At 33.0% G+C, this 88606-nt stretch carries 87 protein-coding genes and 1 tRNA gene (1 of these 88 only partly in view); 62 read left to right on the forward strand and 26 right to left on the reverse strand.

Annotated features, from left to right (window positions below; all coding sequences use genetic code 11):
• The 8 genes from Z053_RS0102160 to Z053_RS0102195 form a co-directional block, all read left to right on the forward strand.
• Positions 1–331: the end of a purine-nucleoside phosphorylase gene (locus Z053_RS0102160; RefSeq protein ID WP_025663388.1), read on the forward strand. The gene continues 482 nt to the left of window position 1, outside the view; 331 of the gene's 813 nt are visible here — the last part of the coding sequence; its start codon lies beyond the left edge, outside the window; its stop codon occupies positions 329–331.
• A 98-nt stretch (positions 332–429) separates the two neighbouring features.
• A complete protein-coding gene (arsM, locus tag Z053_RS0102165; protein ID WP_025663389.1) occupies positions 430–1398 on the forward strand; it encodes an arsenosugar biosynthesis arsenite methyltransferase ArsM in 969 nt (322 codons plus the stop codon).
• A 149-nt stretch (positions 1399–1547) separates the two neighbouring features.
• Complete coding sequence (locus Z053_RS0102170; protein WP_025663390.1) at positions 1548–2666, forward strand: inorganic phosphate transporter; 1119 nt, start codon at positions 1548–1550, stop codon at positions 2664–2666.
• A 100-nt stretch (positions 2667–2766) separates the two neighbouring features.
• Complete coding sequence (locus tag Z053_RS0102175; RefSeq protein WP_025663391.1) at positions 2767–3885, forward strand: pyridoxal phosphate-dependent aminotransferase; 1119 nt, start codon at positions 2767–2769, stop codon at positions 3883–3885.
• A gap of 181 nt (positions 3886–4066) precedes the next feature.
• Positions 4067–5572, forward strand: coding sequence for a hypothetical protein (locus tag Z053_RS0102180; RefSeq protein ID WP_025663392.1), 1506 nt, complete (start codon positions 4067–4069; stop codon positions 5570–5572).
• A gap of 306 nt (positions 5573–5878) precedes the next feature.
• The gene (locus Z053_RS27735; protein WP_025663393.1) at positions 5879–6787 is read left to right on the forward strand and encodes a DUF547 domain-containing protein; all 909 of its coding nucleotides are present in this window, start codon (positions 5879–5881) and stop codon (positions 6785–6787) included.
• A gap of 381 nt (positions 6788–7168) precedes the next feature.
• On the forward strand, positions 7169–7918 hold the full coding sequence (locus tag Z053_RS0102190) for a DUF547 domain-containing protein (RefSeq protein WP_025663394.1): 750 nt from the start codon (positions 7169–7171) through the stop codon (positions 7916–7918).
• 75 nt (positions 7919–7993) lie between these two features.
• On the forward strand, positions 7994–8707 hold the full coding sequence (locus tag Z053_RS0102195) for a TIGR04283 family arsenosugar biosynthesis glycosyltransferase (protein ID WP_035094623.1): 714 nt from the start codon (positions 7994–7996) through the stop codon (positions 8705–8707).
• Here Z053_RS0102195 and Z053_RS0102200 read toward each other — a convergent pair.
• From Z053_RS0102200 to Z053_RS0102210, 3 genes are all read right to left on the reverse strand, one after another.
• Positions 8697–9182 carry a hypothetical protein gene (locus tag Z053_RS0102200; protein WP_035094624.1) on the reverse strand — a complete coding sequence of 162 codons (486 nt, stop codon included), beginning with the start codon at positions 9180–9182 and terminating at the stop codon, positions 8697–8699. The genes Z053_RS0102195 and Z053_RS0102200 overlap by 11 nt on opposite strands.
• Before the next feature lie 162 nt (positions 9183–9344).
• Positions 9345–10322: an alpha/beta fold hydrolase gene (locus tag Z053_RS0102205; RefSeq protein ID WP_025663397.1), complete on the reverse strand. Its 978-nt coding sequence runs from the start codon at positions 10320–10322 to the stop codon at positions 9345–9347.
• A 173-nt stretch (positions 10323–10495) separates the two neighbouring features.
• Entirely contained in the window at positions 10496–10909 is a 414-nt protein-coding gene (locus Z053_RS0102210) for a nuclear transport factor 2 family protein (protein WP_025663398.1), read from the reverse strand.
• Positions 10910–11209: 300 nt separating this feature from the next.
• On the opposite strand from Z053_RS0102210, the gene Z053_RS0102215 reads away from it, so the two are divergent.
• Complete coding sequence (locus Z053_RS0102215; protein ID WP_152538245.1) at positions 11210–11410, forward strand: hypothetical protein; 201 nt, start codon at positions 11210–11212, stop codon at positions 11408–11410.
• Between the two features lie 77 nt (positions 11411–11487).
• On the opposite strand, the gene Z053_RS0102220 is transcribed toward Z053_RS0102215, so the two are convergent.
• The 4 genes from Z053_RS0102220 to Z053_RS0102235 all read right to left on the reverse strand — a co-directional run bounded on the left by Z053_RS0102220 (position 11488) and on the right by Z053_RS0102235 (position 15520).
• Entirely contained in the window at positions 11488–12747 is a 1260-nt protein-coding gene (locus tag Z053_RS0102220; RefSeq protein ID WP_025663400.1) for a POTRA domain-containing protein, read from the reverse strand.
• Positions 12744–13745 carry a glycoside hydrolase family 113 gene (locus Z053_RS0102225; RefSeq protein WP_025663401.1) on the reverse strand — a complete coding sequence of 334 codons (1002 nt, stop codon included), beginning with the start codon at positions 13743–13745 and terminating at the stop codon, positions 12744–12746. The genes Z053_RS0102220 and Z053_RS0102225 overlap by 4 nt, the downstream gene beginning before the upstream one ends.
• Positions 13746–13788: 43 nt before the next feature.
• Entirely contained in the window at positions 13789–14703 is a 915-nt protein-coding gene (locus Z053_RS0102230; protein WP_025663402.1) for a hypothetical protein, read from the reverse strand.
• Between the two features lie 106 nt (positions 14704–14809).
• Positions 14810–15520 (reverse strand): DUF547 domain-containing protein, encoded by a 711-nt coding sequence (locus Z053_RS0102235; RefSeq protein WP_025663403.1) that lies wholly within the window; start codon positions 15518–15520, stop codon positions 14810–14812.
• A 249-nt stretch (positions 15521–15769) separates the two neighbouring features.
• On the opposite strand from Z053_RS0102235, the gene Z053_RS0102240 reads away from it, so the two are divergent.
• The 8 genes from Z053_RS0102240 (at position 15770) to Z053_RS0102275 (ending at position 25499) form a co-directional block, all read left to right on the forward strand.
• Entirely contained in the window at positions 15770–17035 is a 1266-nt protein-coding gene (locus Z053_RS0102240; RefSeq protein ID WP_035094626.1) for a T9SS type A sorting domain-containing protein, read from the forward strand.
• Positions 17036–17477: 442 nt separating this feature from the next.
• Positions 17478–18779: an NAD(P)/FAD-dependent oxidoreductase gene (locus tag Z053_RS0102245; protein ID WP_025663405.1), complete on the forward strand. Its 1302-nt coding sequence runs from the start codon at positions 17478–17480 to the stop codon at positions 18777–18779.
• Between the two features lie 78 nt (positions 18780–18857).
• Positions 18858–20459, forward strand: coding sequence for a 4Fe-4S binding protein (locus tag Z053_RS0102250; RefSeq protein ID WP_025663406.1), 1602 nt, complete (start codon positions 18858–18860; stop codon positions 20457–20459).
• Between the two features lie 154 nt (positions 20460–20613).
• Positions 20614–21096: a toxin-antitoxin system YwqK family antitoxin gene (locus Z053_RS0102255; protein WP_025663407.1), complete on the forward strand. Its 483-nt coding sequence runs from the start codon at positions 20614–20616 to the stop codon at positions 21094–21096.
• Positions 21097–21789, forward strand: coding sequence for a glycosyltransferase family 2 protein (locus Z053_RS0102260; protein WP_025663408.1), 693 nt, complete (start codon positions 21097–21099; stop codon positions 21787–21789). It abuts the gene before it with no gap.
• Positions 21789–23261: a cellulose synthase family protein gene (locus tag Z053_RS0102265; RefSeq protein WP_025663409.1), complete on the forward strand. Its 1473-nt coding sequence runs from the start codon at positions 21789–21791 to the stop codon at positions 23259–23261. The genes Z053_RS0102260 and Z053_RS0102265 overlap by 1 nt, the downstream gene beginning before the upstream one ends.
• The gene (locus Z053_RS0102270; RefSeq protein ID WP_152538246.1) at positions 23261–24658 is read left to right on the forward strand and encodes a mannosyltransferase; all 1398 of its coding nucleotides are present in this window, start codon (positions 23261–23263) and stop codon (positions 24656–24658) included. The genes Z053_RS0102265 and Z053_RS0102270 overlap by 1 nt, the downstream gene beginning before the upstream one ends.
• Before the next feature lie 13 nt (positions 24659–24671).
• Positions 24672–25499 carry an alpha/beta hydrolase gene (locus Z053_RS0102275; RefSeq protein WP_051475965.1) on the forward strand — a complete coding sequence of 276 codons (828 nt, stop codon included), beginning with the start codon at positions 24672–24674 and terminating at the stop codon, positions 25497–25499.
• Positions 25500–25595: 96 nt separating this feature from the next.
• Here the strand turns inward: Z053_RS0102275 and Z053_RS0102280 are convergent, their stop codons facing one another.
• Both Z053_RS0102280 and Z053_RS0102285 read right to left on the reverse strand, forming a co-directional pair.
• Positions 25596–26480 (reverse strand): pseudouridine synthase, encoded by an 885-nt coding sequence (locus tag Z053_RS0102280; protein WP_025663412.1) that lies wholly within the window; start codon positions 26478–26480, stop codon positions 25596–25598.
• Positions 26481–26531: 51 nt separating this feature from the next.
• A complete protein-coding gene (locus Z053_RS0102285; protein WP_025663413.1) occupies positions 26532–27485 on the reverse strand; it encodes a carbon-nitrogen hydrolase family protein in 954 nt (317 codons plus the stop codon).
• A 451-nt stretch (positions 27486–27936) separates the two neighbouring features.
• On the opposite strand from Z053_RS0102285, the gene Z053_RS27740 reads away from it, so the two are divergent.
• Positions 27937–28281 (forward strand): hypothetical protein, encoded by a 345-nt coding sequence (locus Z053_RS27740; protein WP_025663414.1) that lies wholly within the window; start codon positions 27937–27939, stop codon positions 28279–28281.
• A gap of 58 nt (positions 28282–28339) precedes the next feature.
• Here the strand turns inward: Z053_RS27740 and Z053_RS0102295 are convergent, their stop codons facing one another.
• The 3 genes from Z053_RS0102295 to Z053_RS0102305 form a co-directional block, all read right to left on the reverse strand.
• Positions 28340–29248 (reverse strand): geranylgeranylglycerol-phosphate geranylgeranyltransferase, encoded by a 909-nt coding sequence (locus Z053_RS0102295; RefSeq protein WP_025663415.1) that lies wholly within the window; start codon positions 29246–29248, stop codon positions 28340–28342.
• Between the two features lie 11 nt (positions 29249–29259).
• A complete protein-coding gene (locus Z053_RS0102300; protein WP_025663416.1) occupies positions 29260–30195 on the reverse strand; it encodes a mevalonate kinase family protein in 936 nt (311 codons plus the stop codon).
• 148 nt (positions 30196–30343) lie between these two features.
• Positions 30344–31429 (reverse strand): diphosphomevalonate/mevalonate 3,5-bisphosphate decarboxylase family protein, encoded by a 1086-nt coding sequence (locus tag Z053_RS0102305; RefSeq protein WP_025663417.1) that lies wholly within the window; start codon positions 31427–31429, stop codon positions 30344–30346.
• Between the two features lie 271 nt (positions 31430–31700).
• Between Z053_RS0102305 and Z053_RS0102310 the strand changes: the two genes are divergently transcribed.
• Complete coding sequence (locus Z053_RS0102310; RefSeq protein ID WP_025663418.1) at positions 31701–32174, forward strand: TspO/MBR family protein; 474 nt, start codon at positions 31701–31703, stop codon at positions 32172–32174.
• A 26-nt stretch (positions 32175–32200) separates the two neighbouring features.
• Positions 32201–32770, forward strand: a complete 570-nt coding sequence (locus Z053_RS0102315; protein WP_025663419.1) for a TetR/AcrR family transcriptional regulator — start codon at positions 32201–32203, stop codon at positions 32768–32770.
• 91 nt (positions 32771–32861) lie between these two features.
• On the opposite strand, the gene Z053_RS0102320 is transcribed toward Z053_RS0102315, so the two are convergent.
• From Z053_RS0102320 to Z053_RS0102330, 3 genes are all read right to left on the reverse strand, one after another.
• Entirely contained in the window at positions 32862–33650 is a 789-nt protein-coding gene (locus Z053_RS0102320; RefSeq protein WP_025663420.1) for a hypothetical protein, read from the reverse strand.
• A 161-nt stretch (positions 33651–33811) separates the two neighbouring features.
• A complete protein-coding gene (locus Z053_RS0102325; protein WP_025663421.1) occupies positions 33812–35026 on the reverse strand; it encodes a BaiN/RdsA family NAD(P)/FAD-dependent oxidoreductase in 1215 nt (404 codons plus the stop codon).
• Entirely contained in the window at positions 35023–35700 is a 678-nt protein-coding gene (locus Z053_RS0102330; protein ID WP_025663422.1) for a glycerophosphodiester phosphodiesterase, read from the reverse strand. The genes Z053_RS0102325 and Z053_RS0102330 overlap by 4 nt, the downstream gene beginning before the upstream one ends.
• Positions 35701–35926: 226 nt before the next feature.
• Here Z053_RS0102330 and Z053_RS0102335 point away from each other — a divergent pair, with 226 nt between their 5' ends.
• The 3 genes from Z053_RS0102335 to Z053_RS27745 all read left to right on the forward strand — a co-directional run bounded on the left by Z053_RS0102335 (position 35927) and on the right by Z053_RS27745 (position 37858).
• On the forward strand, positions 35927–36511 hold the full coding sequence (locus Z053_RS0102335; RefSeq protein WP_025663423.1) for an RNA polymerase sigma factor: 585 nt from the start codon (positions 35927–35929) through the stop codon (positions 36509–36511).
• Between the two features lies 1 nt (position 36512).
• Positions 36513–37259, forward strand: a complete 747-nt coding sequence (locus Z053_RS0102340; RefSeq protein ID WP_025663424.1) for a hypothetical protein — start codon at positions 36513–36515, stop codon at positions 37257–37259.
• Between the two features lie 356 nt (positions 37260–37615).
• Entirely contained in the window at positions 37616–37858 is a 243-nt protein-coding gene (locus tag Z053_RS27745) for a hypothetical protein (RefSeq protein WP_051475966.1), read from the forward strand.
• 186 nt (positions 37859–38044) lie between these two features.
• Here Z053_RS27745 and Z053_RS0102350 read toward each other — a convergent pair whose 3' ends face one another.
• The gene (locus tag Z053_RS0102350; protein WP_025663426.1) at positions 38045–39223 is read right to left on the reverse strand and encodes an acyl-CoA dehydrogenase family protein; all 1179 of its coding nucleotides are present in this window, start codon (positions 39221–39223) and stop codon (positions 38045–38047) included.
• Between the two features lie 444 nt (positions 39224–39667).
• Between Z053_RS0102350 and Z053_RS0102355 the strand changes: the two genes are divergently transcribed.
• Complete coding sequence (locus Z053_RS0102355; protein ID WP_025663427.1) at positions 39668–39985, forward strand: hypothetical protein; 318 nt, start codon at positions 39668–39670, stop codon at positions 39983–39985.
• A gap of 109 nt (positions 39986–40094) precedes the next feature.
• Here Z053_RS0102355 and Z053_RS0102360 read toward each other — a convergent pair whose 3' ends face one another.
• The 3 genes from Z053_RS0102360 to Z053_RS0102370 are packed head-to-tail and all read right to left on the reverse strand — an operon-like array spanning position 40095 to position 41913.
• The gene (locus Z053_RS0102360) at positions 40095–40808 is read right to left on the reverse strand and encodes a tRNA1(Val) (adenine(37)-N6)-methyltransferase (RefSeq protein WP_025663428.1); all 714 of its coding nucleotides are present in this window, start codon (positions 40806–40808) and stop codon (positions 40095–40097) included.
• A gap of 20 nt (positions 40809–40828) precedes the next feature.
• Entirely contained in the window at positions 40829–41353 is a 525-nt protein-coding gene (rimM, locus tag Z053_RS0102365; RefSeq protein WP_025663429.1) for a ribosome maturation factor RimM, read from the reverse strand.
• 14 nt (positions 41354–41367) lie between these two features.
• Entirely contained in the window at positions 41368–41913 is a 546-nt protein-coding gene (locus tag Z053_RS0102370; protein WP_025663430.1) for a 30S ribosomal protein S16, read from the reverse strand.
• A gap of 342 nt (positions 41914–42255) precedes the next feature.
• On the opposite strand from Z053_RS0102370, the gene Z053_RS0102375 reads away from it, so the two are divergent.
• The 8 genes from Z053_RS0102375 to Z053_RS0102410 all read left to right on the forward strand — a co-directional run bounded on the left by Z053_RS0102375 (position 42256) and on the right by Z053_RS0102410 (position 51903).
• Complete coding sequence (locus Z053_RS0102375) at positions 42256–43095, forward strand: DUF6252 family protein (protein ID WP_025663431.1); 840 nt, start codon at positions 42256–42258, stop codon at positions 43093–43095.
• A 216-nt stretch (positions 43096–43311) separates the two neighbouring features.
• Entirely contained in the window at positions 43312–47697 is a 4386-nt protein-coding gene (gene dnaE / locus Z053_RS0102380; protein WP_025663432.1) for a DNA polymerase III subunit alpha, read from the forward strand.
• A 376-nt stretch (positions 47698–48073) separates the two neighbouring features.
• Entirely contained in the window at positions 48074–48658 is a 585-nt protein-coding gene (locus tag Z053_RS0102385) for a hypothetical protein (RefSeq protein WP_241459803.1), read from the forward strand.
• Positions 48659–48845: 187 nt separating this feature from the next.
• On the forward strand, positions 48846–49163 hold the full coding sequence (trxA, locus tag Z053_RS0102390) for a thioredoxin (RefSeq protein ID WP_025663434.1): 318 nt from the start codon (positions 48846–48848) through the stop codon (positions 49161–49163).
• A 140-nt stretch (positions 49164–49303) separates the two neighbouring features.
• Positions 49304–50233, forward strand: coding sequence for a DUF58 domain-containing protein (locus tag Z053_RS0102395; protein WP_025663435.1), 930 nt, complete (start codon positions 49304–49306; stop codon positions 50231–50233).
• A gap of 86 nt (positions 50234–50319) precedes the next feature.
• Positions 50320–50393 (forward strand) — tRNA-Asp (locus Z053_RS0102400).
• Between the two features lie 151 nt (positions 50394–50544).
• The gene (locus tag Z053_RS0102405; RefSeq protein WP_051475967.1) at positions 50545–50802 is read left to right on the forward strand and encodes a GIY-YIG nuclease family protein; all 258 of its coding nucleotides are present in this window, start codon (positions 50545–50547) and stop codon (positions 50800–50802) included.
• Between the two features lie 369 nt (positions 50803–51171).
• Positions 51172–51903: an SIMPL domain-containing protein gene (locus tag Z053_RS0102410; protein WP_025663437.1), complete on the forward strand. Its 732-nt coding sequence runs from the start codon at positions 51172–51174 to the stop codon at positions 51901–51903.
• Between the two features lie 26 nt (positions 51904–51929).
• On the opposite strand, the gene Z053_RS0102415 is transcribed toward Z053_RS0102410, so the two are convergent.
• Complete coding sequence (locus tag Z053_RS0102415; RefSeq protein ID WP_025663438.1) at positions 51930–52430, reverse strand: DUF456 domain-containing protein; 501 nt, start codon at positions 52428–52430, stop codon at positions 51930–51932.
• Between the two features lie 169 nt (positions 52431–52599).
• Between Z053_RS0102415 and Z053_RS0102420 the strand changes: the two genes are divergently transcribed.
• From Z053_RS0102420 to Z053_RS0102515, 20 genes are all read left to right on the forward strand, one after another.
• A complete protein-coding gene (locus Z053_RS0102420; protein ID WP_035094630.1) occupies positions 52600–53052 on the forward strand; it encodes an energy transducer TonB in 453 nt (150 codons plus the stop codon).
• Between the two features lie 153 nt (positions 53053–53205).
• Positions 53206–53565: a BlaI/MecI/CopY family transcriptional regulator gene (locus Z053_RS0102425; protein ID WP_025663440.1), complete on the forward strand. Its 360-nt coding sequence runs from the start codon at positions 53206–53208 to the stop codon at positions 53563–53565.
• A 5-nt stretch (positions 53566–53570) separates the two neighbouring features.
• Positions 53571–55340 (forward strand): M56 family metallopeptidase, encoded by a 1770-nt coding sequence (locus Z053_RS29750; protein ID WP_025663441.1) that lies wholly within the window; start codon positions 53571–53573, stop codon positions 55338–55340.
• 139 nt (positions 55341–55479) lie between these two features.
• A complete protein-coding gene (locus tag Z053_RS0102435) occupies positions 55480–55959 on the forward strand; it encodes a hypothetical protein (RefSeq protein WP_025663442.1) in 480 nt (159 codons plus the stop codon).
• 54 nt (positions 55960–56013) lie between these two features.
• Positions 56014–56571, forward strand: coding sequence for a crossover junction endodeoxyribonuclease RuvC (gene ruvC, locus Z053_RS0102440; protein WP_025663443.1), 558 nt, complete (start codon positions 56014–56016; stop codon positions 56569–56571).
• Between the two features lie 61 nt (positions 56572–56632).
• Positions 56633–57769 (forward strand): radical SAM family heme chaperone HemW, encoded by a 1137-nt coding sequence (gene hemW / locus Z053_RS0102445; RefSeq protein ID WP_025663444.1) that lies wholly within the window; start codon positions 56633–56635, stop codon positions 57767–57769.
• A 30-nt stretch (positions 57770–57799) separates the two neighbouring features.
• A complete protein-coding gene (locus Z053_RS0102450; RefSeq protein WP_025663445.1) occupies positions 57800–58546 on the forward strand; it encodes a cyclase family protein in 747 nt (248 codons plus the stop codon).
• Positions 58547–58548: 2 nt separating this feature from the next.
• Positions 58549–58911, forward strand: coding sequence for a DUF4260 domain-containing protein (locus tag Z053_RS0102455; RefSeq protein ID WP_025663446.1), 363 nt, complete (start codon positions 58549–58551; stop codon positions 58909–58911).
• A gap of 84 nt (positions 58912–58995) precedes the next feature.
• Entirely contained in the window at positions 58996–59370 is a 375-nt protein-coding gene (locus Z053_RS0102460) for a hypothetical protein (RefSeq protein ID WP_025663447.1), read from the forward strand.
• 48 nt (positions 59371–59418) lie between these two features.
• Positions 59419–60036, forward strand: a complete 618-nt coding sequence (locus Z053_RS0102465; RefSeq protein WP_025663448.1) for a DUF4230 domain-containing protein — start codon at positions 59419–59421, stop codon at positions 60034–60036.
• Between the two features lie 6 nt (positions 60037–60042).
• Positions 60043–60447 carry a GNAT family N-acetyltransferase gene (locus Z053_RS0102470; protein WP_035094633.1) on the forward strand — a complete coding sequence of 135 codons (405 nt, stop codon included), beginning with the start codon at positions 60043–60045 and terminating at the stop codon, positions 60445–60447.
• Positions 60448–60457: 10 nt separating this feature from the next.
• Entirely contained in the window at positions 60458–60814 is a 357-nt protein-coding gene (locus Z053_RS0102475; RefSeq protein ID WP_025663450.1) for an MmcQ/YjbR family DNA-binding protein, read from the forward strand.
• Between the two features lie 114 nt (positions 60815–60928).
• Entirely contained in the window at positions 60929–62698 is a 1770-nt protein-coding gene (locus tag Z053_RS0102480; RefSeq protein ID WP_025663451.1) for a MutS-related protein, read from the forward strand.
• 139 nt (positions 62699–62837) lie between these two features.
• Positions 62838–63779: a threonine/serine dehydratase gene (locus Z053_RS0102485; RefSeq protein WP_025663452.1), complete on the forward strand. Its 942-nt coding sequence runs from the start codon at positions 62838–62840 to the stop codon at positions 63777–63779.
• A gap of 63 nt (positions 63780–63842) precedes the next feature.
• Positions 63843–64418 (forward strand): Crp/Fnr family transcriptional regulator, encoded by a 576-nt coding sequence (locus Z053_RS0102490; protein WP_025663453.1) that lies wholly within the window; start codon positions 63843–63845, stop codon positions 64416–64418.
• A 63-nt stretch (positions 64419–64481) separates the two neighbouring features.
• The gene (locus Z053_RS0102495; RefSeq protein WP_025663454.1) at positions 64482–64922 is read left to right on the forward strand and encodes a carboxymuconolactone decarboxylase family protein; all 441 of its coding nucleotides are present in this window, start codon (positions 64482–64484) and stop codon (positions 64920–64922) included.
• Positions 64923–65123: 201 nt separating this feature from the next.
• A complete protein-coding gene (locus Z053_RS0102500) occupies positions 65124–65729 on the forward strand; it encodes a TetR/AcrR family transcriptional regulator (protein WP_025663455.1) in 606 nt (201 codons plus the stop codon).
• A gap of 12 nt (positions 65730–65741) precedes the next feature.
• On the forward strand, positions 65742–66155 hold the full coding sequence (locus Z053_RS0102505; RefSeq protein WP_025663456.1) for an OsmC family protein: 414 nt from the start codon (positions 65742–65744) through the stop codon (positions 66153–66155).
• Between the two features lie 79 nt (positions 66156–66234).
• Complete coding sequence (locus Z053_RS0102510; RefSeq protein ID WP_025663457.1) at positions 66235–66600, forward strand: cupin domain-containing protein; 366 nt, start codon at positions 66235–66237, stop codon at positions 66598–66600.
• 246 nt (positions 66601–66846) lie between these two features.
• On the forward strand, positions 66847–68079 hold the full coding sequence (locus tag Z053_RS0102515; RefSeq protein WP_152538247.1) for a phytanoyl-CoA dioxygenase family protein: 1233 nt from the start codon (positions 66847–66849) through the stop codon (positions 68077–68079).
• 12 nt (positions 68080–68091) lie between these two features.
• Here Z053_RS0102515 and Z053_RS0102520 read toward each other — a convergent pair whose 3' ends face one another.
• Positions 68092–68952 carry an AraC family transcriptional regulator gene (locus Z053_RS0102520; protein ID WP_025663459.1) on the reverse strand — a complete coding sequence of 287 codons (861 nt, stop codon included), beginning with the start codon at positions 68950–68952 and terminating at the stop codon, positions 68092–68094.
• A 135-nt stretch (positions 68953–69087) separates the two neighbouring features.
• Here Z053_RS0102520 and Z053_RS0102525 point away from each other — a divergent pair, with 135 nt between their 5' ends.
• From Z053_RS0102525 to Z053_RS0102545, 5 genes are all read left to right on the forward strand, one after another.
• Positions 69088–70014 (forward strand): dihydrodipicolinate synthase family protein, encoded by a 927-nt coding sequence (locus Z053_RS0102525; protein ID WP_025663460.1) that lies wholly within the window; start codon positions 69088–69090, stop codon positions 70012–70014.
• Positions 70015–70104: 90 nt separating this feature from the next.
• Positions 70105–71688 carry an aldehyde dehydrogenase (NADP(+)) gene (locus Z053_RS0102530; RefSeq protein ID WP_025663461.1) on the forward strand — a complete coding sequence of 528 codons (1584 nt, stop codon included), beginning with the start codon at positions 70105–70107 and terminating at the stop codon, positions 71686–71688.
• A 39-nt stretch (positions 71689–71727) separates the two neighbouring features.
• Positions 71728–73458: a DUF885 domain-containing protein gene (locus tag Z053_RS0102535; protein ID WP_025663462.1), complete on the forward strand. Its 1731-nt coding sequence runs from the start codon at positions 71728–71730 to the stop codon at positions 73456–73458.
• Positions 73451–74461, forward strand: a complete 1011-nt coding sequence (locus Z053_RS0102540) for a 4-hydroxyproline epimerase (RefSeq protein ID WP_025663463.1) — start codon at positions 73451–73453, stop codon at positions 74459–74461. Before Z053_RS0102535 ends, Z053_RS0102540 begins: the two co-directional genes overlap by 8 nt.
• A gap of 81 nt (positions 74462–74542) precedes the next feature.
• Complete coding sequence (locus tag Z053_RS0102545; protein ID WP_025663464.1) at positions 74543–75790, forward strand: NAD(P)/FAD-dependent oxidoreductase; 1248 nt, start codon at positions 74543–74545, stop codon at positions 75788–75790.
• Between the two features lie 58 nt (positions 75791–75848).
• On the opposite strand, the gene Z053_RS0102550 is transcribed toward Z053_RS0102545, so the two are convergent.
• The gene (locus tag Z053_RS0102550) at positions 75849–76028 is read right to left on the reverse strand and encodes a hypothetical protein (protein WP_025663465.1); all 180 of its coding nucleotides are present in this window, start codon (positions 76026–76028) and stop codon (positions 75849–75851) included.
• Between the two features lie 132 nt (positions 76029–76160).
• Positions 76161–77807 carry a helix-turn-helix domain-containing protein gene (locus Z053_RS0102555; RefSeq protein ID WP_206539200.1) on the reverse strand — a complete coding sequence of 549 codons (1647 nt, stop codon included), beginning with the start codon at positions 77805–77807 and terminating at the stop codon, positions 76161–76163.
• Positions 77808–78234: 427 nt separating this feature from the next.
• Between Z053_RS0102555 and Z053_RS0102560 the strand changes: the two genes are divergently transcribed.
• Positions 78235–80442 carry a leucine-rich repeat domain-containing protein gene (locus Z053_RS0102560; RefSeq protein ID WP_025663467.1) on the forward strand — a complete coding sequence of 736 codons (2208 nt, stop codon included), beginning with the start codon at positions 78235–78237 and terminating at the stop codon, positions 80440–80442.
• 242 nt (positions 80443–80684) lie between these two features.
• On the opposite strand, the gene Z053_RS0102565 is transcribed toward Z053_RS0102560, so the two are convergent.
• From Z053_RS0102565 to Z053_RS0102575, 3 genes are all read right to left on the reverse strand, one after another.
• Positions 80685–81785, reverse strand: coding sequence for a DUF4407 domain-containing protein (locus tag Z053_RS0102565; protein ID WP_025663468.1), 1101 nt, complete (start codon positions 81783–81785; stop codon positions 80685–80687).
• 116 nt (positions 81786–81901) lie between these two features.
• Positions 81902–83839 (reverse strand): M56 family metallopeptidase, encoded by a 1938-nt coding sequence (locus Z053_RS0102570; protein ID WP_025663469.1) that lies wholly within the window; start codon positions 83837–83839, stop codon positions 81902–81904.
• Entirely contained in the window at positions 83836–84207 is a 372-nt protein-coding gene (locus Z053_RS0102575) for a BlaI/MecI/CopY family transcriptional regulator (protein ID WP_025663470.1), read from the reverse strand. The genes Z053_RS0102570 and Z053_RS0102575 overlap by 4 nt, the downstream gene beginning before the upstream one ends.
• 166 nt (positions 84208–84373) lie before the next feature.
• Here Z053_RS0102575 and Z053_RS29755 point away from each other — a divergent pair, with 166 nt between their 5' ends.
• The 4 genes from Z053_RS29755 to Z053_RS0102595 are packed head-to-tail and all read left to right on the forward strand — an operon-like array spanning position 84374 to position 88405.
• Positions 84374–85393 carry a hypothetical protein gene (locus Z053_RS29755; protein WP_025663471.1) on the forward strand — a complete coding sequence of 340 codons (1020 nt, stop codon included), beginning with the start codon at positions 84374–84376 and terminating at the stop codon, positions 85391–85393.
• A gap of 33 nt (positions 85394–85426) precedes the next feature.
• The gene (locus Z053_RS29760; RefSeq protein ID WP_025663472.1) at positions 85427–86224 is read left to right on the forward strand and encodes a hypothetical protein; all 798 of its coding nucleotides are present in this window, start codon (positions 85427–85429) and stop codon (positions 86222–86224) included.
• Between the two features lie 29 nt (positions 86225–86253).
• The gene (locus Z053_RS29765) at positions 86254–87000 is read left to right on the forward strand and encodes a hypothetical protein (protein WP_025663473.1); all 747 of its coding nucleotides are present in this window, start codon (positions 86254–86256) and stop codon (positions 86998–87000) included.
• A 1-nt stretch (position 87001) separates the two neighbouring features.
• Positions 87002–88405 carry a zinc-dependent metalloprotease gene (locus Z053_RS0102595; protein ID WP_025663474.1) on the forward strand — a complete coding sequence of 468 codons (1404 nt, stop codon included), beginning with the start codon at positions 87002–87004 and terminating at the stop codon, positions 88403–88405.
• Positions 88406–88606 lie beyond the last annotated feature (201 nt).

The raw sequence follows: 88606 nt of genomic DNA on the forward strand, positions 1-88606 counted from the left end.
TATAAATGCAAAACTCGAATCTATTGCCAAAGAAAATAACATCAATCTTCACAAAGGAGTATATGCCTCTGTAGTGGGTCCTCAACTCGAGACTCGTGCAGAGTATCGATATCTTAAAATTATCGGTGCCGATGCAGTAGGAATGAGTACTGTTCCCGAAGTGATTGTCGCTAATCATCTGGATCTGTCTGTAGCTGCTGTTTCTGTTCTTACCGACGAATGTGATCCCGACGATCTAAAACCAATCAATATCGATGAAATTATTGCAATGGCAGGAAAAGCAGAGCCAGAAATGATCCTATTATTTAAAGAATTAATAAAATCATTGTAAACGGTAGTGAAAGTTTTTTTTCCACTTTCCGACAAAACTGATTATAACCCAAAATAACTTATATTTCCTTCTTAATTGGAAACGACAAAAATTAATATATGAGCTACTTAAATACCACTCACGATGTGTATAAAGAAGCAGCATTAACCCCAGATATAGGTTTATGCTGTACCACTAACCCCATCTGGGAACTACCTGGACTTAAGATTCCTAAAATTATGCAGGAAATGAACTATGGTTGTGGTAGTACGGTAAATGCACGTGACTTAACTAATTCTCCCAAAGTCTTATATGTTGGCGTTGGAGGCGGAATGGAATTATTGCAATTCTCTTATTTCTCTCGTCAGAAAAGTGGTGTTATAGGTATCGATGTTGTGAATGAAATGTTGGATGCTTCTCGTAAGAATTTTGAAGAAGCCGAAGCTCAAAATGACTGGTTTAAAAGTGAATTCGTCGATCTAAGGTATGGAGATGCTCTTAATCTTCCTGTAGAAGATAACAGTATCGATGTTGCTGCACAAAACTGTTTGTTTAATATTTTTAAGGCAGATGATCTTCGAAAGGCGATCGAAGAAATGTATCGTGTATTAAAACCACATGGAAGATTAGTTATGAGTGATCCAACTTGCGAACAACCAATGAATGATACACTACGTAACGATGAGCGACTAAGAGCTTTATGCTTAAGCGGAAGTTTACCTATTGCAGAATATGTAAAAGCACTAACTGATGTAGGTTTTGGTACTATAGAAATCAGAGCGCGTAAACCTTACAGAATTTTGGATCCAAAACATTATGATACCGATGAATTGATCTACATTGAATCTATAGAAGTAGCAGCAATCAAAGATCCAATGCCAAAAGATGGCCCTTGTGTATTTACAGGAAAAGCAGCAATATACTACGGAGACGAAGATTATTTTGATGATAAAAAAGGGCACGTATTACTAAAAAATCAACCAATAGCAATATGCGATAAAACCGCTAGTGCTATAGCTGATTTAAACAGAGATGATATATTTATTAGCGAATCTACCTACCATTATGATGGAGGCGGATGCTGTTAAAAGCGAAGGCTAATTAACTATAACCTGAGAAGTCGAAGACAAGTATTTGCCTTCGGCTTCTTTTTTTGTTTTCTTTTATCGATACTGTAAGGTAACTCAAAACAATACGTCGGATTATGAACAATTAATTCTTAACTACATACATCCCGATGATATTGATTCTTCTTTTTATTGCTGCTTGTTTTTTGGCGTATAGTAATGGTGCTAATGATAATTTTAAAGGCGTTGCCACACTCTTCGGAAGTGGAACTACGAATTACAAAAAAGCAATAAATTGGGCTACAATAACAACATTCTCAGGTTCTGTCGCTGCTATCTTTTTAGCAGAAGAACTGGTAAAAAATTTTTCTGGAAAAGGACTGGTACCTAATGAATTAATTCAGATGCCAATTTTTGCAATCTCTATTGCTCTTGGAGCTGCTTTTACTGTATTTATCGCTACAAAAATAGGAATGCCAATATCAACAACTCATAGCCTTGTAGGTGCCCTTTTTGGTGCTGGAGTAATGGCCATTGGTGCCGAGTTTAATTTTGCAAAACTCGGAAAAACGTTTTTAGTTCCTCTTATTGTAAGTCCATTAATGGCAGCCGTATTAAGTTTATTATTGTATATCATGTTTAGATATATCAGGAAAAAACTTAATATCACAAAAAACAGTGGTATCTATATTGATAAAAAACAAGAAGCAGAGGCCATACCAGTTTCTGCACATCATATGAATACAGTTGCTGCAGAAACCAAGATTACAACTTCTATCCGCCACACCAAAGTAGAGACCTATAATGGAAAATTATTAGGTGTTAATTCACAGAAAATATTAGACAGTTTACATTACCTAAGTGCCGGGATTGTTAGTTTTGCACGAGGACTTAATGATACTCCTAAAATTGTAGGGTTATTATTGATTATTAATGCTTTGGATATTAAGTGGGGGATGATAGCTGTTGCTATTACAATGGCATTGGGAGGACTTATAAATGCCAAAAAAGTTGGTGTTATTATGAGTAAAAAAATCACTCCTATGAATTCTGGCCAAGGATTTACTGCTAATATGATTACTGGTCTATTAGTAACCACAGCAAGTATTCATGGCTTACCCGTTTCTACAACACATGTATCTGTTGGTTCTATATTTGGGATTGGTACCGTAACCAAAAAAGCAAATCCTAAGATGATTTCTAAAATATTATTATCCTGGGTGCTCACACTTCCGATAGCAGCTATTGCTAGTGGATTATTATTTAAGTTACTTCAAAGTATACTATAGTCAAATTCCAAAACTTACGAAGTTTAATTAAATCCATAAGAACTTTAAAATCAATAAATTGTTATCTTTAGAAAGCAAATCATTTTAAAGATAAAATATCATGGATAGAAGACAATGGTTAAAATCTACTTCGTTGGGAGGGAGTTTTGCATTATTAGGAGGTATAGGTATCACTAATGCGCTAACATTAGAAGAAATCAACACATTCAATCCCAGATCACTATCAAAACATATACGATTAAGTTCTAATGAGAACCCTTATGGCCCTTCAGAAAAGGTAAGAAAAGCCATTATAGCTGCTTTTGATCATAGCTGTCGATATCCATATGCTTATGCCGATGAATTAGCTACAATTTTAGCTCAAAAAGAAGGAGTAACCAAAGATCATATTATCATCTGCGGTGGTTCTACAGAAGGATTAAAAATCACGGGGCTTACTTTTGCTGCAAATGGAGGGGAAATTATTGCAGGAAAGCCTACTTTTCTGGCTATGATGACATATGCCAAGCAATGGGGAGCAGCCGTAAACTGGGTACCGGTGGGTGATGATAAAGGGTACGATATGGCAGAGATCGAAAAACGAATTTCTTCAAAAACAAAACTAGTTTTTCTCTGTAATCCCAACAACCCAACCTCTACTATTCTTCCTTCAAAAAAGCTAATAGATTTTTGTGATGCTATTAGTAATAAGACTATTTTATTTAGTGATGAAGCTTATTATGACTATATCGAAGATCCTAATTATCCCTCGATGGTCGAACTCGTAAAACAAGAAAAAAATGTCATCGTATCCAGAACATTTTCGAAAGTATATGGTATGGCGGGTCTTCGTATCGGTTATCTTATTGCAAAACCGGCTTTAGCAGAAAAGCTTCGAAGAAATATGGTGGCCTATAGCAATGTTCCCGCTATTGCTGCAGCTAAAGAAGCACTAAATGATAAGGAATTTTATAATTTCAGCCTACAAAAGACTCGGGAAGCAAAAGAAATGATTTATAAAACTCTGGATACTTTTAAACTACCTTATGTAAAATCGCATACCAACTTCATCTTCTTTAAATCTGGAAAAGATATACGCACATTACATAAAGAAATGTTAGAAAAAGGAGTCTTAATTGGTCGACCGTTTCCTCCTTTCTTTGATTGGTGTAGAATAAGTACAGGAACTATCGAAGAGGTCACACTATTTACCCAGGCGTTAGCCAGTCTTTATGAGTAATTTATATGATATTATTACAGATTAAGCCCTACATTTAAAGTCATAATTTTTTAAAGAAACAAATCGCATAACACACTACAAATAGTCTATTAACCCACTAAATATTAGTCTTTTACCCCTTGATCACTATTCGTAAAATACTTTATTTTAAGTTCCAATATTAACAACAAAAAAAACGAGTATGGACTTAGGAGAAGTAAAAATTGCAGTTGGTATCAATGTGGATATTATTAAGGGGATAGTTACTCATTTATATGCTACAGAAGTTATTCCTTCATCATTTGAATTTGGAGATATTCAAATTCAAATCAATGAACCAACAATAGAGGTTAGAGAGCCTGCCACTAACAATGCCAGGCTAGGTTTGCATATTACTGGTGAGTTTAAGAATGGAGATTCTGATGCTTCTCCATTTGATATTTGGATGAAACTTAGACCTTTTGTAAGAAGTGTTTCTGGTTCATCTCCCGTTGCAGCATTATCTGTTGATGAAGTAGAAGAAGCTACTCCAGAAGATATCGGTGGACTTGTAGGTACATTTGCTACTGGTTTAATCGATGATATCTTACAAAATATGGATATCCCTATTTATAATTCGCTGATCGGAGGAATAGAAGGGTCTGTTTTTGAAGAAGATGAAATTCCTAACCGATCCACCTGGAATACTGATTTCTATCTAGGAGCTATCTCACAAATAGAACATGTACAGGTTGGGTTTCCACCGGGACAGCCACAAAATCCACAAGTAAACGATAGTACGATGTTGGATACTACTCCTGCATTAATCGCCACATTAGCATTACCTGGAGAATCTGCTCAAATGCCTGAAAACCATTCTATAGTTCCAGAAAACACCGGAATTCAAATTGTTATATCCAGAGATGCTATGGATACTGTATTGGCCAAAAAAGCAGAAGAAAAAGTAGGAGAAAGTATTGAAGGAGCTACCATAAATGCTATGCAAATGAGTATGCATGATTTAGGAATTCAGATAAGTGGTGAAGCCGAAAAATCGGGAGCAACCATAGAATGGGATGGGGTTTTACTTCTATTTTTCAGAAAATTTTATAATGTAAAAGGCTCTATTCGCTGGCATGATGGATTTGTAAATGTATTTACTAGTGGAATTGATGTTGATGTAGACATCCCTTGGTATATAAAATTGTTGAGAGCATTTTTATTTGTTTTAGGGCCTATTGGCTGGATACTTGACGCCACTTTGATTGCTCCAAAAATTAGTGAGGCAGATGAAGCACCAGATCTTGTACGGGGAGCTTTTAGAGAAGAGGTTGGTGAAGCACTTCGAGACATGATTGGTAATGTCGGAGGGCTTTCTGGAGAAGATGAAGTTCCTTTTATGGATTTTGGACAAGATTCCTGGGTTCTTAATGGACATTACACACATAGTATTCTTGCTTTTTCAGGACTTAATCGCGATGAAATAGATAATGTAGAACACGATGTATTCGAAATAGAAGGAGCCCATGGTTCTTCTGTAGGAATGATTAACCTGGCTAGCGGGTATCGACTTCATCCCGAAGAATTGGGTAGATTATTAAAGAATGGTATTATGGAGATTCCGAATGTACATGGTGTAGAGGCCGATTTTGGGTTCTATGTTAGAACTAATCCTAATGATGATACTTCAGATAACTTAGTCGATCCTTTAGAGATTCATACAGATTGATCATCCAGAACCTTCGATCTAATGAAATTAAAATAACACTTCTACATCACACTCTAGGCTTGTCGAAGCAAACTCTAACCAAAGTTCTTCGACAAGCTTAACAGAACTATCGAGAAAAGGGTTTTTATTACAAAACTCTATTCTCGATATACTTGACCCAAAGTTGAGGCACTCGAATTGGCGAATTTCAAAATAAAAAAATATCAAAAAGTAGGTCACCGTTTAGTTTTTCAGAGAATCTTCATCGTAGTCAGAGTTTTATCCAACAGGAAATGTATCTTAGTTAAATTAAAAAGTGATTGCCAAATGAAGAACCTATTTTTTATCGTATTAATTTGTGTATTTGTTGCCTGCGGCGGAAGTAAAAAAGCCATTCAAAATGCTACTCCCAACGAGTATACTACACCTGAAGAAAAGGAAAATTCTCCTACAGTTACTGTTCCAATAGAAGAAAAAGCACCAGATACAGCGATTAAAAAAGTAGAACCCGAAGAAGTTAAAGTTGAAGAAGTTTCACAGCAACAAAAACAAACAGTAACACCAAAAGAAGATCCAAAAGTTGGTATCATTGAAGCATTTAATCATCAATCGTGGAATGATTTACTACAGAAGCATGTTTCTCCTACTGGCACTGTACGTTATATCGGTTTTAAACAAGATTACCTTGTATTGAAATCATATCTAGAAGCATTAAGTAAAAATATCCCCGCAGAAAACTGGAGTAAATCTGATGTTTTGGCATATTGGATAAATGTATATAATGCATTTACTGTAAAATTAATCCTGGACAATTATCCTATAAAAAGTATTAAAGACATTAAGGAACCATGGGATTTGCGTTTTTTTAAACTAGGAAACAAATGGTATACTCTTAATGATGTAGAGCATAGAATTTTACGAAAAATGGGAGATCCCAGGATTCATTTTGGTATCAATTGTGCCTCGATTTCTTGCCCTCCATTATTAAACAAAGCGTTCACAGCTCAAAATGTAGATCATGAGCTAGAAAAATTAGCGATTAACTTTATCAATGATACTAAACGAAATACAATAACTTCTAATAGTATTCAACTTTCTAAAATATTTACCTGGTTTGCAAAAGATTTTAAAACCGAAGGTTCTTTAATTTATTTTTTAAATAAATATTCTAGAATTACTATTAGTTCTAATGCGAAAAAGAGCTTCAAAAAATACAATTGGAGTTTAAACGAATAGTAAAACACTTATAATATTTTTACTCATTTATTGTCTAAATTCTTATTCCAATCCAAAATTTAAGAGGAAATAAGTAGTTGATTCTGGCTTTTTAAAAAGTTAAAATTTACCTAAAAAACCTTAATCTAATACTGGCAGAGCTACTCTAGTTATTTAAAAAACCAATATTATCATTAATCACTAATAATCAGGTGTTTAAATTCTATTTTTTAATCACGAACTACCTCTTCTCTTTATACTTTATACTTCTAATCATTCTCCCAAAAATCAGCTAAAACTAAATTTTAACTGTAAGTTCATTTCCTGATTCTCTACTAAAAACATAGATTTTAAAAAAAGAGTTGATAAAAATTAAATAATAACCATCTAAAACCTAAAAAAATGAAAGCTCCAAAAATTATAATAATACTATTCGCAATATTATCTTTAAATCAGATTCAATCACAAAACAGTTTTGATCACACCATTTGGGATCAAGCATTACTACTAAATGTATCTGATGATGGAAAAGTGGATTATAATGGTTTTATGAGAGACAGTTCTCAATTATACCGATATTTTAAACAACTTTCTGATAATCCGCCTCAAGAAAATTGGACAAGAGAAGAGAAATTAGCGTATTGGATTAATGCTTACAATGCTTATACTATAAAACTTGTTATAGATAGTTACCCATTAAAAAGTATCAAAGATCTTGAAGATCCCTGGGGTAAAAAATTCTTCAAAATTGATGGAGTATGGTATAGTTTGGGTGAGTTAGAACACAAGATTCTAAGAAAATTTGGGGATCCAAGAATCCACTTTGCCATTAATTGTGCTTCGATTTCTTGCCCTGTGGTATGGAACAGAGCTTATACTGCAGACAACCTTAATAGTGCTTTGGATAGCCAAACTGAAAAATTTATTAATGATCCTACCCGAAACACAATTACAAAAGACAAAGTCATAGTTTCGAAAATATTTAGCTGGTATAAAAGAGACTTTAAAGTAAATGGAGGTGATGTTAAGGATTTTATTAACAGATATGCTGCAATAAAAATTGAAAAACAACCAAAGAAAGGGTATAAAGAATACAACTGGGGATTAAATGAACAGTCAAAAGATTATCCTTCGGCAGTTGTACTAGATTAAAAACAAAAAGAGAATAAAGAATATGATTGGAGCTTAAATGAGTAAATTTACAGTATAATCGAATTCTTAGTAAAATTGAAAATATCTATTATTATCCCCATTTTAAACGAGGCAGAAACAATTAGTCGTTTGATTTCTCACTTAATTAGATCTTGTGATACTAAAGAAAATATAAAAGAAATTATTATTGTAGATGGTGGTAGTGATGATGATTCTCGAGATATTGTAAATACCATAATAAAGAACGAATCAACTTTGATTAGGCTTCTTACATCAAAAAAGGGTCGTGCCAAACAATTAAATACGGGAGGTAATGCTGCAAAAGGTGATATTCTGTACTTTCTTCATGCAGACTCTTTCCCTCCGCAAGGTTTTGATAATGATATCATAACAGAGGTTAAGAAAGGAAATAATGCAGGTTGTTTTAGAATGAAATTTGATTCTAATCATTGGTGGCTGCGTTTTCTGGGGTGGTTAACACAATTTAAAAGTAAACGATGTCGAGGTGGTGATCAGAGTCAATTTATAACCTCAACGCTGTTTCAACAAATCGAAGGTTATGATGAATCTTTTATCGTTTATGAAGATAATGACCTTGTCGACCGACTGTTTGCCATCAAACAGTTTGTAATCATCCCTAAATACGTGATTACTTCTGCCAGACGTTATGAAGAGATTGGTGTCTGGCGTTTGCAATATCACTTTTTGAATATTCATATGCGAAAATGGATGGGAGCTTCTTCTGAAGATTTATATCGGTACTATAAAGAAAAGGTTGTTAATCTATAACTCTTAGTTCTTCAATAGTATTGGTAATCTTATTTTTAAACACTACGATTTCTGTACTTTGATCTTCTGTATTATCTACATCGATGTTATATTTCTTTATTTTTCCATCAGACATTTGTACTACTAAATAAAATGCTCCCTGATCTACGCAATCTGGGCACCCATATGCCTTGCCAGTTCCATTTTTTAATTCATCAGGAATACTGGATAATAATGAATTATATTTTTCGAATACTTCTCTAGAATACACAAAAGAGTTTTTAAATGTAAAGTCGTTGGTGTAGTGCTTTACAGTAGTATCTTTTGTTATTTTTTCTGTATCTATTTTAAATACAGTAAAACAATTTTCAAGGCATTCTCCAGCATATTTGCCAAAAACTAAAGATTCAATAGTATTTTCTGTAGTATCATCATCGTTATTGCAGGACAAAAACAAAAAAGTGAAGGAAATTAAAATAAGGTAAAACGATTTCATCTGTATATATTTTTATACTTAGTAGATAACAGACATAAAAAATGGTTGCGTATACCCAAATACCAAAATTAGAATTAAATAGCACTACATACAACAGAAAAAAACGACTTTTATATTAACCTATATAAAAGTCGTTTTGCATCGTTTATTGATTTAAGCACTTTACTTAATGTTATTTTTCTTTAAAAAATTAAGAATATAACCTGCTATTTCATCCCCTTTTTCTTCTAGTGCAAAATGCCCAGTATCTAATAAATGAAATTCTATATTTTTTAAATCTCTTTTATAGGGATATGCACCTTCTGCCGGAAAAATATCGTCATTTTTACCCCAAACAATTAATGTGGGTGGTTGGTAATCCCGTAAGTATTTTTGCCACTTAGGGTATAGCGAAATATTGGTTCTGTAATCATAAAACATAGCTAATTGAATCTCATTATTCTCTTTTCTTGTTAAATGCTGCAAATCAATTTCCCAGCTATCAGGACTAATCTTATTAACCTCTTTAACACCATGAGTATATTGCCACTTTAATCCCTCTATGCTATGAAAACCTTCTAAAGCTTTACCATTTTTAATCGATGGGTCATTCCAGTATGTTTTAAGAGGATCCCAAAACTCTCTAATACCTTCATTGTATGCATTACCGTTCTGAATGATTAGTGACTCTATACGGTTAGGGTATTTAGAAGCAATTCTAAACCCTACAGGAGCACCATAGTCCATAAGGTAGATACTAAACTTCTTTACTTCCAGTGTAGTCAAAAAACCTTCAATAATAGTAGCCATATTATCAAAAGTATAGTCAAATTCTGATAGTAATGGTTGTTCCGACCTTCCGTATCCTGGGTAATCTGGCGCCAAAATATGATAATCATCTGCAAGATCAACAATTAGATTTCTAAACATATGGGATGACGTGGGGTACCCATGCAACAATAGAATGGTAGGTTTATTTTTTGTCCCCGCTTCTCTATAAAATATATCCAATCCATGTACTTCAACAGTTTTATATAGTGTTGATATATGTCGTGATTTAGTATCCTTGTTTTCCGTTTCTAAATTCTTCGTAAAAGAATACATTGTTAGTGTAATCATTGCAAATACCGCAATTCCTAATGTGATTTTTATTGTTCTCATGATTCTAAAAGTGTAATGTTAGTAATTCAATTTAATTACCGAACGTTCGGTAATTTTATTATATAAAAAAATAATACAGTTACTATTTTTTTCTTTTCTGTTGTATTTTAACGAGTTCTATGTTCGTTTAGGTAATCCGCCAAGATAAATTTTGTTTCTTGCTGAGATAATTTCTAAATATACTTTCTCTCCTCTTTGGTTATAGCAATATCATTAATACTTGCATATCTCTTTTTCATTAAACCGTTTACATCAAATTCCCACATTTCATTTCCATATGCTCTATACCAATCTCCTGTTTTATTCTCATACTCATATTCGAATCTTACCGCTATGCGATTATCTGTATGTGCCCAATACTCTTTCTTTAATGTATAGGTGAGTTCTTTTTCCCATTTTTGGGTAAGAAACCCAACGATTTTATTTCTTCCTTTCAGAAACTGATCTCTGTTTCTCCATTCGCTATCTATAGTATAGGCCAGACTAACTTTTTCTGGATCTTTTGTGTTCCAGGCATCTTCTGCCATTTGTACTTTTTGTCTTGCTGTTTCTTCTGAAAAAGGAGGTAGTGGAAATTTCTGTTCCATAACAATTCGGGTTTTGGTGTTTATAATTTTCTATGACTAAACTTTGTATTTAACTTCTAATGAGAGTACAAATATAGAAACATATAGTTTTTTACCAAACGTTCGGTAAATAATTAACTTCTTTTTAACGAATAGGTGTGTATGGGTACAAAAAGGCGATTATGAATAAAAAATTTACTTCTTTTAAAAGCTAAATATAACCTTAAGCCAATAATGACATTAAAAAAATTCTTGCAAGAATAGACATAAACCTGAATGTCTCTAATTGTTCAGGAAAATTATATTTTTAAAACCTTAATTATGTTAAAAAACATTTTGAATTTAAGCGGTGCTCAAAGACTTAGTAAAGATGAGCAACAATCTGTTCATGGGGGTCGTCGAGTAGGAAATTGCCCAACATATCCTCCCGAAATATGCACCTTTTGTGGTGGTGGTTCATTGCCTAATGGTTGTTGTAAGGGATCTCCTATAGTACATCAATGCTTAAGTGATTTTCTTTAATCATTTATACTATTAACTCAATAGGGTTTGGTTTATTTAAAGTCAAACCCTTTATTATATTGGATAAGCCCAGGTTGTTAAAAATATTGCCCGATACCAAATACAAATCCTTTGGTAGCGTCGTCTGTAACTCCATGCCCGTAATCAATTCTAAAAATGGCATTAAAAATTCGTTTATGCATAAGACGTAAACCCACACCTGGATATATTCTAAAATTTTGAGAATCTCCAAAATCTCCAAAATCTCCTCCGGGATTACGCCAGCTTCCTCCGTCTACGAAGACATTGCTTTGCAATACAAACCAATCTTTCTCATACAATGTGTGTCTATACTCGGTATTAAGGACAATCACTCCTGTTCCTCGATCAATAGTGTTACCAACTCCTCTAATATTAAGATTATTATCTACCGCAAACGGCGCAAATGGAGAATCATCATTGCTTGCTAATCCTAATCGTAACCTGGAAGACCAATTTCCTTTTTTACCTATTCTTTTATGGTATAAAAAATCATTCCACCCGATAAGAAAATCGGGCAAGACGTTTTCGGTACTCACCACATATTGTGCATTTAATGTGCTTTTAAATCCCGATACATATTGGTAATCATAATCCAGGTTATCGTATTCGTATATTAGTTTATATAATAGCTTATTAACATCAAAATCTTGCGGTATTCCTACTTCGGTAGCACCACGTTTGTATGTATAATCTTCATTAAAGTAATTCACACCCAACTCAATACGATTCTGAAGATTAAATTGATATAACCCTAATACTTCATACGAGGTATTGTTATACTTATAATCTGCAGTACCATTTTCTAGAAACACGGGTTCTTCGGTAGTAAGATTACTATAATTAAAGGCTATTCCTAATTTCTTACTAAATAAAAATGGCGCTCTTAGATTTGCTCCATAAGAGCTATAAATATCATTTTGATACAATCCTCCCAAAACTATATTTTGGCCAAATAAATTAAACTCATATAATCCTACTCTAAAAGCGAACTCATCATTATTGGTTGTATAGAGATTGGCAGAAGGAATGATCGTAAAATTCTCTTCTATTCCATAAACTACCTCATAGCCTTCTTCCTTCTCATAAACCTCATAATAGGCATGTGCTATAGAAGGTAATCTTTTTAGTCTTTTAATATCTCCCTCAATCTCTAAAGAATCCAGGGCTTTTCCTTGCTCAATATTGGTGAGTTTTGTGATAGCCGAGGTTCTGGTCTTCTTATTTCCTTGTATACGAATTTCGGAAACCACTTTGTTTTGCCCAAAAGCAACACAAGTGGTAAAAAATATGAAAAAAACTAGTCTAGAAAAATTCATTTTTTTGTTGAGTAAAACTCTTTTATTAGTTGTTCTGAAGGTTTATTTTGTATCGTAAATCGATTATTACGTTCTCCTCCAACTTTACTGTGATTATGGTACCATTTCCAAAGAAATCCTCCTGCGAACCAAGGTTCATTCCAGAATTCCTGATACAAAGCGGTCAATGCATTATTTTGCCCTTCGAGATCAACTTTACCATCAAAACGGCTAGAATCCCAGGGCTCTTTCCCTGTAAAATGAACACTTCGATAACCGTATTCTGTAAATAAAACAGGTTTCTTCATTTTGGTTTGTACTGTGATAATATCATTTTTATGTTTTTGCCATCCTTCCTTAAGCTCTTCTACCGTTGGTGTTTTACTTTGAGAAATTGGGAAATAGGCATCTACACCTATATAATCCAATTGTTCCCAAAAGGGTGCTTTATCAAACTGATCCCAGTTTTCTGCATAGGTTAATTCTCCTTTATAAACCGATCGTATTTTAGTAATCAATTGATTCCAAAACTCGGGTCTTGTCTGAACAAATGTATGCAACTCTGTACCGATACAAAGTATAGGAACCTGCATTTCTTCTGCCAATACTGCATAAAGCAGTATAAAATCCTCGTATGATTTTTCGAGTGTTTTCCAGTCTTTTTCAGATTTCATACTGATATTTCCTGTAAACTCTCCTCTCCACACCCAAATTTGAGGTTTTAGCATCACCTTAATCCCTCTATCATGCAATAATTCAATTGTTTTTTTGGCTCCATCTCTTCGCTCTCCCCACCATTGTCTCTCGATATTAAAAACTACAGTCGGGGTCTCCAAATTTTTTATAAATCCAAAAGGCATCACTGCAGCCCAATTGGCATTGACTTCTACAACAGGTTCAATCTCTGCAGCAGTAATCTCCTCTGGAGCACCTACAAAACTAACTCCATTAATCTTAGGTCCTTGCCCAGAACACGTACAAAAAATAAAGGCTAACAACAGTAGAAAAATATTTTTCATGTTCTCTTTTTACTGCTGAAAATACAATTTTTATACTAGTATTCTAGAATAATGCTCTTAAACCTAAACTAAATGTCTGCCCTAATCCCTGAAAATTATTTCCTCTAACAATCTTACCAAAAGACGCTTCCAGGTTAAGAACTTTAGTAAGCTGGTATTTACCTCCAAATCCTAACTGTGTATAATCCTGATCAAAATCATTTCCTAAATCAAACAAAAAAGCCTGCTGGGCATTTACAAAAACTGTAGATTTCGAGCTTGGGAAATAACTCAAAAAAGCACTTAATGGTACAAACAAACTATTATTTGCAAATCGCTCTGATATATTTTCGCTAGCTGGATCAGCATCTACTGACTTTTCTCCAAAATTATATCCGAAATCTGCTTCTGTAAAAATCTGCCATTTGTTACCTCCAAAGGTTTTATCATAGAAAAACTTAGTCTCCCAGAAAAAACTTCTTTTATCTAAATAAGGTGCATTTGGAACATCTTCAAACACAGGGATAAAAAACGAACTGGTAAAAGAAAAATTTGCTACATTTTTAAAAGGTTGTATTCTTATTGACGGTGCAATTGTGGTAAGTCCACTTCTGGCATCTGTAGTATTATCTTTAAAACTCAATGCTTCCAATGCTCCTGCTCCTCCGTAAGTATTTGCTCTAACCTGAAAAATAAGCCCAACATTCACTCTCGAATTTTTACTAATTCCTGTAAATATTTCAGTAGTATTGGTAAAAAAAGTTTGTCTATCTATAGTTACCGATTTAGATCCCGAGTCGGTTTGTTCTGTTTGCGTATATATGCTATTAAAAAACTTAATATCCCATTGTCCTTTCTTTAAAAGTTTTGAAGGTGTAAACTCCTGGATATTTGATTTTCCTGAATCCTCGTCCTGTGCAAATCCTATAGTCAGAATAAAAAGGCTTATTGTTGTTATTAGTATTCTTTTGGTTTTCATTATTGCTTTTTTTTACATAAGTATCCTCCTTCAAAGTAGCTTTGATATAAAAAACTTTGATAAAAATTCTTATTTATTGTTAAAGATTATTTTGAAATAATTGTGATTATTTAATTTGATTTAAGCTCCAATCATAGGAGTAATATGATACTTTGGCTTTTGCCGGAATTTTCTCTTTTCGGAATTTATTTACAAAATCTACCTCTGATCCATTCTGAGTAAAATCTACCTTATACCATTCAAAAATTTGTGATAACTGTACTTTATTACCCTTTACTTTAATAAAATTGGGGTTATTTAAAGCTTTTACCGTTTGTCGTTGTAATTGATCTTCTAATGTTGACGGTTTATAAGCCGAAGGTATAATCGGAGGGCAACCCAGACCTGCACAAACTAACACAAAGTGAAATCGAGCTTCTTTAGGGAAATTTTTGCGAAGGATCTTATTTTCCAGATCATTAAGTGTTGTTTTTTTGCCTCCTAATGTATAGGTCGTTTTATCAAAAAAACCTTTAATATCTAATGGAGATTTTGTCGGATATTTATCTACTATCCCTTTTATTACTGCCAAGTTATACGCATTAATATAAAACGCCTGGTAGGTTTTAACGTCACTTGTCGTAACCTTTACATTTGAAGCTATTTTCAATAACTCTTCTAACGAAGATGGGTCTTTTTTTATGGTTTTATAATCAATTCTTCCGTTAGATACATAGGTTTTAAAAAAGCTATCTGCTTTAGTAAAAAATTCTGTACTACTTTGCGAAAACCCAAATTGAATTGAGAGAAGAACTAATAGAATTGTTATTTTTTTCATCCTTTACCTTTTTATCAGTGCTATCAAAAACTGAATTTATCGTATTTTAAATTGTTAAAATTTACCTTGGTAATGGGCATTCAGTCGAATGGAAAATCATCAACTTACAAACAATTTTAGATTTTATTTTTCTACACAACTTCCTAATTATAGGTATGAATGTGTCCTGATTCTTTTATAATCAAGAAATCAGGACATACATCGTCACCCACCTATCTAAATTCGCCGTTCAACAAAAAAACCAAAATCATGATCGTATTAACACAAAAAAAATGGATATGCAGTTGTATTGCATTAATAACACTTACCCTATCACTACAAGCTCAGGAAGTTATTATTCCTGATGCCCGATTTAAAAGAGCATTACTCGAAGATCATAATATTGACACCAATAATAATGGCAAAATAGAAGTTAGCGAAGCCCAGGCATATACACAGCATATATTTGTTTCTGGCAGTCAAGTATCTAACCTTATTGGTATTGAAGCTTTTAAAAATATTAATAGTTTATCAATTTGGAAAACTCGTATTAGAGAAATCGATCTTAGCAAAAACACAAAATTATTAGCATTATTTTTCTATAAAAACTATAAAGTAACCCGTTTAGATCTTAGCAAGAATACTAAATTAGAAAGTATAAGGTGTAACCGAAACAACCTAGAATCGCTAACAATCCTCAGCCGTAATTTGATCGAATTAAATTGTAGTAACAATAAGTTAAGCAAACTGTTTTTGCCAAATAGCAGGAAAGTACAAGAATTGAATTGTCGTAATAATAAGATAACCGAACTAAAACTAGGCAGACAAAAAGAATTAAAAACATTGTATTGTGAGCATAATAAACTAACACAATTAGATATAAGTAACAGTACTAAATTAGAGCATTTAAATTGTTCTTATAATAAATTAAAAAGCTTAAACACAAGTAAAAGCACTAAATTAATTTACTTAACACCTGCATTTAATAATCTAACAAGTCTAAATGTAAGTAAGAATACTAAATTGAAACAATTACGTTGTCATAGTAATAAGCTAAAGAGTTTAGATGTAAGTAAAAACACTACTTTGGAGATTTTAACATGTGCCAGTAATAATCTAACTAGCTTGATAGCATCCAATAACAGTAAATTAGATTATATGAATGCTCGATACAATTCTATTGATTGTATAGTAGGACATCCGGCAAATGGGGCTAATTGGTTAAAAGATCCTGAAACAGAATTTTGCCCAGAAAAAACCAGAGCAGCAAAAAAAGAAAATCTTCATCAAAAAGAGATAACAACCTATCCTAACCCGGTTCAAAATATACTGTATATACAAACTGGTCAGGTAGAAAAATCTCCTGTTACTATCGCTTTAACAGCATTAAACAATGCGAGAAGTAGTACCCAAAAACGTATCACAGATAACAAAGGTGTAGTTTCTATTGATATGAGTGCCTACAAAACAGGATTGTATACTATAAAAATAATAACCAAAGATCGAGTGATCACTCGTAAAATAGTAAAGCAATAAAAGAATACCCAAAAGTACTAATACCAAATTCAATTTGATATAAAATCCAGGGTAAACAAAAAAAGTAAAACTGCCTGAGAAGCTTTTTCTCAGGCAGTTTTTTATTTCATTAAAAACACATCCCTCCTGTTCGATATAAAGTGGCAACCCTTACAAAATCATCAGTTTTTAGATTCATTCTAAATTAATCCAACTATTTAAGTTCTTATATTTATATACGACTTACTGACCGAAGTGTTCACTTCTTAATGAAGTGATTTAAACTTTTTTGATTCTGGCGAAAAATAGCTGTTTTTTAATCAATTGAAGTGTTTTTTGCACTTCATAGCAGCGCTACGGAGTAATAAAAAGACAAAAATTGAGTGAAAAAGAGCATTTTTATAGCGAATTGAAAAAAGTTTAAATCACTTCAATAACTATTGACAACCAACAATTATCTTTTATGGAACACATTGCAATTATTGGAAATGGAATTTCGGGAGTTACTGCTGCCAGGCATATACGTAAAATGTCTGACAAAAAAATCACTATCATTTCTGCCGAGACCGAATATTTCTTTTCGCGTACTGCTCTTATGTACATTTATATGGGACATATGAAATTCGAACATACGCAACCTTACGAAAACTGGTTCTGGAAAAAAAACAGAATTGAACTTAAAAATGGTTTTGTTTCCGAAGTTAATCACCAGGCTAATGAGCTTGTATTTGCTAGTGGAGAAACTATGAGCTATGACAAACTGATTATTGCAGTAGGTTCTAAACCCAATAAATTTGGTTGGCCAGGTCAGGACCTTGATGGAGTGATGGGTATGTATCACAAACAAGACCTCGAAAATCTAGAAAAACATGCCCCAAATAATCAAGTATGCAAACGTGCCGTAATTGTTGGAGGAGGATTAATCGGTATCGAATTAGCAGAAATGCTTCATTCTCGTAATATACCAGTTACCTTTTTGGTACGCGAAAATAGTTTTTGGGATGCAGTCTTACCTGCTGGTGAAAGCGGAATGATTAATAGACATATCCAAAATCATCATATAGATCTTAGATTAGGTGTAAACTTAAAAGAAATAGTTGCTGATGATAACGGCAAAGTTAAAGCCGTAGTTGTACAAGAAACAGGAGAAGTTATTGATTGTAATGTTGTTGGGTTAACACCAGGTGTCTCTCCCAATGTAGATTTCTTAAAAGATTCTGGTATAGAACTGGGCAGAGGTGTAAAAGTGAATAGATTTCTCGAAACCAACATCCCCAACATTTATGCTATTGGTGATTGTGCAGAACAACATGAAGCTATAGGAAATCGACGCCCTATTGAAGCCGTTTGGTATACCGGTCGTATGATGGGAGAAACACTAGCACAGACTATTTGTGGAAATAAAACCGAATACAAACCGGGACATTGGTTTAATAGTGCAAAATTTCTTGATATCGAATATCAAACCTATGGTTGGGTATTTGGTAAACCCAAAGAATACGAACAACAGTTTCATTGGATACACGAGGATGATACCAAATGCATTACGGTATCCTATCATAAAGAAACCGCAGAATTTTTAGGAATCAATACATTCGGAATCAGAATGAGACACGAAGTTTTTGATCGCTGGCTTACAGAAAAAAGAGATGTGAATTATGTGATGCAGCATCTTGCAGAAGCCAATTTTGATCCAGAATTCTATTCGGTCTATGAGTCTGATATTCTTTCGGCTTATAAAAAATCACAGCTTCAAACCGCTTAAAAAATAAATTATAGACCTCACAGGTTTGTACTAAACTTGTTTTAATATTTCCTGTGAAGTCCGACTAAAATATATACGATGAGTAACAAATTAGATCATAGCATGTCTCTTGCAAACCCTAATACCAAAGGGGTTTCAATACAGCAAAAAATAGCTTTAGCCATAGGTTTGGTTGGGCTCTTTATTTTGGCTCTTGCCATTTTTAATACTAATTTCCCAAATCAGGGAGTGTTTCTAACCCTTTCCCTAGTATTAATTACAACAGGTACTATATTGTTTGCAAACGATATATACTTAAAAAAACTAGAAGGAATCAAAAATGATGGAGTCTGGTTTAAATCTATCTCTTCGCGAGGTATTTTGGGATGGCTCACAGGAGTAGGACTAACTGCTTTTTATATTGTATTATATTTTAAAGCAGAATTGCTTGGGTTAGGCACTAATGGTGAAGCCAATACTGGATTAGTAGCTTTATTCGATCCTCTAAGTAGAATTTTAAGTGGTAATCCCGCCAGCCAATGGTTTGTGTATGGAACTCTTTATACTATAGCAATTATTGCTTTTGGATATAAATTTATTCTAAAATACAGACACAATCGTTATCAACAGATACGAACTGTTTCGGTAATGTTTTTTCAACTTGGATTCGCATTCCTGATTCCAGAATTTATGGCACGATTAAACACAAGTCCAGATTATAACCTTCCTTATTATGATCTAAAAAGTGTATGGCCACTTAATTATTATTTATTTGATGGATGGTCTATCGATGGTCTTTTATCCTCACAAAACCTTGGACTGGGAATGTTAATTTTTGGAGTGGTATCTATCTTTGTAATAACTCCTATTTTAACCTACAAATTTGGAAAAAGATGGTATTGCTCATGGGTTTGCGGTTGTGGTGGATTAGCAGAGACGGCAGGAGATTCTTTCAGACAATTATCAAGTAAAAAAATGAGCGCCTGGAGAATAGAGCGTTGGTTAATACATACCGTTTTAGTCTTTTCTGTAGTGATGACCATAGCAATGATATATACATATCTGGGGAGTGATCCTAATAAATACTGGTTAACCCGAGGTACTTTTCTTGCTGGGGCAGTCACTTTTCTGACTCTTGTTTTTGCTGTAGTGATGATTTTTAAAAGAAAAGAGCTCGGTAAAGATGCCAGATATGGTGCGATCGGATACTTTGCAATTATAATTTCATTACTGGTGATGCATTATACCGGTACTACAAACGAAGTATTCTTTATTAAATCAGGGAGTCTTAGATCGGCCTATGGCTTATACATTGGTTCTATATTTTCTGGTGTTATCGGTACTGGTTTCTATCCTATTTTGGGTAACCGCGCCTGGTGTAGGTTTGGTTGTCCTATGGCGGCAATCCTTGGATTTCAACAACGTCTATTTTCTAGATTTAGAATTACCACCAATGGTGGGCAATGTATATCTTGTGGTAATTGCTCTACCTATTGCGAAATGGGAATTGATGTACGTTCCTATGCTCAAAAAGGTGAAAACATAGTACGATCCAGCTGTGTAGGTTGTGGGGTTTGTTCTGCAGTTTGCCCACGCGGAGTACTAAAGCTTGAAAATGATACACTAGATGGACGTATCAATTCTAATGAGATTTTATTAGGTAATGATGTAGACTTAATGGATTTTGTAAATAAAAAATAATTCTCGAATCAAATTGAGCTAGAATATTTACTAGACACAATAAAAGTCATATCCAGAATCTAACTCTGATATGGCTTTTTTTATCAAATAATTTTAAAAAAAATGTTAGTATGGATATTTGTTTTCGTCTAAGAGTCCATATAAAACTGTAACCATGATTCAAAAGCTTTGTATACTTTTAGTTATGTTTTCCTTCTCTGGAAATCAAATCATAGCTCAAAAAGAATATCATTATGAATATTATACTAATGGTGTACTTAAAGCTGAAGGGTGGAAATTAGGAGATCAAAAAGTAGATTTTTGGCATTTTTATCATCCTAATGGAAAAGTATTAAAAGAAGGGCATTTCAGAAATAATAAAAAAAATGGATACTGGTATTTTTACTCAGAAAACAGTAAATTATTGAAAGAAGGGCATTTTGTAAACGATAAAGCCGAGAAATGGTGGATTATTTACGATATTGCAGCCGAAATAACTCGAAAATATCAATATAAAAATAATAAAAAAGAAGGATACTGTCTATTGTACAAAAACAATAAACTTTTTAAAGCCGAACGCTATATCGATGATAAGAAGACCGGTGAATGGACTGATATTTTTAGTTTTAAAAGAGACAATCCTAACGCTTCCCTATAAATGCCTCCCATTATAAACGTAATCATACCTGCTTTTAACGAAGAAGATTCCATAGCACATGTAATCAAAGAAATACCTAATATCGTTTCTGAAGTTATTGTGGTAAGTAATAGCTCTACAGATCAAACCGAAAATGTTGCAAAAAAAGCAGGAGCAACAGTGTTGCAAGAAAAGCAAAAAGGATATGGTTATGCATGTCTGAAAGGGATGGAGTATATAGCATCAAAAGATGCTAAACCAGATATCATTGTATTTTTAGATGGTGACTATAGTGATTATCCTGCAGAGCTTACTCATATAGTTGCTCCTATAATAGAACAAAATGTTGATTTAGTTATTGGTTCTAGAGTCAAACACTTACGAGAATCTGGATCTATGACATTTCCTCAAATTTTCGGAAACTGGCTTGCTACAGGATTAATGAAACTTTTTTTTGGTGCAAAATTCACAGATCTCGGGCCTTTTAGAGCCATTAAGTATGAAAAACTATTAGCTCTTGAGATGGTTGATAAAACCTATGGTTGGACAGTAGAAATGCAATTAAAAGTGTTAAAGAAACGTTATAATTATACCGAAGTCCCAGTGCATTACAAAAAGAGAATTGGCGTCTCAAAAGTTTCAGGAACCATAAAAGGTGCTATATTTGCAGGCGTTAAGATTTTAAGTTGGATTTTTAAATATAGCTTTACGTAATGGATATTGCTATCATCATAACCTACACACTAGCCTTACTAATCATATTTATGTATAGTTTGGCACAGCTCAATCTGCTTTTCAACTATCTAAAGTCTCGAAAACAAGCTGATACTTCGCCAACTTTTGATTTTTCTAAAAAAGAAGAAATTCCGCATGTAACTGTTCAGCTACCAGTATTTAATGAACTATATGTAATGGATCGTTTACTGGATAACATTGCCGAACTTGATTACCCAAAAGATAAATTAGAGATTCAAGTATTGGATGATTCTACAGATGAGTCTGTTATTACTACAGCAAAACATATAGAAAAGCTGAAACAAACAGGCTTAGATATAAAACACATTTGTCGTAAAGACCGAACCGGATTTAAGGCCGGAGCCCTAAAAGAAGGACTTAAGATTGCCAAAGGTGAGTTTATAGCTATTTTTGATGCAGATTTTTTACCTGGTAAGAATTGGTTACTGCAAACTATCCCATATTTTAAAGATCAAAATATAGGTGTGGTACAAACCCGATGGGGGCATATTAATAGAGATTACTCGATGCTTACCAAAATTCAGGCATTCGCTTTGGATTTTCATTTTACTATGGAACAGGTAGGTCGTAATTATAAAGATCACTTCATTAATTTTAATGGTACAGCCGGTGTTTGGAGAAAAACTTGTATTGAAGATGCCGGAAACTGGCAAGGAGATACACTAACCGAAGACCTTGATCTAAGTTATAGGGCACAATTAAAAAAATGGAAGTTTAAATACTTAGAAGAAGTAGAAACTCCTGCAGAATTACCCGTGGTTATTAGTGCAGCCAGATCACAACAATTTAGATGGAATAAAGGTGCCGCAGAGAACTTCCAGAAGTTATACTGGAAAATGCTTAGAGATAAAACCGTTCCTTTTAAAACTAAGTTTCATAGCTTTTTTCACCTATTAAACAGTAGTATGTTCTTATTAGTATTATTGGTTGCTGTATTAAGCGTTCCGGTAATGTATATTAAGAATAGTAATCCATTATTTAGCTGGTATTTTAATGTCATTGCATTTTTTGCCTTAAGTACAGTTATATTTTTCTTTTGTTATTGGTTTACTTTTAAAAAGATTCATGGTAAAGGATTCTGGAATTTTATGGAATACATAAAAATGTTCTTTACCTTTTTCTCTATTGCAATGGGCTTCTCTGTTCATAATTCTATGGCAGTTCTCGAAGGGCATTTTGGGAAAAAGAGTGAATTTATACGTACTCCAAAATTTAATATCAATACTCTAAAAGATTCCTGGAAAGGAAATAAATATGTAAGCAAGAACATCTCTGGAAACACCATTATAGAAGCATTACTAATGGGATATTTTGGTTTTGCTTTATACAGTGCTTTTAAGCTTCAGGATTTTGGGTTATTCTTGTTTCACATTATGTTATTTCTTGGATTTGGATTTGTATTCTTTAAATCTGTAACGTCTAAATTTTAATGTTTCAGCAATGGAAACATAATCGATTTTCTATTCTCCTTATTGTTGCTGGTTTACTTTTTTACTGGAGTTTTTCTTATCAGTTAGAACGAACAGATTTTATTAAAATGATCAGTCTTTGGGCTGCTTTATTTTTTGTTTCTTATAAAATTATTCAACTCAATCCTGGTAATTGGAAACTACTGGCCATTACAGCATTATTATTTCGGATAGTTTTTTTGTTTGCTATACCTAATTTATCACAGGATTTTTATCGATTTATATGGGATGGACGTATGCTCCTCGAAGGTTTTAATCCTTACTTATCTCTTCCCGAGGTATGGATAGCGCAAGGAGATGCTCCAATTGCACAAGCACAAGAGCTGTATACTGGTATGGGCACACTTAACGGAAGCCATTATACCAATTACCCTCCCGTAAGTCAGTTTTGCTATTTTATTGCAGCTTTATTTGCCAGTAAAAGTATTTTGGGATCTGTAATGGTATTTAGAATACTTATCATTTTAGCAGATATCGGTACATTTTTCTTCGGAAGAAGATTATTACAATCATTTAATCTTCCCGAAAAAAGAATCTTCTGGTATATTCTTAATCCTTTTATCATTATAGAACTTACAGGTAATCTTCACTTTGAAGCTGTGATGGTATTTTTCATCATATGGTCATTATATCTTTTACATAAAGGCTATTGGTACTGGGCTGCTGTTGTTCTGGCACTTTCTGTTTCAGTGAAACTAATCCCTCTATTATTTTTACCTTTATTTTTTCAGAAATTTATTCTTAATAAACAAAAGAGTTTCAATACATCCAGTCTTACTATAGGATTGCCAAAATTAGTTGGCTTTTATAGTATCGTTATAGGCACATGTCTTCTAATTTTTGCTCCTTTCTTATCAGGAGAATTCTTAGCCAATTTCAGCAAAACAATCACCCTTTGGTTTCAGACTTTCGAATTTAATGCAAGTATTTACTTTATTATTCGCTGGATCGGATTTCAAGTTGTAGGATGGAATATTATTGAGACTACCGGTAAAATTTTACCTCTGGTAGTTATAGTAATTCTTTTAGGGTTAACCTTCTTTAAAAACAACAGAAGCACTCCGCAACTAATTACAGGTATGCTTTTAGGGATTTGCATCTACTATTTCTTATCGACTACAGTGCATCCCTGGTATATTGCTGTACCATTATCACTTTGTGTATTTACAAATTACAGGTTTCCTATTATTTGGTCTTTTGTGGTTATTTTTAGTTATACCGCGTATCTTCATCCTGATTTTAAAGAAAACCTATGGATGGTAGGACTTGAGTATCTTTTTGTTTTTACTATCTTTAGTAAAGAGATTATAAAGGCCTATCAAAACAGAATCCATAATACATTAGAAAACAACTCATAAAAGCATATCAATTTTGAAAATTAATTTCAGGAAAATAGGTCGTAGATTCGCAAGATTTATAGTATTTATTGTTATTCTTATTCTTTCTGGATACCTCTTTTTATATCTAAGGCAAGAACGTTTTTTCTTTAACCCAAAAATTTTGGAGAAAGATTACGTTTTTTCTTTTGATCAGCCTTTTGAAGAAATCAATATCGATGTAGAAAAGGATGTTGCTCTTAATGCTTTACTTTTTAAAACAAATACCACCAGCAAAGGTCTTATTCTATATTTTCATGGTAATGCCGGGGCAATTCATGAATGGGGAAGACGTGCTTCTTTATATACCGAAAACAAATTTGACATTCTATTTGTTGATTACAGAGGCTACGGAAAAAGCGATAGTTTTTACGAAGAAGAATCCGAAATATATAACGACGCCCAAAAAGTCTATGATTATGCAAAGACTCGATATGACGAAAAAAACATTATTGTTTTAGGTTTTTCTCTGGGAACAGGATTTGCCGCTTATACCGCGGCAAAAAACAATCCTAAACTCCTTATACTCGAAGCTCCCTACTATGCCTGGAATGATTTTATAGCAAGTATTGCTCCGGTGCCAAAAATGCTTATTAATTATGAAATCCCTTCTTATAAATTTTTAAAAGAAGTAACCTGCCCTATTCGAATTTTTCATGGCACTCATGATTTTCTAATTAAACCAGAAGAAAATTCTAAACGACTAGAAGCGTTATATCCAGATAAAATTAAACATACAATGATCAAGGGTGCTGGTCATAATGGTATCTATATTACAAAACAATACTATGATGAGCTCAAGAATCTGTTGGAGCGGTATTAATAAAGATTTATCTTAAAACAAACTCTCTTTAGTTTAAAACAAGTTTTGTAAAATTGAAGAAGTTATTACTCTACAACATATCTTTTATTTTAAAACCTACATCATCCTAAGGTTAATCACTTCTTGTTCTGTAAGTATTCTCCAGTGACCACGAGGTAAATCTTTTTTGGTTAATCCTGCAAAGATTACTCTATCTAATTTGACTACACTATAATTAAGGTGTTCAAAAAGCTTATGAATAATTCCATTTTTAGCAGATTGCAATTGAATTCCTATTTCGTTTTTAGACGCACCTTCTATATAAGAGATTTCATCTACATTTATAAAACCTTCTTCTAATTTGATTCCATTCTCTATTTTCTGAAGATCTTCAAATTTCAAGTTACGTTCTAATTCTACATGAAATATCTTACGAACTCCACTTTTATGATGTGTTAGTTTTTTTTCTAAATCCATATCATTAGTAAAGAGTAATAACCCGGTCGTATTTCTTTCTAGTCTACCTACAGGTTTTAATACAGATTTAGATGCATTTGCTACTAAATCCATTACTGTTTTAGTTTTTTCTGGACTAGTACTGGTTACAAAACCTTTAGGTTTATTAAGTAGTACATACTCTTTTTTATAAGGGGTAATAAGTCGTCCATCAAACTTAACTTCATCGGTAAGTTTTACTTTATATCCCATTTCGGTAATGGGCTTACCATTTACCCATACGCTTCCCGTTTTAATATATAAATCGGCATCTCTTCTGGAGCAAACACCAGAATTAGCTACATATTTATTAAGTCTTATTTCATCAGAATCGATGAGTTTTTTTGGTGCTGCATTACTAGCTTTTTTTGCTAATGCCTTACCTCTTACATAAGGTTTATTTCCATAATTGGATTTACCTTTATCATGTGTATTCGATTTACTCTTTCCTTTTCCTTCCTGTTTTCTGCTAGTTTTCCCTTTACCAGAATTATCTCCACGACTCATATCTTAAATTTTGTGCAAAGATAATTGTTTAAAGCATAGGTACAACAACTATTATTCATCAAACCGAACTGTACTTTGGCGCTTTCTGTTTATATGTAATTGGGTCACATCTGGTCTCGAATAGTGCCCAACAGGGTCAAAATTCTGGCGCTCTTGTAACACTCTGCTAAAATCTAATGTTTCGATTAACAGTCCTTCTTTATGTAATACAGGTTTCATTATCCATTCTCCATCAGGACCTGCAATACATGAGCCTCCATTACCTAAAATATCGGGAGCTTTCTTTAAAATCTCATCCAAGTGCGGCGTAGTTTTAGGAAAATCTTCTGTTCGCATCAAACTAGAGACCGAAATCACATACGAGCGAGATTCTCTGGCAATAAAACGAGTAATGTCTTTGGTATTATAATCACTACCCGGCCAAACCGCTATGTGCAAATTTTCTCCTTGCCCATATAATGCTGCTCTGGGTAAGGGCATCCAATTTTCCCAACAATTTAATCCTCCAACAGTAAAAGCTTTTAATGGATGTACCAGCAATCCATTACCATCTCCCGGTGCCCAGGTTAGTCGTTCTTCGTATGTAGGTTGTAATTTACGGTGTACAGATCTAATCTCTCCCTTTTGATCAATGTATACTAATGATGCGTATAAACTATGTCCCCCCCGATCTATCGGTCGTTCAATGATTCCTAAATATATTGCAATATTGCATTCGGCAGCAAGTTCACATATGGTATCTAAATCTCCATTTTCGATAACAATCGAATTCTGAGCATAATGTGCATGAATTTCTTTTTGAATCTTACTGTCGAATTTTGCACCATCTGTTAATGATACCCAGAACGGATATCCTGGCAACAGTGACTCTCCAAAAACGATAAGCTCTGCTTTCTTAGAAGCTGCCTCAGCAATAGAGTTTTCAATTTTTTTAATTGTAGCTGTTTTATCTAACCAAACCGGAGAGATTTGAGCCAATGCAACTGTTAGTAATTGATCTTTCATGAAAACGTATTAATAGTATGTATTTATTTCTAATGATCACGTGTTTTTAATAGATTTTCAAAATATGATTAACAAATAGTTAACATATAAAAAATTGATTTGCAACACATTAAACATCATAAAAGTGATATGGTAAAACCCTAATTTAACCTTATGGTAACATTAGAATTCTATTTAAAACCTAAAAATCGGCATTATTATGATACAAATGTTAAGGATTTACTATTCTATAACCAATTTTATATCCATTCTTAAAAAGTAAACATATAAAAAGTATTTATTCTGCAAAGTTTAATTTACGTTAAAACATGTGCCTTTTAACATAATCGTAATCATTGTAATACATTCTAATAAAATAAAAAACAAAAATAATGGAGTATTCGAATCTACATTTGCCCTGTACAATTAAAACAAAATAATAGTTCAAGCTCAAATCTTAAAACACAAAAAAATGAAAAAGTTAACAATTTTATTCGCAGTATTCGTATTAGGGTCAACGCAAATTTTTGCTTCAAATAACCCTATTAATTCAGAACAGCAATTAAGAAAGCAAATTGCAACTCTTTTAGAGAGTCCAGAAATTAAATTAGACAAACAACAACTTAAGGCAAATATCGAATTTACTTTAAACGGTGAAGGAGAGATTGTAGTTTTAACCGTAGATTCAGAAGATCTTAATGTAAAAAGTTTCGTGAAATCAAGATTGAACTACAAAAAAGTAGATTCAAAAATATCAAACATAGGAAACAAAGTATTTAAAATTTCTTTAAAAATTTTAAAGCCAGAAGGAGTATAAACTTTCTGCTTATACATGATTAAGAAAGCAGTTGTATGTATTTACAGCTGCTTTTTTTTTACCAAAGAATTCTATCCAGGATCATATGTACATCAATTAGAATAATACTAAATGTTCCTGCAACAATAATAAGTTTTAAAATGTTATGTAACCATACATAATGTGTTCTTCCCTTTGATTTCCATAAGCCGAGTAAAAATGCAAAAAGGAGTATAATACACGCATAAAAATACAGGTACATAAATCCTATCTCATATCTAGTGAGCAATAAATAAATAGGAACGCAAGAAGCCAGAATCAAAATAGTTACTATTCTTTTTGAGACTAATTCTCCATACACAATAGGTATCGTTTTATAGTTCTGGGCAAGATCTCCTCTTAAATTTCCTAAATCTTTAATCATTTCTCTCATGATCAACATCAAAAACAAAAATGTTGCATGAACAAAAATAACTTCGTCAAAGTTTTTATAATAAATAAATACAGCGAAAAATGGAGTTATTGCTAATAGAGAAGCGATAATATTTCCAATAATAGGAAATTTCTTTAGTTTATGAGAATAGAACCATATCCCGAAAATATATAAAGAGAAAAAAACAACTGCTCTAAAAGAAACATAACTGGCACATACTACAGAGAGAAAATTAAGGACAAAATACCCCGTAAGTTTTGTACGTTGACTCACTAACCGATCCAACATGGTCTTTTGTGGCCTATTGATTAAATCTTTTTCTTTATCATAAAAATTATTAATGATGTATCCTGCTGCAATCACACCGGCAGAAGCCAATACAATAACAAATAGATTTGGATCCAGAATAACATTTCGCAATCTGATCTGAGGTGCTAAAATAAATATTGATGTAAGATATTGTGCAAATACAATAATCAGAATATTATACCCTCTAACTACAGAAAATAAACTCAATAACTTGAGAAAAATGAGTTTGTTTTTTCTGGTAAGCATAATAATGCTTATTAAAAATTGTAGACTACCTCTAACTTATAATCCTTAAGTGAAGCCTGTGCTTTATCAAAATCCTGCGTAAACCCTAAAATATAACCACCGCCTCCAGAGCCACATAACTTAAGATAATAATCATTGGTTTCTATACCATGTTTCCATAAGGTATGAAATTGCTTTGGTATCATTGGCTTAAAATTATCCAAAACCACGTGAGAAAGCTCTTTTATATTAAAGAATAGAGATTTAACATCTCCTTTTAAGAAATCATCTACACAAGCGTCTGTATATTTTACAAACTGATTTTTGAGCATACTACGAAAGCCTTCCTGCTTCATGTTTTCCATAAAAATACTAACCATCGGGGCAGTTTCCCCAACAATACCGCTATCTAATAAGAAAACAGCTCCTTTTTTATTCTCTACACTTTGTGAAGGAATTCCTGCAGGTTCGATATTATCTTTAGAATGAATGAGAATAGGCAGACTAAGGTAGCTATTTAAAGGATCCAGTCCAGAACTCTTTCCATGAAAGAAAGATTCCATAAGTCCAAAAATCTCTTTCAGTTTTAATAATTTATCTCGAGTAAGGTTTTCTAAAACAGTAATTTTATTAGCTGCATATTTATCATAAATCGCCGCTACTAATGCACCGCTACTTCCTACTCCATATCCCTGAGGAATACTACTATCAAAATACATCCCAGAATTGATATCTGAATGAAGTTTTTCGAAATCAAATTTCACAACTCCTTTATCCTGAATTTCTTCGAGATAGGTTGCAAAATTTTTAAGATTTTCATTGGATTGTATAGCCTCTTGATCAGGTGTTTCTGATACTTTTAATGCACCTTTAAAAAAATTATAAGGTATAGAAAGACCTTTAGAATCTTTAATAATACCATATTCTCCAAACAGAAGTATTTTAGAATAAAATAACGGTCCTTTCATCTATTTATTTATATTGTTTTAGAGGTTAGATAAAATCTTTGACGATTACAATAATCATTACTTTATAATGATTAAAGTTTTTTAATCGAGTTAATTTTATCATCTCTATAAATAGTTATATCTAATTTGTCGCCTTACTAGGATAAAGTTACACTATTTTTGCACCTAATCCTATTTTGTCACAAATATACTGTCCATTCTGACAATACGCAACTAACTCGTTGGTAATGAAATCTAAAACTTGATTTTTTTCGGTATTTGGATACAACACATGAACATTTGCTCCTGCATCAAGTGTAAAACAAACTTTTGATCCCGTTGTTGCGCGATATTCCCAAATTTTATGAATTACAGATAATGTATTAGGTTTCATTAGTATAAAATAAGGTAAAGAAGTCATCATCATTGCATGTAATGTCAACGCTTCACTTTCTACTATCTTGATAAAGGCGTCTAAATCCCCCGAAATTAATATCTCTTTTAATTTAGTAACATTGCCGGTTGCTTGTTCAAATCGTTTTTCTGCAAAAGGATGACCGTACATTAGATTATGACCTACACTACTACTTACTTGTTTTTCTCCTTTATCAATTAATAAGATTGTATCCTGATAATCATTAAAATTTTGATGAACCGGAAACGGAAACGGTATTGCATATGCATCACTACTCTCGTTTATATCTGAATGTTCTCCCCAAACGGTAATCGGTCCTTCTATACTTCGACATGCACTCCCTGAGCCTAAACGAGCCAAAAAAGAAGATTTTTGAAGACATTCTGAATCTGAAATATCCGGGTTTATCTTTTTTTCTAACTGCATCAGGCAATATGCCAGTGCACTCATCCCGCTAGCTGATGATGCAATCCCACTACTATGCGGAAATGTATTACTGGTTTCTATTCTGAATGTATATTGCTTTAGGAAAGGAAGATATTCTCGAATCCTTTCAAAAAAACTTTGAATCTTAGGTTTAAAATCTGGTTTAGGTTTTCCTTCAAAAAAAAGTTCAAAATCAAAATCTTCTCCTGCATCATCTCGTCTTTTATATGCTAAACTTGTTGTTGTTTTACAATTATCCAACGTAAAGCTAATCGATGCGTTCTCAGGTAATTGCACAGGTCTTTTACCCCAATATTTAACTAGAGCAATATTACTAGGTGAGGTACAAGCCACGATACCTTCTTCGGGTAATTTTGAAACGATAGGTAAGGTAAATTCTGGATAATCCGACATAGTATACAATGATTTTAAGCAAAGATAAGTGTATCCTATATTTTAATCTGTTTTATGTATTAGAAAATCTGGTATAGACTAAAATTATTTGAAACATTATTGCTTTATTTTATTTTTTAATTTAATTCGGGGTTATCAATAATCATGCAATACCAAAATTAAGAAAGCACATGTATGTGTTGTACTTTTAAAATTCTAATACATAAAGCGGGTTTAAGCGCATTGGTAGTAAAAATAAATTGCTATTTTAGTACTGCGCTAACTTGTTTCAATGAAAAAAAAGTTATTTCGTATTGGTATTGCGGTATTGGTATGTGGTTTGATCGGATTTTTGAGTAGTATTGCTACCCAAACTTCTATTAATACGTGGTATGCTGCTTTAAATAAACCTTCTTTTACTCCACCAAATTGGATCTTTGGACCAATATGGGTTCTGTTGTATATTATGATGGGGATTGCGGCCGGAATTGTTTGGAGCAAAGGCTTTTATCATAAATGGGTAAAAACTGCGTTATATCACTTTGGATTTCAATTGTTACTCAATGCAGCGTGGTCTATTTTTTTCTTTGGACTACAAAACCCATTGATTGCACTATTGGATATAATTGCCCTATTTATCCTATTGCTGTTTACCATTAAATGGTTTACCGTAGTAAATTCTACCGCTGCCTACCTACTTATCCCTTATGTTGTTTGGGTTGCTTTTGCGACTGCTTTAAATTTTGGTATATGGCAACTAAATTAAACCAGGAATAAGGAATATGATTTTTTATGAGTAAAAAAGCAATAGTCTTACAGACTACTCTAGAATTAATAACTAAACAAGGTATCCATGCCACATCTCTTTCTCAAATTATTAAAGAATCAGGCGTAGCAAACGGAACTGTATATCACCATTTTAAAAACAAAGAAGAGATCATTACAGAACTCTATTTAATGCTTACCCAGGATTTTGGCACTGTTGTCATGCGTAATACTCCAGAAGATGACATAAAGAAACAATTTACTGTAATGTGGCTTAATCTGTTCTATTATTTTGTCAATAATCCCCTTGCTTTTATATTTTCTGAACAGATTGCCCGTTCTCCAGAAATTCCTCAATCTTTAAAAGATAAAGCAAGGCAATACTATGGCGAAATCGAAAGCTATTTCAAAAAAGGTGTAAAACAAAAGGTCTTTAAATCTTATAACACTCTAATCATGGAAGAACTCTTCTTTGGTAATGTGGTATCACTGGTAAAGATCCATGAGAATGAACAAGTAAAACTGCAGGAAAAACATATCAATCAAGCTATCGAGATTTCCTGGAGAGGTTTTCTAAAGGATCAAACAATTATTTAATACACATTAATTAGATAGAAATTGTTACGAAAAAACACATCCTACTTTTCAGTAGGATGTGTCAACTTAGTATAGAACTTGTTTCATACATTTAATTAAATGCAATATTTACACAAGATTCGTTATATAGATTCTTAAGCACGAACTCTACCGCTTTTCGAGAATTACTCGTTTGCCCGATTAATCCTCCTTTATAGGTAAGTTTTCCTGTATTTTCATTCCAATAATACTCTTTGCTATCAGATTTAATAATACGTTTTTTATCTTTGATCATTACTTGAAAAGCATTGAGTTTCTGGCTATATTCGAGACCAGACGGGAAATATACTTCGGCAATAAACTTAGTAGTACCTTTCTCATAAAAATAGCAAACACATTCTCCTATATCTTTTGCCTCAGAGACTCGAATCATATTATTTTGTACGATCTTCCATCCGCCATTAATACGTATAGCAACCACATCCATTAACATAGTTCCCTTTTCGGCAAGTCTTTTGTCTACAAATGATTCAAAACTGATAACCGCAGAAATGGTCCCTGCTCTTTCTTTTTGACTTTGAAAAACGATTTTATCTATGGTTAATCTAAACTGATAATTATTATCATTGACAATATCACTTAATTGAGTAGAAACATCTTTTTTGGTATAGTTTTTTCTCACCAAAGCTCCAGATAGATTAACATAGACAGTATTTCCTCTATATTTTTCGTCAAACAAATTTAGTACATCTTCTTTTTGGGTTCCCTGGGTTAATGCATTCATTTTATTGACATAATCTACCAATAACTTTTTTATAGGGTCGTTCTCATTAAATGCTTTGACCGGGTGAACACTACTAAATAAAAATATAAGGATAAGAATAAAAGTAATTTTTTTCATAGTGGTGGGGTATTAGTTAAACCTTATTAAGGTACGAAAAATTACTCAGAATCGCTAATATTAACGCACTATTCTTTATCTCAAATTACTTAATTCCAATAACTTAATTACTGCTTTTTTAAAGTTTTCGACAATGATATTATATTTCATTTTTTTAACAACTATCCAGATGTGATTGCTTTTGCTGCAATAAAAGCTCCGGTCCATGCATTCTGAAAATTAAACCCTCCTGTAATTGCATCTATGTTTAGCACTTCTCCTGCAAAATATAAATTATGACACTTTTTGCTTTCAAAAGTTTTAAAATTAACTTCTTTAAGATCAATTCCACCCGCAGTTACAAATTCTTCTTTAAATGTACTTTTTCCTTTTATCATAAAAACTCCTTGTGTAAGCTGTTCTGACAATGTTTTAAGCTGAATTTTACTCACATCGGCCCAACGTGTATCATTTCTTATTTCTGAAGCCGAAATTAAACTCTGCCAAAGTCTTTTTGGTAATTCAAATTGAGTGTATTTACTTATCTGCTGTTTCGGATATTGATTTTTTAGCGCTTTAAGTTCCTCTAAAACCTCTTGCTGTGAATAGTGCTGAAGCCAATTCACTATAATTTCAAAATTATACCGACATGCATTTAACTCTATAGCTCCCCAGGCCGAAAGTTTTAGAATTGCTGGTCCACTCATCCCCCAATGTGTAATCAACAATGGTCCCTCGCTCGATAGTTTTGAATGTTTGACTCGTACTGACGCATTTGTTACCACACCTGGTAGATTTCCAATTCTTGGATCTTTACTATTAAAGGTAAACAACGAAGGAACTGCATCGACAGTCTGGTGCCCTAAATCCTGAACTATTTTCCAGATTTTAGGATTACTCCCAGTGGCAATCATTAACATGGTAGTCTTAAAATCTCCTTGACTGGTTTCTACAAACCATTGCTCACCTTCTTGATAGAAATTTTTAACGGCATGGTTTTTTAAAATTTCGACACCATATCTTTTTGTTTCCGACAGAAAACAATTAATAATCGTTTCTGAAGAGTTTGAAACAGGAAATATTCGACCGTCATCCTCTATCTTAAGTGTTACTCCACGGCGATCAAACCATTCCATCGTATCACCTGTCATAAATGTATGAAAAGGTCCTTTGAGTTCTTTTTCTCCCCTAGGGTAATTTTTACTTAATTCGTTAGGGATAAATTCTGCATGAGTTACATTACATCGCCCACCGCCAGATACTCGAACTTTGGACAACACTTCTTTTCCTCGTTCCAGAATAGCTATTTTTAGCTTTGGGTCATTTTCTGCTACATTAATAGCTGTAAAAAAACCAGCTGCACCACCACCAACAATTATTAAATCATAGTTCATCATGCAAAATTCGGAAAATCTGTGATGATACCCTCAACTTTCCATGATTTTGATTGCTCAATTTGCATTGCTGTATTTACGGTCCATACATATATGTTATATCCCTGATCCTTGGCAAGATTTACCTCATCTCGAGTCAGTGATAAAATTGGAGGATGTATAGAAAATGCTTTTAATCTCTCTGCTACATGTAAAGCCCGGGTTATATTTTTTTCAGTTAATACTCCTATCTTAAAATTAGAAGTAGCAGCTTTCAATTCGAACAACTGTGGGTGATCAAAACTAGAGATGATAAAATGATCATATTCCCAATCTGTATTTTCGATATATTCTTCTAGTAATCTAATAGTAGGCAAGGCTGTGTTTTTCCCTTTCAATTCTATGTTAAGTTCGCATTGCCCATCGATCATATCCAGCACTCCGCGCAATGTAGGTATCGTAAATCCTTCTTTTGTTTCAAACTGTTGTAACTCCTGTAAAGTATATTCTGATACATTTCCTGTACCATTAGTAGTTCTATCCAAAGTTTCATCATGAATCACTACCAATTCTCCACTTTTACAGCAATGTATATCAATCTCGACACCATCTACTTTATAATGCAAAGCTTCGGTGATCGATTCTAATGTATTTTCGGCGACTAAACCAGCTGCACCACGATGTCCGAATATTTTCATAAGTTATCTAATTAAGTTTCAGTCTTTCTACAGATTCAAGACATATTTTGTTTAGGCAATTATAATTTTCATCGATCCCCTCTAGAGCTTGTCGTAGGGCATATCTATTATTTTACATTCTTAATTATATGTTATTATATTGATATCAAAGAAACTAAAATTGTTACTTTTACAACAATTTAACATCACCCAAAGGTAACAATCTGTTATTATAGTACATGAACCTATGAATACTACCGAGGATCACAAAATTTTGGAAGGTATCGTCACCGGAAATGAGGTTGTCATTACTACATTTTATAGAAAAAACCTGCCCTATATAAGACAATACATCCTACAAAACTCTGGCAATGAAGAGGATGCCGAAGATGTGTTTCAAGATGCGTTGATTTTGGTATATCAGAAATTAAAAACGGATTCTCTGGAGTTACATTCTTCACTACGAACCTATTTTTATGGGATTTGTAAAAATATGTGGAGAAACAGATTACGAAAAAACAAAAAAATGATCATTACAGAAAAATTACCTGAGGATGCAGAAATAATTACCCCCACAGTGATCCAAGATATAGAATATAAAGAACGAGAGCATATATATCGAAGACACTTCTTAAAACTAAGTGATACATGTCGTGAGGTACTAAGCTTACTTTTTCAAGGAAATAGCATGAAAGATATTGCACATATCACAGGATATTCTGAAGGATATACCCGAAAGAAAAAATTTGAATGTAAACGATATTTAATAGAAATGATCGAAAAGGATCACGCCTTTCAAGAATTACAACTAAACCCTGAAAAAGAATTATAGTATGGAAAGAACTCCAGAAATATTCGATAAAATAGAAGGATACCTTGCACATACGTTACCTGAAGAAGAAATAATTGCTTTTGAAAAAGAATTAGCTACTAATCCAGAACTGCAACAAGAAGTCGAAAAGCACAGGGTTCTGCATAAAACCTTAAGTGATCAAGATACTTTAGATTTTAAAGAAAAATTAATGCAGATTAGCACTACTATCAAAGAGGAACAAAACAATCTTTCTGCTCCGACATCTGCTCCTTATTGGAAAATTGCAGCATCTATTGCTATATTATTAGGTGTAGGAATGCTATTATGGTATACCTATATTAATCAGCATAATAATACTCAAGACTTATATGGCGCCTATTATGAACCTTTTCCTGTAGAAGATGCAATGAGAGGTAATACCAATAGTGAAGAAATGCAGAGCGTTGTAAAAAACTATGCTAAAGGTGCTTATGATTCTGTCGCTGTTGTGTTAGAAAAACACCCAAATTTAAATAATCAACTACAGCTATATCTAGGCAATAGTTATTTAAATATTGATCAGGAAGAAAAAGCTGTTTCTTTATTTAAAGACATTAAAAGTAGCGGTAAGTATTATGAAGTTGCCAAGTGGTATTTATCGCTCACCTATTTAAAATTAAATACTCCTAAAAAAAGTATTCCACTTCTTAAAGAAATCATTACTTATAATGGAGCATATAAAGATAAAGCTACAAGGTTACTTAATGCCTTAGAAAAAAACAAATAATATTTTTCTCCATATCAGCTTATATTAAATTGTATAGATCTGAAAAGATTCTGAAACAAGATCAACACAATTCTATAAAGCACTTATCTCTTATATCTTTTCTCTCTCACTATATACTATAGTTAAAACACTTGTTTTTCGGCACATCACATTCATAACTATAGTACTCTAAACAAAACATTTATAACTAATCTAACTAAAAAAATATTACCCGTTAAAAAAATAGGATATACGAGGTAACAAAATTTTATGTCATGACATAAATATATGAACCCCATATATATTGATTAATCTAATAATTCAATCTTCACTCTAAAGAAATAATTATGAATGTTATCATCAAACACGTTGAGCTTATGAATCGAATCGACCAACTAATTCGTTTAAAAGCTACAGGAAACCCTGTAGAACTAGCAGAGCGATTGGGAATTTCAAAAACAAAACTCTATCGTATCATCAACATTATGAAGGAACTAAATGCTCCTTTAGAATATGATATCGACCTACAAAGTTATGTTTATGTAAAATCTGTAGGTTTTAAATTTGGATTCTTTATTAAGGAAAGAAGTACAACAGAATTACACTCTTCTGTTGGATAATAAGATCATGATATACTAAACCAAGTCATTCTTCACCAAAAAACTGAATGCAGTATAAGTTTATGTAACACTGAACCGGTCGAAGCCATTTGAAAGTGGGTAGCCAAATGGTCCTTGACTGGTTCAGATTAATAAGTTATAGGTATTTATTTTCAGACAACTTGATATAAGGAATTTCAGCGTTTCTTATTTAAAAGCAGGCATCCCGGTAATATCCATTCCTGTAATTAATAAATGTATATCGTGTGTTCCTTCATAGGTAATTACACTTTCGAGGTTCATCATATGACGCATGATACTATACTCACCAGTAATTCCCATTCCGCCAAGAATTTGTCTGGCTTCTCTTGCGATATTAATTGCCATTTCTACATTATTACGTTTTGCCATAGAGATTTGCGCACTAGTAGCTTTACCCTCATTACGCAACACTCCTAATCGCCATGCTAATAATTGTGCTTTGGTGATTTCGGTAATCATTTCTGCCAGTTTCTTTTGTTGTAATTGGGTTGCTCCAATAGGTTTATCAAACTGAACGCGTTCTTTGGCATATCTTAGAGCGGTATCATAGCAATCCATAGCAGCACCAATCGCTCCCCAGGCAATACCATATCGTGCAGAATCCAAACATCCCAGTGGTGCTCCAAGCCCACTTTTAGCTGGTAATATATTTTCTTTTGGCACTTTTACATTATCAAAGATTAGCTCTCCGGTTGCAGAAGCACGAAGTGACCATTTATTATGTGTCTCTGGAGTTGTAAATCCTTCCATACCACGTTCTACGACAAGCCCATGGATTCTTCCTTCTTCATTTTTGGCCCAAACCACTGCAATATCAGCAAAAGGCGCATTAGAAATCCATAGTTTAGCCCCATTAAGCAAGTAATGATCTCCGTTATCTTTAAAATTAGTAGTCATCCCGCCAGGGTTAGATCCATGATCGGGTTCTGTAAGACCAAAGCATCCTATAAATTCTCCAGATGCTAACTTGGGTAAGTATTTTTTTCGTTGTTCTTCAGAGCCGTATTTCCAAATTGGATACATCACCAATGAAGATTGTACAGAGGATGTAGATCGTACTCCAGAATCTCCTCTCTCTATCTCCTGCATAATCAAACCATAGCTAATTTGATCTAACCCAGCACCACCATATTCTTCGGGTATATAAGGTCCAAATGCTCCTATCTCAGCAAGTCCTTTAATAATCTGTGTAGGGAATTCTGCTCGCTGTGCAAAATCTTCTATAATAGGAGATACTTCGCGTTTTACCCAACTACGAGCAGCATCACGAACCATTTTATGTTCATCACTCAATAATTCGTCAATTTGGTAATAATCTGGTGCCTGGAATAAATCTGGTTTCATTTTTTAAAATATTTTCTAAATTACTGCATATAAGCGCAAAACAAATGTAGGTAATGCTAAAAAAGCAAGCAATTTTTTTGACATTTTTAAAGAGATTGATCATTCTGCTATTGCATTTAATATTTTTTGATCAAAAAGACATCCAAATACGTTACTTTATTGCATTCATTTTGATAACAAAGTCAATTTAGTTTTTTACAGAGGTTAAAATTCATTATATCCGTCTACCAAAAAATTTGTGTATAATTTCCGCAGTTCACCTCTTTTTTCTACACAAACAAAGCCTTTTAAAGGAAAAAATATTATTCCAAAAAAAACATATAATAAACTGTTTATCAGTCTTTTAAGTTTAAAAAAATATCTCTTATTTCTTCTGGCATAATTATTCTATACATAAATACATAATAGCATTAAAAATTTATTAAAACTAAAATTATAATAACAATGAAAAATTTATTTGTATTACCGGTATTAGCTTTTGGATTATTAGTAGGAACTCAAAACATGAATGCTCAGGAAGTAGCTTCTAATGATGATACAGAAGTAATTACTCCTGTTCAGGAAAAATATATAGATCTAGCTATAGAAAACTTACCTCAACCTGTTCTTGATGCAGTTGCAAAAGATTATGCTGGTGCGACTATCAAAAGTGCTGGAGCTAAAGAAGATGCTTCAGAATTTAGATTAATATTGAAACAAGGTGATAAGGAAATGGAAGTTTTCTGTGATGCAGATGGAAAATGGATCTCTAAAAAGGGATAAACCTTTAATGGTATATAAGAAAAGGTTTAATTTATTGGTGATATAAATTAAACTGTAGAGTGATTGAATTTAGAAAAAGGAAGATATACATCTTCCTTTTTTTTATGAATTACATTTTTAGATAAAATGCCTTGGTAAGGTTTATATATTCATCTGTATAATGATGTCGTTTCGTTTCTATAACCAATTCATTAGCTTCAAAATTCATTTGATCCCGACCAAATAACAACAAGCTTCTTTTTATTTCTGAAACTGGTGTCCCTTTTACTCTTGTGATCTTTTGCGGAAACAAATTTACCTGTGCAGCTATATCAATAGCACGTGTTTCTTCTTTATATGGTATAATCATTGCAAATTTCCCCTTATCTGATAACAGTTTTGATGCTCCGATTAAAAGATGTTCAAAAGGAAGAGCATCTTCGAATCTAGCCATATCTCGTTTTATATCCGACGTTTTATAGTCCTCTGCATAAAATGGGGGATTACTGATTAGCAAGTCGTATTGATCGTCAATTTCTGATACAAACTCCTGAAAAGAGGCATGATAACAAAATAGTCTATCTCCCCAGGGTGATGCCTCAAAATTTTCGACAGCTTGCTCATAAGCATCTACATCGATTTCTATAGCGTCGATCACTTCTGCCTGAGAACGTTGTGCTGCCATTAAAGCTATTATTCCTGTTCCTGCTCCTATATCAAGAATTGAGGTTACGGTATCATTAATAGGAACCCAGGCTGCAAGTAGGACTCCATCTGTACCTATTTTCATGGCACATCGATCTTGATGAACCGTAAAGTCTTTAAATACAAAAGGCTTAGTCATAATCGGGGTGTAAAATAAGATTAAAGGTACAAATCAATGAGTCCTTCGGGAGTACGAACAGTAATGGTTTTTGACTCTCTATCAATTTTATCAATAAATTCATCATTCATAGGAATAAGAATCTCGATACCATTACGATCAACCTCGAACAAAGCCTGAGCAGTTGTGTCATTAATAGCTTTAATAATTCCTACTTCTCCAAAAACAGTATCAATAATAGTAAAACCAATTATTTCGTGATAATAAAACTGAGTTCCTTCAAGTTTTGGTAACAACGTAAGTGGTAAGTATAGTTCTGCTTTCATGAGATCGTCTGCATCTTCTTCTGAATCTACATCCTCAAATTTTATACGTAGTAAATCACTTTTATGTAGTGAACATTTTTCAATAAAAAATGGAACCAGATTATTGTTATAGTTAACAAATACTGATTCCATTTTCGTATAACTTTCGGGCTCATCAGTATCTAATTTAACCAATACCTCGCCCTTAAAACTAAATTTACTTACGATTTTACCTAGATAGAAGCATTCTTCTTTCTTCATCGTCAATAATGCAACTATTCTTCTTCGTTGCTAGCTTTTTCTGTTACTTCTGCTTCAGCAACTTCTTCTGTAGCAGCTTCTTCCGCTTCAGCAGCAGTTTCTTCTACTTCTTCAGCTTTTGCTGCAGCTTCACGTTTAGCATTTACTTCTTTCTCTGCTTCCAAAGCTTTAGCTTTTGCCGCCGCTTCAGCCTTTGCCAATGCATCTTTCTTTGCATCAACAGATCCTTCTTTTTCAGATAACCAAGCTTGGTATTTTTCTTCGGCTTGCTCCTCTGTTAAAGCACCTTTCTTTACTCCAACAGCAAGGTGATTTTTTAGTAAAGCTCCTTTATAAGATAAAATAGCTTTTGCAGTATCGGTAGGTTGTGCACCGTTCTGTAACCACTTTACAGCTCCATCAACATCTAAGTCAATACTTGCTGGGTTTACATTAGGATTATAAGTTCCTAATTTTTCAAGAAATCTACCATCTCTTTTTGATCTAGCATCTGCTGCTACGATCCAGTAAAAAGGCTTCCCTTTTTTACCGTGTCTCTGTAATCTAATTTTAACAGGCATATAAATTAATTTTTGGGTACTCGACCCTATTCATAATTAAGGGCGCAAAGATAACTATTTTTAATCAATTCGAATCAACAAATAAAAGTTTATTCTCTGTAAAATAATCATTTATAGAAATAATGTATAAAAAACAGGTTCACAAACTCTGTTTTTATGGCAAAAAACACTCGTCAATCCCGGTTTTTATTAGGAAAAAATATTATTTTGTGTATTTCATCGATAAAATATGCTTTTTTTCGATGAAAAAGTTGTTTTCTTAATATTTTCATTATATGTTTGTAGGTGTAAACATATTTTTACGGTTTTTCCGTAAGAAAATCATACTAAAGCCCCAAGCCTATGATTAAAAAAATTACCCCTCTAATGGCAGTAATCTGCCTTTTTTTAACTTCATGCTCTACAGATATCGAAATAAACACACCAGCTTTACAAGCAAAAATTGATGGTGAGTTATTTAGATCATCTATTAAAAAAGCTGTTATTTATGAAGATGGTACATTAGTAATATCAGGAAGCTCAGGAGATAAATCTATAAGCTTTACGACTACATCTACTAATGTTGGAACATATAAGACTGCTCTTCAAACTATAAGTAAGGTTAGTTTTCAAAAAAATCAAACAAAATTCATTTCTAAAGACGGAGAAACCGAAGGTGAAGTGTCAATAACAGAAATATATAACAATGAAATTTCTGGTAATTTTCATTTTAAAGATCTTAAAGATGACAATGGCAATCCAGTAGATTTTAATAATGGATGGTTTTATAGACTACCATTAGAAAATGGTACAATTGAAGAAGAGGTACCCGAAGAAATTAACCCTTGTTTACTTAATGCATCTTTAACTGCTTTGGTGAATAATACAGAAATGATTACTGATAATCATACTGCCAAATTATTTGGTGTAGATGATGCTTCTATTCTCATTACTGCTACCAATGAAACCGAAGAAGTAAATATTGTGTTTATGGCTAATGTAGCACCAGGCACATACCCACTAACCGGATCTGGGAATTATAGTGCTTCTTACGAAGTAAATAATGATAAGTCCTCTGCATTGTCAGGAACTCTTATTATTACGAGTCACGATATCGAAACCAAATGTATTAGTGGAAGTTTTGAATTTGAAACCAGAAGTGGTTCTCAAATATCACAAGGTTCCTTTGATTTTGGTTATTAATATTTATTACCCCTAAATAATTACCCTACTCGACTTTGCTCATAAAAAGCGATCATTAATGAAATGATCGCTTTTTTCATACACTTACCTTCTTGTATCGATAACACATAAAACTATAGTTAATAATTCTGAATAACTTTTCGAAAATCGAAGTATCATTTTGGTTATTTTTGAAAGTCCTTTGTAAGGGATGATTTTCTTGAAATACCACTTTTTATGTACTTAGTTTTTGATACTGAAACCACCGGGTTACCCAAACGATGGGATGCCCCTATTAGCGATACCGATAACTGGCCAAGATGTATACAAATCGCATGGCAGTTACACGACGCTATGGGAAACTGTATCGAACATCAGGATTACCTGGTACAACCTGATGGATTTAATATCCCATATGATGCAGAAAAAATTCATGGTATCTCCACTGAGTTAGCAACACAAGACGGGATTACACTACAAGAAGTATTAGATAAATTTAATATTGCCCTATCCAAAACTAAATTTGTTGTCGGACAAAATGTTGGATTTGATGTTAATATTATGGGTGCAGAATTCTACCGCCTTGGCCTAGAAAATAATTTACAAGAGCTTCCTGTTTTAGATACCTGTACCGAAGTCACGGCAGAATTATGCCAAATCCCGGGAGGTCGTGGAGGTAAATTTAAACTCCCTACACTTACAGAACTTCATCAACACCTATTTGGCACTGCATTTGGCGAAGCACATAATGCTACTGCCGATGTAGAAGCTACTACCCGATGTTTTCTTGAATTGATCCGTAAACAAGTTTTTACCATTGAAGAACTTGATGTAGCACCAGATTATTTTCAAAATTTCGTAGAGGCTAATCCTCAAACGATTCAGCTAATAGGTTTAAAACACATAAATCTTAAAAAGGCTTCTCAAAAAATCCAGGAAGCTCTTACAAAAAAAGGAGATTCTAACTTATCCCAACAAGAGATCGATGATAATATTGCTGTTCTGGATAAAGTTGACTTTGCCCATCTGCATAATCATACTCAGTTCTCGGTATTACAATCAACAACCAGTATCCCTGATTTAATAAAAGTAGCTGCACAACATAAGATGAATGCTGTCGCCATGACAGACCATGCCAATATGATGGGAGCTTTTCATTTTGTTCAGGGAGTCTCTAATCACAATAAAACTGTAAAAGCAGCTAATGCCGAAGCAATAGAAAATGGACAAGAACCAGAAGGTATAGAAATGAAGCCTATCGTAGGCTGTGAGTTCTTTGTTTGCGAAAATCACACAGATAAGTCCAGAAAAGATAACGGATATCAAATAGTACTGTTAGCAAAAAACAAAAACGGGTATCACAATCTGGCCAAAATGTCTTCTACCGCTTTTGTTAATGGATTTTATTATGTTCCCAGGATTGACAAAGAAGTCATCAAACAATATAAAGAAGATGTTATTGTCCTTACCGGAAACTTGTATGGTGAAGTTCCTAGTAAAGTGCTCAATATTGGAGAAAAACAAGCTGAAGAAGCATTACTATGGTGGCATCAGGAATTCGGAGATGATCTCTATATCGAGATTATGCGTCATAACCAAGAAGATGAAAATAGAGTAAATCAGGTATTGATTCAATTTGCCAAAAAACACAACATTAAACTCGTTGCCTCTAACAACACATATTACTGTGAAAAAGAAGATGCTAATGCCCACGATATTCTTTTATGTGTAAAAGACGGAGAAAAACAAGCTACCCCTATTGGTCGTGGTAGAGGATATCGATACGGATTACCCAATCAAGAGTACTATTTTAAGTCTCAGAAAGAGATGAAAAGCCTTTTTAAAGACTTGCCTGAAGCCATCATAAACATTCAGGAAATTGTAGATAAAATAGAACCTTTTGAGCTTGCCAGAGATGTATTGTTACCAGCTTTTGATATCCCAGAAGAATTTCAATCTGAAGAAGATTTAATCGATGGTGGCAAACGAGGGGAAAATGCATATCTACGACATATCACCTATGAGGGCGCAAAGATTCGTTACGATGAAATTACTCCTGAAATAGATGAACGTCTGGATTTTGAATTAAAAGTAATTGAAAAAACCGGATATCCGGGATATTTCCTGATTGTAGAAGACTTTATTCGTGCAGCTCGGGATATGGGAGTCTCTGTAGGCCCCGGTCGTGGATCGGCAGCAGGATCAGCAGTAGCTTATTGTCTATGGATCACTAATCTCGATCCTATTAAATACGATTTACTTTTTGAGCGTTTCTTAAATCCAGATCGTGTAAGTATGCCCGATATTGATATTGACTTTGATGATGAAGGTCGAGGTCGTGTTATGGATTATGTAATCGAAAAATATGGTGCCAATCAAGTAGCACAGATCATTACTTACGGTACAATGGCGGCAAAATCTTCTATACGAGATACTGCACGAGTACTAGACCTTCCTCTTGGTGATGCAGATCGTATTGCAAAGCTTATCCCTAACATGTCGAAACTCGGAAAGATTTTTGGTGTAGACGAAGCTATATTAAAGAAAAAATTTAGAAGTGATGAGTTAGAAAAAGTTAACGAACTTCTTAATATTGCCGAAGGTAGTGACCTTGAAGCAGAAACACTTAACCAGGCAAGAGTATTAGAAGGTTCTGTTAGAAACACTGGGATTCACGCCTGCGGTGTTATTATCACACCAGACGACATTACCAAATTTGTCCCCGTAGCATTAGCTAAGGATTCTGATATGTATTGCACACAGTTTGACAACTCTGTGGTAGAAAATGCCGGGTTACTAAAAATGGATTTCCTGGGATTAAAAACATTAACCTTAATTAAGGATACTGTTAAGATTGTAAAAGCAAAACATGGAGTAGAATTAGATCCCGAAAATTTCCCTCTTGACGACGAAGAAACCTATGCTCTTTTCCAAAGAGGAGAAACTGTTGGGGTGTTCCAATATGAATCTCCCGGGATGCAAAAATACATGAAGGAACTTAAGCCTACTGTTTTTGCCGATCTTATTGCAATGAATGCCTTGTATCGCCCAGGACCATTAGAATATATCCCTAGTTTCATCAATAGAAAACACGGTACAGAGGAAATTATCTATGACCTCGAAGCTTGTGAAGAATACTTAAAAGAGACTTACGGAATTACAGTGTATCAAGAGCAAGTGATGTTGCTTTCGCAAAAGCTAGCAAATTTCACCAAAGGTGAAGCCGATGTACTTCGTAAAGCAATGGGTAAAAAACAAAAAGCAGTACTTGATAAGATGAAGCCTAAGTTTATAAAACAAGCTTCAGAAAAAGGCCATGCAGAAGACAAACTAGAAAAAATATGGAAAGACTGGGAAGCTTTTGCTGCTTACGCATTTAACAAATCTCACTCTACCTGCTATGCCTGGATTGCATATCAGACAGCATATCTTAAAGCACATTATCCCGCAGAATATATGGCAGCTGTGCTTTCTAATAACATGAACGACATCAAACAGGTTACTTTCTTTATGGAAGAATGTAAACGCATGAAGCTAGATGTTCTTGGACCCGATGTAAATGAATCCTACCGTAAATTTTCGGTAAACAAAGATGGGGCCGTTCGTTTTGGAATGGGAGCTATTAAAGGAGTAGGAACTGGTGCTGTAGCCACCATAGTAGAAAGCCGAAAAGAAGACGGACCATACAGATCGATCTTTGACCTCGCTAAACGTATCGATCTTAGGGCAGCTAACAAAAAAGCATTTGAAAGCTTAGCTTTGGCAGGAGGTTTTGATTCCTTTTCTGAAACTCATAGAGGACAATACTTTCATGAAGAAGGAGATGGTGTCACTTTCTTAGAAAAAGCAGTACGATATGGATCCAAATTTCAGGAAAGTGAAAATTCTTCACAAGTTAGTTTATTCGGAGAGTCGAGCGATGTACAAATCCCAGAACCCATTGTACCACCCTGTGAAGAATGGGGAACAATGGAAAAATTAGCCCGAGAAAAAGAAGTAGTAGGAATATATCTTTCTGGTCATCCGCTAGATGATTTTAAATATGAAATGAAATATTTCTGTAATGGTACCTTGCTTAATTTTGCAGATCTCGAAAGCAACATTAATCGTGAAATTTCTTTTGGAGGAGTAATTTCTAACGTAGAACATCGCACATCCAAAAACGGTAAAGGCTGGGCTACATTTGTGATAGAAGATTATAACACAGCCCATGAATTCAGAATTTTTGGCGAAGAGTATTTAAAACATCGTCCTTTCCTGGTTAAAAGTACATTTGTATATGCCAAAGCTTTTATTAAAGAAGGCTGGGTAAATCGTGATACAGGCAAAAAAGGAGATCCAAGGATACAATTTAATAGTTTCCAACTACTACACGATGTGATGGAAACCTATGCAAGAAAGCTTACAATTCAAATGGATATTAATGAGCTTTCTGATTCTAGAATAGACAACCTAAAAGAATTACTAACAGAACATTCGGGAAATCATACACTTAATTTTGTAATCTACGAAATGGCCGAACAATTAAAATTGCACATGCCTAGTCGAAAACAAAAAGTAAACATTTCTCAAGAATTACTGATAGCTCTTGAGGATGAATCCATCTATTATAAGTTAAATTAAACTATCTATATACAGAAGTAGTTTGTGATTTATGAAAAAAAACTGGTAATAAAAAACAGTTAAGTCGAATATAATTTTCTTATACCTAGAAAACTACCAGAAACTTATCGCTTATTACTTTTCTTGTCATAAGTCAAGAATTTTGATTTGGGAACCTACTACATTTGTTTTGATTATATGTTGTAACAAAAAACATGTACTCAAATAACACCAAGTACAATTGCTCATAACACTATATAATACGCAGCAATTTTGTTAGGTATAAAACTCTGTTATGTTAGAAAATTTAGCCCCTTATATTTCAATTATTTTTATTATCACCACGTGTATTACTGTTTTTTTATTTTACAAAGCATCGCATAGTTCAAAAAGAGTTTTGTCTCTTATTATAATATGGGCAAGTATACAGGCGATATTAGGATATTCATCTTTTTATTTAGATACTTCACTACCTCCTCGCTTTAGTTTAGCTATTATTCCTCCTCTGCTATTTATCATTCTCTTGTTTTTTATGCAAAAAGGAAAGACATTTATTAGTAAGCTTAATATCAAAATACTCACATTACTCCATATCATAAGAATACCGATAGAGTTCGTATTATACTGGTTATTTTTACACCAATCTATACCAGAACTCATGACTTTTTCGGGTAGAAATTTTGATATTCTTGCAGGAATAACAGCTCCATTTATATATTATTTTGGATATATACACAAAATCGCCTCTCCCAAATTTCTAATAGGATGGAATTTGGTATGCTTATTCTTATTATTATTTATAGTGGTAAATGCTATACTTTCCTTTCCTTTCCCATTTCAGCAGTTTGGCTTTGATCAGCCTAATATTGCTTTGTTGTATTTTCCATTTGTTTGGTTAGCATCAGTAGTAGTTCCTATTGTATTATTTTCTCATCTGGTTTCAATACAACATCTATCCAAACAACTTAAAATTCTAAAATAATTAAGCTCATATCACTCATTTTTGAGATGTAATTTGCTATAAAGTAATACTTTCATATTATATTTGGTATCAGAAAACCAAATAACCCTATAGTCAAAACAAATATTACTGATGTAAGCTTTGGTAGAATTATTGACTAATTTTGTGAATATTTAAAATAATAAGAATTTTTAAACAATAAATAACTATGGCACTAGAAATAACAGACGCTACTTTTGACGAGGTAGTACTTAAAAGTGACAAACCTGTATTGGTTGATTTTTGGGCAGCTTGGTGTGGTCCATGTAGAATGGTAGGCCCTATCATCGAACAAATTAGTGAAGAGTATAATGGAAAAGCCGTTGTAGGCAAAGTAGATGTTGATGCAAATCAAGAATTTGCTGCAAAATACGGTGTAAGAAATATTCCTACAGTATTGGTTTTTCAAAATGGAGAAGTAGTAGGACGTCAGGTAGGAGTTTCTCCTAAGAATGTATATGCAGAAGCATTAGACTCTCTTTTGTAGAAGAACATTATTAAAAAATAAAAAAGGTTTGGCTATATGTCAAACCTTTTTTTTATGAATACTAATTTTGTAATACGTATATTGTTATCATTAATATATTAAGGATATAGATCTTCGCTTTTTATAAAAGAACATTACCTATGGACATTCAAAAAGAGATTAATAAAACCGGAGGGTTTACTAACCTGGAGCTACTTGCCAAGCAAGTCGTAGAAGGTTTTATCTCTGGTATGCATAAGAGTCCTTTTCATGGTTTTTCTGCAGAGTTTGCAGAACATAAAGTGTATAATAACGGAGAAAGCACTAAACACATAGACTGGAAACTTTTTGCCAAAACAGATAAACTATTTACCAAGCGGTATGAAGAAGAAACAAATCTAAGATGTCATATCATTATCGACAATTCTTCTTCTATGCATTACCCTTATGTAAAGGAGCATCACCTGGGCTCATTAAACAAAATTAGTTTTTCGGTGTTAGCAACGGCCTGTTTAATGAATATTCTTAAAAAACAACGTGATGCTATTGGATTAAGCATTTATAGTGATGAATATGATTATTATGCTCCAGAAAAAGGTAGTGAGAGACATCATCAAATGCTACTTAACCAATTAAATAAAACTATAACGAGTACCTCCAAAAGCAAAAATACGGATACGTTTAAGTTTCTACATCTGATTGCCGAAAAAATACATCGTCGATCATTGATTTTTTTGTTCACAGATATGCTACAAGCGACCTCTAATCCCGAAAAATTATTTGAAGCTCTTAGACATCTTAAATACAACAAACATGAGGTTATTCTTTTTCATACATTTGATAGTGAGAAAGAATTAAATTTTGATTTTAGCAACCGACCTACTCGATTTGTAGATGTAGAAACAGGTGATCATATCAATTTATATGCCGATAACATAAAAGATAATTATCAAAAAGCAGTATCTTCTTATTTTTATGATTTAAAAATGAAATGTGCTCAATATGGTATAAAATATGTTGAGGCCGATACCACAAAAGATTTTGATAAAATATTAACCACTTATTTTGTTGAAAGACAGAAATTTATATAAGTTAACTATTTCAAAAACAAAAAAAACAAAAAAAACATTTGCAGGTAATAAAATGAGGTGTATATTTGCATCCGCAATAAGGCTTTGGTCTGGTAGTTCAGCTGGTTAGAATACCTGCCTGTCACGCAGGGGGTCGCGGGTTCGAGTCCCGTCCAGACCGCAAAATTGCAAAAAAGCCTCAATATTTGTTGAGGCTTTTTTTAGCAAGAAAATGTTGTGTTGTCTCACGTTTAATGTGAGAATGGTTTAGTAGTAAACCGATGAGAAGCTTTTCCATAAATTTGGAGAGGCTTTTTTTAATTCAATATAAAATGAATCTAATATATACAGTATACATAATTCAAAGTTTGAAAGATGATTCTTTTTATATCGGATACTCTGCTAATATTGAAGAAAGAATAAACAAACACAATAATGGAAACAGTAGATATACTTCTAAAAAAATTCCGTGGAAACTAGTTTATACCGAAGAGTTTTCTTCAAAAAGTGATGCAATCAAAAGAGAACGTTTTCTTAAAAAACAGAAAAATAAAAATTTCTACCTCAGGTTAATTCAAAATAAAAATTGACATCGCGGGTTTCCCGAGTACTCGGGATCCAGACCGCAAAATTGCAAAAAAGCCTCAATATTTGTTGAGGCTTTTTTTTAGCAAGAAAATGTTGTGTTGTCTCACGTTTAATGTGAGAATGGTTTAGTAGTAAACCGATGAGAAGCTTTTCCATAAATTTGGAGAGGCTTTTTTTAATTCAATATAAAATGAATCCAATATACACAGTATACATAATTCAAAGTTTGAAAGATGATTCTTTTCTGATCAAGTTCAAAATAAGAACACATAATCATAATTTTAACAATTAATCATCTAAAATTCACTGTATTCTGGGGATTTCAACGCTTTTTTTATGCTTACCTTAGACCTGCATAAAATTTCAAAAAAATGAAAACCAATATTAGTTCTGTTTTATTTTCGTTAGCCATAGTTATTTCTTCTATAGTTTTAGGGAATGCGTATATGAATCGCAATAAACCCGAAAGAACAATTGCAGTAACAGGTCATGGTACCACCAATTTCACTTCAAATCTTATTGTTTGGGAAGGAGAATTCATCAAAGCAAATACCGACCTGCAACAAGCGTATAACGATCTTAAAGAAGATAAAAAAACGGTTACCGATTATTTAAGTGCTAACAGTATCGATATAAAAACTGTAGTTTTTGATGCAGTGACAACCAATCGTATTACAAAATCAAATTACTCTAGTACTGGTAATTATCTTGGTGAAAGCTTTACAGGATATCAACTATCGCAAACCATAAAAATAAACTCTAATGAAATCGAAAAGGTTGAAAAAATATCTAGAGAGATCACAATATTATTAAACAAAGGAGTTCAGTTTTCTTCAAAAAAACCGCGATATTACTATACAAAACTAGCAGAGCTAAAAATCGAAATGATTTCAAAAGCAACCGAAAATGCGCAATTAAGAGCAGAGAAAATAGCAAAGAATTCTGGATCAACACTCGGCGAGCTAACTCTTGCCAAAATGGGTATTTTTCAAATAACTGGCAAATATTCTGGAGAAGATCATTCCTGGGGTGGAGCACTAAACACTTCTTCAAGAGAAAAAACGGCTTCTATTACCACAAAACTTATCTACACGCTAAAATAATGTAATTATAGTATTTGCACAGGAACTTAAAACAGTTCTCCCCAATTCTCCCATACTTTTACAAAAAAGAATATAAGGAATCCTACAGATACGATAAACTTAAGAAATGTACCAGCCAAAAAACCAATAAAGGAACCAAAAGCAGCCTTTAATGCTTTTGAAGACTCACTACTATCTCTTATAAGTTCACCAATAAAAGCTCCTGCAAAAGGACCTATTATGATACCAAAAGGCCCCATAAAAATGATCCCAATAATAAGGCCAATAGAACTACCTATCATCCCATATTTGGTACCTCCAAACCGTTTTGTACCCAGAGCAGGAACGATATAATCAAGAACCCAAACCACTATAGATATCCCTAAAGTAATTCCTAAAAAAGTCCAGTTTTGTGGGATAGCATCTGTAAAATGAATAATCAACAACCCTATCCACGAAGTAAACGGCCCAGGTAATACAGGAAGAAAACTTCCTACCAAACCCAGAAGGCAAAATAAAAATCCTATGATGATTAACGCTATATCCATACTCTTTATTTATATGACGAAAATGTTTCTGATTTGTTACGCCAATATCAATTAACAATGCGTTTCATCTATTAATGCTTTCATATCTATTTTAATACATTTTTATTTTATTTTTTTGCTCCGGCAAATACAAATAAACCTATAATTGATTTAAAACTACCCCAAAATTATGCGATCTTTTTTAGTATTACTTTTTGGATTGATGATATTTTCGGCATCTTTTTCCCAAAATAATCCAATTCTAAAATGCAAAGATTCGACCAATGAACGCATAAGACAAAACTGCATTATTACCGTAATACAAGAATTTGTAGATGCCAATTATAATATTGCCGAAATAACACCATATGCAAAACCAGGAACCAACAGAGTGTACGTGCGATTTAAAATCGATCAAATTGGTCGAATAGTTGATATCCAGGCAAAGTCATCATCTATGGAGCTAGAATTAGAAGCCATAAAAACCCTACAATCTTTTCCGTATACAATTCCAAAATCAGAAAAAACCTCCTCAAAAGAGAAAGAAGTTTTTGAAGACGTATATACCTTACCTATTGTATTTGAAGTACAAACAACAGAGATCAACTTATCTTCGCAAAAACGAATAACGGGTAACGATTAATTCTGAATCTTAGTTTTTTAACACACATCCTATCTTCATTTTTTTAACTAAAAAATTAGTTTAAACTAATTTTTTAGTTATATTTGTTTTATAGAACTAAGTTTTTAGTTAAATTATTTTCGCTTTACTGAACCTAAATTTAATAACAAATAGATGAAACAACTCACAAAAGCAGAAGAAGAAGTAATGCAGTGGTTATGGCAACTAGAAGAAGCTAATGTCGCTTCTATTATTGAGCAAATGCCAGAACCCAAGCCTGCATACAACACCATTTCTACCATCATAAGAATTCTGGAAAACAAAAAATTTGTTTCTCATCGTAAAAAAGGCAAAGGATATATCTACTTCCCTCTTGTTAAAAAAGAAGAATATAGCAATCAATCTCTCAACAAGTTGATGAACAATTATTTTAATGGATCTTTTAGAAATATGGTCTCTTTTTTTGTAAAAAAGAACGATATGGATATCAAAGATCTCGAACAGATTTTAAAAGAATTAGATAAAGAAAAATAGAAATCATGCTCTACTACCTACTACAAACTGTTATTTTTCAAGTACTATTTCTAGTGCTTTATGATGTTTTTCATAAAAAGGACACCTTCTTTAACTGGAATAGGTTGTATTTGATTATTACACCGCTTTTATCATTAGTTCTGCCTTTTGTAAAAATCCAGGCCTTTAGAAATCAAACATCTCAAGTGTATGTTACAAAACTAGAACGGGTTATTACAATTTCTTCTGAAAACTTAGTTGTTCTTGGCACAACAGGAGCCGATCAAAACTCGACGAATTGGTGGATGGTTATATATTGTACCGGAGCGGGGTTAAGTTTATTGTTACTTATACTAAAGTTTTATAAACTTAAAGTTTTGAAAACTGTTTCGTTTAAAACTAATTTTAATAGCAAAAAGATTATCACCCTTCCAAATAGCAATCAGGCTTTTTCTTTTTGGAATACTATTTATCTGGGAGATACTTTGAGTGAAGCAGAAAAAAAGCAAATCCTAATCCATGAGATTGTACATGTCGAACAGAAACATTCATTAGATCAAGTATGGTTCGAACTACTTAAGATTGTACTGTGGTGGAATCCAATAATACACATATACCAATCTAGAATTACCATATTACACGAATATATCGCAGATGCAACTGTTATTGCAACTATAGATAAAAAAAACTATATCGAACAATTATTAAATGTGACTTTTCAAACACAGAAAATCACATTTGTCAATCAATTTTTTAATCAATCATTAATCAAAAAACGAATTCTTATGTTACAAAAATCCAAATCTAAGACTATAGCAAAATTTAAATATCTACTATTGATTCCTATCCTTGCAGGAATACTTGTTTATACCTCTTGCGCTGAAGAATCAAACCAGTTAACTAACACTGTTGAAAATTCAAAAAGTAATGAAAATTCTGATTCCTCAAATCCATCAATAAGCCATGAACCTCGATGTCCCAATCTACAATCTTTATACGATAAAAACCTTGACAATTATTTAAAAGTAAGAAACGGAAAAAGTTCTGAAGCTATTCTTGATATTATTTCCACCGAAACTTCGGAAAAAATAAGAACTATTCATTTTTTAAAAAATCAAACTTTTTTTGTACGAAATATACCTGAAGGAAAATACACGATCAATATCATATATGGTGACAATTATGCTGAAAAAACAGTAGACGGAGTTTGCATAGCATACTTTAAAGATGAAAAAGCAAATGAAATTGGTGATGATATTCTAGATTTCAATATTCTAAAAACGGAAAAAGGAATAAATATACCATCCTATAATTTATCTATTGATATGACAAAAAAAGAATCAGAATTACCTGATGGGTCTTCTGAAGAATCAAACACCACTGTTAATGGAGATAATTATGGGCAGGCTGAGCCCAAATGTCCTAATCAAAATTCTTCGTACGACAAAAAACTAGATAATTATCTAAGGATTACAACTGGTAATACTGCTGAAGTCATAGTTCAAATTGTTACATTAGATACAGAAAAAAGTATTAGAACAGCTTATATAAAAAGAAATGAAGTGTATTTTATTAGAAATATACCCGAAAATGAATACAGGCTTATTATCTCATATGGTGACAATTATGCCGAAAAAACAGTAGATGGAGTTTGTATAGCATACTTTAAAGATGAGAAAACAAATGAAATTGGTGAAGATATTCTTGACTTTACAGTTATTAAAACTGATAAAGGTAAGAATGTTCCATCTTATAATATTACTCTAGATCTAAATGATAATGATCCTACTCATTAATTTTTAAATATGAAAAGATAAAATCTAATAAAGATCAAGATCAGGTAGCCGAAGCACACAACTTCGGCTTTAATAATATCATCATTTCTCTCTCTTAAAAATTTTATGTAGTTTGGCTATCCGAAATAGTCTACGCATAATGAGTGTAAGGAATTGGTATATAGGTCTATTGGTTTTTACGTTGTTTTCATGTAAAGATTTTGTGCTTAAAAAAGAGCATAAAGACGATATCATAAAAGAAGGATTAGAGAAACTAAATTGGAATGAGGTAGAACAACCTCCGCTATTTGCAGTTTGTAAACGAAAATCTGAAGAAGAACTAGAACAATGCTTTCAGAATACAATCACACAACATATACATAACGATCTTATAAAACATACGATTACTGTAAAAGAAGCTGTTAATGATACCATCTGGGTTCCTTTACTTATAACCAATGAGGGGAAAATCATACTCGAAGATTTTAATTTACCGCCCGATATAGAAGCGCAAATTCCAGATCTAAAAGACCGTTTAGAAAAAAGTATTCGCTCTCTACCAGAGGTTAAACCTGCTCATACACGTAGCACACCTGTCACTACACTCTATAAGCTTCCTTTGGTAATACATATCGATTAAAGCTGTACTTATTCTTAATTGCGTAGTTTTGTACTATAAAACATATTCTTTCTTTTGAGTAACGAAAAAATTATACTTGGTATTGATCCCGGAACCACAATTATGGGGTTTGGACTTATTAAAGTTCAAAATAAAAAAATGTCTTTTCTACAATTAAATGAGCTTCAACTTGGTAAGTATGACGATCATTATATAAAACTAAAACTTATTTTTGAACGTACTATAGAACTTATTGACACCTATCACCCCGATGAAATCGCAATAGAAGCTCCTTTTTTTGGTAAAAACGTACAATCTATGCTTAAACTAGGGAGAGCCCAGGGAGTAGCCATGGCAGCAGGGCTGAGTCGCGAAGTACCAATTACCGAGTATTCTCCAAAAAAAATCAAGATGGCAATTACCGGTAATGGTAATGCTACTAAAGAACAGGTTGCAAAAATGTTACAGAGCCTCTTACAACTCAAAACCTTACCCAAAAACCTGGATTCTACCGATGGTCTGGCCGCAGCAGTATGTCATTTTTATAATATGGGCCGAGCCAACATCGTTGGCAAAAGCTATACAGGTTGGGCGGCTTTTGTAAAACAGAACGAAAAACGCATAAAAAAATAATTACAAATTATGATTTTTGATGATTTCAAATCTATAAATCGTAATTCTAAAATCTATCAATATCAGCGGTATTTATATCCATATTCCTTTCTGTAAGCAAGCTTGCCACTATTGCGATTTTCATTTTTCGACCTCAATGAAGAAAAAGGATGAAATGATTACTGCCCTATGTAATGAAATTAAACTGCGAAAACCAGAAGTTGACACTAACGAAACGATCAAAACCATATACTTTGGTGGCGGTACACCAACTGTACTATCAATAGATGAGTTACAGCGTATTATTGATGTGATTTATAAATACTATCGTGTTGCTAATAATGCAGAAATCACAATCGAAGCTAACCCCGATGATCTTACCGAAGAAAAAATAAAATTATTGACCAAAAGTAATGTAAATCGCTTGAGCATAGGTATTCAATCGTTCTTTGAAGAAGATCTCAAAATGATGAATCGTGCTCATAATGCTAAAGAAGCTAAAAAATGCCTCTCTGTGGCGACTCGTTACTTTGATAACATCTCGATAGATTTGATTTATGGTATCCCAAATATGTCAATAAATCAATGGAAACAAAATATCCAATTAGCATTAGATTTTAAAGTGCCGCATATCTCTTGCTATGCCTTAACAGTAGAGCCTAACACCGCATTACCAAAATTGATCGAGAAAGGAAAAATTCCTTCGATTGATGATGATTTGGCACAAAAACATTTTGAAATCCTCGTAGCGTCTTTAGAAAAAGAAGGCTTTGTGCATTATGAATTATCTAATTTTGGTAAACCCGGATATTTTAGTAAAAACAATACTGCTTATTGGCAAGGGAAACGCTATTTGGGCATTGGACCATCTGCACATTCCTATAACGGAAAACAACGAAGTTGGAACATTAATAACAATGTAAAATATATCAAAGCATTACAACAAAATCAACTACCCCGAGAGATTGAAAACTTAACCGTTACCGATACTTACAATGAATATATTATGACAGGATTACGTACCATTTGGGGTGTATCTCTGCAAAGAATAGAAAAGGATTTAGGAGAAAAATACAAAGAGTACCTCCTTAAACAAGCTCAAAAACATATTGATACTCATCTTTTATGTTTAGATGGCGATACATTATTTGTAACCAAAAAAGGAAAGTTTTTAAGCGATGGTATTGCAAGTGATCTTTTCTTACTAAATTTAGAGTGATTTTCTCCCTAAAAATAGTTGGAAGAACATATGATTACGACAATAGAACACAATAATCAGTCTTACAAAATTGATCTTTCAAAACCGTTAGATATATCCATTCCTTTAAGAGCATCGCAAGAAAATGTAAATGCCTGGTATATTGATGCCCCAAGAATTGAGCCTGTAACCGATGGAGAATGGATCGGAAAAGTATCTGAAGGCGCTTCAACCAACTTTAATAATATTTATTTCAACCCTCATGGTCATGGTACTCATACCGAGTGTGTTGGCCATATCACTTCCGAATTCTATAATATCAATGATGCATTAAAACACTACTTTTTTATCGCCGAAGTCATTTCTATCTTACCAGAAAAGCAAGAAGAAGATCATATAATCACCAAAGATCATATTGAAAATGCGATAACTTCTGTACAGCCCGAAGCACTTATCATAAGAACGCTTCCAAATACAAAGAATAAATGCGATAAACACTACTCTAATACCAACTGGCCGTATCTTACAGAAGAAGCTGCTACCTATATTAGAAAGTTGAATATAGAACATCTTCTCATTGATTTGCCGTCGGTAGATAAAGAAAAAGATGATGGAAAATTATTAGCCCACAAGGCCTTCTGGGACTATCCCAAAGCAACCCGACATCATGCCACCATCACAGAAATGATTTATGTAGATCCCAAAATCCCAGATGGGCAATATCTTCTTAATCTTCAGATAGCATCTTTTGTAAATGATGCCTCACCAAGTAAACCTATCTTGTATAAAATGTTGTGAAAATGAAAACAACTCTGCAACTTGAAGAAATTGCAATGCTCGGATTAGGAGTATATTTATTTGGTTTATTACCCTACTCATGGTGGTTATTTTTAGCTTTATTCCTTATACCCGACATTGGAATGTTAGGATACATTATAAATAATAAAATTGGAGCATTCACTTATAATATATTTCATCATAAAGGGATAGCAATTTCGATATATGTTATAGGAATATATTTCTCGAACGAATTAATACAACTTTCAGGAATCATTCTTTTTTCGCACGCTGCTTTCGACAGGGTTCTGGGATATGGTCTAAAATATGAAAAAGGGTTTAAATTCACACATCTGGGCGAAATAGGTAAAAAGGGACTAGATTAAAATTTTTAACTAAAATATAACAATCTCTACAGACAACTTTTTTGATAGCATTTCATCTAGGTAATAGATCAAAGTTCAAAAATCATGAAAACAATACCATTTTCTTCCTTACTGAAATTTTTTAGTGTTCTTTTTTTATGTACTACTTTTTCATTCTCCTGTTCTGGTGATGATAACAAAAAAACAGATTCTAATACCGATTTGGCAAAGCTTAAAATAACGACTAAGCAATGCAAAGAACCGTGGTTACATGCAGAAGGAAATACATTAGAAAATAAAGTGTACAACTACCTAAAAGACTTAAACATCGAGCTTAAAGATTTCGAAAATATTACTCCAAAAGATATCGCAATGTGCGAAGCCTGCGAGGTTTGTTCTGGCCCTACAATTACTATAAAAGTAGGCAAAAATCATGTTGATCGTTTGATTAAAGAAGGGTTTTCTCTAATGGTTAATTAATATGAACACCTTTATTTTCTTAAACGATATTCTTCATATCTTTACGCCATGGAGTTATTGTTTATTGGACTTTTAGGGGGGGCTATTCTAGCCTATTTTATTTTTGCAAGATTTAGTGCCGCAAAAAATAAATCATCTGTACAAACACAATCTGTTGTACTTAAAGAAAAAATCAAAAGCGTTTGCAAGTTAGTTACTGTTGAAGGCGATTTTGCTGAAATCTACCATTATGAAAGCGTAAAAGAAAAGTTTTTCAAATTACTCTCAGGAACCAAAAAAGCATTAATTATTATTGAAGCCAAAGCATATGTAGGATTTGATTTATCCCAAATAGCACTAGAGAGTGATACCAAAAATAAACGAATTATCCTTACCCATTTTCCGCAGCCAAAACTCTTAACTATAGAAACCGATTTTAAGTACTATGACAAAAAAGAAGGTTGGTTAAATCCTTTTACCTCTGGTGACCTTACAGATCTTAACAAAGAAGCTAAGCAATTTATAAAAGATAAAATCCCTCAGAGTGGACTCATGGAATCTGCAAAAAAAGAAGCCCTAACAGCTATTTCACTTATGGAAACTCTTGCAGAATCTATTGGATGGACATTGGATTATTCTGCTTTAAAAATCGAAAACAATAATAAAGACGCAAAACAGTTAGAATAAAGAGCAATGAGTATAGTTATTTCTACCGATAAAGAAAAATTAGATATCAACTTTATCCATGAGTTTTTAACTCGCTCGTATTGGGCAAAAGGAAGGACTAAAGAACAAATACAAACCACTATCGAACATTCGATGTGTTTCGGGATTTATCTCGATGAAAAACAAATCGGTTTTACAAGGGTGTTAACCGATTATGTAGTATATGCATACTTAATGGATGTATTTATTATAGAACAACAACAAGGAAATGGATATGCTAAGCAATTAATGCAAGCTGTTATGGGTCACCCCAAACTACAAACCATTCGAAGATGGATGTTACTTACAAAAGATGCTCATAAATTGTATCAGCAGTTTGGATTTGATAGTATAGACAACCCTTCATGGGTGATGGGAAAATTAAATATATAACCTTTTAAAAATGAACATCGAAGCATTTAGAGAATATTGTTTATCAAAAAAAGGAGTTACAGAAGAATTCCCTTTCGATGAAAGCACCTTGGTTTTTAAAGTAATGGGTAAAATGTTTGCTTTAACAGGATTAAATCGAATGCCTTTTAGTGTAAACTTAAAATGTGATCCTGATCGTGCTATCGAACTTCGCGAATATCACCCAGAAATAACTCCAGGATATCATATGAGTAAAAAACATTGGAATACTGTTAACTTTTCTGGTAGTTTACCTACTAATATGATACTCGAATTGATCAATCACTCTTATGACTTAGTAGTAAGTGGTCTGACCAAAAAGGTAAAACAAGAATTAGAAAATCTTTAATAGTAAAAAAACATTAGAATCATTGACAACCATCTCTAGGGATAATAAGGGAGTTTTGTAGTCTCAACCCTTTTTACAGAGAGGTATTCGATATTCTCATTTGATAAGTACAAAATGAACAACCCACAACAATTTTATAAAGAGCAAATTTCTCTTCATACTGTATCGCTAAAAAAAATAAAAAAACAACTTACCATCTCTAGTACTATACGTCTGTTTGTTTTTTTGGCAATAGTAGCCGGGATATACTTTGGATATCCCAATACCCAGATTATCATTGGTAGTAGTATTATAGGAATTACAGCTTTTATATTTTTAGTAAACCGACATACCGATCTCTCTTATTCTAAAAATAAACTACAAAAGCTAATCGACATCAACACACTAGAGCTTGATGTTTTTGAAGGTGATGTAACAAAGCTTACTCCAGGAAAAGAGTATATCGATGCTACACATCCTTATAGTCATGATATCGACCTTTTTGGAGAGCAATCTTTTTTTCAATATGCCAATCGCACAACTACCCTTGCCGGAAAAAACAAATTAGCAACTATCCTTAGTGCTAATGCTATTAATCATATCGAGAAAAAACAAGAAGCAATAAAAAACACCTCAAAACTCCCCGAATGGCGACAAGAATTTAGTGCCATTGCATCATTGGTTAATGTAACAGTTTCGGTTTCTTTAATACAAAAATGGTTACAAAACTACACCTCTTTTGTCCCTAAGGTAATGCGTAGACTCCCTACAATAGTATCTGGCATCTCGTTGATATTATTAACGCTACTATTTCTGGATATGATTACTTTTACTATGTTTTTGATTTGGTTTTTTATTGGCTTGGGGATAACCGGGACACAGCTTAAAAAAATCAACAAACTATATAGTAATGCCAATAAAGTAAAAGATACCTTTGAGCAGTATTATAAGCTAGTAGATAAAATTGAAAATGCAAATTTTGAAGCCGCCCTATTACAAGAAAAACAACAATTGGTAATTAGCGACAAAGAAAAAGCTTCGCAAACCCTAAAACAGTTTGCTAGTATTCTTAATGCCTTTGATCAACGTAATAATATGATGTTTGGAGTTCTTGCCAACGGATTACTATTATGGGATATTCTACAGAGTTATCGTATCGAACGATGGATTGCCAAAAATCATAATAAAGTAGCACAATGGTTCGAGGTTATTGCCTTTTTTGATGCGTATAATTCTCTGGGTAATTTTACCTTTAATCACCCCAACTATGTATACCCAAAGATAACATCAAACAATAGTATACTCAAAGCCAAAGAACTGGGGCATCCAATGCTTAATACTCATAAAAGAATAGATAATGACATTACTATAGACAAAGAGCAGTTTTTAATCATCACTGGAGCCAATATGGCTGGGAAAAGTACGTTTTTGCGTACCGTTGCTTTACAAATTGTGATGTCAAACATAGGATTGCCTATTTGTGCAAAATCATGCGAATATCGCCCTATTAAATTGATTAGTAGCATGAGAACATCAGACTCTTTAAGTGATGACGCCTCTTATTTCTTTTCAGAGTTAACACAGCTTAAAAAAATTGTAAATGCCCTAGAAAAAGACGAGTACTTTATTATCCTTGATGAAATCCTAAAAGGCACTAATAGTAAAGACAAAGCAGCAGGATCTCGTAAATTTGTAGAAAGACTAGTTAAGGCAAAAGCAACAGGTATTATAGCAACACATGATCTAAGTCTTTGTGAAATTGCATCAGAATTACATCAAGTAGAAAACCGCTTTTTTGATGCTCAAATTGTAAATGACGAGTTATTCTTTGATTATAAATTTAAAGATGGAGTTTGCCAGAATATGAATGCTTCATTCTTATTAAAGAAAATGGGGATTGTGTGATCCTGAAATCGAAAAAACAACTATAATTTTAGATAGTTATAGATAATAAAATATAATCTTAGATTTGAAGAATAAAACCATCAAAATAAGTATTTGATGTAAAATTTTCTAATTCTCAACTAGATTCAACACTAAACCTATGCAGAAAGAAGACCTGATTCAAACTCATCAAAGAATTGAGCCATATATTCATGAAACACCCGTGTTTAGCTCTCAATTAATTGATGAAATAGCAGGAGCAACTCTTTATTTTAAATGTGAAAACTTTCAAAAAACAGGAGCGTTTAAAATGAGAGGAGCTACAAATGCAATTATGCAACTTACCGAAGAACAGAAACAAAAAGGTGTCGTTACACATTCTTCAGGGAATTTTGCACAAGCACTTTCTCTTGCAGCTCTAAAATTGGGCATCAAAGCATTTATCGTAATGCCCTCTAATGCCCCTCAAGTTAAAAAAGATGCGGTTAAAGGTTATCAAGGAAATATCATCGAATGCGAACCTACACTAGCAGCAAGAGAAAATACAGCCAAAGAAATCTCACAAAAAGAAGGAGCTACTTTTGTGCATCCCTATAATGATAATAACGTTATCCTAGGACAAGGAACCGCATGTAAAGAACTGTTAGAAAAACAACCTGATTTAGATTACATATTTACACCAGTTGGTGGCGGAGGCTTAATTGCAGGGACAGCTTTATCTGCTCTTCATTTTGGAAATGATTGTACTGTAATTGGAGGAGAACCTTTTGAAGTTGATGATGCATATCGATCTTTACAAAGCGGAGTTATCGAATCTAATTTGACTACAAATACTATTGCAGATGGGCTTAGGGTACAATTAGGAGATAAAAATTTTCCTATAATCCAGCAATATGTAAAAAAGATAACACGAGTTACAGAAGAAGAAATTGTAGAGGCCATGAGACTAATTTGGGAACGCTTAAAAATTGTTTCAGAACCATCTTCTGCTGTAGCATTGGCAGCTATGCTAAAAGAGAAAAACATTTTTAAAAATAAGAAAATAGGTATTATTATTTCAGGAGGAAATGTTGATCTAAATCAATTACCTTTTAGTCTTTAACCAATAGGAAAAAAATCTACCATTTTTAATGAAGTAGTTAGCAAACTTAGTATTGAAAATAAAATGGCTACGCAATTTTTTGAACATATCAACAAGTTTGTCAAAATTGACGAAAAAGATTTTCAAAGAATACTAACTTTCTTTGATTTGCGTAGCGTAAACAAAAAAGAAATTATTGTTAAGGCAGGAGATACATGTAATTTCAATCATTTTGTAGTAAATGGGTGCCTTCAGATGTTTTATATCAATGATAAAGGAACAGAACGAACTATTCAATTTGCCATTGAGAATTGGTGGATGACAGACTTTTTGGCCTATCATAACCAAAATATAACAGGCTTTTATATTCAGGCAGTCGAAAACACAAAAATCCTTACTATCTCTTACAAAAAGCAAGAAGAGTTATTATACAAATTCCCAAAACTCGAAAAGTATTTTAGAGTAATTTATCAAATTTCGTACGGAGCATCTCTGATCAAAACGAAGTATTTACTTGATCTTTCTAAAGAAGAAATCTATTTTCATTTCACAGAACATTTTCCCGAATTTGCCCAAAGAGTTCCTCAATATTTAATTGCTTCTTTTTTAGGACTTACACCAGAATATGTAAGCGAAATCAGAAATAAAAAACGTTCTTAAACCAGTTTAAGTTTTTTCTTGACGACAGCAAATACCTTTACATCAAATTCAAATACTAAAACAATGGAAAAAAGAATTCAAATTGATGTAAGCGAGCCTTTAGCATATAAAGCCATGTATACCCTTGGAAATTATGTAAGACAAAGCCAGTTAAGTGATATTCATAAAGAACTTATAAACATAAGAGTATCGCAACTAAACGGCTGTGCTTTTTGCATAAATATGCACACCAAGGACGCCCTTGAAAACGGAGAAACCCAACAACGTATTTTTTTACTTGATGCCTGGCAGGAAACCGATATATTTACAGAAGAAGAAAAGGTTATTCTACAAATTACCGAAGAAGTAACAATGATCCATAATAAGGGATTAACAACCAAAACATATCAAAAAGCTATTGAAAATTTTGATGAAAAGTATGTATCCCAAATAATAATGGCGATAATAAATATAAATGCATGGAACAGAATTGCAATAAGCACTCATAAACCTATCGATCAATAACTCGTCTTTAGTCACACATAATATTCATAACACTTCATAAAAACGATAGCGATTTGATTATAAAGTCAAATCGCTATCTCTTTTTGTGACTTATTTTAGAATATACAAGTAACATTGAGAATAACAGCCATTCTCAACATTAATTAAGCAATATGAATTTTAAAAACATACCGATAAGAATGTTTTTTGTATATTTGTCATATGAACCAAAAAATCAAATCCAAAGAAACTCAGAATTTGATCATTAATAGTGCTTTTGAACTATTCTACAAGCATGGTTATAACAAGACTAGTATTCCTGAAATCATAAAGGGCACAGGGCTTTCTAAAGGTGCTTTTTATCATCATTTTAATAGCAAGAAAAATATTGGGGAAAAAGTAATTGATCTTACCGTAAGGAAAAGAGTCTATGAAAGAATGGTTGCGCCTCTCAAAAATCCGGACGACGCACCCGTAATACCATTGTTATGTGATGTCTTTATCAAACGTATCGAGGGGTATTCTGATTTGGAAAAAGATTTAGGTTGCCCTGCTAATAACTTGATTAACGAAGTTGGGTATTCAGAAAATTCATTCAGGGAAATGCTTAGGGATATAATTGATCATTGGCAGGAGATTATGGTCAATCTATTAGAGCAAGGCAAAATTAAAGGTGAAATTAGAAAAAATGTTGACACATCGGCAACAGCTATTTTTCTGATAAGTGCTTTTGAAGGGGTAAGAGGTATTAGAAAAGTATATAATAATGATAAAATATTAGACGAATATCTTATAGCTGTAAAAAGTTATATAGAGCAGTTAGCATAATTTTTTAATTAGATGAATGAAATGGAAGCAATTCGAATAACACTAGAACAAATATCAAATACAGCAATGCAATTAAACAATGACACCATAAAAGTTATTGTAGATCGACCTATAAGTCAAGGTGGTGGCGGTAATGGGTTAATGGGAGGTCAATACTTATTGACAGGTATTGGTGGCTGTTTTTGTAGTACATTTTTTGCTGCAGCACAATCCAGAAGTTTCGAAATTGAAGGATTTCAGGTTGATGTTATCGCAACTAAAAGCGAAGATTTACCCAAACGTTTTACAGATATACGCCTTGATGTATCTTATAAAAAATGCAGTGATCCAGTTATTTTTAAAAAGTTACTCAAAATTGCAGAAATGGGTTGTATATCAATTAATACTATTAAAGAAGGGATGGGGTTTAAAGTACATCAAAAATAAAAGATGAAAAAGATTATTCATACCAGCACAATGTTTAAATGTAATATGATTAATCTCAATAATTTAAAATAAAGAGGATATGAAACTTATAGAAAAATTTAAAGATATTACAGACTATTTCTCTCCAAAAATAATTGGAGAAGTTAATGATACTTACGTTAAGCTCGCAAAAATAAAAGGTGATAAAGTACCCTGGCATAACCATGAGGATGAAGACGAACTCTTCTACATTATCGAAGGAAGCCTTCTTTTTGAAGTAGAAGGGCAAGACCCTTTTGTCATGAATCAAGGAGATTTGTTTATTGTAAAACGAGGTATTAATCATAGAGTTTCTTCGACAGAGGAATGTAAAATCATGCTAATAGAAAACAAAACGACAGCACATACAGGAAAAGTAAACTCCGAAATCACTAAAAATATTAAAGAACAACAACTAGAATCATGAAAAGTCTATTCTAAATTCAAAACTAATAGTACAAAATATTTTATGAATTACCTAAATGGCTCCTGAAATATGCAAAATAGATCATCTCTTCCATTTATATATTGAGAACTTAAGGGGGATTTTTAAATATGTTGAAGTTTTTAAACGAATAAAACAAACAAAATTTAGTAGATTAGACGCTATCTTTTTTCTCCATTATGTCTAGATTATTAGATTAATAATAGCTCTAACGAATTAATAAAGCAAGTGAATACCACAGATAATTTTATGATGGATGGCTATGAAAGCCTAAATGATTACTGGGCAAGAACAAAATTAAATTTGCTACAGAAACTAAAAGTACATACTGCTGCTATTTTAATTACCATATTTAAATTTATCATTAAACCTATCAGATTCATATTTGGTAAAAACTTTAATTTACTCGCTAATGTTGATGAGGATTTAGGTGAATTTGACATATTAGGGAGTAAAAGAAAAGAAGAATTTGGACAACATTACCTTACACAACCAGAAATAGACAAATTTATAAGTAGTGGTATTCATGGGCCATTTCGTGTATTAGACACTATAGAAGCCGAAAATCTTGCGAATGAAAGTGATGACCTATTTAGAAAACACTTTCATAAAACTACTCTATTTGGTAAAGATATTTTGAGTTCGTTAAAAGCATCTGGTGATTACTCTATTAATTATCTGGGGTTTTTTCAGGGATCAAAATACAAAAGGCTTTGGGATGTATTAATACATCCTAAATTATCACAACCTCTTCAAAGTATTTTGGGTGATGATTTATTATGTTGGAGATCCCAGTTTTTTGAAAAAAAGCCAGACCAGGAAGGTACATTTTGGCATCAAACGGGTACATTTCGAGAATCTGATGAAAAGCCAAAATTAGAACCCACTCATCCTACACACCCTGCAATTGCGCAACTATCTGTATGGATTGCTCTACGGGATACCAATAAAGAGACAGGATGCCTACGTATGATAGAAGGCTCATTTCGGGATGGACGTTTCGAAAGAATTGTAACGAATATCCAAGATGATTTATCTGGTTATCTAATGTCTCTGCCCTACTCAGAAATTATCAAAACCTTAAAAACTATTTGGTATACTACAGGTAATTTCAAGAAAGCACAACTAGTATTCGAAAAAATTAAAAAAAAAGTGCCATCTCTTTTTGAGAATGTTATTATTAGAGACCTGGAAATGAAAGCAGGTGAGGCAATTATTTTTACTTCTTTAAATACTCATGCGTCGTATGCAAATACTTCTAATGATCGTGTGCGTCTTGCTTTGGCAGGAAGATATACTCGATCAGATGTTCATATATTTAAACATGAATCTACTTCTGTATTACCAACCAAAAGTGGTGGTATTCCGTATAATGTACATAAAGAACCTTCTATCCCTGTATGTGGTAACCCTAAACATTCAAAAACTAATAATATTATAGCAGAATATCCCTCGTCCTGAAAGAAGTCAAAATTAACTAAAACTCGGTTCATGTAATCTTTTTTTATAATCAGAAGGTGTCATCCCTTTTATTTCCTTAAATTTTCTATTAAAATTAGAGAGGTTTTTAAAGCCACTCCGATAAGAAACTTCAGAAATAGTGATATCCAATTCTCTCGATATTAACCTGCATGCATTCTCAATTCGTACCTCGATCAAAAACTGAAAGAAGGTTTTATTGGTTCGTTGCTTAAAATATCGACAAAAAGCATTAGGTGTCATATTTGCTAGATCAGCAACCTCTTTTAGCGAAAAATCTCTATTAAACTCATTCATTACCACCTGAAAAACTTTAGCCATTCTTTTTCCTTCATTATCGGTATATGCTCTTTTTGAAATGAACGATGATATGGTTTTGATATTTGATGTTTTCAGTATTTTTAAGATCTTCAAAAAAATGGTAAAACGATCTAATTTTTCTTTTTTCTCAACAATTTTCAAAAACTGTTTTTTTAATTTTTCTTTTTTAGAAAACACCCTAATCCCATATACCGAATTTCTAAAAAACCCCGATAAATCATTAAACTCAGGAAGTTTAAAAAATAAATTTCCAAAGGATTCTTTGGTAAAAAAAAGAGAAATCATATACGACTTTATAGGAGAAGAAGCACTCTTTAATACGTGAGGAACATTACTCCCAAAAATCAAAATATCATTCGCTTTATAATCGGTGATCGTATCTCCAACAATTAAACTCCCTTCTCCCGATATTATGATCGATATCTGTATCTCCTCATGCTGATGAAATTTATCATAAAAGACAACTTCCTTATCTTCCTGAACAATTAAGGTGTCAGTCGAGGATTTCGGTATTTTAAAGGGTAATGCTTTCATTTCTAATTCATCTATGAATCAATATTAATCATAATTATGCATATATTAACAATAAAAGGTAATATAGTATCAGATATAGATAATTTCTCAATGTATCTTTCATCGCTTTCATAATATCTTTGAAAAAATTTAAATATGGCTATAGATTGGAAAGGTGTAATGCCTGCAGTGACTACAAAATTCACAAAAGACGATACACTAGACTTAGAAATGTTTGAAATTAATATCAATGCACAACTTAAAGCCGGAGTTCACGGAATTATACTGGGCGGGACCTTAGGCGAAGCAAGTACATTAAGTGATGACGAAAAAAGAATTTTGGTTAGAACCACTGTTGATATCGTTAAAAACAAAGTTCCGGTTATCATTAATATTGCAGAACAAACGACAAAAGGAGCGATTAAAGCTGCTAAAAAAGCAAAAGAAGATGGAGCTAGTGGTTTGATGATGCTCCCACCAATGCGATATAAAGCAGGAGATCGAGAAACTGTAGTGTATTTTAAAGAAGTAGCCAAAAGTACAGATCTGCCCATAATGATTTATAATAACCCTGTGGACTATAAGATAGAAGTTTCTTTGGATATGTTTGAAGAGCTATTAGTATTGAATAATATACAGGCCGTAAAAGAATCTACAAGAGATATTTCTAATATAACACGAATTAAAAATCGCTTTGGTGATAGATTAAAAATTCTAAGTGGAGTAGATACATTAGCTCTCGAAAGTTTACTGATGGGTGCAGATGGTTGGGTTGCAGGACTAGTAGATGCTTTTCCAGAAGAAACTGTAGCTATTTATGAACTTCAGAAAGCTGGTCGGATTAAAGAAGCTATAGCAATCTATCGTTGGTTTTTACCTTTGCTGGAGTTAGACATAAACCCTAAATTAGTACAAAATATAAAACTGGCAGAAGTAGCTACCGGAATCGGCACAGAGTATGTGCGCCCACCCAGGCTACCACTCGTTGGAGATGAACGTAAAAAAGTATTAGAAATTATTGAAACCGGCCTAAAAACAAGACCACAATTACCCAAATACAAAAACATTGAATTAATAGATTAGTCTTTAAAGTGATGTATCAAAAAATAATAAAGACAACATCATTCTTTCATTAGAAATTGATCTATTTTCACATTAAATCATTTTGAAACTATGATAACAGGCAAAAATTATATAGGAAATCAACTTTCGGCTATAGGAAGTAAAACCTACACGACTTTTAACCCTAAGTTGAATATTGAAAATGAACATACATTTTTTGAAGCTTCAGAAGAAGAAATCGAAAAAGCTGTATCATTAGCTTCAGAAGCTTTTGAAATTTTCAGAAAGGTTTCTGGCGCTAAAAAAGCAGAATTTTTAAATGCAATTGCTGATGAGATTCTGGCTTTAGATGATCTTCTAATAGAAACATACAGATCAGAGACTGGTTTACCAGAAGGAAGAGCAAAAGGTGAAAGAGGTAGAACCATAGGGCAATTAAGAACTTTTGCTGATTTGGTAGCCGAAGGATCATGGGTAGAAGCTTCTATAGATACTGCCAATTTGGATCGCAGTCCTATTCCTAAGCAGGATATTCGTAAAATGCTCGTTCCCCTAGGGCCTGTTGTTGTTTTTGGAGCAAGTAATTTTCCTCTAGCCTACTCTACAGCCGGAGGTGATACCGCCGCTGCATTTGCTGCAGGATGTCCTGTTATTGTAAAATCACACCCTATGCATGCAGGAACCGGAGAATTAGTATCTGCCGCAATTATCAAAGCAGCCACAAAAACAAGAATGCCAAATGGAGTATTTTCTAACCTCAATAGCTCAGGAATTGAAGTAGGTGTTCAATTAGTAGAACATCCTGCAGTAAAAGCTGTTGGTTTTACAGGAAGTATTAGAGGAGGTAGAGCTTTATTTGATTTAGCTTCAAAACGACCAGAGCCAATCCCGGTATTTGCAGAAATGGGAAGTATAAATCCTGTAGTCTTATTACCTGAAGCAACAATTACAAAAGGAGTTGATTTGGCTAAAACCTATGCAAAATCAATAACGCTAGGAGCTGGTCAGTTTTGTACAAATCCTGGCTTGCTTATAGGTGTTAAAGGAGAAGCCTTAACTAATTTTATAACGACACTTTCTGAAGAAATTGTAAAAATTGAACCTTCCTGTATGTTGCATCCCAACATTATTGGAAATTTTGAAAGAAACAAAACAAATGCATTACAACAAAATGGACTATCTGTCACCGCAGAGCTTGATAGTGATGTTGCTGTAAATTATGCAAGACAAACAGTTACCACAGTAGAAGGAAAAACATTTTTAGAAAACACAACCTTACATCAAGAAGTATTTGGGCCATTCTCTATGGTTGTGCAATGCCAGGATATCGAACAATTAGAAACCATAATTAATACCTTAGAAGGGCAACTCACAGGAACCATTATTGCAGAAAGCGAAGAAGCACTACAATACAATACAGTAATTGATGCATTACAAAACAGGGTAGGAAGAATCATATTTAATGGCGTTCCTACAGGGGTAGAAGTATGCCCATCTATGCTACATGGTGGTCCATATCCTGCATCAACAGATAGTAGGTTTACAGCAGTTGGTATTCATTCTATTAAACGATGGGTACGCCCATTTAGCTACCAAAGCTGGCCTAATAATTTATTGCCTAACGAACTTAAAAATGAAAATCCTCTAGGGATTTCTAGACTAGTTAATGGTAAGCATACAGATTCTAAAATCTAATTTTTAGAATTAATATTAAAAAAATAATACTCGTTTAGCATGAAATTTTTTAAAATCATAGCAATTCTAACATTGTTTTTCTGTTTTAGCTGTAAAGAACAAAAACAGAAAGACCCATCGGCTTCATTACATCAAATTATTACAGAAATTGATGAAAGAGAAGGGTATGATGAAAAGGCATATCCTTTAGGTCTTTTTACCAAAGAGTATTTCAAAAAAGAAGCTGATTTTGCTCAAAAAAAGATAGAAGAACTAAATGGTATTGATGCTACATTACTTAAAGAAACTGATAAAATATCTCTTGAGTTATTAAAATTTACTTTACAAAGAACTGTTGATTTTTATGAGTTTGAAGCCTATCTCAATCCTTTATTATCTGATTCTGGATTTCATAGCAATCTCAATTATATGGTTAGGCCATTGGCCAATTACAAACAGGCTAAAAATTACCTAAATAAACTTAATGCAATACCCGAATTTGTTGATCAGCACTTTATAAACCTAAGAGAAGGTCTTGAAAAAGGAGTCTCTCAACCAAGAGTCATTTTTAAAGGATATGAATCAACATATAATGACCATATCGTTGATAGTGTTCAAAACAGTTATTTTTATTCTCCTTTTAAAAGCTTGCCAGAAATACTAACAAAGGCTCAAAAGGATTCAATACGTAATGCAGCCGAAGAAGTAATTAAAAATAAGGTTATTCCTCAGTTTAAAAGAATAAAGACATTCTTTGAAACCGAATATTTACCTAAGACAAGAACTACTATTGGTGTATCTCAAACTCCAAATGGAGAAGCTTATTATCAAAACAGGATTAACTTTTATACTACAAGCACTACATATACTGCAGATGAGATTCATAATATTGGATTAAAAGAAGTTGCCAGAATAAAAGCGCAAATGGAGATCATCATAAAAGAGCTTAATTTTCAGGGTAGCTTTTCAGACTTTTTTAAATTTCTTCGTACCGATAAGCAATTCTATGCAAAAACACCAGATGAGTTACTTATGATTGCCCGAGATATGGCTAAGCGAGCAGATGAACAGCTACCTCGTTTTTTTAAAACATTACCCAGAAAACCATATGGGGTAGCCCCTGTACCAGATGCTATTGCTCCAAAATACACCAGTGGTCGATATGTAGGAACAGAAGCCAATAGCACCGATCCAGGATATTATTGGGTAAACACTTATGATTTACCAAGCAGAACACTATATACACTACCATCGCTTACCGTACATGAAGCTGTACCCGGGCATCATTTGCAAGGTAGTTTAAACAATGAATTAGGAGATAGCATACCACAATTTAGAAAAGATCTATATCTATCTGCATATGGAGAAGGCTGGGGATTATATGCTGAGTTTCTGGCAGAAGAAATGGGAATGTATACTACTCCTTATGAGCAATTTGGGAAACTAACCTATGAAATGTGGCGAGCATGTCGCTTGGTAGTAGATACAGGAATCCATGCAAAAGGATGGACACGAGAACAAGTCATAGATTTTATGTCTTCGAATACAGCATTATCATTACATGAAATACATACAGAAACCGATCGATATATTTCATGGCCAGGCCAGGCTTTGTCTTATAAAATTGGTGAATTAAAAATTAGAGAATTGCGTAAAAAAGCTGAAACTGTATTGGGAAATAAATTTGATATCCGCGAATTTCATGAAGTCGTTCTTGAGCAAGGTACAGTTACGCTTTCAATTTTAGAAAATAGAATTAATACTTATATCGAAAAAACAAAAAATGGCTAGAACCACTTTTAAATGTATCGATGCTCATACCTGCGGAAACCCAGTAAGAGTAGTTACAACAGGTAGACCCGATCTAATTGGAAAAACGATGAGTGAAAAACGGCAACATTTTCTCACCACTTATGATTGGATAAGAAAAGGGCTAATGTATGAGCCTCGAGGACACGATATGATGAGTGGTAGTTTTTTATTCGAACCCCACCATCCCGATAATGATTTTTCTATTCTATTTATAGAAACCTCTGGGTGTCTTCCTATGTGTGGTCATGGCACTATTGGAACCATCACCATAGCTATAGAAGAAGGGTTGATACAACCCAAAACTCCTGGAAAAATTAGAATGGAAGCTCCAGCAGGATTGGTAGAAATAGAATACCAACAAACCAATAAAAAAGTAGATTGGGTAAAGCTCAAAAATGTAAAATCATATCTGGCTGCAGAAGGTTTAACTATAGAATGCCCAGAATTAGGTGAACTCGTTTTTGATGTTGCCTATGGTGGAAATTTTTATGCCATTGTAGATCCTCAAAAAAACTTTAGCGGGGTTCATGATTTTACAGCAAGTAAGTTAATCCAGTATTCTCAAGTGGTACGAGAACGTATTAACAAAAAATATCCTAATGCATTTATTCACCCAGAAAATGATACGATTAGAGATGTAAGCCATATGCTTTGGACAGGAGATCCTATCAATCCCGATTCGTCGGGTAGAAATGCTGTTTTTTATGGAGACAAAGCCATTGATCGTTCTCCCTGCGGAACAGGAACCTCTGCAAGAATAGCACAGTTATATGCCAAAGGAAAACTACAACAAGGAGAAGAATTCGTTCATGAAAGTTTTATCGGAAGTACATTCATTGGTAGAATCGAAGAAGAAACACAATTAGGTGACATAAAAGCCATTATCCCAAGTATTCAGGGCTGGGCAAAAGTTTATGGATACAATACTATCATTATTGATGATGAAGATGATCCATATGCACATGGTTTTCAGGTTATTTAGCCAACACTAAATAAGACGTAATAAAATACTAAGTAAACACAACAGAATATCACACTAAGCTTGTCTAAGTGTATTACAATTATGAGCAAAGAAGTTATTATCATAGGAGGCGGAATCATAGGATTATGTTCTGCATATTATTTACATAAAGAAGGGCATCATGTTACTGTAATTGATCAATCTGCTATGGATTCTGGTGCTTCTTACGTTAATGCAGGCTATCTTTCGCCAAGTCATATCATCCCTCTTGCAGCACCAGGTGTAATGAAAAAAGGATTAAAATGGATGTTTAACCCTACTAGCCCATTATTTATAAAACCCCGTCTCAATTCGGATTTCTTACGTTGGACATGGGCATTTAACAAATCTTGCTCGGTAAAAAATGTAAATCAAGGTATTGCTGCCATAAAAGATATCGCAGTATTAGGTCGAGATTTGTATTCTGAAATCAGATCTGATGAAAATTTTACGTTTCAGTTAGAAAAAAAAGGGCTTTTAATGGTCTGTCAAACCGAAAAAATGCTCGAAGAAGAAATTCATGTTGGCAAGATGGCAACCAAAGAAGGATTGCCCGTAAAAGAGCTTTCATTTGACGAATTAAAACAAATGGAACCCAATGTACAATTGCAAGCAAAAGGAGCAGTACTATATGAATGTGATTGGCATACTACCCCGCAAACCTTTATGGATGAAATGAAAGCTTTTCTTGAAGCTTCTGGGGTAACGATTCGCAAAAATGAAAAGGTAGAAGATATTAGTATACAAAACAATAAAATTACTTCGATACGCACTAAGAATACATCATACACAGCAGATGAATTTGTACTAGCGGCAGGATCATGGTCAAATTTACTAAGCAAAAAACTAGGAATCAAACTATTACTGGAAGCCGGAAAAGGATACCGTATTAATGCTGAAAGAGATTTAGGAATAACCATGCCGGCTATACTAACTGAAGCCAAAATTGCAGTAACCCCAATGCAAGGATTTACCAGATTTGCCGGTACTATGGAAATAGCAGGTATTAACCATAAGATTAATAAGGTGAGAGTCGAAACTATCGCAAATGCCACGCAGCGATACTATCCCGATATTAAACTTTCTAATGCAGAGAAAGAAGCAGCTACATCTGGTCTTAGGCCGGTTTCTCCAGATGGGCTACCCTATATTGGTAAGTCTAGTACTTGTAACAATCTTACTATTGCTACCGGGCATGCTATGATGGGCTGGACTATGGGAACCTCTACAGGGAAACTGGTTTCAGAAATTATTTCTGATCAAAAACCTTCTTTGAGTTTAGAAGCTTATCATCCCGATCGTAAGTTTTAATCAAAGATGGTTCTATAGTCAAAGAAGGTCTCTATTTTTTATAAATAATAAGGTCTTATTATCTATTGCATGAATGATTCGCGCCATTTATAATACGAGATATTAAACTACCAACTGTACCGTCAACTTTAATAAGATCATCCTTATTTCCTCCTTTTATTCTGGCAATATTAGAATCGGTAAGTTTGGTTACATTCATTTTTTTAAATTCTAGTTTTACTTTCTTATTCGTTTTCATGATGAGTTAATTTGAAATTTGTTATAATGTAAATGTAGCCAACAAACATTAATTGTTATATACATTTCTTATATGTTCTAGGTAAGATTTATAAATATGTAGTTGTTTTACCAAGCACGCTACCCTTGTAACTTATTCATTATCAAACTCTTTTATATACTCAGCAGGATTGCATCCATTTTGTTTATAAAAAGCCTTAACAAAAGACTGAATATTATTAAAGCCTACTTCTTTTGCCATAGACGTTATAGAATAGTGTCTAAATTTTTTATTACTTTTTATTTGTTGTATACAATATTCAATACGTAAATCATTAATATAATTGGCAAAGTTTTTTTGTTTATCCATATTGATAATCCTGGATAAATATGTAGAATTTGTTTTTAGTTTTTTGGCAACTATAGCTAATGTTAAACCATTTTTTAAAAAAGTTTTATTTTTCTCAAACTCTTCTAAATTCTTTAAAATATCATCTCTTAATTCTGGTGCGATTTCAATATCTTTTGTTTTCTGCGTTTTCTTTTTATTTAAATGTTCTGCATTTAGAAGTTTTTCTTGGTATACTTTCTCATAGCTTTTCTTTCTTTTTTTGTAATAAAATAAATACCCCAGACTTATCAATACGATAGTTAATACACCAAAAATCCATAATTGGTTTATGGTTGTTCTACTATGATTTTTAATGCTATTTATTAATCGTTCTTTGTCTTTAATAAGTTGTACGTTATCATATTTTTTTACAATATTAATATGTAACTTGTTATACTTTACAGAAAAACTACTATCCAGTTTTATCAGTTTTTCCATGATTCTTAGCTGATTCGCTTTATCATTTTTCTTCTTATAATGATCTATAAGTAATGTAAATGCTTCTCTGGTTTCTATTATATAGTTAGAAACGTGTACCGTAGAGTCGATTTTTTTAAAATACCCAATAGCCTCTTCTTCCTGTTCTAGTTCTAGTAGTGTTTTTCCTAAATATAAATAGGTAATAAGTATATTGGTATACGGAGTCTTTTTGGAAAGAGATAGAGACTTTTTTAAACTATCCTGTGCTATGTTATATTCTTTTCTATAATAACTATTAACTCCGTATGATGAAAGTAACTCAGAATAGAAATGTGGGATATCTCCTGATAGAGTCGATGTAATCCCTTTTTTCAAATAGAAATGTGCAGTATCATATTCTTTAAACAAATTATAACTATCCGACAGTTTACAGAGAGTAGCTATATAATGTGACCTAAATTTACCAATAGTATCCTGAGTCGATAGGAGGTCTAAATTTTTTTTATAGATTTCTAAAGATTCTTCATCTTTTCCTAAGATGGTCTTGAGTATTGCAATATTATGTGTTATAGCAATGATATGACCAATATTATTATTGATCTCTGCATGTTTTTTCGAAATTAAATAGGAAGTTAAAGCTTCATTATATCGTTCTAATTTTTGTAAAAGATAGCCTCTTAAAAGATAACCTCTTGCAGGGTAGAATTCATTTTTTACGACTTTGGTAACGGCAATCATAGAATCTGTGTATGCCAAAGCTACTTCTGGATTATTTATATTCATTTCAAAGAATATTTGATATCCATTTGCTATCTCAATACTATCCTTGTCTTTCTTTGCTCTGGTAAGATATGTATTCGATATTTTTTTAACTAAAACAGAGTCTTTATAGTGTTTAATAAAAAGTGACCGTAATTCATCAAATGTTTTATGTGTTAATGAATCCGAAACTGAATATTGTTTTTCATTAATCCTGTTTTTCGTTATCATACTTACTCCTCTACCATGGAGAAAGGTGAAACTTATAAAAATTAAAACAATACTATAAATATTCTTCATTCTTATATTCAAAGTGAATAGTTAAAAATTGTTGACAAGATAAGGGATAACCATATAAATAGAGTATGATTTTAATAACAAATCATGAAACTTTCTCAAAAAAAACAAACCTTCTGATAAAAAGCATTTTGAAGCTAAAAACAATGGTTAAGATTTATAAATATACTGATCAAGATTTATAAATCCTAAGTTACTCCTTTTGTTATAGTGCAATTTCCACCTTTATCTTTGTTTCAAATAAGCCAGCAAGATCTACACAAAATTTGATATAAATAATCAAAAAAACATCCTCAATACAAAGCCTAAAAAACAAATTCTATTAACTATTTATCAAATTAAAACTAACTCATTCGTACTTATGAAAAAAATTATCTTTTTGGGTATACTACTATGCCTTACCCTAACCTCTTATGCGCAAAATATTCATATTCCTGATGCTAATTTTAAAAATGCTTTACTAGCATCATCAATAAATACCAATAATGATGCAAACATAAGTAAGCAAGAAGCAGAAAAAGCTTTATCCATAAAAGCTATAAATAAGAATATTCAAAATCTTACTGGAATAGAACATTTTATAAATTTAAAACACCTTACTATTCCTAAGAATAAGGTAACCTCTTTAAATCTAACAAAAAACACAAAATTACAATACTTGGATGTTGGTCAAAATCAGTTGACTAATTTAAATATATCGGGGTGTACACAATTAGAACGATTGGATGCAAATAGCAATCAATTAGCACAATTGGATGTATCTAAAAATGCGATATTATTTGAATTAAAAATATACAATAATAAATTTAAAAGAATTAATATTGATAGTAATACGAAATTATCAATACTTCATGCATGGACTAACCAATTAGAAGAATTAAATAGTACCAAAAACCTAAATCTAACTAGGTTATATGTGTGGGGAAATAAATTAACAAGCTTAGATGTTTCTAAAAACACAAAATTAGATGAATTAAATATAGGTAACAACTTACTAACCACCATAGACGCTTCTAAAAATACAATGCTTACTCATCTAGATGTAAGAGAAAGTCTGTTAACTAGTTTAAAACTGCCTGTAACTTCAACATTGAGACGTATAAACGTTGAGAAAAATAAACTAACGTCTATCAATCTTACCGGAAACTCAAATCTAGAAAGGTTAGATATAGGCTCTAATGCTTTAACAGAAATAGATCTTTCTAAAAATATCAACCTCGTTTATCTATATTGTTCAAAAAACAAGATAACTAAACTAGATGCCAGAAACTGTAAAATAGTTAACCTGGATGTTAGTGACAATAGTGAGTTAAAAACCATGTTTTTAACTCATCGATACCTAAGTAAATATATTAAGATCGATAAATGCCCAAAACTAGAATTTATTTGCTTACACAAATATTATTCTGATACTGCATACATACAAAATAGAGTTGATGCATTAGGTTATAATTGTGTTATTAGTAGTGACTGTAGCTTAGCTCCTACTTCTAAAATCATTAATTTTAATGACCCTAATTTTAAAGCTGGACTCGTATCAAAGTATGATATTGACGGTGATAATCAAATCTCTGTAGACGAAGCAGAAAAGGTAGGTGTTATCAATCTTGAAAATAAAAACATTAGTAATATAATTGGGATTGAATATTTTGTTAACTTAAGAGTTCTTCTTCTTAAAAACAATCAAATTTCTTCTGTAAACCTTAGTAAAAACAATAAACTAAACACCATAGATCTAGCCAATAATAAGCTAACCTCAATCGATCTTAGCAATAAGACTCTACTACGCTATCTTACTCTTGATAACAACCAATTATTGCAAATATCTCTAAACAGTAGTGTAGATTTACAAGTACTACGATTGTCTAATAACCAAATAACTACATTAGATATTACATCAAATACTAATTTAGAAACTGTGGATGTTAGTAGAAACTTAATATCCAAAATTGATATTAGAAATTGTAAATCTGTAAATAAATTAAACATTAGCAACAATCCAAATCTAAGAGAAGCATATCTAACAGGAAATCATTCTTTTTACCAAAGTTACCAGCATTTCTCTGGGGTAGTTCATCATGCCAGACGTCTTTACTTAGATGGATGCCCAAAACTAAATTTTGTTTGTGTTAATTCGGTATCTTTTTTAAACGAGATTAACAACTATATAAGATTTACATTGGGGTACTCTAAATGTAACGTTAATACTAGTTGTAAACCTACCAAAACAAGTGCCTTTGATAATCACTTTATACTTTCGCCAAATCCGGCAAGTAACTATTTAGCAATAACTCCTAAAGACCCTTTAACTACTGGTAATGCTACTGTAACTATACTAAGGCTTTCTGGAGAAATTGTAAAAAAAGTAGTTGTTAAATTTATCGTTGATCCTAGAGACGAACTTATAAAAGAAGATCCTTTTGCTGCTCCAATTCCAAAAGGCACAAATGATATATTAATGGGTCTTAATTCTGTTTTGATTGATGTTACTGGATTACCTGTTGGCCAATATATTCTTCATCTTCAATCTAGTAAAGGGTTATTAACAACTAAATTTATTAAAAACTAAATCTCTATACTACTTAAAGAAAAGAGGTTGTGTTATTCGCTATTATTTGTAAATGATCAGGGAAATAGGTTGAGTTAGAAGTACAAAACACCTGTCATAAAATGAAGAATACATATTCACAACCTTTTTTTCTACAGATAGTATAGCCTATCTTTCTTATATAAAACATTGTTAAACGAACAGACCTCACAAGCCATAGTATAAGCTTGTGAGGTCTATTTTTATTTTAAGAAGTACCAAATTTATAAAATGCCCGTTTGCTTTTTATAAAAAGCATCTTGCTGTTTTTTCATCATTTCTCGGGCAATCTTTTTCTTATATGCATATAATTCCTCTTCTTCAGAAAGATCACCATATACTCTATCATTAATCGTATGATCTGTCTCTAATAGTACTTTTCGCTGATCTTCTTTCTGAGCAACCCATGTTTTTATTTCACCTTCTACATCTTCTAATTTAAAGTCATACTCTCCTTTTGGAGAGAATAATTTTGCAAAAATAGGTGAGGTTTCTATAGCTAGAAATAATAAAAAGATAAAAAATGAAGGTAACCAGGGTAACTCATTTAAAGCATTTACTCGAGCCATTAATCCATCAAAATTATCAATAATAGGTTGAGATGTCGTCACTTGATTATCATACTCGGCAGTCAATTCTGTTTTTTGAATTTCTAAGGCAGCTATTTTCTCTGCATTCGCTTTTTTCAATTGGGCTAATTCTGCCAAAGCTGCATCATGTTTCTCGCGTTTTTCTTTATATACAGGTCCTTTTCCAATAATCTCTGTACCTTTTCTTCCTTCTGCCTCAGCAATATAAGTTTCATAAAGATCGTTAACCTCGGTTTCTTTGGTTGTTACTTCCTGTTTAAGTGTATTAATATCAGAATCAATTGTAGCAATAGCCGGGGTATATTGTGTTGCGATTTGCTCTTTATTCGCTAAAGTAAAATCATTCTTTTGCTCGAGTAAAACTCGATCAATTTCTTTCTCAAAAATCTTTAATTCTAAAGGTTTAGAAATGACAACTGCAATAATTATGGCCAAAATAATTCTTGGTGAAGCTTGTAGGAGTTCATCCATAAAATTATCCTTCTTCTTAATAGTGGATACAATAAACCGATCCAGATTAAAGATCAGTAACCCCCAGATTAAACCAAAGAAGATAGCAGTAAAATAAGTATCAAATACGGTATATAGGGCATAACTGGCAGCAATAAAAGCCATTACTGCTGTAAAGAAAACTGTTGCCCCAATACCAGCATATTTATTCTGTTCTCCATCAGAACTATCTGCTAATATATCGGCATCTGCGCCGGAGCATAAAATAAAAAAACGTTTTAACATCATCTAAGGGTTTTTTGATTGATAATAAGTATAACGCTGGTTTATAGCGATATGTTGCATAAAAAAACTCCCTGTAGGGAGTTTTCGTTCTTAAAACTATCGGAAAACTGGATACGTTAATTATTCTCTTTTTGTTGTTTTTCCCGAGCTTTTTGTTGTTCTTTTCTAACTTCTTGTATACGTTTTCTCGCTTCTTTTCTCTCTTTAATAGCCTCTTTTCTTACCACATCACGAGCTCTTTTCGCGTCGTCCATAGCTTTTCTGCGGGCTTTTTCTGCCTGTTTTCTTGATTTCTCTGCATTATCTCTCACCATAGCTCTTACTTTCTCGGCTTGCTCCATAACTTGTTTTGCTTCTGCTCTACTCATTTTTGCATGAATCATTGCTTGTTTCTCGGCTTCAAATCTTGCTCTTTCAGCATTTCTCATGGCTTCTTCTCTTATCTTATAAGATTGCTCCCGGGCTCTATTCGATTCTTCCATAGCAATTAACCTGTCTTTCTCAGCTCGTTCCATCGCTATAGCTCTTGCTTGTTCTGCTTTATATCTTGATGCTTCTGCTCTCTCTATTGCCAAGTCAGCTATTTCTTCTTTTACTTGCTCTGCTTCATATCTTACCTCCTCTGCTCGTTCAATAGCGATAGCTTTATCTATTTCTGCCAGTTCTGCGAGTTCAGTTTTTTCTCTTTCTACTTCTTCCTTTATAAGTTCTGCTTCTCTTTCAAGTTCTTCAAGTTCTGCCCGAGAATAAGAAGGTGCTTTCGGAAGCTTTGACACTTTTGGCTCCTTAAGCGGTTTTGGAGGCTTTGGAGCTTTTAATTTTTTATGTGCTTTAGGAGAAGGCGGAGGTCCAGGAACGACACTCGTTCTCATTTTTGGTGGTGCTGGAGGTGAAGGTGGAATAAGATCATGCCCATCTGGATTAGCTTTATATAACCTTGTTTTTCGGTATACCTTATTGAGTTTTTTGAGAAACTTATCATTCGTGTTTTCTAGTTTGACACTAAATTGAAACTCTGTTAACTCATGGTCTTTCCACTGTTTTGTAGCATTATCAATAACGGCAGCCACACCAGATAAATCAGTGGTAATTCCATTAATGTTAATTTGCTCTCCACTAACTCTGATTTTCATTTTTTTATCAGGGTGAGTTGGTGCTACGGTAGTGCTAATTGTAGTACTTTTTTGTTGAGCTACCATCTTATTGTTAAACAAAAGAATACATCCTAAAAGGATAGGTAGAAACAGCAACAATCGAGTTGTTGCTTTAGTTTTAGAAAATTGTTGTGACATCATAACGATTCGTTTTTTGGTTAATGAATAATTGATAGGGCTCGCTAATACAGCTTGATGAGAACTGTTTGGATAATTAACGAGTAGGTCCATATATTGATGTATTGAAAACTGTTGCTTCAATACTTTTTGATCTGCAAGAAATTCATGATTTAACTTAATTGATTTTTTTAACCAAAACCATATTGGATTGAACCAAAAAATCACTTGAAAAATCTCTACAAACAGAATATCTAAAGTATGTCTTTGTTGTACATGAGTTTTCTCATGTAATAATACTTCTTGCGGAATAGCTTTTTTCTGAAATTCTTTTTTAGGAACAAATATGTAATGCAAAAATGTATGCGGAATAATAGAATTCGTGAGTAGCACATTAATATGTGAGGACTCTTTCAGGTTTTCATTTCTTCTTACCTTCTTAATCAAATGGTATATATTTTTTATAAATCTAATTGCAAAAATCAAAACACCTATACCATAAACGATCCATATAATTGTCGAAAAATAGTCTGAAGACGTGGCTTCTACCTGTACATTATCTGATAGGATTAGATGATTTACAGGTTGTTGAATATTTTCTTGATTAAGTACTGTATCTGTTTCATAAGTAATAGTAACCAGAGGGATCGTGTATGCAAAAATCAAGCTAAAAAGAAGGTAAAACCTTTTAAAATGATGCATATTCTCTCGTTCTAAAAATAGCCTGTAAAAAGACCATAATAGCACCAAACAAAGAGATGACTTTATTATATATATAATCATTGCTTTTGTTTTTGGATTTGTTTATCTACTATCTTTTTAAGTTCTTCTAATTCTGTAGTAGATAAGTTGGTTTCTGATGTGAAAAATGATGCAAACTGTGAAGCCGAATCGTTAAAAAAATTCTTAATCAGTCCATTTACATGTTTAGAAAAATAATCTGTCTTTTTTACTAATGGATAATATTCTCTTGATTTTCCATATAGCGTATAATTCACAAAACCTTTATCAATCATTCTTTTCAATAGTGTAGCTACAGTAGTAGTTGCAGGTTTAGGTTCTGGAAAAGAATCTAATAAATCCTTCATAAAGGCTTTCTCCAATTTCCAGAGATATTGCATTAATTGTTCTTCCGTTTTTGATAATTGCATTGTTCTACATTATTAGAATTAACTCTACAAATGTAGAGTAAAAATTTAAAACTACAAAAAAAACACGCTATAAAGTATCATTATAACATTTATTTCACATTAAAAATGTTGTTATAAAACGGGGAAATTTTAACTTTATAACATTAACCATTTAAATACATACACAATGAAAAAAGTACTATCTTCATTGGTGATACTCTGTATCACCATGTGCTTGCATGCACAACACAATTACGACAATCAGAACACCATTTACAGCTTAAGTGGTAATGTAGGAGTAGGAGTCACCAATCCGGCAGCCAAACTACATATCAACGGAGACATAAGAGGAAACCTTGCAGGAGGAGCACTGCGTATTAACGGAACTTATGGATACATAGATGTTGGTCCTCTTAACAGCGGATGGGCGCATATCTATACCGATATGCCAAAGTTTATCTTTAATAAAGATGTATACACTATTACAAATGCATTTTCTTCTTACAACAATGACCTCATCTTAAAAACCAAAGGAACTGAACGTTTAAGAATTAAAGATGAAAACGGATATATGGGGATCGGTATTTCTAATCCTCAAACTAGACTCCATATTAATGGAAGTATTAGAGGAAATCTTGCAGGAGGAGCATTACGAGTTAACGGAACTTATGGATACATCGATGTTGGCCCTCTTAACAGTAGTTGGGCACATATCTACACCGATATGCCAAAGTTTATCTTTAACAAAGATGTATATACAACTACAAATGCGTTTTCTTCTTACAACAATGATCTAATCCTAAAAACCAAAGGAGTCGAACGTTTAAGAATTATTGATACCGATGGCACTGTTGGTATAGGAACCACTAACACAAGAGGTTATAAACTTGCTGTAAATGGTAATATCAGAGCCAAAGAAGTTGTAGTAGAAGCTTCACCATGGCCTGACTATGTGTTTCGTTCTGACTACAAATTACCCTCGCTAAATGAAGTCAAAAAACATATTAAAACTCAAGGACATCTTCCTAATATACCGAGCGAAAAAGAAGTTTTAGAAAATGGTATTCAAATAGGAAGCATGCATGCAAAATTACTCGAAAAGATAGAGGAATTAATGCTTTACACAATTCAACAGGATGAAGAACTGAAAACTTTAAGAAAAACGATATCTACTCTTCAAAATAAAGTCGAAAATCTCAGTAAATAAAAAATTCATTCAATAACTCTTAAAACCAAGACGATGAAAAAATTAGCAAGTTTAATTCTATGCATTGTAGCTGTACTTAACCTTACAGCTCAAGATCAGACTATTAATGGTAAACTTACTGTGACCAAGCAAATCAAATGGGGAAGCACAGGAGCCATTATAAATACAGACCAGGGCGCTTCTGTTGAACTAAGAGGTAATGGAGTTCCTTATTTTGATTTCTCTAATGATCCTATTACCGACTATGATATGAGGTTAATCCTTAGAAATAACAATTTACTTTCTATTGAAGGTGGCGATGTTAAAATGAGCAATAAACTATCTACAGGTCAGAGCATTAGCTGGGGGAATACAGGAGCTATTATAAATACAGATCAGGGAGCTTCTATCGAACTAAGAGGTAATGGAGTTCCTTACTTAGATTTCTCTAATGACCCTAACACCGATTATGATATGAGACTTATTTTAAGAGATAATAACACTCTTGGAGTTTCTGGAGGAAATTTAGCTATTGACGGAATCACAAAAACCAAAGAAGTCATAGTAAAACCAAATGTTTGGTCAGATTTTGTATTCGAACCTGATTATAGGTTACCAAGTTTAGAAGAGGTTGAACAGCATATAAAAACGAACGGACACCTAAAAAATATTCCTTCAGAAAAAGAAGTATTAAAAAAAGGGATTTCGATAGGAGAAATGAATGCTAAGCTTCTTCAGAAAGTAGAAGAATTAACACTATACACCATTCAACAAGAAAAAGAAATCAAAAGATTAAAATCTATTGAGGAAAGATTAGATCAGCTTGAAAAGCTAATAGAATCTAAAAAATAAAGGTCTAATTAAATTTAATAAAATAACAGATGAAAAGAATAATAACCATTTTGTTATTAATCATAACAATTCAAACGACATCTTACAGTCAGCAAACTTTTGATGATAAAATAACTATCAATCAGCTAAATAATAAATATCCTTCTTTAAATATTACTACCCGACAAGGTTTATTTAATGGAGGGCACCCACATTTATATTTTTTAAACACAGGAGGAGATTCAACTACACCTACATCAACTCCTGCAAATAGATTATTAGGGACCATTATTTATTCTGGATTTGATGGACAATCAAACGTACAAATAGGACGAATAGGAGTTACTACAACAGGTGTATTTACGCCTGGTAATTATCCTGCGAAAATGAATTTTCAAATAGGAGGAACTAACACCTGTTGCGGAATCACTAGAATGACTATAGACGGGCAAACAGGAAATGTAGGTATAGGAACAACAAATACCGGATCGCATAGATTAGCTGTTGAAGGATCCATAGGAGCAAGAGAAGTAGTTGTCGAAGCAGGGACTTGGTCTGATTTTGTTTTCTATGACGATTACAAATTGCCCACTCTTCAAGAAGTTGAAAATCATATCAACCAAAAGGGACACTTACAGGATATTCCCAGTGCTTCGGAAGTACAAGAAAATGGAATTTTCTTAGGAGAAATGGATGCTAAGCTTCTTCAAAAAATAGAAGAACTTACCCTATATATCATCCAAATGAATAAGAGAATAGAGCTGTTAGAAAAGGAAAACCAACTACTAAAAAAATAACATGAAAACATTTTTAAAAAACCTAATAGTAGTAATAGCATTATTAGCTATTTCGAAAATACAAGCGCAAACATTCTGTTTTACCCCATCAGAAAGTTTTAATCAAGACACATACGCATCTGCTTTAAGAAGTGCGGCAGTTGCAGATTCTTATTGCTTACGCATCTACGTTCATGTCATTAGAAGAAGTAATGGTACTGGAGGCCAAAGTGTTGCTCAAACCAATCAGGCAATTGATATCTTAAATCAGGATTTTAACCCTCATGGGGTTTCATTTGATTGGGACAATGTTATTAATTATATAGATAATGATAGCTATTATAGTAATCCAACTACAACTATTTATACCGTAAACAATCATTCTGATGGTATCGATGTATATATATTTGATGATGCTTCTAGTGCTGGTGGTAGAGCAAATGGTGTTGGAGAATCTTCAGAATTCTGGGTATCCGGAAGTTATTGGAAAGCTCCTTTTGGATCATTAGTAAGATCTAGTGTTATCTCGCATGAGATGGGGCATGTATTGTTTTTATGGCATACTCATCATGGGACTGTGAATGAAGGAGGAAGTGATACCGGACAATGTGCCGAATTGGTAAACGGATCTAACAGTACAACGTGTGGAGATTATGTAGCTGATACTCCTGCAGATCCTCATCTTAGATTTAATGTAAACCATCCCGCTTGTACCTGGACTTCTAGTGGTACTGACGCCAATGGGGACAGTTATAATCCTGATGAGCGAATCATTATGGCTTATACGCATCCTGATTGTATGAGTCTTTTTACTGCAGGTCAAGGACAACGTATGCGTAATGCAATTGCAACATTAACCCATCTTAAAAATGCTGTCGTAAATTGTGGTAATAGTTGTCCAGAAAATTTAACAGTTACTCAAAACGTCCCATCTGGAGCTACAGATATTCAAAAAGCAACAAATACTTTGACCGCTACCAATACAATTGCCAATGGAGCAACTGCAACATATACTGGTGGTCAAAAATTAGTGCTTAAATCTGGTTTCAGAGCTCAAAACGGATCTCATTTTACTGCAAAAATAGAAGATTGTAATGTTAGTAGAACAGAAATAGCAACACTTCCTGAAAAAGAAGTAGTTCTGGAGAATACTCAAATTTCTTCTGCTATAGGAAACAAAACTTTATTTAAGTTGCATCCTAATCCGGCAGATAGAACATTTACTATTTCATTAAATGGTGTGCTACCAAAGGAAGGGGTTTCTATTAAAGTTTTTAATACAATGGGTGTATTACAAGTACGCAAAAAAGTACTGTCAAAAAATTCAGAAATTAATATAGATTCATTACCAGAAGGGCTTTATTATGTTATTATTGATGACAATCAAGGTAAAAAATATTCTAAAAAATTACTGATCAAACGATAACTAATTTATTTTATTTCTACATAAAAAAGCGGGTGTGCAGTATATAACTGACGCCCGCTTTATGTTTCCCATTTACAATCAGGTTTATTAGGTTATTTCTTTACAATGGTATGTATTTCTGAAGTTCCTTTGGATGTTATTTTCACGAAATAGTTTCCTTTTTCAGTTATTGTTCCTCCAAAAGGAAGTACTCCAGGGTTT

The sequence above is a fragment of the Aquimarina megaterium XH134 genome, assembly GCF_000520975.1.
Classification (GTDB): Bacteria; Bacteroidota; Bacteroidia; order Flavobacteriales; family Flavobacteriaceae; genus Aquimarina; species Aquimarina megaterium.

Excerpts from the sequence above, each read along its gene's own strand:
- arsM (WP_025663389.1), top strand. The coding sequence starts at position 430 with ATGAGCTACTTAAATACCACTCACGATGTGTATAAAGAAGCAGCATTA.
- Z053_RS0102170 (WP_025663390.1), top strand. The coding sequence starts at position 1,548 with ATGATATTGATTCTTCTTTTTATTGCTGCTTGTTTTTTGGCGTATAGT.
- Z053_RS0102175 (WP_025663391.1), top strand. The coding sequence starts at position 2,767 with ATGGATAGAAGACAATGGTTAAAATCTACTTCGTTGGGAGGGAGTTTT.
- Z053_RS0102180 (WP_025663392.1), top strand. The coding sequence starts at position 4,067 with ATGGACTTAGGAGAAGTAAAAATTGCAGTTGGTATCAATGTGGATATT.
- Z053_RS27735 (WP_025663393.1), top strand. The coding sequence starts at position 5,879 with ATGAAGAACCTATTTTTTATCGTATTAATTTGTGTATTTGTTGCCTGC.
- Z053_RS0102190 (WP_025663394.1), top strand. The coding sequence starts at position 7,169 with ATGAAAGCTCCAAAAATTATAATAATACTATTCGCAATATTATCTTTA.
- Z053_RS0102200 (WP_035094624.1), bottom strand. The coding sequence starts at position 9,182 with ATGAAATCGTTTTACCTTATTTTAATTTCCTTCACTTTTTTGTTTTTG.
- Z053_RS0102205 (WP_025663397.1), bottom strand. The coding sequence starts at position 10,322 with ATGAGAACAATAAAAATCACATTAGGAATTGCGGTATTTGCAATGATT.
- Z053_RS0102210 (WP_025663398.1), bottom strand. The coding sequence starts at position 10,909 with ATGGAACAGAAATTTCCACTACCTCCTTTTTCAGAAGAAACAGCAAGA.
- Z053_RS0102215 (WP_152538245.1), top strand. The coding sequence starts at position 11,210 with ATGTTAAAAAACATTTTGAATTTAAGCGGTGCTCAAAGACTTAGTAAA.
- Z053_RS0102220 (WP_025663400.1), bottom strand. The coding sequence starts at position 12,747 with ATGAATTTTTCTAGACTAGTTTTTTTCATATTTTTTACCACTTGTGTT.
- Z053_RS0102225 (WP_025663401.1), bottom strand. The coding sequence starts at position 13,745 with ATGAAAAATATTTTTCTACTGTTGTTAGCCTTTATTTTTTGTACGTGT.
- Z053_RS0102230 (WP_025663402.1), bottom strand. The coding sequence starts at position 14,703 with ATGAAAACCAAAAGAATACTAATAACAACAATAAGCCTTTTTATTCTG.
- Z053_RS0102235 (WP_025663403.1), bottom strand. The coding sequence starts at position 15,520 with ATGAAAAAAATAACAATTCTATTAGTTCTTCTCTCAATTCAATTTGGG.
- Z053_RS0102240 (WP_035094626.1), top strand. The coding sequence starts at position 15,770 with ATGATCGTATTAACACAAAAAAAATGGATATGCAGTTGTATTGCATTA.
- Z053_RS0102245 (WP_025663405.1), top strand. The coding sequence starts at position 17,478 with ATGGAACACATTGCAATTATTGGAAATGGAATTTCGGGAGTTACTGCT.
- Z053_RS0102250 (WP_025663406.1), top strand. The coding sequence starts at position 18,858 with ATGAGTAACAAATTAGATCATAGCATGTCTCTTGCAAACCCTAATACC.
- Z053_RS0102255 (WP_025663407.1), top strand. The coding sequence starts at position 20,614 with ATGATTCAAAAGCTTTGTATACTTTTAGTTATGTTTTCCTTCTCTGGA.
- Z053_RS0102260 (WP_025663408.1), top strand. The coding sequence starts at position 21,097 with ATGCCTCCCATTATAAACGTAATCATACCTGCTTTTAACGAAGAAGAT.
- Z053_RS0102265 (WP_025663409.1), top strand. The coding sequence starts at position 21,789 with ATGGATATTGCTATCATCATAACCTACACACTAGCCTTACTAATCATA.
- Z053_RS0102270 (WP_152538246.1), top strand. The coding sequence starts at position 23,261 with ATGTTTCAGCAATGGAAACATAATCGATTTTCTATTCTCCTTATTGTT.
- Z053_RS0102280 (WP_025663412.1), bottom strand. The coding sequence starts at position 26,480 with ATGAGTCGTGGAGATAATTCTGGTAAAGGGAAAACTAGCAGAAAACAG.
- Z053_RS0102285 (WP_025663413.1), bottom strand. The coding sequence starts at position 27,485 with ATGAAAGATCAATTACTAACAGTTGCATTGGCTCAAATCTCTCCGGTT.
- Z053_RS27740 (WP_025663414.1), top strand. The coding sequence starts at position 27,937 with ATGAAAAAGTTAACAATTTTATTCGCAGTATTCGTATTAGGGTCAACG.
- Z053_RS0102295 (WP_025663415.1), bottom strand. The coding sequence starts at position 29,248 with ATGCTTACCAGAAAAAACAAACTCATTTTTCTCAAGTTATTGAGTTTA.
- Z053_RS0102300 (WP_025663416.1), bottom strand. The coding sequence starts at position 30,195 with ATGAAAGGACCGTTATTTTATTCTAAAATACTTCTGTTTGGAGAATAT.
- Z053_RS0102305 (WP_025663417.1), bottom strand. The coding sequence starts at position 31,429 with ATGTCGGATTATCCAGAATTTACCTTACCTATCGTTTCAAAATTACCC.
- Z053_RS0102310 (WP_025663418.1), top strand. The coding sequence starts at position 31,701 with ATGAAAAAAAAGTTATTTCGTATTGGTATTGCGGTATTGGTATGTGGT.
- Z053_RS0102315 (WP_025663419.1), top strand. The coding sequence starts at position 32,201 with ATGAGTAAAAAAGCAATAGTCTTACAGACTACTCTAGAATTAATAACT.
- Z053_RS0102320 (WP_025663420.1), bottom strand. The coding sequence starts at position 33,650 with ATGAAAAAAATTACTTTTATTCTTATCCTTATATTTTTATTTAGTAGT.
- Z053_RS0102325 (WP_025663421.1), bottom strand. The coding sequence starts at position 35,026 with ATGATGAACTATGATTTAATAATTGTTGGTGGTGGTGCAGCTGGTTTT.
- Z053_RS0102330 (WP_025663422.1), bottom strand. The coding sequence starts at position 35,700 with ATGAAAATATTCGGACATCGTGGTGCAGCTGGTTTAGTCGCCGAAAAT.
- Z053_RS0102335 (WP_025663423.1), top strand. The coding sequence starts at position 35,927 with ATGAATACTACCGAGGATCACAAAATTTTGGAAGGTATCGTCACCGGA.
- Z053_RS0102340 (WP_025663424.1), top strand. The coding sequence starts at position 36,513 with ATGGAAAGAACTCCAGAAATATTCGATAAAATAGAAGGATACCTTGCA.
- Z053_RS27745 (WP_051475966.1), top strand. The coding sequence starts at position 37,616 with ATGAATCGAATCGACCAACTAATTCGTTTAAAAGCTACAGGAAACCCT.
- Z053_RS0102350 (WP_025663426.1), bottom strand. The coding sequence starts at position 39,223 with ATGAAACCAGATTTATTCCAGGCACCAGATTATTACCAAATTGACGAA.
- Z053_RS0102355 (WP_025663427.1), top strand. The coding sequence starts at position 39,668 with ATGAAAAATTTATTTGTATTACCGGTATTAGCTTTTGGATTATTAGTA.
- Z053_RS0102360 (WP_025663428.1), bottom strand. The coding sequence starts at position 40,808 with ATGACTAAGCCTTTTGTATTTAAAGACTTTACGGTTCATCAAGATCGA.
- rimM (WP_025663429.1), bottom strand. The coding sequence starts at position 41,353 with ATGAAGAAAGAAGAATGCTTCTATCTAGGTAAAATCGTAAGTAAATTT.
- Z053_RS0102370 (WP_025663430.1), bottom strand. The coding sequence starts at position 41,913 with ATGCCTGTTAAAATTAGATTACAGAGACACGGTAAAAAAGGGAAGCCT.
- Z053_RS0102375 (WP_025663431.1), top strand. The coding sequence starts at position 42,256 with ATGATTAAAAAAATTACCCCTCTAATGGCAGTAATCTGCCTTTTTTTA.
- dnaE (WP_025663432.1), top strand. The coding sequence starts at position 43,312 with ATGTACTTAGTTTTTGATACTGAAACCACCGGGTTACCCAAACGATGG.
- trxA (WP_025663434.1), top strand. The coding sequence starts at position 48,846 with ATGGCACTAGAAATAACAGACGCTACTTTTGACGAGGTAGTACTTAAA.
- Z053_RS0102395 (WP_025663435.1), top strand. The coding sequence starts at position 49,304 with ATGGACATTCAAAAAGAGATTAATAAAACCGGAGGGTTTACTAACCTG.
- Z053_RS0102405 (WP_051475967.1), top strand. The coding sequence starts at position 50,545 with ATGAATCTAATATATACAGTATACATAATTCAAAGTTTGAAAGATGAT.
- Z053_RS0102410 (WP_025663437.1), top strand. The coding sequence starts at position 51,172 with ATGAAAACCAATATTAGTTCTGTTTTATTTTCGTTAGCCATAGTTATT.
- Z053_RS0102415 (WP_025663438.1), bottom strand. The coding sequence starts at position 52,430 with ATGGATATAGCGTTAATCATCATAGGATTTTTATTTTGCCTTCTGGGT.
- Z053_RS0102420 (WP_035094630.1), top strand. The coding sequence starts at position 52,600 with ATGCGATCTTTTTTAGTATTACTTTTTGGATTGATGATATTTTCGGCA.
- Z053_RS0102425 (WP_025663440.1), top strand. The coding sequence starts at position 53,206 with ATGAAACAACTCACAAAAGCAGAAGAAGAAGTAATGCAGTGGTTATGG.
- Z053_RS29750 (WP_025663441.1), top strand. The coding sequence starts at position 53,571 with ATGCTCTACTACCTACTACAAACTGTTATTTTTCAAGTACTATTTCTA.
- Z053_RS0102435 (WP_025663442.1), top strand. The coding sequence starts at position 55,480 with ATGAGTGTAAGGAATTGGTATATAGGTCTATTGGTTTTTACGTTGTTT.
- Z053_RS0102450 (WP_025663445.1), top strand. The coding sequence starts at position 57,800 with ATGATTACGACAATAGAACACAATAATCAGTCTTACAAAATTGATCTT.
- Z053_RS0102455 (WP_025663446.1), top strand. The coding sequence starts at position 58,549 with ATGAAAACAACTCTGCAACTTGAAGAAATTGCAATGCTCGGATTAGGA.
- Z053_RS0102460 (WP_025663447.1), top strand. The coding sequence starts at position 58,996 with ATGAAAACAATACCATTTTCTTCCTTACTGAAATTTTTTAGTGTTCTT.
- Z053_RS0102465 (WP_025663448.1), top strand. The coding sequence starts at position 59,419 with ATGGAGTTATTGTTTATTGGACTTTTAGGGGGGGCTATTCTAGCCTAT.
- Z053_RS0102470 (WP_035094633.1), top strand. The coding sequence starts at position 60,043 with ATGAGTATAGTTATTTCTACCGATAAAGAAAAATTAGATATCAACTTT.
- Z053_RS0102475 (WP_025663450.1), top strand. The coding sequence starts at position 60,458 with ATGAACATCGAAGCATTTAGAGAATATTGTTTATCAAAAAAAGGAGTT.
- Z053_RS0102480 (WP_025663451.1), top strand. The coding sequence starts at position 60,929 with ATGAACAACCCACAACAATTTTATAAAGAGCAAATTTCTCTTCATACT.
- Z053_RS0102485 (WP_025663452.1), top strand. The coding sequence starts at position 62,838 with ATGCAGAAAGAAGACCTGATTCAAACTCATCAAAGAATTGAGCCATAT.
- Z053_RS0102490 (WP_025663453.1), top strand. The coding sequence starts at position 63,843 with ATGGCTACGCAATTTTTTGAACATATCAACAAGTTTGTCAAAATTGAC.
- Z053_RS0102495 (WP_025663454.1), top strand. The coding sequence starts at position 64,482 with ATGGAAAAAAGAATTCAAATTGATGTAAGCGAGCCTTTAGCATATAAA.
- Z053_RS0102500 (WP_025663455.1), top strand. The coding sequence starts at position 65,124 with ATGAACCAAAAAATCAAATCCAAAGAAACTCAGAATTTGATCATTAAT.
- Z053_RS0102505 (WP_025663456.1), top strand. The coding sequence starts at position 65,742 with ATGAATGAAATGGAAGCAATTCGAATAACACTAGAACAAATATCAAAT.
- Z053_RS0102510 (WP_025663457.1), top strand. The coding sequence starts at position 66,235 with ATGAAACTTATAGAAAAATTTAAAGATATTACAGACTATTTCTCTCCA.
- Z053_RS0102520 (WP_025663459.1), bottom strand. The coding sequence starts at position 68,952 with ATGAAAGCATTACCCTTTAAAATACCGAAATCCTCGACTGACACCTTA.
- Z053_RS0102525 (WP_025663460.1), top strand. The coding sequence starts at position 69,088 with ATGGCTATAGATTGGAAAGGTGTAATGCCTGCAGTGACTACAAAATTC.
- Z053_RS0102530 (WP_025663461.1), top strand. The coding sequence starts at position 70,105 with ATGATAACAGGCAAAAATTATATAGGAAATCAACTTTCGGCTATAGGA.
- Z053_RS0102535 (WP_025663462.1), top strand. The coding sequence starts at position 71,728 with ATGAAATTTTTTAAAATCATAGCAATTCTAACATTGTTTTTCTGTTTT.
- Z053_RS0102540 (WP_025663463.1), top strand. The coding sequence starts at position 73,451 with ATGGCTAGAACCACTTTTAAATGTATCGATGCTCATACCTGCGGAAAC.
- Z053_RS0102545 (WP_025663464.1), top strand. The coding sequence starts at position 74,543 with ATGAGCAAAGAAGTTATTATCATAGGAGGCGGAATCATAGGATTATGT.
- Z053_RS0102550 (WP_025663465.1), bottom strand. The coding sequence starts at position 76,028 with ATGAAAACGAATAAGAAAGTAAAACTAGAATTTAAAAAAATGAATGTA.
- Z053_RS0102555 (WP_206539200.1), bottom strand. The coding sequence starts at position 77,807 with ATGATAACGAAAAACAGGATTAATGAAAAACAATATTCAGTTTCGGAT.
- Z053_RS0102560 (WP_025663467.1), top strand. The coding sequence starts at position 78,235 with ATGAAAAAAATTATCTTTTTGGGTATACTACTATGCCTTACCCTAACC.
- Z053_RS0102565 (WP_025663468.1), bottom strand. The coding sequence starts at position 81,785 with ATGTTAAAACGTTTTTTTATTTTATGCTCCGGCGCAGATGCCGATATA.
- Z053_RS0102570 (WP_025663469.1), bottom strand. The coding sequence starts at position 83,839 with ATGATTATATATATAATAAAGTCATCTCTTTGTTTGGTGCTATTATGG.
- Z053_RS0102575 (WP_025663470.1), bottom strand. The coding sequence starts at position 84,207 with ATGCAATTATCAAAAACGGAAGAACAATTAATGCAATATCTCTGGAAA.
- Z053_RS29755 (WP_025663471.1), top strand. The coding sequence starts at position 84,374 with ATGAAAAAAGTACTATCTTCATTGGTGATACTCTGTATCACCATGTGC.
- Z053_RS29760 (WP_025663472.1), top strand. The coding sequence starts at position 85,427 with ATGAAAAAATTAGCAAGTTTAATTCTATGCATTGTAGCTGTACTTAAC.
- Z053_RS29765 (WP_025663473.1), top strand. The coding sequence starts at position 86,254 with ATGAAAAGAATAATAACCATTTTGTTATTAATCATAACAATTCAAACG.
- Z053_RS0102595 (WP_025663474.1), top strand. The coding sequence starts at position 87,002 with ATGAAAACATTTTTAAAAAACCTAATAGTAGTAATAGCATTATTAGCT.